This window comes from Sphingobacterium bovisgrunnientis (assembly GCF_009829085.1).
Classification (GTDB): domain Bacteria; phylum Bacteroidota; class Bacteroidia; order Sphingobacteriales; family Sphingobacteriaceae; genus Sphingobacterium; species Sphingobacterium bovisgrunnientis.
Genome location: NZ_WUQY01000014.1, coordinates 1 through 89704, shown reverse-complemented (window position 1 = coordinate 89704; position 89704 = coordinate 1). Strand labels below are relative to the sequence as shown.

66 protein-coding genes are annotated in these 89704 nt (G+C 35.9%); 39 read left to right on the top strand and 27 right to left on the bottom strand.

Features of this window, described 5'->3' with window-relative positions:
- Nucleotides 1–143: 143 nt before the first annotated feature.
- The 4 genes from GOQ16_RS08820 to guaB all read right to left on the bottom strand — a co-directional run bounded on the left by GOQ16_RS08820 (nucleotide 144) and on the right by guaB (nucleotide 5238).
- Nucleotides 144–698, bottom strand: coding sequence for a hypothetical protein (locus GOQ16_RS08820; RefSeq protein ID WP_160068945.1), 555 nt, complete (start codon nucleotides 696–698; stop codon nucleotides 144–146).
- A 70-nt stretch (nucleotides 699–768) separates the two neighbouring features.
- Nucleotides 769–3345, bottom strand: a complete 2577-nt coding sequence (locus GOQ16_RS08815; RefSeq protein WP_160068944.1) for a phosphoenolpyruvate carboxylase — start codon at nucleotides 3343–3345, stop codon at nucleotides 769–771.
- A 174-nt stretch (nucleotides 3346–3519) separates the two neighbouring features.
- Nucleotides 3520–3636 carry a 30S ribosomal protein THX gene (locus GOQ16_RS08810; RefSeq protein ID WP_149914419.1) on the bottom strand — a complete coding sequence of 39 codons (117 nt, stop codon included), beginning with the start codon at nucleotides 3634–3636 and terminating at the stop codon, nucleotides 3520–3522.
- A 126-nt stretch (nucleotides 3637–3762) separates the two neighbouring features.
- The gene (gene guaB, locus GOQ16_RS08805) at nucleotides 3763–5238 is read right to left on the bottom strand and encodes an IMP dehydrogenase (protein WP_160068943.1); all 1476 of its coding nucleotides are present in this window, start codon (nucleotides 5236–5238) and stop codon (nucleotides 3763–3765) included.
- A gap of 308 nt (nucleotides 5239–5546) precedes the next feature.
- On the opposite strand from guaB, the gene GOQ16_RS08800 reads away from it, so the two are divergent.
- The 5 genes from GOQ16_RS08800 to GOQ16_RS08780 all read left to right on the top strand — a co-directional run bounded on the left by GOQ16_RS08800 (nucleotide 5547) and on the right by GOQ16_RS08780 (nucleotide 11428).
- Complete coding sequence (locus GOQ16_RS08800; protein WP_160068942.1) at nucleotides 5547–6023, top strand: hypothetical protein; 477 nt, start codon at nucleotides 5547–5549, stop codon at nucleotides 6021–6023.
- 217 nt (nucleotides 6024–6240) lie between these two features.
- Nucleotides 6241–9228: a protein translocase subunit SecDF gene (secDF, locus tag GOQ16_RS08795; protein WP_160068941.1), complete on the top strand. Its 2988-nt coding sequence runs from the start codon at nucleotides 6241–6243 to the stop codon at nucleotides 9226–9228.
- Nucleotides 9229–9361: 133 nt separating this feature from the next.
- Complete coding sequence (locus GOQ16_RS08790; RefSeq protein WP_240140988.1) at nucleotides 9362–9994, top strand: peroxiredoxin family protein; 633 nt, start codon at nucleotides 9362–9364, stop codon at nucleotides 9992–9994.
- Nucleotides 9995–9998: 4 nt separating this feature from the next.
- On the top strand, nucleotides 9999–10997 hold the full coding sequence (gap, locus tag GOQ16_RS08785) for a type I glyceraldehyde-3-phosphate dehydrogenase (RefSeq protein ID WP_192922519.1): 999 nt from the start codon (nucleotides 9999–10001) through the stop codon (nucleotides 10995–10997).
- A gap of 44 nt (nucleotides 10998–11041) precedes the next feature.
- Nucleotides 11042–11428, top strand: a complete 387-nt coding sequence (locus tag GOQ16_RS08780) for a GNAT family N-acetyltransferase (protein WP_160068939.1) — start codon at nucleotides 11042–11044, stop codon at nucleotides 11426–11428.
- 382 nt (nucleotides 11429–11810) lie between these two features.
- Here the strand turns inward: GOQ16_RS08780 and GOQ16_RS08775 are convergent, their stop codons facing one another.
- The 4 genes from GOQ16_RS08775 to proS all read right to left on the bottom strand — a co-directional run bounded on the left by GOQ16_RS08775 (nucleotide 11811) and on the right by proS (nucleotide 15775).
- Nucleotides 11811–12593, bottom strand: coding sequence for a TIGR02757 family protein (locus GOQ16_RS08775; RefSeq protein WP_160068938.1), 783 nt, complete (start codon nucleotides 12591–12593; stop codon nucleotides 11811–11813).
- Between the two features lies 1 nt (nucleotide 12594).
- A complete protein-coding gene (locus GOQ16_RS08770) occupies nucleotides 12595–13422 on the bottom strand; it encodes a DUF3658 domain-containing protein (RefSeq protein ID WP_160068937.1) in 828 nt (275 codons plus the stop codon).
- Nucleotides 13423–13431: 9 nt separating this feature from the next.
- Nucleotides 13432–14205, bottom strand: a complete 774-nt coding sequence (locus tag GOQ16_RS08765; protein ID WP_160068936.1) for a Rossmann-fold NAD(P)-binding domain-containing protein — start codon at nucleotides 14203–14205, stop codon at nucleotides 13432–13434.
- A 97-nt stretch (nucleotides 14206–14302) separates the two neighbouring features.
- Entirely contained in the window at nucleotides 14303–15775 is a 1473-nt protein-coding gene (proS, locus tag GOQ16_RS08760) for a proline--tRNA ligase (RefSeq protein ID WP_160068935.1), read from the bottom strand.
- 170 nt (nucleotides 15776–15945) lie between these two features.
- Between proS and GOQ16_RS08755 the strand changes: the two genes are divergently transcribed.
- The 3 genes from GOQ16_RS08755 (at nucleotide 15946) to GOQ16_RS08745 (ending at nucleotide 19546) form a co-directional block, all read left to right on the top strand.
- On the top strand, nucleotides 15946–17217 hold the full coding sequence (locus GOQ16_RS08755; RefSeq protein ID WP_160068934.1) for a hypothetical protein: 1272 nt from the start codon (nucleotides 15946–15948) through the stop codon (nucleotides 17215–17217).
- A 67-nt stretch (nucleotides 17218–17284) separates the two neighbouring features.
- A complete protein-coding gene (locus tag GOQ16_RS08750; RefSeq protein WP_160068933.1) occupies nucleotides 17285–18844 on the top strand; it encodes a hypothetical protein in 1560 nt (519 codons plus the stop codon).
- Between the two features lie 105 nt (nucleotides 18845–18949).
- Nucleotides 18950–19546 carry a DUF4126 domain-containing protein gene (locus GOQ16_RS08745; protein ID WP_160068932.1) on the top strand — a complete coding sequence of 199 codons (597 nt, stop codon included), beginning with the start codon at nucleotides 18950–18952 and terminating at the stop codon, nucleotides 19544–19546.
- Here GOQ16_RS08745 and GOQ16_RS08740 read toward each other — a convergent pair whose 3' ends face one another.
- Complete coding sequence (locus GOQ16_RS08740; protein ID WP_160068931.1) at nucleotides 19547–21331, bottom strand: ABC transporter ATP-binding protein; 1785 nt, start codon at nucleotides 21329–21331, stop codon at nucleotides 19547–19549. It abuts the gene before it with no gap.
- A 45-nt stretch (nucleotides 21332–21376) separates the two neighbouring features.
- The gene (locus GOQ16_RS08735; protein ID WP_160068930.1) at nucleotides 21377–22138 is read right to left on the bottom strand and encodes a DeoR/GlpR family DNA-binding transcription regulator; all 762 of its coding nucleotides are present in this window, start codon (nucleotides 22136–22138) and stop codon (nucleotides 21377–21379) included.
- A 127-nt stretch (nucleotides 22139–22265) separates the two neighbouring features.
- On the opposite strand from GOQ16_RS08735, the gene GOQ16_RS08730 reads away from it, so the two are divergent.
- The 10 genes from GOQ16_RS08730 (at nucleotide 22266) to glpT (ending at nucleotide 38192) form a co-directional block, all read left to right on the top strand.
- Nucleotides 22266–23831, top strand: a complete 1566-nt coding sequence (locus GOQ16_RS08730) for a glycerol-3-phosphate dehydrogenase/oxidase (protein ID WP_160068929.1) — start codon at nucleotides 22266–22268, stop codon at nucleotides 23829–23831.
- 32 nt (nucleotides 23832–23863) lie between these two features.
- Nucleotides 23864–25366, top strand: coding sequence for a glycerol kinase GlpK (gene glpK, locus GOQ16_RS08725; protein WP_160068928.1), 1503 nt, complete (start codon nucleotides 23864–23866; stop codon nucleotides 25364–25366).
- Nucleotides 25367–25392: 26 nt separating this feature from the next.
- A complete protein-coding gene (locus tag GOQ16_RS08720; RefSeq protein WP_160068927.1) occupies nucleotides 25393–26118 on the top strand; it encodes an MIP/aquaporin family protein in 726 nt (241 codons plus the stop codon).
- Between the two features lie 123 nt (nucleotides 26119–26241).
- Nucleotides 26242–29484: a SusC/RagA family TonB-linked outer membrane protein gene (locus GOQ16_RS08715; protein WP_160068926.1), complete on the top strand. Its 3243-nt coding sequence runs from the start codon at nucleotides 26242–26244 to the stop codon at nucleotides 29482–29484.
- A gap of 10 nt (nucleotides 29485–29494) precedes the next feature.
- Entirely contained in the window at nucleotides 29495–30958 is a 1464-nt protein-coding gene (locus tag GOQ16_RS08710; RefSeq protein ID WP_160068925.1) for a SusD/RagB family nutrient-binding outer membrane lipoprotein, read from the top strand.
- Between the two features lie 11 nt (nucleotides 30959–30969).
- On the top strand, nucleotides 30970–32211 hold the full coding sequence (locus GOQ16_RS08705; protein ID WP_160068924.1) for a DUF5689 domain-containing protein: 1242 nt from the start codon (nucleotides 30970–30972) through the stop codon (nucleotides 32209–32211).
- An 18-nt stretch (nucleotides 32212–32229) separates the two neighbouring features.
- Nucleotides 32230–34191, top strand: coding sequence for a calcineurin-like phosphoesterase C-terminal domain-containing protein (locus GOQ16_RS08700; protein WP_160068923.1), 1962 nt, complete (start codon nucleotides 32230–32232; stop codon nucleotides 34189–34191).
- A gap of 59 nt (nucleotides 34192–34250) precedes the next feature.
- Nucleotides 34251–35795, top strand: coding sequence for a BACON domain-containing protein (locus GOQ16_RS08695; protein WP_160068922.1), 1545 nt, complete (start codon nucleotides 34251–34253; stop codon nucleotides 35793–35795).
- 148 nt (nucleotides 35796–35943) lie between these two features.
- A complete protein-coding gene (locus tag GOQ16_RS08690) occupies nucleotides 35944–36849 on the top strand; it encodes a glycerophosphodiester phosphodiesterase family protein (protein WP_240140987.1) in 906 nt (301 codons plus the stop codon).
- 2 nt (nucleotides 36850–36851) lie between these two features.
- Complete coding sequence (gene glpT, locus GOQ16_RS08685; RefSeq protein ID WP_160068921.1) at nucleotides 36852–38192, top strand: glycerol-3-phosphate transporter; 1341 nt, start codon at nucleotides 36852–36854, stop codon at nucleotides 38190–38192.
- Between the two features lie 231 nt (nucleotides 38193–38423).
- Here glpT and GOQ16_RS08680 read toward each other — a convergent pair whose 3' ends face one another.
- Nucleotides 38424–39242 (bottom strand): mechanosensitive ion channel family protein, encoded by an 819-nt coding sequence (locus GOQ16_RS08680; RefSeq protein WP_160068920.1) that lies wholly within the window; start codon nucleotides 39240–39242, stop codon nucleotides 38424–38426.
- 85 nt (nucleotides 39243–39327) lie between these two features.
- Here GOQ16_RS08680 and GOQ16_RS08675 point away from each other — a divergent pair, with 85 nt between their 5' ends.
- From GOQ16_RS08675 to asnA, 3 genes are all read left to right on the top strand, one after another.
- Nucleotides 39328–40488: a cysteine desulfurase family protein gene (locus GOQ16_RS08675; RefSeq protein WP_160068919.1), complete on the top strand. Its 1161-nt coding sequence runs from the start codon at nucleotides 39328–39330 to the stop codon at nucleotides 40486–40488.
- 84 nt (nucleotides 40489–40572) lie between these two features.
- Nucleotides 40573–40899 (top strand): HesB/IscA family protein, encoded by a 327-nt coding sequence (locus GOQ16_RS08670; protein WP_149914394.1) that lies wholly within the window; start codon nucleotides 40573–40575, stop codon nucleotides 40897–40899.
- 155 nt (nucleotides 40900–41054) lie between these two features.
- Entirely contained in the window at nucleotides 41055–42059 is a 1005-nt protein-coding gene (gene asnA / locus GOQ16_RS08665; protein WP_160068918.1) for an aspartate--ammonia ligase, read from the top strand.
- Nucleotides 42060–42088: 29 nt separating this feature from the next.
- Here the strand turns inward: asnA and GOQ16_RS08660 are convergent, their stop codons facing one another.
- The 4 genes from GOQ16_RS08660 to GOQ16_RS08645 all read right to left on the bottom strand — a co-directional run bounded on the left by GOQ16_RS08660 (nucleotide 42089) and on the right by GOQ16_RS08645 (nucleotide 50144).
- Nucleotides 42089–43597 (bottom strand): bifunctional GNAT family N-acetyltransferase/carbon-nitrogen hydrolase family protein, encoded by a 1509-nt coding sequence (locus tag GOQ16_RS08660; RefSeq protein WP_149914392.1) that lies wholly within the window; start codon nucleotides 43595–43597, stop codon nucleotides 42089–42091.
- A 122-nt stretch (nucleotides 43598–43719) separates the two neighbouring features.
- Nucleotides 43720–46200 (bottom strand): glutaminase family protein, encoded by a 2481-nt coding sequence (locus GOQ16_RS08655; protein WP_160068917.1) that lies wholly within the window; start codon nucleotides 46198–46200, stop codon nucleotides 43720–43722.
- 36 nt (nucleotides 46201–46236) lie between these two features.
- Nucleotides 46237–48069, bottom strand: coding sequence for a glycoside hydrolase family 2 protein (locus GOQ16_RS08650; protein WP_160068916.1), 1833 nt, complete (start codon nucleotides 48067–48069; stop codon nucleotides 46237–46239).
- Nucleotides 48070–48098: 29 nt separating this feature from the next.
- Entirely contained in the window at nucleotides 48099–50144 is a 2046-nt protein-coding gene (locus GOQ16_RS08645) for a beta-L-arabinofuranosidase domain-containing protein (RefSeq protein WP_160068915.1), read from the bottom strand.
- A gap of 227 nt (nucleotides 50145–50371) precedes the next feature.
- On the opposite strand from GOQ16_RS08645, the gene GOQ16_RS08640 reads away from it, so the two are divergent.
- Complete coding sequence (locus GOQ16_RS08640; protein WP_160068914.1) at nucleotides 50372–53512, top strand: ligand-binding sensor domain-containing protein; 3141 nt, start codon at nucleotides 50372–50374, stop codon at nucleotides 53510–53512.
- A gap of 3 nt (nucleotides 53513–53515) precedes the next feature.
- Nucleotides 53516–54301, top strand: coding sequence for a response regulator transcription factor (locus GOQ16_RS08635; protein ID WP_160068913.1), 786 nt, complete (start codon nucleotides 53516–53518; stop codon nucleotides 54299–54301).
- Between the two features lie 16 nt (nucleotides 54302–54317).
- Here the strand turns inward: GOQ16_RS08635 and GOQ16_RS08630 are convergent, their stop codons facing one another.
- Complete coding sequence (locus tag GOQ16_RS08630) at nucleotides 54318–55754, bottom strand: glycoside hydrolase family 76 protein (protein ID WP_204987456.1); 1437 nt, start codon at nucleotides 55752–55754, stop codon at nucleotides 54318–54320.
- Between the two features lie 374 nt (nucleotides 55755–56128).
- Between GOQ16_RS08630 and GOQ16_RS08625 the strand changes: the two genes are divergently transcribed.
- From GOQ16_RS08625 to GOQ16_RS08610, 4 genes are read left to right on the top strand one after another with little or no spacing between them, the layout of a single operon-like run.
- A complete protein-coding gene (locus GOQ16_RS08625) occupies nucleotides 56129–57574 on the top strand; it encodes an IPT/TIG domain-containing protein (RefSeq protein ID WP_192922518.1) in 1446 nt (481 codons plus the stop codon).
- 60 nt (nucleotides 57575–57634) lie between these two features.
- The gene (locus GOQ16_RS08620) at nucleotides 57635–60757 is read left to right on the top strand and encodes a SusC/RagA family TonB-linked outer membrane protein (protein WP_160068912.1); all 3123 of its coding nucleotides are present in this window, start codon (nucleotides 57635–57637) and stop codon (nucleotides 60755–60757) included.
- Nucleotides 60758–60768: 11 nt separating this feature from the next.
- Complete coding sequence (locus GOQ16_RS08615) at nucleotides 60769–62820, top strand: RagB/SusD family nutrient uptake outer membrane protein (RefSeq protein WP_160068911.1); 2052 nt, start codon at nucleotides 60769–60771, stop codon at nucleotides 62818–62820.
- An 11-nt stretch (nucleotides 62821–62831) separates the two neighbouring features.
- Nucleotides 62832–63815 (top strand): DUF4973 domain-containing protein, encoded by a 984-nt coding sequence (locus GOQ16_RS08610; RefSeq protein ID WP_160068910.1) that lies wholly within the window; start codon nucleotides 62832–62834, stop codon nucleotides 63813–63815.
- A gap of 70 nt (nucleotides 63816–63885) precedes the next feature.
- Here the strand turns inward: GOQ16_RS08610 and GOQ16_RS08605 are convergent, their stop codons facing one another.
- Nucleotides 63886–64227, bottom strand: a complete 342-nt coding sequence (locus GOQ16_RS08605; RefSeq protein WP_160068909.1) for a DUF3467 domain-containing protein — start codon at nucleotides 64225–64227, stop codon at nucleotides 63886–63888.
- A gap of 24 nt (nucleotides 64228–64251) precedes the next feature.
- Nucleotides 64252–65367, bottom strand: a complete 1116-nt coding sequence (locus GOQ16_RS08600) for a M42 family metallopeptidase (protein ID WP_160068908.1) — start codon at nucleotides 65365–65367, stop codon at nucleotides 64252–64254.
- A gap of 126 nt (nucleotides 65368–65493) precedes the next feature.
- On the opposite strand from GOQ16_RS08600, the gene lgt reads away from it, so the two are divergent.
- On the top strand, nucleotides 65494–66330 hold the full coding sequence (gene lgt / locus GOQ16_RS08595; protein WP_160068907.1) for a prolipoprotein diacylglyceryl transferase: 837 nt from the start codon (nucleotides 65494–65496) through the stop codon (nucleotides 66328–66330).
- Between the two features lie 48 nt (nucleotides 66331–66378).
- Complete coding sequence (locus tag GOQ16_RS08590; protein ID WP_160068906.1) at nucleotides 66379–67581, top strand: multidrug effflux MFS transporter; 1203 nt, start codon at nucleotides 66379–66381, stop codon at nucleotides 67579–67581.
- Nucleotides 67582–67590: 9 nt separating this feature from the next.
- Here the strand turns inward: GOQ16_RS08590 and aroQ are convergent, their stop codons facing one another.
- The gene (gene aroQ / locus GOQ16_RS08585; protein ID WP_160068905.1) at nucleotides 67591–68007 is read right to left on the bottom strand and encodes a type II 3-dehydroquinate dehydratase; all 417 of its coding nucleotides are present in this window, start codon (nucleotides 68005–68007) and stop codon (nucleotides 67591–67593) included.
- Between the two features lie 36 nt (nucleotides 68008–68043).
- Nucleotides 68044–69489 carry a gliding motility protein RemB gene (locus GOQ16_RS08580; RefSeq protein WP_240140986.1) on the bottom strand — a complete coding sequence of 482 codons (1446 nt, stop codon included), beginning with the start codon at nucleotides 69487–69489 and terminating at the stop codon, nucleotides 68044–68046.
- A gap of 582 nt (nucleotides 69490–70071) precedes the next feature.
- Between GOQ16_RS08580 and murI the strand changes: the two genes are divergently transcribed.
- Nucleotides 70072–70896, top strand: coding sequence for a glutamate racemase (murI, locus tag GOQ16_RS08575; protein WP_160068903.1), 825 nt, complete (start codon nucleotides 70072–70074; stop codon nucleotides 70894–70896).
- A gap of 27 nt (nucleotides 70897–70923) precedes the next feature.
- Here murI and GOQ16_RS08570 read toward each other — a convergent pair whose 3' ends face one another.
- A complete protein-coding gene (locus GOQ16_RS08570; protein WP_149914375.1) occupies nucleotides 70924–71340 on the bottom strand; it encodes a SufE family protein in 417 nt (138 codons plus the stop codon).
- 1 nt (nucleotide 71341) lies between these two features.
- Entirely contained in the window at nucleotides 71342–72565 is a 1224-nt protein-coding gene (locus GOQ16_RS08565; protein WP_160068902.1) for a SufS family cysteine desulfurase, read from the bottom strand.
- A 176-nt stretch (nucleotides 72566–72741) separates the two neighbouring features.
- Between GOQ16_RS08565 and GOQ16_RS08560 the strand changes: the two genes are divergently transcribed.
- From GOQ16_RS08560 to GOQ16_RS08540, 5 genes are all read left to right on the top strand, one after another.
- Nucleotides 72742–73734 carry an acyl-ACP desaturase gene (locus tag GOQ16_RS08560; RefSeq protein ID WP_160068901.1) on the top strand — a complete coding sequence of 331 codons (993 nt, stop codon included), beginning with the start codon at nucleotides 72742–72744 and terminating at the stop codon, nucleotides 73732–73734.
- Nucleotides 73735–74077: 343 nt separating this feature from the next.
- Nucleotides 74078–75388, top strand: a complete 1311-nt coding sequence (locus GOQ16_RS08555; RefSeq protein ID WP_149914373.1) for an NAD(P)/FAD-dependent oxidoreductase — start codon at nucleotides 74078–74080, stop codon at nucleotides 75386–75388.
- Between the two features lie 101 nt (nucleotides 75389–75489).
- The gene (locus GOQ16_RS08550) at nucleotides 75490–77151 is read left to right on the top strand and encodes a DNA polymerase/3'-5' exonuclease PolX (RefSeq protein ID WP_160068900.1); all 1662 of its coding nucleotides are present in this window, start codon (nucleotides 75490–75492) and stop codon (nucleotides 77149–77151) included.
- 9 nt (nucleotides 77152–77160) lie between these two features.
- Nucleotides 77161–78135, top strand: coding sequence for a 2-hydroxyacid dehydrogenase (locus GOQ16_RS08545; RefSeq protein ID WP_160068899.1), 975 nt, complete (start codon nucleotides 77161–77163; stop codon nucleotides 78133–78135).
- Nucleotides 78136–78153: 18 nt separating this feature from the next.
- A complete protein-coding gene (locus GOQ16_RS08540; RefSeq protein WP_160068898.1) occupies nucleotides 78154–78861 on the top strand; it encodes a 3-keto-disaccharide hydrolase in 708 nt (235 codons plus the stop codon).
- 46 nt (nucleotides 78862–78907) lie between these two features.
- Here GOQ16_RS08540 and GOQ16_RS08535 read toward each other — a convergent pair whose 3' ends face one another.
- Entirely contained in the window at nucleotides 78908–80377 is a 1470-nt protein-coding gene (locus GOQ16_RS08535) for a glycoside hydrolase family 130 protein (RefSeq protein ID WP_160068897.1), read from the bottom strand.
- A 183-nt stretch (nucleotides 80378–80560) separates the two neighbouring features.
- Between GOQ16_RS08535 and GOQ16_RS08530 the strand changes: the two genes are divergently transcribed.
- Nucleotides 80561–80881, top strand: coding sequence for a bleomycin resistance protein (locus GOQ16_RS08530; protein WP_240140985.1), 321 nt, complete (start codon nucleotides 80561–80563; stop codon nucleotides 80879–80881).
- 4 nt (nucleotides 80882–80885) lie between these two features.
- Here GOQ16_RS08530 and GOQ16_RS08525 read toward each other — a convergent pair whose 3' ends face one another.
- The 4 genes from GOQ16_RS08525 to GOQ16_RS08510 all read right to left on the bottom strand — a co-directional run bounded on the left by GOQ16_RS08525 (nucleotide 80886) and on the right by GOQ16_RS08510 (nucleotide 86432).
- The gene (locus GOQ16_RS08525; protein WP_160068895.1) at nucleotides 80886–83420 is read right to left on the bottom strand and encodes a TlpA family protein disulfide reductase; all 2535 of its coding nucleotides are present in this window, start codon (nucleotides 83418–83420) and stop codon (nucleotides 80886–80888) included.
- Between the two features lie 150 nt (nucleotides 83421–83570).
- A complete protein-coding gene (gene fabV / locus GOQ16_RS08520; RefSeq protein WP_160068894.1) occupies nucleotides 83571–84773 on the bottom strand; it encodes an enoyl-ACP reductase FabV in 1203 nt (400 codons plus the stop codon).
- A 213-nt stretch (nucleotides 84774–84986) separates the two neighbouring features.
- Nucleotides 84987–85457, bottom strand: coding sequence for a Dps family protein (locus tag GOQ16_RS08515; protein WP_160068893.1), 471 nt, complete (start codon nucleotides 85455–85457; stop codon nucleotides 84987–84989).
- A 12-nt stretch (nucleotides 85458–85469) separates the two neighbouring features.
- Entirely contained in the window at nucleotides 85470–86432 is a 963-nt protein-coding gene (locus GOQ16_RS08510; protein ID WP_160068892.1) for an aldo/keto reductase, read from the bottom strand.
- Nucleotides 86433–86509: 77 nt separating this feature from the next.
- Between GOQ16_RS08510 and GOQ16_RS08505 the strand changes: the two genes are divergently transcribed.
- The 3 genes from GOQ16_RS08505 to GOQ16_RS08495 are packed head-to-tail and all read left to right on the top strand — an operon-like array spanning nucleotide 86510 to nucleotide 89461.
- Entirely contained in the window at nucleotides 86510–88267 is a 1758-nt protein-coding gene (locus GOQ16_RS08505; protein WP_240140984.1) for an RluA family pseudouridine synthase, read from the top strand.
- Nucleotides 88268–88313: 46 nt separating this feature from the next.
- Nucleotides 88314–88886, top strand: coding sequence for a Crp/Fnr family transcriptional regulator (locus tag GOQ16_RS08500; RefSeq protein ID WP_160068891.1), 573 nt, complete (start codon nucleotides 88314–88316; stop codon nucleotides 88884–88886).
- 8 nt (nucleotides 88887–88894) lie between these two features.
- A complete protein-coding gene (locus GOQ16_RS08495) occupies nucleotides 88895–89461 on the top strand; it encodes a pentapeptide repeat-containing protein (protein WP_160068890.1) in 567 nt (188 codons plus the stop codon).
- The last annotated feature ends 243 nt before the right edge of the window (nucleotides 89462–89704 follow it).

Genomic DNA, 89704 nt, shown 5'->3' with positions numbered 1-89704 from the left:
TGGACACCCTTGCCTTCGGCTAACACTTCCAACTGTAATGGCGTGTTCGGGACTTGCACCCTAGAGTTATCGCCCATCCCGGGCGCACCAAAAAAAAGGCGTCAATTTTATTTGACGCCTTGTTGTTATATTTTTTTTAAAGCTTAGTGGTGACCATGAGCTTCTTCTTTACCACCGATTTGAGTATACACTTCTGTTACTGCCTCTAACTGTTCTTTAGCGAATGCTTGAGCATCGACATCTGTATTACGGGATAAGCGTTTTAACTTATCTTTGATTGTAGCCAATTCATGTTGCGCATGATGTACATAATCAAAATGATCATGTGCTGCTGTAGCTGTAGAATCCGTAGATGTAGAATCTGATGCGGCATGACCTTGTGGAATTCCTTTGATTGGGAAATCAACTTGCTTCGCAGTAGCTAAAGAATCCAAAGCAGGTAATAATTGCGTATAAAAAGCTTTCACTTTTGACGCAACTTCTACTGATTTAGCATCTCCTGACTTTTCAGCATATTCTGCATATTTAACGCCATCTAAAGCAGTCTCACCAATAATTTGAAAGTATGCAAATGCATCACCATCGACTATAGATGTATGTGTGTATTTTAACTGATTTTCTTTCGCAGTATTATGTACACATGAAGTCATCAATGAACCTGCACAAATAGCCGCAACTAATAAAGTATTAAATTTCATGTTTATTCAATTTATCGAACACAAAAGTATAAAATATATGACAAAGTTCTTAAAAGTTTCAGAATTAGTATTATGCTAAATTCCTCCCTGCATTCACCACACCATATATGGTACGACCAATTATCTTTCTATAAATTTCTTGTTGCTCCTCATTTAAATTATTTCCATCAATAGCTCGAATCGCATAATGTTGAATAATTAAAAGCGGCAACACAATCTTTTCTCGCTCCAAAATGGAAGCTCTTTCCACTGGATAATTTTGCATCAACATTTCTGAATTACTCAGTTTCAACAAATAAGCTTTTGTTTTTTTGTATTCCTCATGCAACATTGTCCAAAATTCACCAAACTCTTTGTCATCTTTCATGTATGCAGTAATGTGAAAATTAGATTTTGTCATCGACATCATACAGTTGTCAATTAACGTGTTGAAGAATCCAGATGTTTGGTATAAATTACGAACGTAAGACCACATATTATTTTCTTCAGCCCATTCCAATGCACTACCAACACCAAAGAAACCAGGAATATTTTGTTTTAGCTGACTCCAAGAAGTAACGAATGAAATTGCGCGCAAATCTTGTAATCTTAATTCTTTGTCCGAATTACGTTTCACCGGTCTACTGCTGATGTTGATAGAAGATAACGCTTTTAATGGACTTAATTTTTCCAAATATTTCAAAAACTGAGGATGATTGCGCAACGTCATAAATTTACGATGACTCTCTGCCGCCATATCATCAATCACACTTTTTTGTTTCTCCGTGAGCGTATCACTACTATTTTGTTTGATTTCAGAAATCAATCCTGCATGTAATAATTGCTCTATATTATATTGTGCTGTATCTAACGAACCATATTGACTACTAATCGTTTGTCCTTGAATAGTTAATTGAATGTGTTTGTTTTCAATTTCACCACCCATCGCAGCATAAAAACGTTGAGTTTTACCTCCACCACGTGCTGGAGGTCCACCACGACCATCGAAGAACACTAAATCAACATCATATTCACGTGCCAAAGCAGTCAATTCAATTTTAGCTTTGTAAATGGACCAGTTTGCCATCAAATAACCACCATCTTTGGTACTATCAGAGAAACCCAACATGATACTTTGTTTATTTCCTCGTTTTTTAAGATGTGTAGCGTACGCTTTATTTGTGTATAAAGCTTTCATCACACTACGCGCTCTTGACAAGTCATCTACTGTCTCGAATAAAGGAACGAAGTCGATTGTCAACGTATCTTTCTTCCATCCTTGCCACAAGAATAATTGCATCAAACCAAGAATATCAGATGCTTGTTGGCAGTTTGAAATAATAAAACGCTGTGCTGCACGTTCACTACCCGACGCTTGAATATATTTCAGCAAACGAATCACGCCTAATGTATCTTGAACTAATGGATCTGCTTCGCTCGAAAACTCAAGATCTTCTTCATTAAACTTGAAAGCTTTTTGTTTGTCTACCTCTGAGGCGTTTAAATCTTCTGATTTTAAACCTGTTTTAGCATCAAAATTCTCCACTAAGTAGCTTACTGTATTTCTCAAAATCGAACTATCCTGACGAATATCTAATGTGGTGAAAAAACAGCCAAATGTATTCACTTTGCGAATCAAATCCTCCACAAGTTCTACGAACAAACCATTGTGGTAATTATTCAAGACATCTTTGATATTATTTAGATTCTCTAATATTCTATTCGTTTCATCGACTGGATTTTCAACAGGATTAAAACTGTTATTGTACAATAATTCTTGCAAATTATCTAAATACTGCTCTACTCCTCGGAACGTAATTCTTCTTTTGACAACTCTAAAATCACGGTAATAGCATCTAAAAAGTATAGTACGCAACATAGTCGCTACTTTCCTGGTACTTTCTACCGTCACATTAGGGTTTCCATCTCTATCCCCACCTGGCCAAAAACCCAATTCTATTAATTGCTTCACTTCGTCAGAAGATAGCTCCAACTCATTATCAATCTTGGATTGAATACTCGAAGTAACTTTATAAAAAACATTTTCCAAATACCAAGCTAAACTTGCTGCCTCATCAACAGGAGTTGGTTTTTGCTTTTTGATAAATGGCGTTTTACCCAGTTGTTGCAATAGCAAATTGATATTTGGTATATCATTATTTTTAATTGCTTCAATCAAGTCATTGATTATACCTAACACTTCACCAGGATAAAATTGAGTTGGATGCGCAGTCAAAACCAAACGCACTGAAAAATCTTTCAATTTCTCTGCTATACGTTTCTTTAACTTTGGATCCATTTGCGCCAATTTGAAAAGCGAATCCAAACCAGCTGTTTCATCCGTTTTACCTAATGCCTGAAAAGAAGAATCTTCAATCGCATCAAATAATACAACTTGTCTTTCAATATATTGGACTATACGAAACAATAAATCAATACGATCATTTTCTTGCACGTACTGCTCATATTGACCAAAAAAACTATCAATAATATGTTCGGGTGCAAGATGTTGCTCAACACCTTTTTCACAGTGTGCCGCAAAAAATGGCAACAATGTACCTGTATGCTTTACTCTTTGAAATGGAAGTGTTAAAAATAAACTTTTAAATAGATCGAATCTCGTTAAAACCTCATTTTCAAATACGACTTGCTTTTGACTTAATTTCATTATGACTGTTTTAATATCTTGGTGTAGGTATAATTTATACTATTTAGCCCCAAATGTATATAAAATTTATATTTTTTAAAGCTAGTTTTTACGAAAATAAAATTAAAACATAAGTTTTAATGTAAAATTATAATAATCTAGAAATAAGAAAGCAACCTTTAAAAGATTGCTTTCTTATTCGGATTTCTTAGCGTCATCTTTATTTCGCGAACCCGTTTTACCCGGTCGCTTCTTTCCATAAGAACCCATTATAATTTTTCCACGCGTTGTCTTTTTATCTCCTTTTCCCATAATAAAATTGAATTAGTGATTATAAACTGATTACTTATTCAACTAATTTAAAAATATTCACCCACAAAACAAATAAAGCCTAGATAAATTCTAGGCTTTATAAAAATATTTGTAAATAAACTAATATTATCCTCTACTATTGTAGTTCGGCGCTTCTTTAGTTATTTGAATGTTGTGAGGATGAGATTCTCTCAAACCCGCACCTGTAATACGTACAAATTGTGCTTCTTTTAGCTTTTCGATGCTTGCGGCACCGCAGTAGCCCATCGACGCTCTCAAACCACCAATATATTGGTAAACTACCTCAGCTAAAGTTCCTTTATATGGCACACGTCCAACAATACCTTCTGGTACTAATTTCTTAATATCAGCCTCTACGTCTTGGAAATAACGATCCTTTGAACCTTTTTCCATCGCTTCTACGGACCCCATACCACGGTACGATTTGAATTTACGACCTTCTAATAAGATCGTTTCACCAGGAGCTTCTTCCACCCCAGCGAACAACGAACCAGCCATAATTGTATCTGCTCCTGCCGCAATCGCTTTTGCAATATCACCAGTTTGTTTGATACCACCATCAGCAATCAAAGGAACCCCTGTACCTTTTAAGGCTTTAGCAACCTCAAAGACCGCATATAATTGTGGAACACCTACACCAGCGATAATACGTGTAGTACAGATAGAACCAGGACCAATCCCTACTTTAACACCATCTGCCCCTGCATCAGCCAATGCCTTTGCTGCAGCTCCAGTAGCAATATTACCAACGATTACTTGCAAATTTGGAAATTTTGCTTTTACTTCTTTTAATTTATTAATGACCCCTAACGAATGTCCATGAGCCGTATCTATGGTAACCACATCAACGCCTGCTGCTACTAAAGCTGTCACACGATCGATAGTGTCCGCAGTCACGCCAACAGCTGCACCTACTAATAAACGACCATGCTCATCCTTAGCTGCATTCGGATAATGCTTGTATTTTTGAATATCCTTGAAAGTTATCAACCCCTTCAATACGTTATTCTCATCTACTACAGGTAATTTCTCAATTTTATGATTTTGCAAAATTTCTTCTGCTTTAACTAAATCTGTACCAATTGGAGCAACGACTAAATTATCTTTAGTCATCAATTCCTTGATCGCTCTTGACATATCTTTTTGGAAGCGCAAGTCACGATTGGTTACAATTCCAACCAAACGACCTTCAGCGTCAATTACTGGGATACCACCAATCTTATGCTCCTTCATGATACTAAAAGCATCACCAACGGTTGCGTTTTCCAATAATGTAACTGGATCTTGAATCATGCCGCTTTCTGAGCGCTTAACTTTACGTACTTCAGCCGCTTGTTGCTCAATAGTCATATTTTTGTGCAACATACCGATTCCGCCAGCTTGCGCAATCGCAATAGCCAAATCAGATTCAGTTACAGTATCCATTGCAGCAGAAACTAAAGGAATATTTAATTTGATTTTACGCGTAAGATAAGTACTAGTATCTACGTCTCTAGGTAATATTTCTGAATAAGCTGGTATTAATAATACATCGTCATAAGTAAGACCTTCAGCTACGAATTTTTGTGGATCTAATTGCATGGCAAATACCTTTCTTGGGTTTTCTATTTGCCGGACAAAGATACAAAATTATTTTATAATTGCTAATAAAATATATACCACGCATCCTTATTAACAAAAAAATAATATTCAAATGACATGCTTTTTTTCATTCTACTTCAAAAGATAATTTACTAGCTTAAAAACACTCAATTATAAAATATTCTTATCAAGCAAATAAGAATACATCGACTTAAGAATATTTGGCAACATATTTGCTTATTCTCAATAAAAATAACACGAACTCAGGATTAACCTTAGGTTCTTTCTAAAAACAAAAGTTATAGATTATGAAAAAACTATTTTTACCCCTAATCGCAATTGTTACATTAACTGTAGGAGTTAACGAAGCTAAAGCACAAACACCTTTCAAGTCAGCATTAGGTGTTGTATTTGATGGAAATGATGGCTCGAACGTTGGAGTTCAGTTTAAAACAGCTTTACAAGGTCCTCAAGCACTTCAATTACAAGCAGCATTTAATAATAGATGGGTTTCATTAGGTGCAGATTGGCAATACGAAAGACCTATTAATGGTGCTGAAGGTCTTCACTGGTATGCTGGTGTAGGAGCACAAGTTGGTTTTTGGTCAGGTGACGGTGATGGTCACACATTAATCGGTCTTCGTCCGCAAGTAGGTCTAGAATATAAAATCCCTACAATCCCGATCGCATTGCATTTAGATTATAAACCATATTTAGGTCTAAATCACGATACTGGATTCCATGGCGATGGATTTACATTTGGTGTTAAATATGTTTTGAGATAATAAAACATTTATTTAAAAGGGAATCTTTGGATTCCCTTTTATAATTTTTTTCTCTTTTTCTATTTTGATAACTATATAGCCCTTACATAGTTAATCTTATATTTCTATTATTCTCTTTCTCTATTTTTTTTATACCTTTGCGAATCTTGGTAAATATTTTTATCATTACATCGTAATAAAAACATAAACTATATCAAATTAATAGACGATTAAGAAAATGCAGAGCAAAGGGCTGATTAAATTTTTGGTAGCCGTACTGACAGTAGCCTGTCTTTATGCGCTATCATTTACATTTGTAACTAGGAAAGTAGAGCGTGATGCACAAGCATACGCTGGTGGAGATATCACCAAAGAAAAAGCGTATTTAGATTCTATCGCTGGCGAAGTAGTATATAATTTAGGCGTAGCTAAATTTACCTACAGAGAATGTAAAGCACAAGAGTTGCCACTAGGTCTAGACCTAAAGGGTGGTATGAACGTAACAATGGAAATTTCATTGGATGAGTTGATTCGTAACTTAGCGAATAACACCAAAGATGAAAAATTCAATACAGCGTTAAACACTGCAATTCAAAAGAGCAAATCATCAAACAAATCAGTTGTTGATTTATTTATCGATGAATATAAAGCAACAGGTGCTTCAGCATCATTAGCTTCATTTTTCGCAACTAAAGATAATTCAACATTTATCAACAACAGCAGCTCAGAAGCTGACGTCAAGAAATTCTTACAAGTTGAAGCTGATAACGCAATCCAAAACTCATTTAAAGTATTACGTACGCGTATTGATAAATTTGGTGTTGCATCTCCAAACATTCAAATTCAACAAGGTACTAACCGTATTTTAATTGAATTACCGGGGGTGAACGATGCGGATCGTGTTCGTAAATTATTACAAGGTTCTGCAAAATTAGAATTCTTCGAAACTTACAATAATGTAGAAGTTCACGGTGTATTGAATAGTATCAACACTACATTAGCGACTTCTTTAAAATCGACAGACAAGGAAGTAGCGAAAACAGATTCTACAGTAGCGGATACTACGAAAAAAGAAAATCTATTAGCTAACCTTGGAGGCAATAAATCTGCATCTTCTGATTCATCAGCAGCTCTTGCAAATTTAACAGCACAAAATCCACTATTCAGTGTATTATACCCTGCTGTATACCAAGGACCAACAGGACAACCAGAATTAATTCCTGGACCACTTGTAGGATCAGCAGCTTTAAAAGATACAGCTAAGGTTAATGCATATTTTGCAAGACCTGAGGTTAAATCTTTAATTCCTGCTAACCTTAAATTACTTTGGGCTGTAAAACCAGAATCTAATGCTGAATCTTTATCATTATATGCTATCAAAGTTGGCGCAGGTGAGACAGGTTCTGTATTAACAGGTGATGTGATTACTGACGCTAGAGATGAGTTTGATCCACAAACAAATTCTCCTGTAGTAAGTATGAAAATGAATTCATACGGTGCTAAAGAATGGCGTAGAGTAACCGCAAAAGCTGCACAAAAGAAAGAGGCTATTGCAATTGTACTTGATAATGTAGTATACTCAGCTCCTACTGTACAAACTGAAATCGCAGGCGGTAATTCTTCAATTTCTGGAAACTTCACTATTGAAGACACTAAAGATTTAGCAAACGTATTGAAATCTGGTCGTCTACCGACTACGGCGAAAATCGTGGAAGAAGCAATCGTAGGTCCTTCATTGGGTCAAGCAGCTATTGACGCAGGTCTTAACTCATCTCTTATTGCTGTAGTTGTTGTAATGTTATTTATGGTTGCTTATTACAACCGTGCGGGATGGGCTGCTAACATTGCCGTTATTTTCAACGTATTCTTCTTGATGGGTATTTTGGCTTCGCTGAATGCTGTATTGACTTTACCAGGTATTGCGGGTATCGTATTGACAATGGGTACTGCAGTAGATGCTAACGTACTTATATACGAGCGTATTCGTGAAGAAATCCGTAATGGAAAAAATATTAAGCAAGCTATAGAAGAAGGTTACAAGCACGCGATGTCTTCCATCTTAGACTCACAAATTACTACGTTTTTAGTTGGTGTTGTATTATTCTTCTTTGGATCTGGACCTATTTTAGGTTTTGCTACAACATTAATGGTTGGTATTATTACATCATTATTCACTTCAATCTTTATTTCTCGCTTGATTTTCGAATTCATGTTAAAAAGAGAAATGAAAGTAAGCGTTTCTTACCCTTGGTCAGCTAACACTTTACTTGGTGCTAATTATCAGTTTATTAAAAAACGTAAAGTTTATTACATCATATCTTTAGTAGCAGTAGCTATTTCATTGATATCTATATTCACAAAGGGATTCTCGTTAGGGGTAGATTTTCAAGGTGGACGTACATATACTGTTCGTTATGATCAAAATGTTAACTTAGAAGATGTTCGTAAGAACTTAGATGAGGTATTTCAATCTTCTACAGAGGTTAAAACTTTTGGTAGCTCGAATCAAGTCCGTGTAACGACTACTTACCATATCGAAGAGACTTCAGATGAAGCGGATGCAGAAGTATTAGCGAAACTAACCTCTGGATTATCTAAAGTATCTGGTAATAACTACGAAATCCTTTCTTCACAGAAAGTAGGTCCTTCGATTGCATCAGATATTACAGAAAGAGCAGGATGGTCAGCGGTTATTGCTATTTTAATTATCGCTGTATACATCTTAGTTCGTTTCCACAAATGGCAATATTCAGCAGGAGCTGCTATCGCGACAATACATGATGGTTTGATCTTGTTAGGATTGTTCTCTATTCTTGACGGTATCGTTCCATTCTCATTGGATATTGATCAACACTTTGTAGCGGCATTCCTTACGGTACTGGGTTATTCTGTGAATGATACAGTGGTTGTGTTTGACCGTATCCGTGAAGATATCAACAAATCAGCTGGATTACACAAAAGCTTTGGTGAAGTTATCAATAACGCGATTAACACTACTTTAAGCCGTACGATTATCACATCATTAACACTTATTTTCGTGTTAGTTGTATTATTTATTTTTGGTGGTGAAGTTATCCGAGGATTTGCATTTGCTATCTTAGTTGGTATCGTTGTAGGTACATACTCATCTATTATGTTGGCAGCGCCATCTGTATATGATTTAGGTAAAAACAACGCTAATATTGCTAAACCAAGAACAGCAGAAGCTAAAGTTGTAACTCCGTAATTAGGAGATTCTATAAACGAAAACGGGCTATCCAAAAGGTAGCCCGTTTTCGTTTATCACAAATTCATCATAAATAAACTGTAATCCATCAACACCATATATTTTTTATAGATTTGCGTAAATAACTATTTATATGAAAAAAATGATGCTTTCAACTCTACTACTAAGCACTGTACTTGGATTTTCGAGTTGTTCAAATTCTTCTAATTCGAATACTAATGCGACTGAAAACGTAGAAAATCATGATGGTCACGATCATGCAGGACACGATCACAGTGCGCACAACCATAGCCCTTCTCAATCAGAGCAAAAACAAAAAATTGAGGAACTATCTCAAAAATCCCCAGCTCAAATTCTACCTGAATTCAAATTCTATAAAGTAAAATCCGGTATTTCTTTTACAAATCAAGATATTCCAAAAGGAAAAAAAACGGCATTTATCTTATTTGATCCAAGCTGTGGACACTGTCAAATAGAAGCGGGTCAATTAGGCAAAAACTACGATAAACTTAAGAACATCAACATCTATTTCGTTTCCATGAACGATCCTGCTTTGATGGCTAACTTCCTAGATACTTTTGGTAAAGAATTAGTTGGTAAACCAAATGTGGAAGTATTATACGACAGAAATCAAGATTTCATCCAAAAAATACATGTTCCAAAGCAATTCCCTGCGAACTATGTCTATACAGCTGAAGGAAAGTTGCAATCGCATTGGGATGGCGAGAAAAAAATTGATTTTATTCTAACAGAATACACTAAATAAGTTGATGAGAATAGCAATAAATGGTTTTGGGCGAATTGGAAGGCATACGCTTCGCAATTTGCTCAAAAGAAATTTGCAAAATATTGATGTTGTTGCTATTAATGATTTAACAAGCACATCTACCCTAGCGCATTTATTTAAGTATGATTCCGTTCACGGACCGTACGAAGGTCAGGTCACATTTGATGAAAATCATCTTTATATCGATGCGCACAAAATTTTAGTTACCCAGGAAAAAAGTCCAATAGATTTACCTTGGCAAAAGCTTCAAGTAGATGTTGTGGTTGAATCTACGGGACATTTTACAACGAAAGAAAAAGCTTCTCAACATATTTCTGCTGGAGCGAAACAAGTTATAATTTCTGCACCCTCACCAGACAGAGAAATTCCAACAGTCGTACTTGGAATCAATGATTCAGACTTTGATTGGACAGCACCAATTTTTTCGAACGCATCTTGTACAACTAATAACGTTGCTCCTTTGGTCAAAATTTTGGATGAAAATTGGGGAATAAAAGACGGATATATCACGACAGTACACTCGATGACAGGTGATCAAAATTTGCATGATGCCCCCCATCGCGATTTACGTCGTGCACGCGCAGCATCATCATCGATTATTCCGACAAGCACGGGAGCTGCTAAAGCTATTACAAATGTATTTTCGCATTTGGAAGGAAAGTTGGGCGGTGCTGGCATTCGTGTACCGGTGTTGAATGGTTCATTGACCGATTTCACCTGTACATTGCGCGAGCAAACTACAGTAGAAGAAATTAATGCCAAATTCAAAGCTGCTGCAATGCACGAATTGAAACAGGTATTATACTACACAGAAGACCCAATAGTTTCAGTTGATATAATTAACAATCCGTATTCCTGTGTTTTTGATGCGCAATTGACGTCAATTGTAGGCGGGCTTGTAAAAGTCGTAGGTTGGTATGATAATGAATTTGGGTATTCGAATAGATTGGTGGACATATTACAAAAATTGAGTCAGCGATGATCCGTTTTATTACGACCGAAGATACTATTCCACTACGCTCATCCGTGCTTAGAAATGGACTGCCTATCAAAGAATCTTATTTTGATGGGGACAATGACCCTTCAACATTCCATTTAGGCTTCTTTACCGAAGAGAATCAGCTAGTCTGTATTTTGACGTGTAAAAAAGATAACCACGGTAAATTACCTAAGGACACATATCGTCTGAGAGGTATGGCTACACACCCTGATCATCGACGAAAAGGTTACGCAGCACAACTGTTGCATAAAGCCATCGCGCATATCAAAACCCAACTGCATGTTGATTATTTGTGGTTTAATGCCCGTGTCGATGCATTTCCTTTCTACGAAAGCCTTGGTTTTGAATTTATGTCTGAGGAATTTGATATACCCACAGCAGGACCGCATCGCGAAATGTTTAAACTGCTTTAATTTGAAGCTTGTATTTTCTTAATTGATTTTTGCAGAAAATATACAACAGTTAGAAATACGAAAATTGATAAAGCAAAAATATACAGTTTGTATTCTTGATAAAATTCAGGAAAATAGTGAATTAAGGATTTCCGAATAATAGATTCTGTGGATCGTGCAACAACGATAAACGTTATAAATAAAGGTATTTCATATTTTTTAGGAAAATAGCTAGACGTAATATTGAGCATACTCCATGTAAAATGAAAACATAACAAAATACCCCCTATTACTTGGAAGCAATGCATAATTGTGCTTTCGTGCATGCTAAACAGCAAATTATTCACAACAATTAGTAGAAGACTTAACACAAAATACAAAGGTGATTTCAGCATAATTTCAATTACATTTCTTTTTCAACACCTAACCCAAATAAAGCAAAATCGTATTTAACAGGATCGGATTTATCTAAAAGTAATAAATTCTCTGTTAATTCTAGTGCTGCTTTCCATTGCAGTTTTTCGGACAAAATTAAATGAAATTTACGTGCCACACGCTCCACATGTACATCACAAGGACAAACCAATTGTGATGGTGCAATTCTACTCCATATTCCGAAATCAACACCCTTATTATCTATGCGAACCATCCAGCGCAAAAACATATTTAATCGCTTACAAGTAGACTTTTGAGCAGGAGAACTCACATGTTTTTTTGTTCGTAAAGGAAAATCAGGTAAAGAAAAGAAATAGAGTTTGAATTCATTCAAGGATTTTTCTATCGAAATTTCAGTCGGTTTCACATTCTCCTGCCCTATTAAGAAAGCATCTTCCAAGGAATAAAAACGACTGTAGTGATAACGAAAGAATTCTACAAAATAAAGCAGATCCGTATCATTGAATGTACGATGTTTAAAGCCCAACAAAGATCTCAAATCTTCCTCCTTGTGATTCATAATAAAATCATATGGACTTCCGCCCATTCGCTCGATCAGCTCTTTACACTTATTAATAATGGTTTTTCGTTGTCCCCAAGCTAATATCGATGCGATAAAGCCCATAATCTCTATATCCTGCTTCTTACTAAATAGATGCGGAATACAAATCGGATCATTTGCTATAAAATTAGGTTGATTGTACTCAACAACCTTGTTATCTAAAAACTCTTTAAGATTAAAATCTGACATTTTATTTTGCTAAAGCCACTTCAAATATATGTCCATTTCGCTGACCATGATCTTGATTTCGCATTTGCAACAGACCTTCATAGCATAGTTGCTTCAATCGTTCTATTAAAAAATAATCTCCTATTCCATTTGAATTATATCCATTATACATATTACCAATGGTTAATCCAATTACTTTGAAGGAAAACTGAAAATCAGGAGTACAGTGTGCTATTAATATATCATCAAAATATGTGATATCTGATTCTTCTATCTGGTTTTGATTATTTAAAATTCTCAAATTGGAGTTGTTTCTTAAAAACTTCTCCCAACTTTTTTCAAAAAATAGCTTTTCATTATTAGTTATTAATCTAAAATATTGTTTTGCAAGCTGTATGTTCTCCGATGTACAGACATACAATGAAAACAATTTTGCATTATATCCATTATGGCTATTAAAAGGAATATTTTGCCAATCGACTGTGTAAATAGTAATACTTATATCCTTCAAAAAATTTAATATAGCTGCTTTCCATATGTATTCATTACCGTCATCACCTAACCAGATAAAGATAGAATCTCCTGAAGTTATCTCTCTTAATTTTACAGCGATATCTTTGCCATTTATTTCCCTGTGAAAATAAAAATCAGTTTCTTGAAAAAATTCTTCAAACCAATTAATACGTTCATTAATTCCTCTTAATGTCTTTAAATCATACAATGGACCTAATACTAATGTATCTAATAAAGTAATTAATTTAATATTCTCATTTGAAAAATCAATAACATCGCTAATCATTAAATTATTTGATGAATTTTCTCCACAAACGATATGATATTCTTTTGCCATATTATTAAGTTAAAAATTTAACGGTGATTGATGCTTAAAACTATATTTTAATTCCTTAATAATAAGACTACCATCAACTATTTTTTGAAAAGAATTTTCTGGTTCAAAAGCTGAAGGCAACTGAAATCCATATTTTTTAGCGGATGCTAAAATAACTTCTTTCTTTGTCGGATGTTCTGGAGCCACGAGGTTATAAATTGGATGATGCAAATCTGATTCAAATCCCTTTGTGATTAACGCCACTACATCATCAACATGAATAAAATTCGCGGGTTGATCGCCTGTCGCACAGTTACGGTTCGCAAAATACTTCGCAAAGATTCTATTTTTACCAAATAACCCACCTAGGCGATAAATATGTGAATTTGTCAACTCTACCTTTTGCTCTGCGACTAATAAGCGATCATTCAAATCTTCTTTACAATCTTCATTGAAAACCCCATCCCTATCAGGATAAATTCCTATTGAACTCAAATATATTTGCTTTCGAAATTTTAGGTTAGCGAGGTATTGTCGAACATGTTCAAAACGATAAGATATTTCTTCGACTGAATTCTTAGAACTAGCAGGAACACTGTCTAATATATAATCATAGGTAGTTGGGAATTCAGAAATAGAAACTTCATCATCAAAATTCACTACCGCAACATCTAAACCTAATGCAGTAAGATATTCTTTCTTTTCCGAAGATGTACAAGTAACATATACTTCCCAACCTTTTTCTGTATAATATTTCGCTACCTCTTCTCCTACCCAACCACAGCCCAAAATCAATATTCTCATCTAGCTAATTTAAACAAAAAGAGCAAAGAAATTAATCTTTGCTCTCTCGCCTAGTAAAATTTTGAATTTTTATATTCTAATTTTTACTTAATAAAAATTAATATGCTTTTGCAAATAACACTCTTCCTTTGGACGGTTTTCCAGTGAAAATACATACGCCATCTTCTTCTTGAAAATCCAATGGAATACAACGTGAAGTTGCTTTTGTTTCTTCTTTCACACGTTTCTCTGTTTCTGGCGTACCATCCCAGTGACAAGAAACGAAACCACCTTTATTTTCCAATACATCTTTAAACTCTTCGTAAGAATTTACTTCTGTAATATGTGAATCACGGAAATTCAATGCTTTTTGGAAAATATTCTCTTGGATTTCATCCAATAATGCTACGATATGGCTACCCAAGCCTTCTTGAGAAACAGTTTCTTTTGTTTGTGTATCACGACGTGCTAACTCCACCGTACCGTTTTGCATATCACGTGAACCAATTGCAACGCGCAAAGGCACACCTTTCAATTCCCACTCCGCAAATTTGAAGCCTGGACGCTGTGTATCACGATCGTCATATTTCACTGAGATATCTTGTCCTTTTAATTCTGCATTCAATTTATGTACGAAAGCATCGATATTCGCTTTTTCTTCTTCAGTTTTGAAAATTGGAACGATTACAACTTGTATCGGAGCTAATTTTGGAGGTAAAACTAAACCTTGATCGTCTGAGTGCGCCATAATCAATGCACCCATCAATCGTGTAGATACACCCCATGAAGTTGCCCATACGTACTCTTGCTTACCTTCTTTTGATGTAAATTTCACATCAAATGCTTTCGCGAAGTTTTGACCTAAGAAATGTGACGTACCAGTTTGCAATGCTTTACCATCCTGCATCAATGCCTCGATAGTATAAGTGTCAAGAGCACCCGCAAAGCGTTCTGATTCTGTTTTACGACCTCGAATAACTGGAACAGCTAATGTTTTCTCTGCAAACTCCGAATACACATCCAACATTTGTTGTGCTTCAGCGACTGCTTCTTCCGAAGTAGCATGCGCTGTATGTCCTTCTTGCCATAAAAATTCCGCCGTACGTAAAAATAAACGAGTACGCATTTCCCAACGCACCACATTCGCCCATTGGTTGACCAAAATAGGTAAATCTCTATATGATTCTATCCATCCTCTGTATGTATTCCAAATGATTGTCTCGGAAGTCGGGCGAACGATAAGTTCTTCTTCTAATTTTGCATCTTCGTCAACAATGATATTTCCATTACCATCATTTTTAAGGCGGTAGTGTGTTACCACTGCACATTCAGTGGCAAAACCTTCGACATGAGAAGCTTCTTTGGAGAAAAATGACTTGGGAATAAACAAAGGAAAATACGCATTACTATGTCCTGTTTCTTTGAAACGCTTATCCAAAATAGCTTGCATACGCTCCCAAATAGCATAACCATAAGGTTTGATCACCATACAACCTCTCACTGCAGAATACTCTGCCAAATCCGCCTTGATAACCAGATCATTATACCATTGTGAATAATCTTCACTACGACTTGTTATTCCTTTACTCATTTGCTTATACTATGACTTATATCAGAAAATATATGTTAAAAAAGTATATATTCTCGTGCTGTAAAAATTTATTTATATTTTTGATTAAGGGTATTAAACCTTTGCTAAAATTCGCGTCTAAGATAATAAAAAGACGTTGATTATCTACAACAACTAGCGAGAAAGATATTATGAAAACGAATAGATTAGTATTTGGTAGTTTGGCATTAACGATAGCTGTGGCTATTAGTTCTTGTTCGACAAGTAAGCAAATAGCTTACAAGGACGACATGTACAACAATCGCCAAGCGAATGTTGATCAGCCGTATCAAAGTCCGGATTATTATTATACGGACGAACAATATGCACAGCAAAATAACGATTATTATGCAGACGAATACTCTGATGAAGAATATTACGAGGATGATTATAGTGATTTAGAATATGCAAATCGTATTAATAGATTCTATTATTCATCTCCTGGATTTTCTTATTATGATCCTTTCTTTGATCCATGGTACGGGTATAATTTAGGTTATGGAGGCTTTGGATTAGGATGGTCTAATTGGGGTTGGGGTTCTCGCTGGTCAATGGGTTTTGGCTGGGGTCATCCGTATTCTCACTTTGGTTATAATTGGGGTTGGGGTAATCCATATTACTCATACGGCTACGGTTGGGGACATCCTTTTGGATATGGTTCGTATTGGGGGCATAACTCCTACTATAACGCATGGGGACACCCATACTACGGCTATGGTTATGGAGGAGGTATAGGTAATGGATACACTTCACGTTCTACATATGCATCTGTACGTTCTACTAATCGTGGACTATACGACTCTCGCTCGAGCAGCAGATCGACAGACCGCAGAACAAATAATTCCGTATCGCGAAGTGTAAGTAGAGATAATAGTGGTAGAATTGTTACAGGTTCCAGAGTTTCTTCAAGAAATAATGAGGGTACAACTCGTGGTACTTCTTCACGAAGCGTATCCGATAGAACTAATAATACAAATAATAGAGGTACTGTACAAAGAGGAACTTCATCACGTAGTGTATCTGATAGATCGACTAATGCTAACGAAAACAGAAGCATTATCAATCGTGGGACTAATACTACTGAAAGAGGTACATCTTCAAGATCACAAGGCAGAACAACTACTTCTCCAGAGAGATCTGTACGCCCTAGCACAACACAGCCTAGCACAAGATCAACAACAACTGACAGAAGCGTAAGACCTAGCTCTAGCTCTTCATCGAATGGTAGTAGCAGAGGATCATCATATACTCCTCCAAGCTCTTCTTCTAGTAGCAGCAGAAGCTCAACGTCATCTTCGTCTGTTGGCAGTTCTTCATCAAGAGGTTCTTCTTCATCGATGGGAAGTAGTTCAGGCTCATCATCAAGAAGCTCAGGTTCAAGCTCAAGCTCATCAGGCTCAAGTTCGCGTTCGTCAAGAAGATAATAGCTATTTAAACATATTTGCCAGTCTAAAAAGACTGGCATTTCTATAAAGTTATGACTATATATTTATGAATATTAAAAAGATTATACTTTCTGTTTTTGTTTCAAGTGCCTTTTGGGGATATGCACAAGCACAATCAGTAGACGATGTGGTAACATTTTCTAAAGATGACAATCCAGCCTCGGCGCGTATAAAGGGTATGGGGAATGTACAAACTTCTCTAGGTGGTGACGTTACAGCTATCAATGGAAACCCAGCAGGACTCGGCTTTTTTAGTCAATCAGATATATCTATTACGTTTGATTATTTGCAAAACTCGAACAAAACAAATTTCCTTGGCACGGATTCAAAAAGTAATAAAGGAAATTTCGGCGTGACACAAGCGGGTATTGTTTTTAATTTCCCCAATCGTAATCAAATTGCTGGTTATTCTGGCTGGCAGAATTTTAATATGGGGCTAAGCTATAATAAAAAGCAAAATTTTAATAATTCATTAGTTTATAGCGGTATAAATAATGAAACTTCTTACGTCAATAATTTAGCAGATTTGATGCATGATGATAATGGTTTCAGAGATGACTTTTATAGATCAAAATTGGTAGAAAATTTTGCATCGCCGTCAGGTCGATATTTTCCCTTAGCAGAAGAAGGTTATGACAAAGATCAATTAAATGATGTGTTGACAAAAGGTTCACATAGTAATTCTGCTATTGCTTTTGGAGGAAATTATAATAACAAATTTTATATAGGTGCTACTTTGGGTCTTTCGTTCTTTAAATATGAAAAAAGTAAAATTTTTGAAGAAAATGGACTAACAAAATTAGCCGTAGATGTAGCCAAAGATAACCCTAACTCCGATTTTGCAGACCCTACGCATCCAGACTATATTAAATTTGGGGATAAAAGTTACCAACTTTTAGATGATTACTCGCAAATCAATGAAGGATCAGGAGTAGATTTTAAATTGGGATTGATTTATAAACCAACTACAGATTGGAATATTGGTTTCACAATCACTACCCCAACTTGGCTGTCCATTTCGGAGACAACTAATGCTTTCACCGATGTTAACTTTTTCCCTGATTTGAATTCAAACGACTCATTTCACAAGTATGAATCAGATCTTTATTCTAGCGATCAAGACTATAACATTACTACGCCTTGGAAATTTGCTCTTGGTGCTACAAAGTTTTTCAGTAGAGGAATGATTAGTGCAGAGATGGAATATTTGACTTACAATACAGCGAGATATTCAAATCCTTCGAGATTTAATTCTTTTAATGGCATTAATAATGATATCAAAGATGTGTTAAAAGGAGCAGCAAATGTACGTATAGGTGGCGAATACCTAATTAATAATATTCTGAGTGGACGAGCAGGGTTCAATTACTTTGGCAATCCTTATAAATATGCTGAAGAGTCAAATGTGAGTGGAAGTATTGGTCTAGGTGTGAAATTAACCAGTAGCTTATACATGGATGTTGCGTTAGTACATCAAGTTAACACATACAGTGTTGCACCTTATGTATTAAGTGACTTTTGGTACGACAGAGGTAGTTACGAACCTATTGCTGATTTAAAACATCAACGCACAAATGCTGTTTTGACTTTAGGCGCTAAATTTTAGATAAATAATACATAAAAAATAATCAGTAAGAGTGAAGCTAAATGTCTTCACTCTTTTTTGTTTAATACAATTAGTAATCTTACATTTAGGTATAAATCTAAGACTATGGAAGAATTAGGTCCGTATATACTTAGCCTATTTATCGGTATAGGTTTAGCTGCGGCTACAGGCTTTCGCGTCTTCCTGCCGCTATTCTTCGTCAGTTTAGCTTCGTATTTCCAATGGATTCCGCTACAAGAAAATTGGAATTGGTTAGCATCGTTACCAGCATTGATTTTACTCGGTAGTGCAATGGTCTTCGAAGTATTAGCTTACTATATTCCTTTTATTGACAATTTATTAGATTCTATAGCGATACCACTCTCCGCTATCGCTGGCACGCTATTATTTTCATCCCAATTTACTGAATCCAACGACATACTAAAATGGGGGTTAGGGATAATAGCTGGAGGAGGTACAGCCGCCACCATTAGTTCCGCACTATCGGCATTAAGAGTGGCATCGACATCGACAACAGGTGGATTAGGCAATTCTGTAGTGTCCACTGTTGAAAATACAGGTGCAACAGTAATGAGTGTTTTAGCTATATTTCTACCCCTATTAGCACTACTATTCACCGTATTTTTATTGTATTACTTTATTCGATTTGGTAAACGAATGTGGAGTAAGATCTTCATAAAAGACTTGAAATCCGAATCCTAATTAATTATCCTGCATACTTTTGGTTATCTTATCAATATTCAAACTATTGGCCATAGCCGAAAATATGCGATGGTAAGTCCCTTTTTGATCATACAAATCTTCGTGTGTGCCATCTTCAACCACCCTACCCTTTTCCATGACAATAATGTGCGAAGCATCTATAATTTGAGATATAGAATGTGAAACTATAACCACAGTTCTACCGACTTTGATCGCATCCAAACTATTTTTTATTTGTTCGGTTGCGATTGCATCCAAATTCGCTGTTGGTTCGTCCAAAAATATTATTGGGGGATTTTTTAGAAACATTCGCGCTATTGCAATTCGCTGTTGCTGACCTCCAGACAATAAATGCGCTTCAGAATCATAGCCTTTTGGCAATTCTAAAATCTGCTCGTGTATATATGCTTTTTTCGCTGCTTCAACAACTTCTTCAAGTGACGCTGAAATCTTTCCATAACGGATATTATCTGCTATAGATCCTTTAAAAATATGATTCTTTTGTAAGACCAATCCAATATTGTCTCTCAAAAACTTCGTATCGTATTCTCTTAAATCTACTCCATCCAAGAAAATAGCACCAGAGGAAGGGTAATAAAATTTGTCCAACACATTTATAACTGTACTTTTTCCTGCACCGCTAAGACCTACCAAAGCAGTTATTTGATTTGGTTCTATACGCATCGACACATTATGTAATGCTGAAGTTCCATTTGGATAGTCAAAATTCACATTTCGCATTTCGATAGCTCCGACAATTTTTGTTGGACGATAGTTTCCTGATAATTCTTTTTGATCATCTGCTTTTAAAATATGAAAAAAGCTTTCGGAATAAATTAACGCATCATTTACCTCATCGTAGATACGATGCAATTGACGAATTGGCGCAGAAACATTATTAAACAACATAATATGAAACATAATAGCACCTAAAGTCATTTGCTCATTAAGAACAAAATATGCCGTAAGAATGATAACTAAAACAATACCTATCTGCTCAATAAAGCTTTTGAAACTGTCGAAAATATAACTTGTTTTACGCGTAGACATTTGATTTTCGGTCATGTCATACTGAATCTTTTGGTGACGCTCCGCCTCTTCACCTTCACGTACAAATGACTTAATAACCGTAATAGAATCGATAAGATTTATGATTTGATTGCTCTTATTTTCTCTGTAGAAACGCATATTTCTTCGAAATCCCGAAAGTTTTGAAGCTTGCAATTGTGAAATATAGAAATAAATAGGCACTGTAATCAACCCGATCAATCCTACGTAGAAGTTTGCAAGAAACATAAAAACCAATGCCACAACTGCCGTTGTAAATAACGGCAGAATATCTATAAAGAAATTCTGAACCAAACGTGTTAGAGAACTAATTCCAGCGTCAATCCGTGTTTGCAATTTTCCAGACTCATTATTTTCTGCTGTGTAAAATGCCATTCTATAGGTCAATATTTTTTCAACTATAGTTTGTGAAATATCACGCGCTATCATGATTTTCAATTTTTCGCCATAGAATTTTTGACCAAATTGCACCAATGAATAGATTATTTCCTTCCCTAGAAGAATGATCGAAATGATACCTATAATATGCATCCCCTCGCGCAATGGGGTTTGTGAAACGAGAAGATCACTGATTTTGTCTACAGTAAATTTTAATACAAAGGCATTGATCTGAGCAGCGAAAGAGCCGACCACTGTCAATCCTAAAGCTAGAAAAATAAGGTGTTTGTATGGTTTAACAAACGGAAGAATATTTCGGTATAATGCACTTATTGTCATACGATAAGTATAACAATAAGTTTTTGCATTTGTTTACCCTATATATTATTTAGCAACAATTGTTTGTATTCCCAGAGAGTCAAATAGTTCTTGAAAAGATGGCGGAATATCATTGCTAATTATCACATCGATATTAGAAAAATCGGCAATTTTACCAAAGCTTTTTCGGCTAAATTTGCTTGAATCAGCTAGCACAATTACTTGTTGCGCCACGGCTATCATTTTTTGATTCAATAAAGCTTCTTGCGCACTTGTCGTCGAAATCCCATATTCCAAGTCAATACCATCAACTCCCAAAAATAATTTGGAACAAAAAAACTGTTCCAGCGTATGCATCGCATATTGTCCAGTCACAGAGGAAGAGGTATGTCTGACCGTCCCTCCCAATTGGATAACCTCCACATTGGTATGTTTTATTAATTCGAAAGTAACGTTTAATGCAGATGTGACCACTGTTAAATGACCGTGTGGAACTATTTCTCGTGCAAAAAATTGCGTAGTCGTACCCGAGCCAATGATTATAGAATCATTGGGCGTAATGAAATTCGCAGCAGCTTTTGCAATACTACGTTTTTCATTTTCGTGAATTTTTTCTTTTTCAATGACAGACCTATCGGTCTGATAGGGGTTTTGTTTTGTTACGCCTCCGTGCGTACGATACACCAGACCTGAATCTTCCAAGAATTGCAAATCCTTTCGTATTGTTACGGATGACACACTTAAGGTTTCGCATAGTTCTACCACGGAAACGTGCCCCTTTTTATTTACTTCCTTGATAATGTGCTGATGACGTTCGACGTTGTTCATAATAATCTAAATTATCAATTAATTTTAAAACGAAAGCAAAAGAAAAAATATTTTTCCTTTTCTTTCGTTTATTTACGTTTTTTAGTAATTTTACGCGATAACCAAAACATTTTTATATCTATTCAAAATGAAATTCACCAGAAACGAAGCTATAAGAAGCATTGAGAGCACTCAAGAATGGGACATTACTATAATCGGTGGTGGTGCTACAGGCCTTGGTATAGCAGTCGATGCCGCATCCAGAGGTTATAAAACTTTACTTATTGAAAAGTACGATTTTGCAAAAGGTACTTCCAGCAAAAGCACAAAATTAGTACATGGCGGTGTTCGCTACTTAGCGAATGGCGACGTGAAGTTGGTTATGTCTGCACTAAAAGAGAGAGGATTAATTTTTAAAAATGCACCTCATGTTTCTTTTGTTCAAAGCTTCGTAATTCCTTCCTACAATTTCTTTGGCAAAATGAAGTTTTTGATAGGATTAAAATTATACGATTGGATGGCCGGAAAACTTCGTATTGGAAAATCCACATTATTGAGCAAGTCAGAGGTTATCGAAAAATTACCAAAAGTAAAACAGAAAAATCTTATCGGTGGTATTCAATATTATGATGGTCAATTTGATGATGCGCGCCTAGCGCTTAATCTTGGCCAAACTGCTCATGAAAATGGTGCAGTTGTATTAAATTATGCCGAAGCATCTGCTATTACCAAAGATGCTCAGGGAAAAGTGACAGGTATCGAATTTATTGAAAGAGAATCAAATAAAAAATACAGCATCAAATCCAAATCTGTAATCAATGCTACAGGTATTTTCGTTGATGACATTTTGAAGCTTGATGTTGCTACACACAAAAACTTAGTGAGACCGAGTCAAGGTGCGCATATCGTTATTGACAAAAAATTCTTAGGAAATGTCGATGCATTGATGATACCAGAAACAAGCGATGGTCGTGTATTATTCGGTGTGCCTTGGCACGGAAAAGTTCTTTTAGGAACGACAGACACACCATTAAATGAGCATCAGATCGAACCTCGTCCATTGGAAGAAGAAATTGAGTTTATATTAAATACCGCTAATGCCTATTTGGACAATGCGCCAACACGCAACGATGTCTTGAGTGTTTTCGCTGGCTTAAGACCATTGGCTGCACCTACAGATAAAGATAGCAACAGTACGAAAGAAATTTCACGTGATCATAAATTAATCAAAAGCACTTCAGGTCTTGTAACGATTACTGGCGGAAAATGGACTACATACCGTAAAATGGCTGAAGAAACTGTAGATATGGCTATCTCTGTGGGCGGTTTGCAACCAAAGGCATGTGCTACTACTACTCTACGGATTCACGGTTATTCAACAGAAAGACGCGATGGCCACTGGCAAGTTTATGGTTCTGATACAGATGAGATTCAAAAATTAGTAAAAACTGATTCCTCATTAGGAAATAAGCTTCATCCAAATTTTGATTTCATCGAAGCGGAAGTAGTCTGGGCTAGCAGAAATGAGATGATCTATAATATTGAAGATTTTTTAGCACGAAGAATACGTTTTCTTTTATTGGATGCAAAAGCATCATTACAAGCTGCTCCACGCGTAGCTGCATTGATGGCTGCTGAGCTGCATAAGGATGAAAATTGGATTAAGTCACAGCTAGAAATGTATAGTGCACTAGTGAAAAGCTATACACTATAAATAAAATTGTAACTCTATAAACTAAATTTGATATGAAAAAGGAATTTATTCTTTCCTTGGATCAGGGTACAACGAGCTCAAGAGCTATCTTATTCAACCACAATGGGGAGATTGTGGAAGTAGCACAAAAAGAGTTTAAACAAATTTATCCAAAATCGGGTTGGGTGGAGCATGATGCGCAAGAAATTTGGTCTACGCAGCTTGCTGTCATGACCGAAGTTATTGCCAAAGCGAATGTAAAGCTGGACTCTATAAAAGGTATTGGCATTACTAATCAGCGAGAAACAACGGTTGTCTGGCATCGCAAAACTGGAAAACCAATTTGTAATGCCATAGTATGGCAAGACAGACGCACAGCCGAATATTGTAAATCCATTGCTAAAAAAGGCTTGGACACAATAATTCAAGAAAAAACGGGCTTATTAATCGACTCTTACTTCTCAGCTTCCAAGATTAATTGGATACTTGAAAACGTAGATGGAGCTCGAACAATGGCTGAAAATGGCGATTTGGCATTTGGAACAATTGATACTTGGTTAGTTTATAATCTGACAAATGGTGAAAAACACGTCACGGATGTATCGAATGCATCACGCACTTTACTTCTAAATATAGATACATTACAATGGGATCAAGAGCTTTTGGACATATTTGAAATTCCAAAATCTATGTTGCCACAAGTCGCAAGTAGTTCTGAACTATACGGGCATACCTCTTTGGAAATTGGCAATGTGAATATTCCGATTGCAGGTATTGCTGGTGACCAACAAGCTGCTCTTTTTGGTCAATTGTGTACAGAAGAAGGCATGGTGAAAAACACGTACGGCACAGGTTGTTTCCTTCTAATGAATATTGGAAATAAACCAGTAATTTCAAAAAATAAACTGGTTACTACTGTGGGTTGGAAGATTGGGGACGATGTAAAATATGCCTTGGAAGGAAGTATTTTCATCGGAGGCGCAGTAGTACAATGGCTTCGTGATGAATTAGGTATTATCAAAAAATCATCCGACGTAGAAGCATTAGCAACAAGTGTTCCTGATACCAATGGTGTATATCTAGTTCCCGCATTTTCAGGCTTAGGGGCTCCTCATTGGAATGCTAATGCGCGTGGAACTATCGTAGGATTATCACGTGGTTCAAAAGATGCTCATATAGCTCGTGCCTCGCTAGAAAGTATAGCTTATCAAACTCATGATATCTTAAAAGCTATGGAAAATGATTCCCAAAACAAGATTCAAGAGCTTCGTGTAGACGGCGGTGCGACAAACAATAATTTTTTAATGCAATTTCAAGCAGATATTGTACAGACAAAAGTAATTCGTCCGGCAGTTACCGAAACAACAGCAATGGGCGCCGCATTTTTAGCTGGTTTAGCCGTAGGATTTTGGAAAGATTTAGATGAATTAAAGTCGCTGTGGAAAGAAGACAAAGTTTTTGAATACACAGAAAATTCAGCTAAAAATGAAACGTTACTGAAAGAATGGAAAAGAGCTACTGAAACAGCGAAATTCTGGGCAAATTATAACGATTAAGACCTTATTATTAAAACTCTAAAATTATGGAACCTATTTTAGCTGAATTCATTGGTACTGCAGTGATGATCCTCTTGGGGGGAGGAGTTGTGGCCAATGTCGTTTTAAATCAAACAAAAGGTAACAATTCGGGTTGGATTGTAATTACTACAGCCTGGGCAGTCGCTGTATTTGTTGGTGTGACTATCGCTGGACCTTATAGTGGTGCACACCTCAATTGTGCAGTTACCCTTTCTGTATTATTGATGGGCGAATTTAGTTTTGCTACGGCATTGAGTTATATGGCAGCACAACTGGCTGGAGCGATGTTGGGCGCTTTTGTTGTTTGGTCAGTGTATAAAGATCATTTTGATGTCACTGAAGATGCCGGCGCAAAACAAGCTGTTTTCTGCACAGCACCTGCGATCAAAAATCTTCCGAGAAATTTATTGAGTGAAATCGTAGGTTCTTTTGTACTTATTTTTACCATTCTACATTTTCAGGATGCTACACTAGATACCACTACTCCTATTGGTTTAGGATCAATTGGGGCACTTCCTGTTGCATTTTTAGTATGGGCAATTGGACTTTCGTTAGGCGGAACTACTGGCTATGCGATCAATCCTGCAAGAGATCTAGGTCCCCGTATTATTCATGCTCTTCTACCTATTAAGAATAAAGCAACTTTTAATTTAGAATATGCTTGGGTTCCAGTTCTAGGTCCATTCATCGGATCTGCTATAGCGTCAGTATTGTATATTTTAATTTATTAAAAATAAAAAGTGAAATAAAACCACAAAAACCTACTAAAAACATATGATTATTATGAGTTTAATATTGAGTTAACATTGACTTAATATTAGCTCTGCAATTTAGCAACGAAAAATCACACACCTATGTTAAATAAAATTAAATGGAGAAATGGGGACAAACCATTTCAGACCAAACTTATTTGGCTTGCACTTCTTTCTAGTCCATTTGTTGGAACCATTCATGCTTCAGCATTCAATGCAGAAAATGCCTTTATGGTACAACAAACCATTAAAGTGACAGGAAAGGTAATAGATGCAAATGACAATCAACCTTTATCCAATGTATCAATCCAAGTGAATGGCAAGGCAGCAACATCTACAAAAGTGGACGGTTCGTTTGCATTGGATATTCCAGCAGGTGCGGAAGTACGATTCCATTTAATTGGATATGAACCGTTTGTACAAAAGTATACACAAGCCAGCAGCACTGTTACGATAAGATTAAACGAATCTTCTCAAGATATTGATGAAGTCGTAGTAACTGCATTGGGGATTAAACGTGAGCAAAAAGCCTTAGGCTACGCCGTAAGTACCGTTTCAGGTGAACAACTTACAGATGCAATTTCAAACAATTGGTCGGATGCACTTGTAGGTAAAGTTGCAGGTTTAAATGTGACCAAATCAAACGGAGGTCCGCTTGGTTCAAATGAAATTGTTTTAAGAGGTGAAACATCATTTTCGGGTGACAATAGTGCATTAATCGTAATAGATGGTGTTGTGATGGAAGCCGGCAAAAGAATGACCACAACAGGCCAGTCTAATTATTTATCGGATGATTCTCCTGTAGATTTTGGTTCTTCCTTGTCGGATATTAATCCTGATGATATTGAGTCGATCACTGTCCTAAAAGGTCCAGCAGCATCAGCGTTATATGGTTACCGCGGTGCGAATGGTGCACTTATCATTACTACCAAACAAGGAAAAAAAGGTGGTGGCTTTGGTGTTTCAGTGAATTCAAACACTACATTTGGTACAATAAATAAATGGCCTGACTATCAATATGAGTATGGTCAAGGAGACATCGGTCAAGATTTGTATTACTCCTATGGCCAATCTGAAGATGGATCGTCAACCTTGAGTACATCATCTGCGTGGGGACCAAAATTTGATGGACAAATGTTCTATCAATACGACCCCGCGTATTACAGGGAAGTAGCTCCAAACCGTACCTTATGGAAAGCATACCCTAACAACAGAAAGGATTTCTTCACTACAGATTTAACGGCAACAAACAGTGTAAGTATTTCTGGTTCCACAGATAAAACTTCAGCGAGATTTGCTTATACAAACGTTTACAACTCGTGGATTATTCCTAATATGGGATACAATAGAAATTCTATCGCGGGTAATTTGACAAATCAATTAACGGAAAAATTATCTTTCTCGACGAAGATTAATTACAATCATCGTGGTTCAGATAACTTACCAAATTCTGGTTATAATAACCAAAGTTACATGTACTTTATCCGTGGAGTAGTCCCGAACTGGGACTCTAGGTGGTTTGAGGATAACTGGAGACCTAATGAATACGGTATCACACAAACAACGCCCTTCTCCAATCTATTGGATAACCCGAGAACCATGTCGTACGACATGATAAACTCACAAAATAAACATCAAGTGATAGGTAATCTTCAAGCAGATTACAAATTTACACCTGAACTAAGTATCATGTTGCGTGGAGGACTTGATTTTTCTTATGATCAACGTACCCAATCAAGACCATTCGACACTTACAAATACGCTTTTGGCTATTATCGTGAACAAGGAGTGTACAACCAAGAGGTAAACACAGATTTCCTTTTGACCTATAATAATCAGCGTCACGATGATTTCAAATTTGGTGGTAATTTGGGTGGAGCGATGTTGGTGAATGTGTACGATCGAGAAGATGGTTGGACGAGATTGTTAAGTGTACCCAATGAGTATAACTTTTCGAACTCAGCAACACTTGTCACTTATGATCCATACTTATCAAAATATGCTGTGAACAGTTTGTATGGTATGGCGAATGGTAGTTATAAAGATGTCTTATTTTTGGACGCTACATTACGTGTAGACTGGGCAAGTACGTTGGCTTCTCCTAAAAAAGGAAATGTAAAGCCTTTCTTCTACCCTTCTGTCAATGCCAGTTTGGTGTTATCCGATATCTTCGAATTGCCTGAAGAAATCAGCTTCTGGAAATTTAGAGCAAGTGCTGCAGGTGTAGGTGGTGGCGGTAAGCGTCCTTATTTGAACAGCTACACATACCCTCGTGCAACAAACTTCCCTGGCGGTGCATTCAATCCTACATCCATTCCTGATGAGAATTTGACTTTTGAAAATAAAATCTCTTATGAATTGGGGTCAGAATTCAGAATGTTTAGAAACCGAGCAAAAATAGATGTAACGGTATATAAAGGCTTTAACATCAATCAAATCATAGAAACACCTATTGATCCTTCATCAGGTTATAGAAACCAAATCATCAACGGTGGTAAAGTGAGCAATCAAGGTATTGAGATTGAATTGAACGGTGATATTATTAAGAAACCTGATGGCTTCAGTTGGTCAATGTTTGGTAACTATACTGCTTTCGACACTAAGATTGAAGAGCTTCCTGTGATGGATGAAGAAAAACCTTTGGTATTGTCTACAATTTATGGCAGTAGAGGAACAGTAGAAGCTAGACTTGGCGGTCGATTTGGTGATATGTATGGACTAGGATACAAACGCAATGAAGCTGGACAAATTATCTATAGTTCTGGACTTCCAGATTACACAGATGATGTCATATTTATTGGTAATCCAAATCCTCGTCAAAAGTTCGGTATAGGAACAAGTTTAGGTTACAAAAATTTACGATTCAATATCCTATTTGATGGTCAATTTGGTGGTGTAGGCTACTCTCTTACACACGCTGTATTAATGGAAGAAGGTAAATTGAAGAAAAGTATCCCCGGCAGATACAATGGAATTATCGGTAATGGTGTGGTAGATAATGGAAATGGTGTGTATACTCCAAACACGACTGTAGTGGCAGCTGGAGATTATTACCGCAGACATTTTAACAGAGATAATATCGAATCAAACACATTTTCTACGGATTTTGTAAAGTTAAGGGAAGCACGCTTGGATTATACATTACCAAAAGATATGCTAAGTAAATTAAAAGCCAACAAAGTAACAGTTGGTATTTACGGAAGAGATCTTTTAGTATTTAGTAATTGGCCAGCATTTGATCCAGAATTTGGCTCTCTAAATTCGAGCGGAGTGGAAAAAGGTGGAGAGATCGCCCAATTCCCATCAACACGTAATTTTGGTCTTAACTTATCACTTTCTTTCTAATAGTACTGTTATGAAATTTAAATTTAACTTAATTATAGCATTAGCAACTTTATGTGTAACCACATGGAGTTGTACTGGAGATTTTGTGGATATAAATACCAATCCTAACGAAAGTGCTAAAGTTTCTCCGCAAGCATTAATAGGCCCTACACTTTACAAGACTTTAGCTGCGAATCTTGATCGTAATATGCGCATCAATAATGAGCTTATGCAAGTGACGGTCACAACAAATAACAACTTAGAGTTTCACCGCTATGAGGTTCGTGCTACAGAGACCGAGCATATGTGGAGAAACTGGTATGTGGAATTGACAAACATACGTGATATATATACTAGCGCTGGCGTTGGACAACAGTCGGGTTACAAAGCATATCAAGGTGTATCCAGAATATTAGATGTATGGGTTAGTTCAATGCTTACAGATATGTACGGTGATGTTCCTTACTTCGAAAGTAATCTTGGATACAAAGAACTAAATAGAACACCTGTCTACGACAAACAAATCGATATTTATCGTGATCTATTTTTGAAATTAGAGCAAGCGAACCAATTGTTGAGTGAAGATGAATTACCAGAATCTCATCAAAATATGGATCCCCTATTTGCTGGTAATACAGCGAAATGGCGCAAATTCGGCAACTCATTATACTTGCGATTGTTACTTCGCGTATCACACAAACCTGAATTGAATGCTGTGCTTAAAATTAGAGAAATTGTAGAAACTAAATCTTCTCAATATCCAATTATGAGCAGCCATGATGATTCAGCTATTCTATATTTCACCACGCAAGAGCCTTATATAAATCCATATATGAATTCTCGCGAAATCGATTTTAATGGAAATAAAGGATATTCGCACTTCTTTATCGAGAATCTAATTGCGATGGCAGATCCACGTCTTAGTTTGTGGGCTACGCAACCTACATTGGGATCTTATTTGGGTATGCAATCAGGTTATCCTCGCGGACAAGTACCTGAGCGTCTGTCTACTTTTCATCCTTCATTGATGACGAGCTCTCGATTAGGAAACATCTTAAATTATGCTGAATTGCAATTTATTCTAGCAGAATGTGCGCTTAAAGGAATAACATACAGCGGCGATGCATGGCAACACTATCAAAATGGTGTAAACTCAGCAATGCAAATATGGGGTGTAGAACTTCCAGCAACTTATCTAAGCAATGAACGAGTTGGCTTTTTCCCAACAGATACAAATGAGAGCAAATTGAAGAAAATTCATTTGCAAAAGTACTATTCTTTATTTTTCACGGACTTCCAACAGTGGTATGAATACCGTAGAACAAGAGCTTTGGATCTAATCCAAGGTCCTGGCCTTGAAGGAAGAAAAATGCCAGTAAGAATGACTTATCCATTAATCACGCAGGCATTGAATAAAGATAATTACGATGAGGCTTCCGCTCGTATGGGAGGAAATACGCCTAATTCTTTAATGTGGTGGCAGCCTGCTAACTAATAATTGATACTATGAAAATGAGAGGAATAAAAACATTTATATATGCTGGTATTACATCTGTATTACTTTCCAGCTGTTTCAAAGAAGATGTAAATGAAGCTCTAGGCACTAATAATCCGGAGATTTCTATTTATGCATTGCGAAACATACACAAGCAAGAAGATGTGAAACTCGGAGAGAATGAACTTACCAAAGCAAATCATATTAAAGCTTTGGTGGTATCTAGCCATGAAGGAAACAACTTTCCTAAAAACTATATTGCTGTTCAAAATGAGTGGAGAGGTCAGTTGCGCGGTATTTTAGTTGAAATTGATGATCCACAACGTTATAGACTTGGGGACTCCGTAGATATTTGGGTAGATGAATTGACCTTAGGTCGCAGAGAAGGTATGTTGGCTTTACTGGGGGCAAATCACAACAATACCTACATTATAAACCGTAATAATACAGTGACAGCTAAAGCTGTTTCTATTGGTACACTGAATAATCAATTTGATAACTACGAGTCTACGTACGTTGAAATTACATCAGATCTTGAAGTTGAACCCAATCCTCGTGACAAGATTAGTGGTTCACGTCCATTGGCTGACGCTGATGGAAAGAAAGTATTCGTAACAGTAGGTAACGAAGCTACTTTTGCGAATGAACCTGTAGCGCCAAGTGCAACATTTAGAGGAATTGTTACCAAGCAAAATGAAAATATCGCTTTAAGATTACTTACCTATGCAGATATGGCTTATCCAAGTGGTAAAATCTATGCGGGATGGCCTGAGACTTTCGAAAATCCAGATGCACCTAAAGATGGTTATGCGAATAGAACGGTGGTTTTATCGACAGGACCTTGGTGGTTTCAACAAACATTATTAGGTATTACCCCAGGTAGAGATCGTATTGTTTCTGGTGTGAACGCTGTTCGTTTCCAACAAAATCATGCAACTTCCGATGCCCTATTGCAAATGGATTTCGATGTACCTGATGGAGCTTCCAAAGTTACTTTTTTCTATGGTTCATATTGGAATGATCCTACTAGCTGGTTTAAATTGGAGTACTCTACTGATAAAGGTACCACATGGCATCAAGTCAATGGAAACATCACAGATGCACATACAACAACGGTAAGTATGGACAGCAAGCAAGCGATATTCTTAATGAATATTCCTGGACCTGTACGTTTTAGACTCAACCGTCCTCAAGCAAATAATGTTGGAGGTAGATTAGGTGTAGACGATTTTGCTATTTTCAGAAGTTACTAAGGTATTTAAACGACTATCATGAAAAAACTAAATATATTTTTAATGCTAATTTTTATCTGCGCAACTATATTTTCGAGTTGCTCAGATAAAATAACAGAATTGACAGAGGAAAAGATTCAAACCTCTATAAAAGTAACGCACATCGACATTCCATATGTTTATAATGTGACGAAGGAATCGGATATTATCATCTCCGGAATAGGATTTCAAGAAGGCGATATTATCACATTCATTCCTCGTGGAGGCCAAGGTGGTGGATCTCTTGAGATGGTGACTAAAAACTTAGAAGAGGCTCAAATAGTATTAGCAAACTCCGAAAGTCTATTGGATGGTGAATATGAAATCAGAATTCAAAGAGGAAATTTAGATCAATTACTTGGCAGAACCTTCATTAATCATATCATTAATGATAATATTCCTGACCGCGAAGGAATGACAGTAAAAGGTACTGTACATGCAAATGGTCAAGGTGTAGCCAATGTTGTGGTATCTGATGGTATTGAGTTTGCAGTAACGGATCAAAACGGTATATATTACCTGCCATCTGCAAAAAAACACGGTTACGTTTTTATTTCTATTCCTTCGAATTACGAAGTAGCATCTATTAATACTGTTCCTCAGTTATTCAAACGTTTAGCTGGTGTAACTTCTTCAACAGAAATCAAAGATTTCGAATTGACTCCTGTAAATAATGAAAACCATGTAGTTGCATTTATGGCGGATTTACATCTTGCAAATAGAAACAACGATCTTGTGCAGTTTCAAGATGGTTTCATGGAAGATATCAAAGCGGTGTATGCACAATACAAAAGTCAAAACAAGCGTTTCTACGGAATCACATTAGGAGACCTTACTTGGGAATTGTATTGGTATTCAAACAATTTCAAGTTAGAACAATACATTGAACAAGTCAAAAGTCTGGAATTTCCAATCTTCAATGTAATAGGAAATCATGATTATGACCCTTATGTAAGTTCAAATGATTGGCTTGGTGCATTGCCATACAAAAGAACATTGGGCCCAACTTATTATTCAATGAATATTGGAAATGTTCACTACGTGATATTGGATAATATGGAATGGCTGAATGACGGTGGTAGCCTAGGAATTATTGGTGAAAGAAACTATAAAGATATTCTAGATCAAGAACAATTGAACTGGTTAATGAAAGATTTATCTTATGTTACAGATAAAAACACGCCAATTGTAATTGCAACTCACGTGCCTCTGTTTACTAATCCAGACCAGAACGGCAATTTTAATAATGCCATGGAAAACACGCCACAACTATTAGCAGCTGTTTCTGAATTTACTAATGTAAAGGTTCTATCGGGTCATACTCACGTAAATTACAGGAATTCGCCTGCGGGTTCGAACATTTCAGAACATACAATTGCGGCTGTTAGTGCAACTTGGTGGTGGACCGGAGCTACTAGTGCTAATAATCATATCTCTAAAGACGGAAGTCCGGGTGGTTATTCTATTTGGGAAATGAATGGAAGAAACCAAAAGTGGTACTACAAAAGTATTGGATATGACAAAGATTATCAATTCAGAACGTATGATCTAAACAATGTTCATATTACAGCTGCAAATTATACTCCAAACGCAAATGATGAGTTTAAAGCTAAAGTACCTGGGATTGTTGGGGAATACGGTACTGCCAATAAAAAAAATCAAGTGCTGATTAATGTATGGGGATACCAAAATAATTGGAAAGTTACCGTTAAAGAAAACGGCAATAATCTAGCTGTAAATAGAGTTCGTAAAAAAGATCCATTACACCTTATTTCGTACGACATGCAACGCATAAATGCTAATGCTGATCCAACTTTTGGTGCAAGTAATACAGCTCACCTATTCTTAGTTGAAGCAAGTAGTCCTACTTCAACACTAGAAGTTACAGTGGAAGATGAGTTTGGAACGAAATATACAGAAACAATGGTAAGACCTAAAGCTTTCAATTACGCAATGCGTTAAGCAGAAAGTGTAATTGTCAACTGAATTATATCAAACCTTGATTATTAAAATATAAAAGGATGAAAAAAGAAGGATTTAAAAGTTACGTTTTGCTATTAACTATATTCATCGGATTTTTCACTTCATGTGATAAAGAAGAAGTTATGGGTTTCTTTTTAGACAAAACAACTGATCAACTAGCTTTCCCTTGGGAAGGCGGAGAAAAAGGATTTGCATTTACGACGAATGGCGAATCGTGGACTTTAGATGCGCCAGATGACGAATGGATATCTTTTGACCTGAATTCTGGTACTGGTACCGGTAAAAGACAGCCAGTCTTAGTAACGGTAGCTCCAAATAAAGGTGAACAAAGAGAAGGAAAAATTCAATTAAAAGTTGGACAAGAAGTTACAGAAATCCTTGTTCAACAAGAGGACGGTAGATTGAATTTAGGTGAGGCTACGATCAATGCAGAATTATTTAACATCGGTGAAGACATTAAAGATGTATACATTTCTATTCCATATCAAAAAGGAATTGTAGATGATCAAATTCTCTTTACTGTTACTATGACAGGAGACGGTGCTCCTGGATTTAATCCTATTACCGATCATCCAATCGTATTGACCTCCACTTCTGGAGAAATACTTATTCCTCTAAGTGGAAAACCTACGGTAACAGGTAATGTTACTTTTACGGTAAGTACGTCAGATGTTAGTCGTGGACTTGAAATGCCTGCACCTATTACGAAAGAAGTATTCGATCCTAATAAACCACATCCAGACGCTTTACCATTTGTGATTTCTGGATTTATGGCTGACCCTAATGGTGCTGATGGAAATCAAGAATATGTTCAATTCTTAGCATTACGCGATATCACTTTTGATAATGGTGACAATGCTTACAGTTTAATTATATGTAATAATGCGGGTACAACGGGTGCACCTGGCGCAGGTCAATTAGACCGCAGACAAGACTTTCCTCCAAATGGATGGGTGTCGGGAACTTATACTATTAATAATGCGGCGGTTAATCGTACATATAAAATAAACATTACATCGGGAACTGTACAGAAAGGACAATACTTTTATGTCGGTGGAACAGGTGGTAGAATCAATGGTCCAAATTCTACAAGCATTCCTGAAGCAAACTGGGTAAAACAACATGATTATGTTAATAATCCAGGCGATGATGGTGTGGGTGCTATCAGTACTGGCTTATTCGCTAACTCAGGTGTTACTTCTGGGCTTGCAGTTTTCAAAGGAACAACTATAGACCATGAAACCGAGCCAATGGATGTCATTTTCATCGGTCCAGGCACTGGAGCATTATACGGACTTAGAAGCTATGCACCATTTACTGGCCAAGAAAGAGGTTATCGTGTTACCACTACAGATCATTATACGGTGGCTGGAACTAATACACGCTTCTATCGCCAAGGAACAAACACATGGTCAGTAGCTTATGCAGCTCAAAATCAATTCTATGAATTGCGTGGTGCTTATAATGTTACTTCGGCAACATGGACTACGCCACGCTCACACAATTTGATTACGTTAACAGACAACTCGACATTGAATCAAATTGAAACAGCAAATTCAACGAAAATGATTCCTGCTCCGTAGCTATCTATAGTAAACTATAAAGTAACATCAGTAAGAAATATGTAGAAACAATATGTCTTACTGATGTTACATTTTTAAAGAGAAATAGATTTTCGACGCTAAGTTTATTAATTATTTTTACGCCATTCTAATTTCTATAACTACCTGTATGAAGAAAAATATAATTTTATCCATTCTAATTTCGAGTGTAACACTATTATCTTGTAAGCAAATGTATTCTTCCAAAAATATAGAACCCTCCTTCCCTACTTTCGCCTACGAAGGGCACAGAGGTGCACGCGGATTATATCCTGAAAACTCTACAGGAGCAATGAAAATTGCTATTGATTTGCCAATAGTGACTACTTTAGAAATGGATTGTCATATCACGAAAGATAAAAAAGTTGTGGTTTATCATGATGATTTCTTAAATCCAAAATTCGTCACGTATGCCGATGGTAAAGAGCTGACTGGAAAAGATAATAAAGGACTGATTTACGATTATACCTACGACCAATTACAACAATTTGACATAGGTTTAAAAGGTAATGTAGATTTCCCACAACAGAAAAAAACAGCAACAAAAATTGACTTATTATCAGATTTAATCGATGAGTCTGAAAAATATGCTAACTCTAAAGGCAGAAAGATGTTTTATAACATCGAAACGAAGAGTAACGAAAAAAAAGATAATAAAGCTCACCCAGAGCCAAAAGAATTTTCGGACTTATTGGTAAAGATAGTTTTAGACAAAGGAATTGCGCCTCGCACAGTAATCCAATCTTTTGATAAGCGTACGATTCAATATATTAATAAGCAATACCCAACTATTCGTACGTCGTATTTGGTAGATGCAAAAAATACCAAAACGCCAGAAGAATTGGTTGAAGATTTGGGTTTTAAACCTTTTATCATCAGTCCTAATTATAAAATTGTGACTACAGATTTTGTGACTCAGGCACACCAGTTAGGAATCAAAATTATTCCTTGGACAGTGAATACAAAAGAAGAGATCGAAGCGCTAAAAGCTTTGAAAGTTGATGGAATTATTTCTGATTATCCTAATTTATTCTAGTTATGTTTAATATTTTCAAACCCGCTGCCCATAAAAACCCATTACCAGAAAGCCGCATCGATCCTGAATACAAAAAATTAAGAATTCAAGTTTTCACAGGTATATTCTTTGGATACGCAGCCTATTATTTTGTACGTAAGAACTTCTCCTTCGCGGTCAAAGATTTACAAGATGTGCTTGGGTATTCGAAGGCTGAATTAGGTATAGCGATGTCTGCTATTTCCATTGCATATGGACTAAGCAAGTTTTTGATGGGAAATGTTTCAGATAGATCTAATGCCCGTTACTTTTTAGCAGCAGGACTTATCCTATCCTCATTGACGATGATTTTTATGGGATTCTCTCCTGTGGCGACATCTTCTGTGGGAATTATGTTTGCCTTACTCTTTATCAATGGATGGGTACAAGGAATGGGCTGGCCAGCATGTGGACGCGTAGTGGTGCATTGGTTCTCTATAAAAGAAAGAGGTACCACAATGTCAATTTGGAATTTAGCACACAATGTTGGAGGATTTTTAGTTGGCCCCTTGACTATTTTAGGTGTCGAATTATTCCTAGATTGGGAAGCAAGATTATATTTCCCAGGTCTTGCAGCTCTTGCTGTTGCTTTACTGTCAATCTTATTGGTTAGAGATACACCGCAATCCTGTGGTCTTCCTCCTATCGAAGAATACAAGAATGACTACCCAAAAACTTACGAAGCAAGTCAAGAGAAAGAATTCACTGCCAAAGAAATCTTTTTCAAATATGTGTTCAACAATAAATTGTTGTGGTTTATTGCTATCGCTAATGCTTTTGTTTATTTGGTACGAAATGGTATTGTAAACTGGGCACCTACATTTTTACAAGAAGCGAAGAATTTTACAGCTTCTGAGGCGACTTGGTCAGCGTCTTTCTATGAATTAGCAGCTATTCCAGGTACGATTTTGTGTGGAGTAATGAGTGACAAACTGTTTGGTGGTCGTCGTGCTCCAGTGACTATCATTTATATGTTCTTTACATTTATCGCCGTATTGGTGTACTGGTTAGCGCCTGGCGACAGCCAATGGGTAGTTAATATTGCATTATGGGCAATTGGATTTTTAATCTATGGACCAGTAATGCTTATCGGAGTGCAAGCATTGGATTTAGTTCCTAAAAAAGCTGCGGGTACTGCTGCAGGATTAACTGGTTTATTTGGTTATTTTATCGGCGATTTATTAGCAAATGCTGCTCTAGGAGCTGTTGTTGATTTCGGTGGTTGGAACGGCGCTTTTGAACTTATTCTAGCGGCATGCGTGTTGGCTATTATATTTACAGCATTCACCTGGAAACAAGAAAAAACCTTCCTTAGCGGAAGATAATAATTGAATTAAACCTTAAACCAAAAAGTCTTGTGAACGATTCACAAGACTTTTTGTTATTTTAGTGTAGGCAATAATTTAAAAAAGGATGAAAAAACAGTTTTTTAAAATATTAAACAACATCAACAAGTCCATTCTGCCAAAGTACAGTAAACTTGATCCTTCCAAATTGACTAAATTCCAACAAGCAATTGTAGCCTATCGCTACTATGTGCTTACGAATTCGCTGGATTAGTTCTCGCTATTAATTATTTTCAAGCTATTTGTTGGAAATACCACATTCTCACCATCGAACACCTCCTGAAGTCTTTCTGCTAAATCAGTTTTTACAGCCCAAAAACTTCCTTTTGGTGTCCAAACACGTATCAACAATTCAATACCGCCATCTTTCAAATCACCAATTTGTACTACAGGAGCGGGATTATTTGCTATACGTTCATCGGATGAAATTACTTTCAAAATTGTCTCTCTTGCTATTTTGACATTCGCGTCGTACGATACCAAAAGTGTGAACGCAACTCTTCTATTTGTAATTTTAGTAAAATTCTTGATTACTGAATTCGCCAAAGTACCATTTGGACTGAATATACGTATACCATCATCATCAATTAATGTAGTATACAGAAGGTCAATTTTTTCTACTGTGCCACTCGAACCATTGGCACTATTAATAGCATCCCCCACTTCAAAAGGTCTGAACAAAAGGATTAGTACGCCTCCAGCAAAATTCGATAAACTGCCTTGTAAAGCCATACCTACTGCCAAACCAAAGGCCGATAATGCAGCAATGAAAGAAGTTGTTTGAATTCCTACTGTACTGGCAACGGTTAATATGAGTAAAGCATAAAGAACAAATTTTAATAAACTTGCGACAAATCCTCTTATTGAAATATCAATATTACGTTTTTCAAATCTGGAGTTGATTATGCGTAAAATTAACTTTATTGCATAGCGGCCAACGATTAAGATTAAAATAGCTGCTATTACATCTGGTACTTTTAATACCAAAACATCTATTAATTTTTCAATTCTTCCCTCAAAGTTTTCCATATAATATCAATTTTTATGTCACAATATCTACAAAATATCCAACTTTTCAAATGATATATCTTTAGTTTTTAGATAACTTTATCCTATGATTTATTTGGATAATAACGCTACCACAAGAATTGATGATGAAGTTCTTAATACGATGCTACCTTTTCTTAGAGAAGAATATGGAAATGCCTCTAGTCTTCAGCACAAAATGGGTAGAACTGCACATCAAGCCATTGAAAAATCACGACAAAGTATTGCAAAATCAATCGGTGCTAATCCAAAAGAAATTTACTTCACATCAGGGGCTACAGAAGCAATAAACACAGTACTACGAGGTATATTCACACGTTACCAGCGTATTGGAAAACACATAATTTCTGCCAAGACAGAACATAAAGCTGTGCTAACTACACTAGAAATATTAGAGAAGAACGGTGCTGAGATTACTTATTTGCCCGTAGATCATAACGGAAATATTAATTTAGATGATTTAGAAGAAGCAATCCGAACAGATACGATTTTAATATGTCTCATGCACGCTAATAATGAGACTGGAGTCGTACATCCAATTGAAGACATCGCTGAAATAGCAATTAAAAAAAATGTGTTGTTGTTTAGTGATACTACGCAGGCCATCGGAAAGATACATTCCAATTATGAAAAATCTGGTGTAGATATTTGCTGTTTTAGCGCGCATAAATTGCATGGACCAAAAGGAATAGGCGCACTTTATGTTCGTCGAAAATCTCGTCCAATACAAATCGAGCCACTTATCACAGGTGGTAAACAAGAAAATAGTTTTAGAGGTGGAACTTACAATACAGCAGCAATAGCTGGTATGGGAAAAGCTTTTGAAATCGCAAATCCTCAAGATTTAGCCACTCTTCGAGATTATTTCGAAGATAGAATATATAATGAAATCGAAGATATAACAATCCATGCACAGCAATCAACTCGTCTAAGTAATACCAGTAATATTGTTTTCAAACACGTGAAAAGTGCTGAACTAATGCCAAAATTAACCAATATAGCTGTGTCATCAGGTTCTGCCTGTGTCTCGGGGGATCGCGATCCGTCACATGTATTGACCGCTATGGGTATTTCAGAAGAAGACGCACTTTGTAGCATACGTTTTTCACTTTCAAAATATACAACAAAAGAGGATTTAGACAGCACAATAGTTGAATTAAAATACGCTGTAGCAAAGATTCGCAACGAATCTCCTATTTGGCAGCTGTATAAATCAAATTTGCTCTAATATTGTGACAAAATTCATACTTTTTGTAGTTGTGTGTTGCAATTTATTTACGAACTTTGTCCTAATCTTAAAAGATTAACAATTATGGTAACGGTTACAGAGAAAGCGAAAGAGCGAATTCAAAAAATAATGACAGACGAAAACTACGACGAAAACTATTTCGTACGTGTGGCTGTAGTTAGCGGTGGCTGTTCGGGTCTTTCTTACGATTTGAAGTTTGATAACGAGGAAAAAAAAGGCGACCAATTTTTTGAAGACAATGGTGTTAAAATCTGTTTAGATATCAAATCATACTTATATCTAGCAGGAACAGAATTAGACTATTCAGATGGTTTAGACGGAAAAGGATTTGAATTCCACAATCCCAATGCATCCAGAACTTGTGCATGTGGCGAAAGTTTCTCCGTTTAAGCAGTGATCTACTTGAAAATACAAAAGAGCTGCACATGCAGCTCTTTTCTTTTATAATATTATTAAAAAAAACTTTTATATGTTATTATTTTAATGAAAATGCGTACATTTCATTACATTTATCACAGAATAATAACCAGTTATATATACAATTAATGGGCAGAGAATTATTACAACGCGAACAAGCTATTACGTTTGTAAAGGATACCTTTTCAACATATCTAAAACAAGCATTAAACCTAACACCCATTTCTTCACCTTTGATCGTACTTGACGGTACTGGAATCAATGACGACTTAAACGGTATTGAAAGACCTGTTTCTTTTCCGATCAAATCTCTGAATGAGCAACGCGCCGTGGTGGTACATTCCTTAGCAAAATGGAAGCGTGTTCGTTTAAAAGAACTTGAGTTAGAAGCTGGCGAAGGTATTATTACGGATATGCGTGCTTTACGACCAGACGAAGATTATTCACCGATTCATTCTATTTATGTAGATCAATGGGATTGGGAAAAAGTTATCCTTCCTGAAAATAGAAATTTAGCCTTTCTAAAGCAGACCGTAAATGCGATTTATGATTCGATGGTTCAAACAGAAAAACAAGTCGAGGCAAAATACCCACATCTTAAAGCTATTCTTCCGCAAGAAATCACTTTTATTTCATCCGAAGAATTATTAAAAAAATACCCAGATTTTACGCCAAAAGAAAGAGAAAATGCAATCGCTAAAGAATGTGGTGCGGTATTCTTGTATGGAATTGGTGGTGTATTGTCAAATGGTTTCACACACGATGGCAGAGCGGCGGATTATGATGATTGGAGTACCGACAACGAAGATGGTTACCAAGGCTTGAATGGCGATATTTTGATTTGGAATCCAATATTAAATAGCGCTTTTGAATTGTCTTCTATGGGTATTCGTGTGAATAAAGATGCCTTACAAAGACAATTAGAAATAAGACATTGTACAGATAGAGCACAATTATCCTTTCACCAAATGTTGTTGAACAATGAACTAACAGAATCTATTGGTGGTGGAATTGGTCAATCTCGTGTATGTATGTTCATGCTTAAGTTATCCCACATTGGCGAAGTCCAAGTTAGTATTTGGGATGACCACAAAAAGCAAATTTTAGCAGAAGAAAATATTAATTTATTATAACAAGAAAGAGCTGGAAATCCAGCTCTTTCTTATTTCAATAAATTCACTTCATACAAATCTTTCCTTCTATCTTTCAAAATCTTCACGGTACCATATTCGTGCAGATCACGTAAAGCATATAAATCTACGTCAGCTATTAATACCATTTCGGTATTTGGCGTGGCTTCCGCTTTGATAGCATTATTAGGAAAAGCAAAATCCGAAGGTGTAAACACCGCAGATTGCGAATATTGAATATCCATATTATTTACCCGTGGCAAATTGCCCACCGAACCAGCAATAGCGACGTAACATTCATTCTCAATGGCTCGAGCTTGCGCACAATGACGTACCCGAATATATCCATTTTGTGTATCAGTCATGAATGGAACGAACAAAATCTGCATGCCTTGATCCGCTAATATTCGGCTCAATTCGGGGAATTCTACATCATAACAAATTAACATCCCAATCTTACCACAATCCGTATCAAAAACTTTGACCTCACTCCCTCCTACCATACCGTAATATTTGAATTCGTTAGGTGTGATGTGTACCTTCCGGTATTGATCTGTATGTCCATTGCGGTGACACAGATAACTTACATTATACAATTTGCCACGTTCGTACAATGGCATCGAACCTGCAATAATATTGACATTGTACGAAACCGCAAATTGTGTTAGCTTCTGCTTAATTTCCTTGGTGTGTTCTGCCAACTTTTCCATTGCCATCCGTTCTGGCATATCATTATAAGGACTCATCAACGGAGAATTAAAAAACTCCGGAAACATCACAAAATCAGCTCCATAATCTGAAACTGAATCCACAAAAAATTCTACCTGATCATAGAATTCTTGCAAATTTTTGAATGATCGCATTTGCCATTGCACTAATCCCAAACGGATGGTTTGTTTGGAAGCAGAATTGGAACGCGCATCAGGTTCATAATAAATATTATTCCATTCCAACAGCGTGGCAAATTCCATAGATTCTGCATCTTCTGGCAAGTAATTTTTAAGAATTTTCTTGACGTGGAAATCATTTGAAAGTTGAAAAGTCAAGGTGGGATCAAATATCTCTTTACGCTTTACCTTTTCAATATACACACGCGGACTCATGTCCTGCGCATAGTTATAATAATTCGGAATTCTTCCGCCAGCCACAATACTCTTAAGATTCATTTGTTCGCACAATTCCTTACGCGAATCGTACAAGCGTCGCCCAAGACGCAATGAACGGTATTCAGGATGTACGAAAACTTCTATACCATATAAGGTATCACCTTCATAATCGTGCTTCGAAAACTTTCCGTCATCGATGATTTCATAATAAGAATCGTATATGTTATTTTTTTTTGAATGAAGAATGATTGATAAAGCACATGCCACCACATGTCCATTTACTTCTACACACAATTGTCCTTCTGGAAATACATCAATCAGATCCACAATATTTTCACGTGTCCATATGTCTCCTTGGCCTTGATACGCCTCAGTCATAGATTTTTTCAAATCCGAATAATCTTTCTTCGAAAGCAACCTAACTTTAATATCCATAAAATTTCAGCTTTAAGTCTGCTATTTATATACAAATCTGATACCATAATAATCAGTACAGTCATCAAAAAAGCCCTATCAAACTTTTGATAAGGCTGTCTATTTTAATTGTTATTTTGTAATTATTTCAACTTATTGATTTTTTCTTCTAGCATTTTGATAAAGTATCCACCAACTACTGATCTAGCTTTGAATCCAGAGCGTGTGGGTTTGTCAGTATATACCCAATCTGACATAGGAACACGATCCGTGGTTTCATGCATAAATTTGTATACTGGAGAAATAAATTCTTGAAATGTTGCTTTGTCGTCAGCTAAAGTAGCAGACCACACTATCCAATCTGTCTTTGTATAGGTTCTTCTATTGTCGAGTGGCAAACCATATTGATTTTGTTTGGTCAAATAATAGTTTACTTCTGTTTTGAATATGGATTTGTCAAAAATATTCATGTCTAATAACTTATCCCATACCAAATTGTATTTTTGACTCCATGTACCTGATTTATCAAAAGTCAACTTGTAATGGTCGCCATCAGCAGCCATGTTTTTCCATTTGGAAGCCATGTCTCTTGCTATTCCAATATACTTTTTAGCAACATCAGCCTTTCCAAGCATTTCTGCCAAATAGCCGTATGACGCGATAGCTACAATTGCTTTAACAGATAAGTTCGCATTATGTGCAAAATGCCCAGCGAAGTCATCTGTACACAATTGATTGTCTGGATCTAATCCGTGCTCCACTAGATAATCCTTCCAAGTCGTGAGCACATCCCAATGCTTTGCTGCGTAATTAGCATTCTTCTCCATGCGAGCAATAGCATAGGTCAAAATCAACATATTTCCAGATTCTTCTACAGGCATATCGCCTCCATATGTTTGACCATTACCAATCGGATAGGTGCCTATATCGTGCGCGGCAAATGGCTTGGTCCAACGTTTACTTTCGCTGTAGTAAAAGATATGATTCAACAATCCTTTAGCTAATTCGGGATTATAATACAAATATAAAGGAGCTGAAGGATAAGTTACATCCACAGTTCCTATTGACCCGTTACTGTCATTTTCTTTCGAAAGCAATAACAAATCGCCATTAGGAGCTTGTACCAACTTGTGTGCTGCAATTGATTGACGATAAGCTAATGCAGACAAAGCAGCATATTCACTACCTCCAGTGCGTAATGCAGTATCCCACAATTCAGCATCAAACTTATCACAAGCTGATTTTAGTTTTGAAAACTGTTTGTCTGCTAATTCAAATTGTTTTTCTATAGTACTGTTTTCATTACGATTCCAGTATGGACGCAGGTTTTTACCAAAATATTGGATAGAATAAATATCATCATAACCTAGCATAATTTTATCTGCATACTTGTCTGACACCGAAAAGTTTTGGGTGAGTACTAGTTGGTTTCCATTTTGTGCAGATTGAATTGAAGTACCTTTCAGAAATTGTTCGCGCAGATTGGCTCCGTTTCCTATAGCGGATTTAGTCTTGTTAGCATCTGCTGCAATATAGAAATACCCCCAATCAATTCGGATATGATCTCCTTTTTTGCCTAATACGTCTTGGCTTTTGCTACCAGTTTTTACATACTGCAAATTGCCAGATTTGTATTGCGAGCTTAATGATTCTTGCAATGGCGAGTCAAGCGCCCAATTAGAAGATGCTTCAAAATATAATTGTACATCATGTTTTTTACCATCTCGCGACATAATTTCATAGCTGATATAGTTTACCGGTCTTGAAACCAGTTCTAAGTCCGTCAACAATAAAGGTGCAATGAAAGAGAGCTTCAAATCTATTGGACCACATTCAAACCGATAATGTGTTTGTGTAGCTTGTAAATCAACAGACTTTTGCCTCGCTGCATTTGTAAAAGAGATAGCATTTTTACGTTCTGTAAACATTCCGAAATCAAAATAACCATTAGCTACCCTATTGTAACAATATCCAGCAATTATATTCTTACCTTTTTTTAAAGTTTTAACGACTTCTTCAGACAACTTAACTCTACGATTTTTACCCGTTGCTTGTCCAGTATTGGCCACTTCAATCCCATTCACATACATGATGGCATCATCGTCATGCGTAAATTCGATAAAGACGGGCTTCCCATTCAAGTCTTCCTTCAAAATTACTTCACGTCGTACCCAAATCTTAGGCTCTTGCCAATCAGTTTTTGAATTAGGTTCAGTATCTAAAGTACCATATGGTGCAGCACCTAATTTCCAATTCGTGTCCGAAAAATTGATTTGTGTCCAATCTTTAGAAGGTTCTGTAAAGGTATATTTTGCAGACCATGATTCATGTTCAGCCATTTTTGCTATTGGCTCTAGTTCTATTTCTTCTTTTCCGAGAAAACGGTAAGCTACCCCATCCACTTTAATTACTCCTAAAAGTGGAAAAACTTTGTCCGTCCAATGGCGAACCGCATCATCATACAAATTATCAGTATATGACCAAGCACTTGTATTAGGATCTATTGTGATCAATGGAAATGCTGGTGCGCGCAAATCATTTTTAACCTGTGATTGTTGTGCTATCAGATTGGTAGCACAACAAATCAACAAGGCGAAAAAAGTAATTTTACTTTTTAATTTCATAGTGTGTGTAGATATTAAAACACTTTATTTATAGAATTAGTGTGAATACAATTTACGATGCACCTTATCTAATTCAGCTTCAGAAATCTTAATTACTTTACGATCATATGTCATCAATCCATTAGTTTCAACCTCTACATCCGTAGTTTGTGTGTATACAGCTGCCGACAACCCCATAGGAATAAGTTTATCTAATTTGTAGATCAGTTCTTGATATCTTTTAAGTAACTCCTCCTTACTTTTAAAGCTTTGATAACCCCAATTGTCTTTTTGCTGCCAAGTATGGCCATCAACGGGTAATCCCAATCCTCCAAATTCACCTAGAGCCAATATAAATTCTGAACCAAAAACTGCTGGGTCTGGACTCGCTGCGTCAGGATAGTTGTGTATATCCAAGATATGTCCAGTATACATGAAGTTACCTCCACTTGCACTATTTGTTAGTCTAGAATCATCAAAAGCCATTGTCCATTCGGTTATTTCTTTTGTTTTAAATTGCCCCCACGCTTCATTGAAAGGCACCCATACGACGATACTTGGATAATTGTGTAATGTTTCCATAATCGTTTTCCATTCTTTGCGGAAATACCCTTCCGACTCAGCTGAACGATTTTTGTCTCTTAGATCACCAGAAATTTTACCAGGTTGCATGTCCCAACTATTCCCACCTAAATCACCACTAGGCATATCTTGCCATACAAGCATTCCGATACTATCACAGTGGCGGTACCAACGTGCTGGCTCTACTTTAATATGTTTACGAATCATGTTAAAGCCCATTTCTTTTGTCTTAATTACATCAAATTTCAGCGCTTCATCTGATGGCGCTGTGTGTAATCCATCCGGCCACCAACCTTGATCCAATGGCCCATATTGAAACACGAACTTGTTATTCAACATCATACGTTGAATTCCATTTTTGTCTTTTTCCATTGAAATTTTGCGCATCGCAAAATAGCTCTTCGTTTTGTCTATTACTTTACCATTGCGAATCAATTGTATATCCAAGTCATACAATTTTGGATTAGAAGGAGACCAAGCTTCGAGGTTTGGAACATGAATATCCACCGTAGTATTTGCATCCAATACTTGTGCCTTGATTTGTTTTTTACCATCCAATACAGCAACCTTTATTTGATCACCTGCTTGACTACCCTCTACATTAGCTTCGAAAGTCAGTTTGCCTACATCAAATTGTGGTGTCTGTTTAGTATTAGCGATATATGTGCTAGGAACACTTTCTAACCAAACTGTCTGCCAAATACCTGTAACAGGTGTATACCAAATACCGTGTGGATTTTTTATTTGCTTTCCACGAGGCTGCGGCCCATCATCCGTTGGATCCCATACACGAATAACAACATCTTGCTTAGCGCCTTTTTTCACAAATTTGGTGATGTCCATAGAGAAGGAGTTAAATCCACCTTCGTGTCTTCCAACCAAACTATTATTGACATACACGTCACATTGCCAATCCACCGCACCAAAATGCAATAGAATATTATCCTTATTTACATTTTTATCAATTGAGATTGTTCTTTGATACCACAATGCTTTATCTTTACCTACCTCTTTTCCAACACCAGATAATGCGGATTCCACAGCAAATGGCACTAGAATATGACCTTCCCAAGTTTCAGGGAAATCTTTTCTATCTGCTGCTGTAATGGCATAATTCCACAAACCATTAAGATTTTGCCAATTATTTTCACGAACCAACATAGGACGTGGATATTCTGGGTGTGGCTGTTGTGCCGTAACTTTTTCTCCCCAAGGAGATAAAATTTTAGAACCAGCAGGTTTCCAATCTTGGGCAAAATTAAGCTGGCTAGCCAGCATGAGACATGCTATAAAAATCTTTCTTTTCATCAAATAAATATTATTAGGTTTATTATATTTTAATTTACTACAGGAAATGCGGAAATACGCAAACGTGCCGCCCCCATTGGTATAAGCTCAACAACTTGTTCCTTGGTATCTACAACAAGCGGACTTAAAGGAAGAACTCCAGTAAGCCCATGCCGATCAATCAACCATTCTTTTAGCTGTTTGGCTTTTATCGTAATAGATATAGGCACTGCATTCGCCTCGAATGGAAAAGAATCTTTCGGCCAGTCTTTCTTAATTACTTTTAAATTTTCTGGACGTTCTAATTCACTTTTTACGACACCATAATTCCAATCGCTACCAGGCACTATTTCATACGAAGGCCATTTTGAGGGATCAGCATCCTCTTGCCACTTTGAATCACCAATAGCTGAAGCCTTACTATCTTTCTCTACATATTCTTCCTTAATTTTTAAAGAATACGTGAGCGGTCCACGCATGATACTAACCGCATTTTTATTCTCTTCCCATACTTTCACGCGTACGGCCATCGGTAATATTAACTCAACTTTGTCTCCACTATTCCACTGACGATCTATCTTGAAATATTTAGCTCCACGTGCAACATTGTATTTTTTGCCATTCACTTTTACTTCCGCTTGATTAGCCCATTCAGGTATACGTAAGTAAAATGGAAATTTTATATTCTTATGTTTGGTATTAATTTCAAAAGCAATAGCTTCCTCAAAAGGGTAGTTGGAGGTTTGTTTAATGTTTACCTCGTCTTTGTTTCCGACTTTCACATCAGCGACTGAAGCTGAATACAATATCGCAGCTACACCATTGTCATTGGTAGCCATATACAAATGCTCTGCATAATAAGGCCAACCTTGGCTATGGTTATGCTGACAACACCGAGAACTGAATGGATTCATCATCAAGAATGGACCACTATTATCAATACCTGGCGCATGATTTTTGCTATCGCTAACAGTCATGTTAGGACTAGTAATATAACGCAAAGCTCTGAAATCAGCTGTTACAGCAGCAGGATATGTATTGAAAGCCACTTCTTCAGCATGATCAGCCCAAAAAGGATCGCCAGTGATACCTAATAAAATTTCATTTGAAGCCATCTGCTCCACCATTCCGCAGGTTTCTACGCCTTGTCGTGGATCGGTATATCCAGGGCGTGCGTTTTCATCAGCACCAAACATACCTCCCGGTACTTGACCGAATACCTCACGCACAAAATGAAAATTATCATATGTCGCTTTTAAATGCTTGATATCATGACTTTTCAGATAATATGTCGCTGGCTCTCTAAAACTCTGCGCCACATTCACATTATGCCAATTTGGTAAATCTCTATGCTTTGTCCAATCAGCCGTATTGCGGTGAATTTTATCAGCCAATTCCATCAGCCATTCATTACCTTCTGTACGATTATACAACCAAAAGATTGATAGTAAATTGTCACCTCCGCGCGGATGTTCCCAATAATCTTTTAGTAAAAAACTATCTGGAAGCTTGTGTTGCCATCTAAAATAATTGGTCATTAATGTCAATACTCTTTCGTCACCGCTGTGTTCGTAGTAAGATTGAAGACACCACAGCATAATCATATTTCCCCAAAGGTCAGGCTTATTATTTCTTAAAATCAATGGACCGAAGTATCCATCTGGTCGTTGACTTTGAATTGCTGCTTCCAACCAGATTTTAGACTCGTCAGTGATTTTTTGATCTTTTAATATATATCCCAAATGGGCATATCCCTTAAGCCAATAGGGCACCTCTTCCCATCCATGATCTCCAGTTCCATCTTTACTCAACCAAGCGTTATTCTTTTTGGATAACCAGGCACTTATTTCTCCCAAATTACCCGTCAAACCATCCTTTTGTAGTTCCAAATATCGTCCCAACCAACCTTCGGGACGTATGTTACCTACTGGAAGTTTGAGTAAAAAATTCTGTTTTAATGGCAATCTATTGTTTATATAATAAGCATTCTTGGAGCCTACAGGCAATTCTTTAACACTCGTAATCGTCTCTTGCTGTGCAGATACTTTGCTCAATCCAAAACCTAATATGAGTGCAAGAAATAAATGCTTTGTCATGGTGTAGATAGATTTTAACTTATTAATAATTGATTAACCCAAATATAGAACGCTTACTTTTAAACAAAACTTCAAATTATCTCAAAATCATATCTTTTTGTATCATTCCTTTGATTATCTGATGGTAAGATAGTGAAATATAAAATGTTTATCTATTTTTAGGGCAATAGGTTATATTTGAAAGTATAACATTCTATCAAATATAAACCAACAAGGCTCGTAAGTTCATGAATAAAATAAGTTCTTGGCTAATCCTTATGTTACTTTTCGTATTGCCCACGCAGCAATATGCGCAGCCTTATTATTTTAATCATTATCAAATAAACGATGGACTTTCTAACAATACTGTCATTTGCAGCATGCAAGATAGTTTTGGGTTTTTGTGGCTTGGAACTAAAGATGGATTGGATAGGTTTGATGGAAATAATTTCAAACATTTTGATATTCGAAATCACGTCCTCAATACTGTTGCAAATAATATCATATCACTAATAGAAGATAATGAAAAAAAAATATGGATAGGTACTGATCAGGGAATCTATATATATAATCCAATACAAGAAACATTCGCTCTTTTAAGTGAAGAGTTTGCCAATGCTGATGTACCCGTGATCAAAAAAGATTCAAAAAATAATATCTGGTTTATAGCTAACCAAAGTCTATATTTTTATAATTATTCAAAAAAAAATACGACAAAAATAAATGTAGATGAAAATAATATCTCCGCATTATTCTGTTCGAAGGAGGATAAATTATATTATGGCACATTCAATGGAAAAATCTGTCTAGTTGAAAAATTCCGTTCAACGATACTTATCGATTTAGAACAAAAACATGGGCCTAAAGATTGGTTTGCTATTCAAAAAATTATTAAAAATGAAAAGGGTAATTTAATATTTGGAACTTCGAAAGCTGGAGTTGGTTCCGTCGCAAAAGATAATACCGTCACTTGGTTATTAGGCATTAAACAGCTAAAACAATATCTGTATGTACGGGATATTCTTCAAATGAATGAGCAAGAATATTGGTTCGCGACTGAATCAGGTTTATTTATATACAATATAGAAACCAAGAAGTTCATCAATATCAAGAAAGCAGAAAATAATCCTTGGGGAATTTCGGATAATGCTATTTATAATATATTGAAGGATAAAGATGGAGGGATTTGGTTAGGCACCTATTTTGGGGGGATAAACTATTATCATAAGAATAATAATCTTATCGAAAAGTTTATGTCGAAAACTCAAGGCGGCAATTTATTAGGCACTGTCGTCCGTGGTATCAATAAAGATAAGAACGGAAATATTTGGTTAGGAACCGAGAATGGAGGTCTTAGTAAACTAAATCCAGTCACTGGTCATATCGAAAATTATAATATTGAAAATGTAGGTCTCTCCGACAACAATATCCACGGACTTCTTCCGTATGAAGACAATATACTCCTTGGAGCTTTTGTATATGGGATGGATATTTTTAATACCCAATCCAAAAAAGTTATCTATCACACAGAATACGACGCTAATTCAACTTCCTCGCTAAAAAGCAACTTTCTATACGACATCAAAAAAAGTAAATCTGGTGAAATTTTAATTGCTACTACACGAGGGCATTATACGTTTGATATTACAAACAAATCATTCAGTCCTATCACTAAGGTCCCCACAGAAATGTCCTACACTACCCTATTAGAAGATAGTAAAGGTTACATCTGGTTAGGCACTTGGAGAAACGGGTTGTACATGTATCATCCCCGCAGAAATATTATAAAGCATTTTGCCCACGAACCTAATAATCCGAATTCACTCCCGAATAACAAAGTAAACTCCATATTTGAAGATTCAAATGGAAAAATATGGATAGCAACAGAAGGCGGGTTGGGAAAAATTATTCCGAATAAAAACATTCAATTTGATTTTCAGAATCCTGATATTAAACTTCCTAGTAAGATTGTATTTGCTGTTTTACAAGATAAGAATAAAAATATTTGGATTACAACTTCTAAAGGTTTGATTCGATATAATCAAGTTACGAATAACACACGGTTATTCAACATAGAGTCTGGATTACCATCAATTCAATTCAATTACAATTCATCCTATGATGATGGAACAGGAAAGTTCTATTTTGGAACTATCAATGGAATGATTCGATTTGAACCCGAAAAGCTAAATCAGATAAAATACAATTCTAATACGCCTATTTATATCACCAGATTAACTGTTAATAATAAAGAAATAAATCAAAACGACGCAGATTCCGTTTTGAAAAAATCCATCTTATTTACAGATGAAATAATTCTCAAATACAATGAGTCCTCTTTCATTTTGGACTTCACAGCGCTACTATATGATTCCCCACATGCAATTAAATATAGCTATAAATTGGACGGTGTTAATAAAGACTGGGTAACAACTAATGGCACCACGAGCGCACATTTTACCAAACTCTTACCTGGTAATTATGATTTCATCGTCAAAGCAGAAGATCCAAATGGAATACCTTTCTCAAGTGAACGCAAACTAAGAATTAAAATCTTACCGCCAATATGGGCGAGTATCCCCGCATTTGTCTTATATTTCGTTATTATTATTTGCCTCATATTGTTCATAGCCTATCATTTCAATGAGCGCATAAAACAAAAGAATAAAGAACATCTATTGACCATACAAAATCTCCGCGAACAAGAACTTTATCAATCTAAAATAGATTTTTATACAGATGTGGTTCATGAGATTCGTACCCCATTGACTCTTATTAAAGCTCCTTTGGAAAAATTGATTGATAAAATTCCATCAAACCCAATTACAGATAAACTGCTAAAGAATATTCAAAACAATACTGAACGTCTTATTTCGTTGAGCAATCAACTTTTAGATTTCAGAAAAGTAGAAACTAAAGGATTCAAATTTCATTTTGAATTGAAGGACATCAGTGCATCTACACAGGAATTTGTAGATAATTACAAGGTGACTTTAGACTCACAACATAAGAAATTAAGTAGTCATATAGAGCCTAATATTACGTGTGATATTGATCTCGAAGCCTATGAGATTATATGCAACAACCTACTGAACAACGCATTAAAGTATTCTTACAAAACAATTAAAGTGAATTTACAAAGAGATTCTGTTAATAGTGCATTAATACTTTCTATTAAAAATGATGGGATTCTGATCAAGGAAGTAGATAGAGAATATATATTTGAACCTTTTAACCGACTGAAACACAGCAAGAGCATTCCAGGTAGCGGGCTTGGGCTATCATTGGCGCAATCGCTCGCCATCAAACTAAATGGCATCATCAGTTATACTATAGATAACGAAAATCTTAATACCTTTACTTTGCGACTACCTTTAAACCAAACTTAGTTTATGAATGCTAAAGCTAACCTATTACTCATTGACGATCATGCTGAATTGCTTGAATTCATAGCAGATGATTTGATGGAGGTCTACCATATCACCAAAGCCACTAATGGTTTGGAAGCGTATGCATTATTTGAGCAAGAAAATTTTGATCTCATTATTAGCGATATTATGATGCCTGACATGGATGGATTCGAGTTTTGCGCGAAGGTTAAAGGAAATATAAATTTAGCACACATTCCTATTATTCTTTTGACAGCTAAAAATACAATTGAATCCAAAATAAAAGGCCTTGAATATGGTGCCGATGCTTATGTTGAAAAACCATTTTCGTTAGCTTTTTTACGGGCACAAATAACAAGTTTGCTAAACAATAGAACACGAGTACGGGAATTCTTTTTTAAAAATCCAACCTCACAAATACAACAAATTGGGCAGAACCAAAGCGATAAGGAGTTTTTGATAAAAATAGAAGAAATAATTATTCAAAATATTGACAATCCACAGTTTAATGTAGATAAAATGGCAGACATCCTGTGTATGAGTAGACCAACACTGTATAGAAAAATAAATATGGTCTCAAGTCTATCGCCCAATGAACTGATTAATTTAACCAGGCTGCGTAGATCAGCTGAACTATTAGCTCAAGGAAAACTTAAAATATATGAGATTTCTAATCTCCTAGGCTATAGCTCTGCACAACATTTTTCACGAAATTTTCAAAAACAATTTGGGATAAGTCCAAGTGAATTTCAAAATAAACAAAATAACAAGGACATCCCAGAAATCTAGGATATCCCTATTGAATTTAATTTTTTAGCTGAATCATGTGATCAAATAATGCCCACTGTGTAGCAAATGAAAAAACAAACATTCCTTCAATATCATTTTTCGATTTGTCCTTGTTCCATCCACCTAATAAATCTGTTGGTAGCAATCCATTATAAAGGAATTTTGAATGTGCATATTCCAGATTATTTTTAAATGACTTAATATATTGATGTGCTGATTTATCAACGCGTGCGTAATCCATATAACCTCTTAAAAGAACTGTATTAAACCAATTACTAAAGCCATCATATGGAAATGTATAATAATTTTGTACTTGTTCATCTAGTTTAGCGAACGAAGTAAAACTAGCTAGAGCCAGTTTTTTTGCATCTTCTATATAATCTTTACGTTTGGTGACACGATATAAATCCGCTGCACCAGAGAGCATTGTACCCGCATTATAAGTATAGGATCTACCTATAGGTTTTAATAATTTAGTATGTGCTCTGTATTTTACACCATTTATTTCTTCATACACAATAGAACAATCTGGCGTACAATCTCCCATCATGTCGTCATATACTCCCCTTGTATTTAATAGATTACGTTTTTGCCAATCATAAACTTTCTTCGCAAAATCCAGATAATAATTCTCCTTGGCTACTAATTTTGACTTGCGCGTTTTTTGATCTTTTGTATCTATATAATTATGCGTGATTTTATCTTTTTTGCCTTTATAAATTTCATGAAGCCACACTAATGGACTCACCATAGGTCCATTGCTACACGCATGCTTTGTAACATATCCTGGTCCCCAAGGTATACCGCCATGTTCATTTCCATTTGCATCGAGTGTAGCATCCCATCCGTCTAATACATAGGCTGTCAAGTATTCAGCTTTCTCCAGGTATTTATCATTTTTTGTCAAATGATAAGAGTCTAATAACTCGCGAACTAACCACATCTGATCGTCATAGACATTATAAATTCCTGTTACTCTTGCCTCACCTTTTTTATTTACTCTATCGACAGCATATACACTCCATGTATTGGTTTGAGTGAATGATGTAAGTTCAAAAGTTCCTAAATAATAATCGGCATTGTCGTACAATTTTTCTAATAACTTTTCATACTTCTTTATAGCTTGGATATCCTGTTGTTTAACGTGCTTAAGCGATTTTAAAACTGTATTAACAGACTCTATAGCAGTAGTATACATCCAAACACTAGCCTTTTCATCAGTTCGATTCATTGTATATGGATTATAGAATCTATACATAGTAGAAGAATCTGGGGTAAAGTAATATTTCATCGCATTATCAATTAAATTCATGCTCCTTTGCACATCCTCTCTCGCTACTTTATGAATATTTCTCGAAATAGCAGATGCATTTACATGCATATATATTGTGTTACATACTATAACAACAAAAGAACACGCGTACGATAAATAACGGAATTGGAAAATTTTCATTCTTGTCTATAATTAGTTTTTTAATTTCAGAGGTCTTTACTTAAATAATAAGTGGCTATTATCCAAGCTTTTTGAAAGTTATAAATTAAAACCGCTATTGTAAAATATATGAGACAAATTGAATATTTAATGAGATAAATTGACATCCGATGGATTTTTTTATCAACTAACTTTGAGTAATCAATTATAAAATAAATCATTCGCAATATTTAGAAAATCGTTTTAGCAATATTCATCAATATTAAATAAAACTATAATAAGGTGAAATTAATGCTAGAAGCATATACATTATTTTGATCATATATGCATTAAATGTTGCTATAAGCAAAAGATAACATCTGCCTAAAATAATATTAACAGCCAACTAATCGCTTATGAGAAATAAACTTACATTAAGCTCAAACCTACGCCTACAGTATTTGTTATGGATGATTCCAACAATATTTTTAGGAATATGGTCGTGTAAATCGGATGAAAAAACAATAGATTCCACTTTGCCTTTTGATCCAAAACAACCCGTAGTTGTTTCGGATTTTCAACCTAAGACTGGAGGAGCTGGTCAACGTCTGGTTATTTATGGAAAAAACTTTGGGAATGACCCATCTATCATTTCTGTAATAATTGGCGGTCAATCTGCTATTGTTATCAGTGCTCAAGGAGAATCCATCTATTGTTTAGTGCCTACAAAAGCCTACGAAGGAGATATAGAAGTTCGTGTTGGTGAAGAACAATTGCCAATAATCGGAAAGGCAAATGAAAAGTTTCTTTATCAGCGAAAAATGATTGTGTCTACCGTTATAGGGTATAGAAATGAACGTGGAGACGAGCCGTGGAGGGATGGAAAATTCAAAGATCCAGACCAAAATAAAATGGCGAGTGGATTCTGGGAACCCTCACACATGAAATTTGATCCTAAAAATCCAAAACATTTGTATGTTACTTTTGATAATAATAATGGATTATACCTACTCAATTTTCAGGATAGCGTAGTTACTAAAATAAGGTCCAATTTCAACAGACCACGTAGTGTAGATTTCACGGCTGAAGGGGATCACATGATCATTTCAGAAGACCGAGGAGGAGAAAATGATGGGGCTACCACACTATTATCTCGTGCTAGAAATTTCTTGGATACTGAAATATTAACGCGTTATCGTCAATGCAACGGTGCTACTGTACACCCCATTAATGGAGAAATGTATTTTAACAGTTATGAAAAAGGTCAATTTTTCAGATTTGACATGAATAAATATTTTTCTCAAGGATTGGGACAAAAAGACTATGAAACATTATTTTTTGTGCATGATCCCCAGTGGGAATTTAAAACATTTATACATCCTACAGGTAACTATGCTTATATCGTTGTTATTAATCAACATTACATCCTACGTATAGATTACAATTGGGAAAAGAAACAATTTAATCAGCCTTATTTAGTCTGTGGACAATTAAGAGCTGCAGGCTATAATGACGGTATTGGTGCGACTGTAAGACTTAATGAACCATATCAAGGTGTTTTCGTTAAAAATGAAGACTACGCTGCAGCGGGCAAGCCGGATGAATACGATTTCTATTTTACAGATCAGATGAATCACGCTATTCGTAAGCTAACACCAGAAGGTATAGTGTCTACTTTTGCTGGACGAGGAAGTTCAAGCCTGAATGCTAACCCCTGGGGCTATGTCGATGGAGACTTGAGATTAGAGGCGCGTTTTGACAGACCTACCGGAATCGCATACAATGAAACTGAAAAAGCATTTTATATTGGTGATCGTGCGAACAGACGCTTCAGAAAGATTGCTTTGGAAGGTGATAATTAGTCTAACCAAATAGTATTGTAATAATCAACAAAATCACAACCTTAGTAATAGAATGGAATTATGAATAAATTCTTACTAACCTGTATTTTACTTCTTAGCGTCATCAATTTGTCGCTAGCGCAGGAAATAGTTGAAGTAACGGGTATTGTACTCGATGCACAGAAAAATCCATTACCCGGTATAAGTGTCCATGTATTAGACGCTCCTGGTCTTGGTACGATCACAGATAATAAAGGTGTCTATAAAATTAAAGCCGAACGTTATAAAAAATTAGTTTTTAGATCTGTAGGATTTCAGACTCAAGAAGTAGTTATCAAAGAAGATTTAACACTGAATATAACATTAGTAGAAAAAGAGTCCAGCGTATTAGAGGAAGTTGTAGTTACGGGTACAGGCAATCAAACGAAACTTACGCTCACCGGTGCGGTGACTACAGTGAACGTAGATGATTTAAAATCAAATCCTACATCCAGTCTTTCTAATGCTTTAGCAGGTAATGTCGCTGGTGTCATGGCTATGATGCAGTCTGGTCAACCGGGTAGAAATATTTCTGAATTCTGGATTCGTGGTATTTCTACGTTTGGAGGTGGTTCATCCGCATTAGTACTAGTAGACAATATCGAACGTAATATCAATGACATCAATATAGAAGATATTGAATCGTTCTCTGTTTTGAAAGATGCTGCTGTAACTGCTATATACGGTTCAAGAGGCGCAAATGGTGTTATCTTAATTACTACAAAGCGTGGGAAAGAAGGTAAAATAAACATCAATTTCAAAAACGAAACAATTTATAATACGAGGACAATTACCCCAGAATTTGAGGATGGGTTTACCTATGCTAACCTTTTGAATGAGGCAAGAATCACACGAAATTTCGAACCTGTCTATCAGCCAGAAGAATTAGAAATATTACGATTAGGTCTTGATCCTGACCTCTATCCCAATGTTGATTGGCAAGCTAAGCTTTTGAATGATGGTGCTATGACACACCGTGCAAATTTAAATATGAGTGGTGGTGGCTCAACAGCACGCTACTTTGTGTCAGGAAGCTACGTCGACGAGGGTGGTATGTATAAAATCGATGAAAGTTTGAAAAAAGATTACAATACCAATGCCAATTACAAACGATGGAACTACCGACTAAATACGGATATGAATGTCACGAGCTCGACAATTCTAAAAGTCGGAGTTGCAGGATCATTAGGCTTGCGCAATAGTCCTGGTATTGGTGACATTGATTTTTGGGGGTCGCTATTCGGATACTCTCCTATTAGTATGCCTATTACGTATTCCAATGGACGTATACCAGCAGTTGGTGAAGGTAATAGAACAAATCCATGGGTAATGGCTACACAAACGGGCTATAATGAAAACTGGACGAATAATATCCAGATTAATGTAACTGCTGAACAAAATTTAGATTTTATCACACAAGGACTACGCGGTCGTGGAATTTTTGGATACGATACACATAACAATAATAATATAAGAAGAATCAAATGGCCCGAGCAATGGCGTGCAGATAGAGCACGTAATGTCAACAATGGAGAAATCATTTATTATAAAGTATCTGATCCAAGGGAAATGACACAATTAGGCTCAGGATATGGCAATAGAAGAGAATTTTTAGACTTTATGTTTAACTATGATCGTGGTTTCGATGGACACAATATCGGTGCTGTTGCAAGATTTACACGCGATGCACTTGTAGAGACAGTAAATTATGAAAGTGTGTTAGAAAATGGGGTGGTCGTAAACAGGAATTATAGTAATGATATTAAGAATGGTTTAGCACGCAAAAATGAAGCGTTAGCTGGTCGAGTGACATACAATTATCGAAACCGCTATTTCACAGATTTCAATTTTGGATACACGGGTTCTGAAAACTTTGCTAGAGGCAATCAATATGGTTTCTTTCCTGCCGTTTCTTTTGCATGGAATATTTCGGAAGAAAAAATATTCAAAGAAAACACTGAATGGATGAATTTGCTTAAAGTAAGATTTTCATATGGTAGAACAGGAAATGACCAATTAATGAATAGAGAACGTTTTCCATATTTATACGATATCGGAGGAGCTGGAGGCTATCAATGGGCAGATTTTGGTTCAACCAGAAGTTTTGGAGGATTGCGGTATTCTCAAGTGGCTTCACCTTATGTATCATGGGAAGTCTCATTGAAGCAAAACCTTGGATTTGACATCAACTTATTTAACAATAAATTCGAAAGCTCCATAGAACTATTTGATGAAGAACGAACTGGCATTTATATGCCTAGAAACTTTCTTCCAGAGATTGTAGGATTAGAAAGTATACCTAGGGCAAACGTTGGAGCGGTGAGTTCAAAAGGATTTGAAGGAAGATTTAGTTATAAACAAAAAATAGGTGAAGTAAATGTTACCGCTAGAGGAAATATTACCTACAGCAAAAACAAAATATTAGAAAGAGACGAAGAGAACAATGTCTATCCCTACCAAAATTCAGAAGGTTTTCGCGTTGATCAAGCCAAAGGTTTAATTGCATTGGGATTATTTAAGGATTACGACGATATCAGAAATAGTCCTACCCAGACTTTTGGGGCATATCAACCTGGAGATATAAAATATAAAGATGTAAATGGAGATGGTATTATTGACAATGGTGATATCGTAGCAATTGGCGCAACCAGAAGACCAAATCTAATCTACGGATTAGGTTCTTCCTTCCAATGGAAAGGAATAGACATTAATATGCATATCCAAGGAGCTGGAAAATCTACGTTTTCTACGTATGGCAAAACAGTTTATGCATTTAGCGAAGGAGAATGGGGTCAAGTGATGAAAGGTGTCATGGGGGATAATCGTTGGATTTCGGCAGATATTTCTGGAGATCCATCCACAGAGGATCCTAATGCTTCCTACCCAAGATTGAGCTTTGGAGCATTCCCAAACAATTTTAGAGAATCTACATTTTGGTTACGAAATGGTCAATACTTGAGGCTTAAAAATATTGATATTGGCTTTTCTTTACCTCAGAGTGTTACAAATAGAATCAAGACCAATAATATTAGATTGTTCTTAGCTGGCCACAATTTGATGACTTGGTCTAATTTCAAACTTTGGGATCCAGAATTAGCGACGCCTCGAGGTGAGGATTATCCCCTACCTAAATCTGTGACTTTCGGTATTAATATTAATCTGTAAAAGTAAAAGCAATGCGAAAATATATATATTATTTGCCAATACTGGTCGTATTAGTCGGTATTAGTTCTTGTCGAAAAGGCTATTTAGAATCTGACGCTCTATTCAAAGATAGAATGACGATGGAAAAAGTCTTTGAAAGTAAAAATTATTCTGAAGAATGGCTAGCCCACATATTCGAAGAATTCAAAGGTATCAATGCAGATGTTGCAAGTAAAGGTTTGACGCCGCACAATTTTTCGGATGATATGTACTATGGTGATAGGGACAGAGATTATGATCCATCTAAAAATGAACTATCGTACAATATGTTCAAAATGGGACAATATTCAGAAAATGACAAGCAAGGAACTTGGACACAATCGTATCGCGGAATAAGAAATGCCACCACGTTTATTCATAATATTCATGTAAATAAAGAAATGTCTGCAGATGAAATCGAAGACTATCGGGGACAAGCGAGATTTGCGCGAGCATATTTATATTGGTTGCTGCTTCGCAAATATGGACCTATTCCTTTACTTCCGGATGATGGGCTAGATTATACAGACAGTTATGATGATTTAGCAACACCTAGAAGTACTTACGAAGAATGTGCGGAATACATCAGCACTGAAATGCTACAAGCAGCAAAAGAAATGGAAAAATTAGGTGTTGGACGAGGACAAGATGCTTCTGCACGTCCTACAGTTGGTGCGGCATTAGCAACACGTGCCAAAGCATTATTATATGCAGCAAGTCCGATGGCTAATGGTAATAACACTGCTTTTGCAGCAAAACTAATAGATCACACCGGAAAGAGATTATTGTCAGCTGATTATCAAGAAGCAAAGTGGGCTAAAGCTGCTGCGGCCGCGCGCGACGTAATGGAACTTGGTGTTTATAACTTGTATACTGTACCTGTGCAATTGACTGGCAATGATGCAACTATAGTTCCACCAAATGATGGCAATTTCGCAACTAAAAATTGGCCTTTGGGCTGGGCAAATATAGACCCTGCGAAATCCTATGCGCAGGTATTCGATGGTACACTCGTCGCATCTGGTAATCCCGAAATAATATTTACAAGAGGAAATAATCAAGGTTCTGAAGATATAAGAGCAATGGTAGCGCATTCCCTACCGAGGTCTGCTACCGGTTGGAATACGCATGGTCTTACGCAAAAATTAGTAGATGCCTATTCTATGAATGACGGTTCCGATATTCCTGGGAAGGATAAAGAAATCGGACGTGGTAATGGCTCTAACCGCTTAACAGGTTACGTCAGTGCGGATGATGTTTCAGCACGACGTTATCGTCCTTTACTCGCGGGAGTTTCCTTACAATATGCAAATAGAGAACCTCGATTCTATGCTTCGGTAGCATTTAATGGCAGTTTCTGGACGCTATTAAATGAGTCACAAGAGCGTAATCGCAACCAACAAGTGTTTTATTATCGTGAAGATAACAGAGGAAATGGATTCAACTCTTCAAACGCTTATTGGTTACGGACTGGTTTTGGGATTAAAAAATATGTGCATCACAGTGATACTTACGAGGGCGGAAACGCAGATCGCATAATTAATAAAACAGAACCAGCTATCCGTTATGCAGATATTCTATTGATGTATGCCGAAGCATTGAACGAATTAGACGGGTCGCATACAATTCCATCATGGAAAGGTACGACTTATTCCTTATCTCGGGATATCTCTGAAATGCAGAAAGGTATTCATCCAGTACGCATTCGGGCGGGAGTACCAGATTACGCGTCTGCAATTTATTCAAACAAAGATGAATTAAGAAAAAAATTGAAAAGAGAAAGATTTATTGAATTAGTAGCAGAAGGTCAACGTTATTATGATTTGCGTCGTTGGTTAGATGCAGCAGAAGAAGAATCATTACCAGTATATGGTTGCAATATATTGATGAATGCAGGAAATAGAGATTTATTTCATACGCCTGTAGCTACATGGGTCTTAAAAAATACTTTTGCGGATAAGATGTGGTTTTGGCCAATTAAGCATTCGGAGTTGAAGAGAAACAAAAAACTTACTCAAAATCCAGGCTGGACGTATAACGATTAGAAGTATATCTCATGAAAAAGAATTATATAAAATATTTAGTAATGGCATTATTGTTTGCTAATATTTCATGCAATGATGAATGGAAGGATGAACAATACGAAAATTTCATTTCATTCAAAGCACCTCTAAGCACGCAAAGTGGTGTGTCAGACATTTATGTGCGCTATCGTGATAACGAAAAAACAAGTTTTAAACTGCCCGTAATAGTAAGTGGATCTAACACAAACTCACAGAATATTTCTGTTAAAATTGATGTTGATCGTGATAGTTTGGACATTCTTAATTATGAGAGATTTCAGAATAGAACTGATTTCTACTACAGAATGTTGCCAAATGAATATTTCAGTTTCAATCAGACACTTGATATTAAATCAGGTGAAGATGTTGGGCTTTTAAATATTGATTTTACGTTGAAAAATATAAATTTAGTTGAAAAGTGGGTCCTACCACTCACTATTGTCGAAGGTTCTTCTTCGTATATCCCACATCCGCGCAAGCATTACAAAAAAGCATTGTTAAGGATAAATCCATTTAACAATTTCTCTGGTACATATGGAGGTACTGCATTGAGAACTTTTATGGATGGAGCGGAAAATGAAACTTCGATTGTGAAGAGTGAAATTAAGAGTTACGTTGTTGATGAAAATACAATTTTCTTTTATGCGGGAGCTATTGATGAAGAAAGACAAGACAGACAAAATTATAAAATATATGCACGCTTCAATGATAGTGGCGGTGTACAATTATATGCGGATAATCCACTGTTAAACTTTAGAGTTAATAAGGATTTGAGTTATACGGTTAGTCAAATGATTGAGCCAAACTATCCTTATTTATTAAGAAAAACTATTACAATTAATAATATTGATTACAATTTCACGGATTATACGATGATACCTAATATTAACATTCAATATGTTGTAAAAGGTACATTAAGTCTTCAACGTGTTTTGAATACACAGATTCCAGATGAGGATCAAGCCATCCAATGGTAAAGCTTTAATAGTTTAGTATGTTGATTTAATTATAAAGCCCTATCGGAATTTTTGATAGGGCTTAAATTTTTTATGCTTCGCCTTTAGGATGCAAATCCAATGGATAAGGAAAATCTTTAGACACGGGCTCTGCTTGTTGATTTTGAGCTGCAGCTTTCAACTGCGCTTCGAAACGCACCAAATTATCTTGCAAAGCACCTAACAAACGTGCAGCGTGTTCTGGTGTTAAGATAATTCTAGACTTCACTTTTGCCTTAGGAACACCTGGCATCACACGAATAAAATCTAATACAAATTCTGTATTAGAATGTGTAATAATCGCTAAGTTAGAATAAATTCCTTCAGCTGTTTCTTCTGATAATTCTATACTTAATTCGTTGTTTTCTGGATTGTTTTGATTTTTATCACTCATCTCTATTCTATTTTTAAATCTTATTTATTTCGTAAAACTTCTAAAATCTTGTCCATCTTCGATTGTCAACAATGTCTCGTAGATCAAACGAATCACATTATCTACATCTTCTTTATGCACCATTTCTACCGTGGTATGCATATAACGCAAAGGTAATGAAATCAATGCAGAAGGTACTCCCCCATTTGAATAAGCAAATGCATCAGTATCTGTCCCAGTAAATCTTGAGGAAGCTTGACGTTGGAATGGGATATCGTTCTTTTGTGCTACGTCTATCAATTGACGATTCAAGTTGATTTGTACAGCTGGTGCATAAGATACTACAGGACCTTTACCACAAGCTAAATCTCCTTGCGTAATCTTGTTGATCATCGGTGTTTGCGTATCGTGCGTTACATCCGTTACGATAGCTACATTAGGCTTTATCCAATCCGCAATCATTTCAGCACCTCGAAGCCCAATTTCTTCTTGTACAGAATTCACAATGTACAAGCCGAAAGGTAACTTCTGCTTATTCTCTTTTAATAAACGTGCGACCTCAGCAATCATAAATCCACCTGCGCGATTGTCCAAAGCACGACCTACATAATAACGATCATTCAAGATCATGAATTCGTCTTCATATGTGACTACAGAACCTACGTGAATTCCTAGAGCTTCTACCTCTTCTTTCGATGTACAACCACAGTCCAAAAAGATATTCTTTAGATTCGGTGATTCTTCTTTCTCACCTGAACGTGTATGTATTGCTGGCCATCCGAAAACAGCTTTTACCATACCATTTTCCGTATGGATATTTACACGCTTAGAAGGTGCGATTTGATGGTCAGAACCACCATTACGAATCACATAGATTAAACCATCTTTGGTAATGTAGTTTACAAACCACGAAATCTCATCGGCGTGCGCTTCGATTACGACTTTATATTTTGCTTTTGGATTGATTATCCCTACTGCAGTACCATAGTTATCAATATATGTTTCATCCACAAAAGGTTTCAAATAATCCAACCAAAGGCGTTGACCTTCCCATTCAAATCCCGTTGGCGAGGGATTGTTTATATATTTTTCAAAGAATTTTACCGACTCTTTGGTTACGACAGGTTGATGTTTTACTTCTTTACTACTCTTCTTTGCCATGTCTACTATTTGTTTTCGTACAAAATAAAAAATAATTATTCTATTCCAAAAAATAAACAGATTCTTATTTGACAATAACATTTAAATGATTTTTAGTTTTATATTTACAGCTTTAAACAATCATTTATGGATTTTATTTATAATGTTATTCACTGGTCTGGTGCTGAAAATATTTTCACTATTGGATCTTTTGGAATCCGTTATTATTCGATGTGCTGGTTGCTGGCATTTGTTGTTTCCTACATCTTGATGTTGCAAGTTTTTAAGAAAGAAGGCAAGACACAGGATGACTTAGATAAATTAACAATTTATATATTTTTGGGCACAATTTTAGGCGCTAGAATTGGTCATTGTCTATTCTATGAATTTGATTATTATAGCCAAAATCCTCTGGAAATACTTTTACCATTTAGTAAACGTTCAGGAAGCTGGGAGTTTACAGGATTTGCAGGATTAGCTTCGCACGGAGGAGCAATCGGTATTTTGACTGCACTATATTTATACGCTAAGAAAACGAAAACCAATTTTGTATGGATAGCCGACAGATTGGTATTGGTAGTCCCTATTGCGGGAGCTTTTATTCGTATCGGAAATTTCTTCAATTCAGAAATCATTGGTAAAGCAGCTGACGCAAGTCTTCCTTGGGCAGTTGTATTTACACAGATAGACACTGTACCACGTCACCCAGGTCAACTTTATGAAGCTGTAGGCTATATAATCTTATTTTTCATTCTTTGGGCGATATACAAGAAAAACCAGAACCCAAAGCAAGGATTGTTATTTGGCATATTCCTTGTATGTTTGTTTAGTATCCGATTCTTTGTTGAGTTTTTCAAAGAGAATCAAGAAGCATTCGAGGACAGTATGTTCATTAATATGGGGCAATTGCTGAGCATACCATTTATACTCGCTGGACTTTATTTAATATTTAGACCAGCCACCACTGTAAAAAGCAAGAAATAACACAGCATACGAAGCCTCTTAAATAAATAAGAGGCTTTTTAAATTTTTATGAAGACAAATAGAAAAATTATTCTGCTCATCCTTGGGCTATTATCTGCTATCGGCCCATTTTCCATTGATATGTATCTTCCGGCTTTTGACACGATCGCTGGAGATTTTAATACAAACATTGAGAAAGTTCAATTATCACTTACATCTTTCTTCATAGGTATCGCAATAGGTCAATTAATCTATGGTCCCTTGTTGGACAAATACGGGCGTAAGAAACCGCTAATGGTTGGATTAGGCATCTACGTTGTCACATCTATTCTCTGTGTGTTCACTCCAGATGTCGATAGCCTAATTTTATTACGTTTCGCGCAAGCATTAGGATCTTGTGCGGGTATGGTTGCTTCACGCGCTATGGTGCAAGATTATTACCAAGGAAAAGAAGCTGCGCGCGTATTCAGTCTGTTGATGTTGGTTATCGCAATTTCGCCAATTCTCGCGCCTTCTGCTGGTGCTTTTTTGTTGGACTACTTCGATTGGCATTATATATTTATCGCTTTGTTCGCCATTGGATTTGTGATATTAATATCAACCATATTCATGCTCCCAGAAAGTTATGCTGGAAATAAAAACTTTTCTTTAGCACCAAAAGCAATCGTTTCCCAATATTTTCAGGTATTTACGAATCAAACATTTATATTTTATTGTCTAATCGCTTCCACAGCCTCAGCTGGACTTTATGCGTATTTAGCAGGATCTTCCTACGTATTGCAAGACTTGTATGGTCTTAGCAAAAAGGAATATGGATTGGCTTTTGCCTTTGTGGCTTCAGCACTAATCATATCTACGCAGTTGAATCGAGTATTTTTGAAAAAATGGTCTATGCAGCAAATCTGTGTTGTGGCAAATATCGGGCAAGTTCTTGTTGGATTATTGATGCTGGTAAGTTTATGGAACAATATGATTACATTCCCTGTAATCTTAGGATTAACATTTGGATACTTAATGTTTCAAGGATTTATATTCCCCAATGCCTCTGCTATGGCGATGGCTCCTTTCAGAATAAGTGCAGGAAGTGCTTCCGCATTATTGGGATTTTTGCAAATGGGTTTGGGTGCGCTGAGTTCAGGGTTGGTAAGTATATTTCATAATAATACGCCACAACCGATGCTCCTAGCAATGTGCATATGTGCGGTATTATCTTTGGTACTTCATATTGTAAAAAGAAATTTAAAAGATAACAAAAAAGAGGCTTTATTATAAGCCTCTTTTTTATTTTAAACTTTCGATTCCTAATCGATAACTATCTAAGCCAAAGCCTAATATTACGCCTTTACAATTCTTCGAAAGATATGAATGATGTCGAAAGACTTCACGTTGATGAACGTTTGAAATATGTACTTCCACGACAGGCGTTTTAATCGCTGCAATAGCATCTCCAATCGCTACAGAAGTATGTGTATAAGCACCAGCATTCAATACTATGCCATCAAAGTCAAATCCCACTTCATGTAATTTATCGATAATAGTGCCTTCTGAATTACTTTGAAAATACGACAAATCTACATCAGCGAAGCGTTCTTTCAAAGACTTAAAATATTCTTCAAAGGACTGATCACCATAGATACTTTTTTCACGAACACCTAATAGATTTAAATTAGGACCATTTAATACCAATATTTTCTTCATATTATAGATTAATGATTAAATATAGATATTCAGTTTTTAAATATCACCATAAAAATTGCGGAAACTCGAACGTAGTCCAAAATTGATTATTCCAGATTTTTGAGTAGCATCGCCCTCAATCTTTCTATACCGCTGTGTATAGCCCAACTCTAATCGTAAATTATACTTTGGATTTAATACATAAGACGCTCTTAAATCAGCAAAGTACAAATTGTTCTTCACACCTTGTCCAATTGAGTTACCATACATATTAGGTATTGTTTTATAAGATTGGAAAATATCCCCCCCCATGTTTGTTTCAGCATCTGGATCTGTGCCAAAAGTACTAACAATACCTTTTCCAGAAAATTCAAAACGATTCCAAGAATAATGAGCTGTACCTACAAACTCTTTAAAATTTGCACCACGTGGATGTGCTAATGGTTCTCCATTATTACTGTAATTTGAAATCGATGCAAAATGTTGATATGTATATGGTCGAACTAAATTGTATTCTGTCAAGAAATGTAAGTTACGAACCCCAAACATATCAAATCCTCTTACGCCAAACTGTGCCCCCCATTTATTATGCGCATAGCCATTTCCTGCAAAAAACTCTTTTGCTGTAAATTCACCTAACAAAAATTGTCCATAAGCAGTTACGTTATTAAGCACCTTATACTTAGCATTTAAACCTAAAAACATTTTATCTGGAGATGTACGGTTATTATTTTCTACTGGTCTAAAAATCACCCCAGGATTTAAATAATTAAAATCAAATCCTCTATGCCCAGCTTGATTGCGATTTGACCAAACAACTGATTGAAAAAATCCAACCGACAATCTATTAGTTGCATTATAATCAATAAATTGAAATGCCCCATATTTAATACCATCTCCAAATCTTCCACCTGAATTTAAGGAATCGATTCGTGGATTCATAGGGTCATTCATATAAGCCCATATTGAAGTGTATTGCACATTACCTATATCACCTGTAAACTTTAAATGTGTGTAATTAGATGAAAAATCCGATAACAGTAATGATCGATAACCATCACCAATATGGTTTTTATCAAATGCAGCAGTTACTTGAAAATAAGGACTAAAGTCATACGTTAAACTAGCGGTAGCATACATCCAATCTTTTATTTTCTTATTCCTGTCTTTTGATGACGATTGCCCAGGTACTACACCTGTCTCTGCAATATACTCATCAAGATATTTTGCAAATACAGCCTGATTTTCAAAAATCGCAGTATGAAAAGTAAATTTATCTTTGATTGTTAATCCCGCCTGCAAACCTCTTGTGTTCATCCATGTGGTACGCTTTTCTGGATCTACTACTTCAGAACCAATTTGAAAATCTGGTAAGAAATCTAAATAAAATGTGTGATCCTCTTTTTCAACATCTACCAAATGTTCATTAAACAATTTACGCATAATCCAATTTGATGATAAAGTTTGATTCGCGTTTTCTAAAGAATCCTTTCTATTCAACATTTCGTTTTTAAACAAGAATGGTTTAGAAGCAGTATGATATCTAGAATTTGTATTATACAATATATTATTGTATTTTTGAGATTGATCAAACGAATAAGTTTGATCAACAACTTGAGCATTAGAAAACAGCGAGTTACAAATAAAAATTAAACCAAAAAAATATTTTAAAACGGTATAAAAAAAAGTAGACCTCATATCAAATATAAAAAAATACAATAAAATACAATAATTATAAATTGAATAATGTATTTTAAAAGAAATATTTATACTTGAAAGCTAAATTCATGCCAAATTTGCAATGTAAATTACAGATATTGATAAACAACATACACATGTTATTGTAAATCATTCATTTTAATAATAATAATTTTTATAATTTTCGTCTAAAACGATTAGTTAAATACTATTATTTATAAACTATTAAAATTATCTTAGATGCTGAGGAATTAACAATCACAGAATAATAAGGCATGCTAACTAGGTGTATATTTAATCGATTTGGCAAATATTTATCAAAATCACATAAAGAAAAACCATCTTTGTAAAAGATTTGAATGAATCTGATCCGTATAATCATTTTATATGCAAACACAAGGACCGATTGGCATTTTTGATTCTGGCTATGGCGGATTAACCGTTTTTAAAGAGATTCACAATAAATTACCACAATACGACTATATCTATCTTGGCGACAACGCACGCGTGCCTTATGGTACACGTTCGTTCGAAACGGTTTATGAATTTACCAAAGAATGTGTTTTCAAGCTTTTTGATTTAGGATGCAACCTTGTTATCCTTGCCTGTAATACTGCTTCTGCAAAAGCATTACGAAGTATACAACAAAATGATTTGCCGGAAGGCAAAAAAGTATTGGGTGTGATTCGTCCGACGACAGAATCCATACATGAATACACAAATACTAATACTATAGGTATTTTAGCCACGCAAGGTACTGTCTTATCTCAATCCTATTTAATAGAAATCGAAAAGCTTCATCCGGAAATTCAAGTTTATCAACATCCTTGCCCATTTTGGGTTCCCTTAGTAGAAAATAACGAAATTAATAGCGAAGGAGCACATTATTTCATCCAAAAGGATATAAATGAATTATTAAGTCAGTCATCAAATATTGACACAATAGTATTGGCTTGTACGCACTACCCTATTCTGTATCCAATCATTCGAAAATACACACCAGACCATATTCAAATATTGGCACAAGGTGAATTAGTGGCTGATAGTTTAGTTGATTATCTAAATCGACATCCTGAAGTAAAACAAAAATGCAGTGAAGGAGGGAATTTAGAATTTTACACAACAGATAATCCAAAAGATTTTTCAGATAAAGCATATATATTTTTCGGAAAAAACCTTGAAGCTAAACATATCAAAGTAGATAAAAAATAAAGCGATCCATTGGAATCGCTTTATTTTTTATCTGTTCTGCAAGGCTATTGCATACAATTTCATTTGCTTAACCATCGACAAAAGGCCGTTAGCACGTGTCGGTGATAGATGCTCTTTCAATCCTATTTGATCAATGAAGTACAGATCTGCATCCGCTATTTCCTTAGGTGTGTGACCTGATAGAACCTTTACCATTAGACTCACTAAACCTTTGGTAATAATAGCATCAGAATCCGCTTTAAAAATAACTTTACCATCAACCAATTCTGGATACAACCATACTTTGGATTGACAACCTTTGATTATGAATTGATCTGTTTTATATTGCTCGTCTATTAAATCCACTTCCTTACCCAACTGGATGATGTATTCGTATTTCTCCATCCAATCGCCATAGAAAGCAAAATCTTCGATTAATTCGTCTTGTATTTCGTTTATTGTCATTTTACAAAAGCATATTTAATGCGCGTGTCAAACCCGCGATAAAATTATCCACATCTTCTTTGGTATTGTACACCGCCAAACTTGCACGTACTGTACCTGGAATCTGAAATTGATCCATAACAGGCTGTGCACAATGATGTCCCGTACGCACAGCTATACCCAATTTATCCAAAATCACACCAATGTCGTATGGATGCACGCCATCCACCACAAAAGATAGCACTGATGATTTCTTCGCGGCTTCACCTATGATTCTTACACCTGAAATATCTTTGATTTTCGCAGTGGCGTAGGCCAACAAATCGTCTTCGTAAGCTTTGATATTGTCAATACCTAATTCATTGATGTAATCAATCGCGGCAGCTAAACAAATTCCAGCTTCGATATTAGGTGTACCTGCTTCAAATTTGAAAGGCAATTCGTTATAAGTCGTCTTCTCAAAAGTTACATCCTTAATCATATCGCCACCACCTTGATACGGAGGCATAGCATTCAACAAGTCCTTTTTACCATAAAGCACACCTACGCCTGTTGGCGCATACATTTTGTGTCCTGAAAAAGCCAAAAAGTCTACATCCAACTCTTGAACATCGATCGCGATATGCTGAATTGCTTGTGCTGCATCTACAAAAACAGGCACATTTTTAGCGTGCGCTAAATCTATGATTTCCTTGATAGGGTTGATCGTACCAAGAGAATTCGAGACATACGTAACAGAAACCAACTTTGTCTTGTCAGACAACAAATTTTTATAAGTTTCTATATCCAACTCACCCTTTTCATTCATCGGAATGACACGTAACACAGCACCTTTTTCTTCGCAGAGCATTTGCCAAGGTACTATATTTGAGTGATGTTCCATCGCGGAAATGATGATTTCGTCACCTTCATGAATGAAAGCTTTACCATAACAGGAAGCTACCAAATTGATACTATCGGTTGTTCCTTTTGTGATGATTATTTCAAAATCTTCTTTTGCATTGATAAACTCTTGCACCTTGCGACGCGTCACCTCAAACGCATCAGTAGAAATCTGACTCAAATAATGTACACCACGATGCACATTTGAATTCATATCCGAATAATAATTCGTGATAGCATCAATGACAACTTTTGGTTTTTGTGTGGTCGCACCGTTATCCAAGTAAACCAATGGTTTACCATTAACCTCTCTTTTCAGAAGAGGAAAATCAGCACGTATTTTTTGTATATCGAAATTTTCCAATTTATAATCCAAATTTTCGTTACAAAGGTAATACATATCAAAGCAAAACACGTGGTTTAAATGTATTCTTTTAGTAAAAGATGCGCATGAAATGATGTTAATGTGCAGCAATACGCCTGAATTTTTTATTAATTTCCAAACACTATTTTAATTTTATACCTACCTTTGTAGTAATTATGCAAGAACAACCATTAAATATTCCAGAGGGATCTAGGAAAGAAGTAATGACTTATCTCGAGCCATTCATGCTCAACGAAATGAGTGAATACTTAAAGCCTGTCGAAGAAATGTGGCAACCAGCTGATTTTCTTCCAGATTCATCTAGAAGTACTTTCTTCGAAGAAGTTCGAGATTTACAAGAAAGTGCAAAAGAGCTTCCCTATGATTTAGTCGCAGTTTTAATTGGTGACACGATTACAGAAGAAGCATTACCTACCTATGAGTCTTGGTTGACTATGGTAGAAGACGTTGATAAAAATGAACAAGGTGGATGGATGAAGTGGGTACGTGCATGGACTGCAGAAGAAAACAGACACGGAGATTTATTGAACAAATATCTTTATTTATCGGGTAGAATCAATATGCGTGAATTCGAAATGAGTACGCAACATTTGATCGCTGATGGTTTTGATATTGGCACGGGTGCAGATCCCTATCGTAATTTTATTTACACTTCTTTCCAAGAGATTGCTACAAACGTTTCGCATAGACGTGTTGCAGGTATTTCCAAAAAAAGTGGCGATAAATTATTAGCAAAAATGTGTGGTGTTATCGCTGCAGATGAGGCACGTCACGCCAAAGCATACATGTCATTTATCTCAAAAGCATTTGAAGTCGATCCTAGCGAAGTAATGTTGGCTTTTGAAGATATGATGCGCAAGAAAATTGTTATGCCAGCTCACTTTTTGAGACAATCTGGCGAAGCAAAAGGTGGTACTTTTGCCCATTTCTCAGATGCTGCGCAACGTTTGAATGTGTATACGGCTATAGATTATGTCGATATTTTGAAAGAATTAATCGCTGATTGGAAAATTGATCAAGTATCGGGACTTAATGAACAAGGCGAAAAGGCACGTGATTATCTCATGAAACTGCCAGATCGTTTGCTTCGTTTAGCTGACAGAATCAAAGTTCCTGAACTGGAATACAAATTCAAATGGATTTACTAAAATTGAATTTCTAAAGGATATTGAAACGCTCTAGCTATAGAGCGTTTTTTATTTTGTTACAACTTCCAAAGCACTTCAACACAAGCGTAAAAAATAAATAAATTACAACAAATATAGATTTCAACAGTTAAACTATTGAAGATTTACTGTGTCCTAATATAGAATGTGTATAAATTACACTAAGATAACATTGTATATACAACCAAAAATGGCTTTATAATACTATTTTAGTACATTTTACATAATTTACACCACAAACTATTAATAAAATAATATTGAAATATCTTATTTTTTTAGGATATTTGTATTTCAAATTTTACAGAAAAACAAACAAACTAGCGATATGTTATTAAATCGTTCTGAACGTTCTTTCCCGCGCATTATCATAATTGGTGGTGGATTTGGTGGTGTCGAAGTAGCAAGAAAATTAAAAGATAAAGAAGTAGAAGTTTTATTAATCGATCGTAACAACTTCCACACATTCCAACCTTTGATGTACCAAGTCGCAACAGGTACACTTGCAGCGGATTCCATCTCCTTTCCTATTCGCAAGATGTTTAAAAATCAAGAGAATTTTAAATTTCGCCTAGCGGATGTATTGCACATTGATAAAGACAAGAAGGAAGTTCATACCTCTGTAGGAACATATGATTACGACTATTTAGTAATCGCTTCAGGAGCAACAAGTAACTTTTTTGGAAATCAAGAAGTAGAGAAAAACTCACTTCCGATGAAAAGTATTCAAGAAGCTTTGAATATCAGAAGCTATGTGTTGCAAAACCTAGAAAAAGCAGTCTTGTTGAAAAACGCTTCAGATCGTGCTCCATATTTGAATTTTGTGATTGTAGGTGGTGGTCCAACAGGTGTTGAATTATCTGGTGCTATCGCTGAAATTCAACTTCACGTGTTGAAAAAAGATTATCCTGAATTATCAGTAAACGAAATGAAAGTTTACTTGGTTGAAGGTACAAGTAAAATATTAGGTGCCCTTTCGGAAAAATCATCTCGAGATTCTGAGAGATATTTAAAGGAATTGGGTGTGACTGTATTGACTGACACGCAAGTTACGGGTTACGATGGAGATACGATTACATTTAATAATGGACAAAGTATCACTACAAAAACCGTGATTTGGGGTGCTGGTGTGAAAGGTCAATTTCCAGGCGGTATTGATGCTTCGATCATCGAAAGAGGTAACCGCATCCGTACAAATGGTCAATGTCAGGTAGAAAACATGGATGGCGTGTATGCTATTGGTGACGTAGCGGCTATGATTACTGATGAAACGCCACGAGGGCTTCCTGGTGTAGCTCCAGCAGCGCAGCAACAAGGTACATATGTAGCCAAACATATCATCAACATTCTTTCGAATAAACCAAATACAGAAGATTTCAAATATTTTGACAAAGGTTCGATGGCGACTATTGGTCGTAACAGAGCTGTTGTTGATTTAGGAAAACTCCACATGAATGGCTTTATTGCTTGGATGACGTGGATGTTTGTACACTTAATGTCTATATTCGGCTTCCGAAATAAACTAGTTACATTTGTCAACTGGACAATTAAGTTTATGACTAAAAACTCTGGTGTACGTCTTATCGTAGATAAATACGAAAGACCTGCAGATAAAGAAAAAGCACAGATACAAGCGTAATTTTGATCCTATATTAAATCAAACAATAAGTACAAATGTCGGTAATGAAAATTGCCGACATTTTTTTATTTAGTACTTTTGATAATAAAACAATACTTACTATGGATAATAAAACGATCGCACGCGCATTCAAATTTTGTGGACAATTGATGGAACTTTATAACGAAAATCCATTTCGGACAAAAGCAATGGCTAGTGCTTCGTTCAAAATAGATAAACTCCCCTTCTCTGCGGCTACAGCTTCGCTTGAAGAACTGAGTACGCAACAAGGAATTGGGAAAAGCACAGCTGAAAAAATCAAGCAAGTCATTACTTCGGGATCTTTTCCAGAGTTAGATGAGCTCATTTCCAAAACGCCAGCAGGCATATTGGAAATGCTTAAAATTAAAGGTCTTGGTCCCAAGAAAATTCAAATTATTTGGAATGATTTAGAAATTGAATCTGTTGGTGAATTGTATTATGCGTGCAATGAAAATAGATTAATCGAAGCCAAAGGATTTGGGTTAAAAACACAAGAAGACATTAAAAAATCCATAGAATTTGCGATGGACAATCAAGGATGGTTCTTGTATGCTAAAATCTTACCTTTTGCAGAGAAAACTTTCGCTTCGCTAAAAGCAAATTTGTCAGGATTTGATTTGAGCTTTACAGGCGAGTTCCGCCGAAAATGTGAAGTTTTGCAACGTGTTGAATTAATCACAAATGCACCTTTGTCTACTCTTGAAAAAGCCATTATAGACTTAAAATTTGAATCACAGATTGAAATTAAAGACAATACCATTTCTTTTGTGGATGAAAATGCTTGCCCATTTTTAGTATTTTCCGCAGCTGATAACTTCGCGCAAGAATTACTTTTAACGACAGGCTCCCCTGAGCATATCTCACTTCTAAAAGAGATTGCTTCAGAAATACCAAATGGGGCTGATGAAAAATCTATTTATGAAAGCTTAGAATTGGCGTATATCGAACCTGAACTTCGTGAAGGATTAGATGAGGTATCGTTAGCAAAGTCGAATACCTTACCTCAACTTATTACTTTTGAAGATCTGAAAGGTACGTTGCATAATCACTCTACCTATTCCGATGGTGTACATACTTTAGCTGAGATGGCCCGCTATTGCAAAGAAGAGTTGGGCTTGGAATATTTGGGAATTTGTGATCACTCCAAAACAGCAGTGTATGCCAATGGTTTGCCGATAGAACGATTAGAACAGCAGTGGGCTGAAATAGATGCTTTGAATCAAAAAATGGCTCCATTCAAAATATTTAAAGGTATTGAGTCTGATATTCTTTCTGATGGATCTTTGGATTATTCAGACGATATTTTAGCAAAATTTGACTTTGTGGTTGCGTCTGTACATAGCAATTTAAAAATGGACGAAGCAAAAGCTACAGCACGTTTGCTAAAAGCTATTGAAAATCCCTATACGACTATTTTAGGACACCCAACCGGAAGATTATTGCTTTCGAGAGCTGGTTATCCATTGGATTTCAAAAAAATCATAGATGCTTGTGCAGCAAATAATGTCGTAATTGAGATTAATGCAAATCCTTTACGTTTGGATTTGGATTGGAGATGGCATCGTTACGCTTTAGAAAAAGGTGTATTATTATCAATTAATCCAGATGCGCACCGTACAGAAGGTCTTTTGGATATGCATTATGGTGTATTTGTAGGACGCAAAGGTGGACTATACGAAGATAAATGTTTGAATGCATTTTCGTTAGAGCAAATAACGGCATATTTCAATAGTAAAAAATAACATAAGATCATGAAAGTATATATATCACGTAATATTCCATCGGATGCGATTGAAGTTTTGAAAGAATATGGTCTTGAAGTTGCGATTAACTCAGAAAATAAAAAGCTTACGCAGCAAGAGCTAATTGATGCCTGCCAAAATGCTGATTTGCTCTTAAACGTTGGCCATGCGGACTTAGATAAATATTTTTTAGAATCGTGCAAACAATTAAGAGGAATTGCATTGGCAAGTGTAGGTTACGACCATGTGGATTTAGAAACGGCAACGGCATTAAGAATTCCGGTTTCCAATACCCCAGATGTGTTGAGTGGAGCAACTGCTGATGTTGCATTTTTATTGATGTTAGCCGTATCCAGAAAAGCATTTTATCGCGCGAATGAAGTGCGTGAAGGAAAATGGAAAGATTTTGAATTTATGCAAGATTTGGGAATCGAGCTAAATGGAAAAACATTAGGAATTTATGGTTTAGGACGAATTGGGTTAGAATTAGCTAAGAAAGCAAAAGCGGCCTACAATATGAATATTATTTATTACAACCGCAGCCGAAACTTAGACGCAGAACAAACTGTGGATGCCAAATATGTGAACTTTGATGATTTACTGACGCAGTCTGATGTGATTTCTGCGCATACCAATCTTTCTACGGAGACGCAATATCGCTTTAATAAAGATGCTTTTCAACGCATGAAAAAAACAGCAATCTTTATCAATACAGCGCGCGGAAAAGTACATCAAGAACAGGACTTATTACAAGCTTTACAACAAGGCGAAATTTGGGGTGCAGGACTAGATGTCACCGATCCCGAACCGATGTCCCCAAACAATCCGCTAATGCAATTGCCGAATGTCTGTGTCCTACCGCATATTGGCTCTGCAACAATAGAGACACGTACGCAAATGGCTATTATGGCCGCCAACAATCTTATCGCAGCTAAAAATGGAAATAAAATGATGCAAATTGTTAATAAAGAAGTATATTCATAAGACTCAATCTTAAACTTTATGAAATACATCACCAACCTGCTGCTCTTTTCAGCGATTTTTTACAGTTGCTCATCGCAGACGGAACCCAATACCCTTTCTGAAGAAGAACAAAAAGAAGGATGGAAACTTTTGTTTAATGGAAAAAATTTAGAAGGTTGGCATTTGTATAATAATCGTCTACCAACATCGCCTTGGGTTGTCGCAAATGGATACATCTATTGTGACCCTAATAGTGAAGCGGATAGAATTGATTTGGTTACGAATGAAGAATATGAAAACTACGAATTAAAGTTTGAATGGAAATTAGAAAAAGAAGGTAATAGTGGTGTATTTATTAACGTAAAAGAAGAAACATCAATTGCACAAACTTATTTCTCTGGACCAGAATATCAGCTTTTGGAAGATTCGCATATGGATTTTGACCTTCCATTTAAGAAGTCTGGCTGTTTATATAATTTTACGCCACAATTAAACTCCGCACGTACTAAAATCCAAGGAAATTGGAACGAGTCACGAATTACCCAAAAAGATGGCAAAATAGAATTTTACTTGAATGGACAACAAACAGCAAAAATGGATTTCAACACGCAAGAATGGAAAACATTAGTTTCAAAATCCAATTTTAAAGATTACCCGCATTTCGGAAAATACACAAAAGGGCATCTTGCACTTCAAGATTGGTCACGTGGTGTTTCTTTTCGAAGTATTAAGATTCGCGAATTATAAACATATAGCGGAGAATTATGCCTCCGCTATATGTTTTATCCAAATATTATGGATTTCGCAATAATTCCTCTAAAAGATCATCCAAATTAATTGTAGCATAGGTCGAAGAATGATCGGACATCGCATAAGGGATAATTAAATGTCCGTTATGTACTATTTGACCACATGAATAAACTACATTCGGCACATAGCCCTCTCTTTCCTCTTGATTCGGATACAATAATGGCTCATGTAACCTACCAATAATCTTCGTGGGATCTTCTAAATCCAACAAACTCACACCAATACTGTATTGTCTCATAGGACCTACACTATGTGTCAACACAAGCCAACCATATTTCGTTTCAATCGGTGAACCACAATTGCCTATCTGAATAAACTCCCAATGGTATTGCGGTTCCCGCAATAGAAAAACTTCATTGTGCCAGTTAATCATGTCTTCGGAAAAAGCAATGTAATTGTTCTCCCCATCTACACGGCATAGCATTGCATACTTCCCATTAATCTTCCTTGGGAAGACTGCGGCTCCCTTATTTGCGATTTTGCCATTAATGGGCTGCACTTTGAAGGTGATGAAATCTTTCGTCGATAACAATTTTGGCATAATACTCAATCCATCGTAAGCCGTATAAGTGGCAAAATAGGTAGAATTACCATTTTCGTGATCAAACTTCAAAAATCGCGCATCCTCTATCCCATTTTTCTCGGTATCTGAAATTGGAAAAATTACCCTTTCTGAAATGGATGTGTCCAAGGAATAAGTGATTTGATAATGAGATGAAGCCAACCAAAGAATGTGATTTAAGAATTGATTATAAATCGCATTATCACCATATTCTGCCATCAGTTCACGAATAAACCGTCTTAATTCTTCATAGACAAATTTTTCGGGGAACTTTTGAAGTACAATATTGTGAAATTCTTCATCTACAGCATCTATATTGGACAACTTTTCGAAAAAATCCTTTTTAAAATATTCGTGATTTTTGAATTGCTTTGGCTTCTCGAGTAAACGTCCAACCTCATCCAAATGAATATCTAAGTTTTCATCAATTATTCCTGAACGGAAAACCAACGAAGATACATGTCCTTCTCCTGTAGCTCTAAAACTTAGTATTATTCGCTTTTGACCAGCCTCCAATTGCGTTTGGTCAGGAGATTCAACGATAGAAGGATTGAAAAATGCAGCTGATTCTATGGAATATTCCATCGTAAAATATGCGCCGATAAGCAATTTTTGACGATGGCTATACGAATAATTTAGTATTTCATCCCCCAATGGCGATTCCATACAACGCTTAAAATTGCGTTCCCAAATATCAACAACGCTACGATGTCGACTCGAGAAATTTCGTAGAAGCTGATTTAATGCGATGTCAGTCTCTGATTTAGTCAGCGAAAGCACACGTTTTATTACCTTAACTTTACGTTCATCATTGATATTAAAATACCTTGCGAGTACACGACTAGAGTCTGGCCTAAAGTAAATATTCTTGCGTATTAATCTAATCCCCATAATTACTATTTTTCATTTTTTTATAACATTCAAAATGAGGTTTTGTTAGAAACAAAACTCAAATTCCATCAGAATTTTTATTTAAAAACTATAAGGTAGATTTTTATATATTTAAGTACTGAAGTGATTATAGTAACGTTTAAAAAAAATAGTATGTTGACTGCTATTAACCCAAAGTTACCCATGCGGAACAAAGAGGCTACAAAAGAATTCTATATTGTGAAATTAGGGTTTACGGAAATTGCTGATTATGGAGATTATATAATATTGAAGAAAGACAGTATAGAAATACATTTCTTTTTATTCAAAGATCTAGATCCATTGAACAATTATGGTCAAGTCTATATTCGTACTAACGAAATTCAAAAACTTTATCAAGCATTGTTAGGGCTTCAAATACCAATTCATCCCAATGGTCTTCTTGAAACAAAACCATGGGGACAAATTGAATTTTCATTGCTTGACCCGGTCTACAACTTACTCACTTTTGGGCAAGGATTATAAAGTCTTATTCTAACAATTTTTCTATTTCCTTTACTAAAGCGCCTAAATTACTAGGTCTCGGAGCTTGGTTATTTACCAAACTTCCTCCTTTGTCGAATAACATATAAGTTGGAAATCCATTAATCTCTAATCTTCTTTCAACCATAGCTTGTTGTTCCGATGGCAGATTATAATGTATAACATTTGCACCTTCAAGATTTTTGGCTTTAATAAAATTTTCCCATGCTGCTTTCGGTGTACTATTTGCCATATAGATAAATACGACATCCTTATCCGCCACAGCCATTTTCGCTGCTGGGGCATTTTCCATTTCTGCCACACAAGGACCACACCAAGTACCCCAGAAATCCATATACACCACTTTGCCTTTGTGGGGAGCCAAGATCTCTGCAATTATCTTGTCCGCATCTTTTGCTTCTTTCAGATGATCTGTGTTTTTGAGATTATCTGCATATTTAAGTTCACCAGAAGCTATTTTTTTCAATTTTTCGTTCTCTAGAACAATTTGTGATTTTAAAAATTGATTACTAATAGATTTGGTCAAGTCTTCCAAATTTTTATCTGATAATGGAATTGGTCTATTTTTGAATAAACTTAGTATATTCTCTGACAAAAACAGATTCTTAACAACTTCCGGCGCAATATTTTCATATGCTTCTATATGACGCACAACTTGAAATTCTTGTGAAATTGCATTGTCAATTAATTCACTAGATTCGGCAACCAAACTAGAATATCGCTTTACAATAGATGAGTCTTGCTTAGTAAAATTACTAAACTCAATGGAATCTTGATCAGATATCGTGTTTAAAATTTTTCTCAGATTGAGAGCTGCATATTTCTTCAATTCTGCATCAGCTTCTATATCGCCGTTATTGATTAATTTTACAACAATTTCATCATGATAAAGAACGTCATTACCCATATCCAAAAATCTGCTCTGATAATTCAAATAATCTCTTAAAAAAATCTGATTATCGCGTATAAGACTTATTGGCACAACATTGTGATCGAAGAAATTCTCTTTGATTATATTCATGTATTTTTCAGAAAACTTTTCTTTTGTCTGATAATTCAATTGAAACTTTTTCTGCATCAAGTCACTAGCTATAGTATAATCGGTTTCCTTATTGATAAAGTACTTCGTACGATTAGACAAATTGGCTTGATTCAAAAAATCTAGATTTATCTTTCTTAAACTATCCAATTGAGCTAATTTAAGATTTAAAAATAAAGTATCTTTTAAAGTCCGCTCATGATTTTTTCTAGCTTGCCAAGCTTCACTCGTCTTTGGATAAATATTATATCTAGATGTGTAATCCTCATATTTTACTAACTCATTATGAAAACGTGCATTCTTTCCTTGAAAAATAGTCTCACCTGTAGACAAATCTTTGTATAAAAAGTATTTTTCGCCAGGAGTTAAAACATCTGTAATATTTGACCTTCTCCAATCGATAAACACTTGTGAAGTATTATACAATGGAACCTTTACTGTAAAAAAGCCGTACTCATCTACATCGCCATAAAAATTTTCAGCCTCACCATTTAACCAATTATTCACGCCAACTGAAAATGGATCTGTTGAATTATTATTACGGATATATCCAGAAATGATAGCCGTATCTAATTTTGAAAACTTTGAGTCATAGAAAGAAGATGTATCTTTTCCTGAATAACTTGGCAGGAATTTGTCGACTTTAGTATAAGTTACTTTGTCGATTATAATTTTCTTATCTTCAACTTTTATATGTATTGGTTTATATTTCTTCTTATCAAAGAAAGTTACTTTAAAACCATCTACCCTTTTTTCAACAGTATTATAAAAAGCTGTTTGCCCTTCTATCAATGCAAATTCTTCAAAAAATCCGTATTTCCAATCATTAGACTTGGAGTCATAATAATTGCCGATGAAATCATATACTGCAGGAAATGGTCCTTCTTTTGAATAAAAATGGGGTTTCATATCGTACACCATTTTTAACGAATTCTTGTTTGGTGATAGGTATAATAATCGCTTAATACCATTGTGCTCCACCAATGCGCGGTATTCATTATTGAGTTTATATTTACCAAACCATCTTATATTCCATATATCACTTCCTATTTGCAAAGAGTTACTTTCAAAAACCAGTTTCTGTTTAAGATCTTTGCTGTTCAACCAATTGTTTTTTGTAAGGGATGATTCTTCAATCTTCATATAGTCTATATCTGGATTGCGATCAAACTGAGTACATAAAATGGTATCTTTACGTGTACTAATTTTCACGTTTCGTTGTGGACCAACATTTTCTAGAAACTCATAAACGATATTATTTGGAGCATCCAATACCAATAAAATCTTACCATCAATCTTTTCCACTGATTTTACTTTATAAATTTGATAGAAACTTTCAATATAATCTTCCCAAATTTCGAACCCATTCCAATCACCAGGTTTATCCACTTTGAATTGCCAGTATCCTTGTAAATCTTTTGGAATTTGCGCATTTATTTGATGACTTAAGAACACAAATACGAGTAACAGAAGTTTTCTCATAATATAAAATTGATTAGTATATTAAATATAGGAAAAAATTTCCCCGTAACACTAATCATACTAGGTATTTAACAGCATGTTAACATATTAAAACACAAAAGGTCAATAACAATATGTTACTGACCTTTTGCAAATAATTTATTATCGAAATTATCCTTCGATACTTGGTACGTTAACCACTTCTTTTGAATCTGCTTCGTAGTTTACTTCAGGGAAGTTGAAACCGAACAAGTGGAAAAACTCATCACGGTAACCTTTAATATCTGAAATTTCTTCCAGATTTTCGGTAGTCGTCTGCGCCCACAATTTAGCCACTTCTTCTTGTACGTCTTCGCGCATTTCCCAATCGTCCACACGGATACGACCTTTTTCATCTACAGCAACTTCGCCATCCGCAGTGTACAAACGCTCCGCAAACAAACGTTGCATTTGCTCGATTGTACCTTCGTGAATACCTTTTTCTTTCATCACTTTATACAACAATGAAATATACAATGGAACAACTGGAATAGCGGATGAAGATTGCGTAACCAATGCCTTGTTAACAGACACATAAGATACACCATTAAGATCAGCTAAAAGATCATTCAATGCAGGAACAGTACCTTCCAAATCATCTTTTGCACGACCAATCGTACCATTACGGTAGATTGGGTATGTCAATTCAGGGCCAATATACGAGTAAGCGACAGTTTTAACACCTTCAGCTAATACGCCAGCAGCTTTCAATTCTTCGATCCAGAATTTCCAATCTTCACCACCCATTACCGCTACTGTATTTGCGATATCTTCATCATTCTCAATTGGATTAATGGTTATATCAGATACAACACCCGAGTGGAAATCTACTGTTTTATCCGTAAATGGCACACCAATAGGCTTCAAAACTGAAGCATGAGCTACACCAGTTTTAGGATGCGTACGACGTGGAGATGCTAATGAATACACTACTAAATCCACCTGTCCTAAATCTTGTTTTATCAATTCGATAGTTTTCGCTTTCACATCGTCTGAGAATGCGTCACCATTGATACTTTTTGCATAAAGACCTGCAGCATGTGCTTCATTTTCGAAAGCAGCAGAATTGTACCATCCTGCAGTACCAGGTTTGCCTGGAGCAGCTGGTTTTTCGAAAAATACACCAATTGTCGCTGCATCAGATCCGAAAGCCGCTGAAATACGCGATGCCAAACCGAAGCCTGTAGAGGCGCCAATTACTAGCACTTTCTTAGGTCCATTAGCAATTTTTCCTTTTGATTTTACATACTCGATTTGGTTTTTGATATTTTGCGCCGTTCCTTCTGGATGTGACGTCAAACATATAAAACCTCTTACACGTGGTTGAATAATCATATTATATTGTTGTAAGGTTATTTACAAATTAATGAAGCTACAAATTAACGGAATTTTTGGGGGAAAATTGCTATTTAAATTAAACACCCAAAAGCAAAACCAGAATTTTAATTATAGGAATTCTATTACTGTTTATTAATGATGAAGCAAAAATCTCATAAAACCAAAACGAGCTAGAATGATTTTGTAGCTCGTTTTAATTGATTGTCTCTTCTATTGTAAATGCGCTCTTAGCATCCAAGCTGTTTTTTCATGCGCTTCCATAATGCCGACTAAGAAATCTTCCGTTCCAGCATCACCATGCTTTTCAACTGTTTCTATGTTTCCGCGAATAGAAATGATGACGCTTTCGAAATCATTCAATAATGCTTTAATATAGCTTTGACTATTATTTTTAGCTGGTTTTTCTTCCGAAAGTTGGGTTAACTCCAAAAACTCTTTTAAAGAACCTACTGCATAATGTCCGATGGCACGCACACGTTCTGCTATCTCATCGATAGTTTCAGCCAAAGCATCATAAATAGTTTCGAAAAACAAATGCTGCGCATGAAAATCTGGACCTACCACATTCCAATGTGCATTTCTAGCTTTTGTATATAACACGTTATGATCCGCTAACAATTTATTTAAAATCTCTGCAACAGCTGCAGTATCCTTCTCTTTTATTCCAATATTTGTTTTCATAATGTATATTTTTTAATATGTACTTGCTTCATTTAATTTTTGAATATCTTCATCAGCCAATTTTATATAGAGCGCATCAACAAAGGCATCTGTATGCTCAAACTTCGTCGCACTAGCAATTGGTGCTGTGATAGATGGTTGAGCCAATAACCAAGCCAAAGCAATAGCCGAAGGGGAAACATTATATTGTTCGGCAAGTTCCTGTTGTGCCGCAACAATTCTTCTTCCACGTTCATTCCAATATTTGTCTTGAATTCCCTTCCCGCGAACAGATTGGTTGAAGTCTTCTTTGGACTGATATTTCCCACTCAAAAATCCGCTCGCCAATGAATAATATGGAATAACAGCTATCTGTTTTTCCAATGCTAATTTCTGGTAAAGATTTTCAAACTTCGATCTATCAAATAAATTGTATTCAGGTTGCAAAGAAATGTAACTTGGCAAATTTTTGTACTTAGCGATATCCAAACTTTCGACAAATCTTTCTGGATTAATATTCGAAGCACCTATATAACGCACCTTGCCTTCCTTGATTAAATCCTCATATGCACGCAGAGTCTCTTCAATAGGCGTCACCTCGTCATCATAGTGCGTTTGGTATACATCGATATAGTCAGTTTGGAAACGACGAAGCGAATGTTCCACTTGCTCTTTGATATAAGCACCTTGCACGTTGAATTTTGATTCATAACCAAATCTTCCACCAACTTTTGTCATCAGAACGACTTTGTCACGACCTCCTTTTTTCGAGAGCCAATTTCCAATAATGGCTTCAGACTCCCCTCCCGTGTTACCTTTTACCCAATGGGAATAATTATTGGACGTATCAATCGCATTAAAACCATTGTCAATAAAATCATCCAGAATTTCAAAAGATTGTTGCTCATCTAATGTCCATCCAAATACATTTCCACCAAAAATTAAAGGGATTATTTGTAAGTCTGATTGTCCAAATTGTACTTTCTCAAATGCCATAAGTAGTTGCTTTAATAGCTCTAATTTAGCCATTATCATACCCAAAATGCAATACTTCAAGACATAAAATTGTCATAATGAAAAGCCCATTTTCAATAGTTCAGCAATGGATTTTTCTTAGTAATTTTGTGGTTCAACAAATGACAATAATGGCTTCGAGCACTTCATTTTTACATACATTCCGACGAGATATTACTTCCATTGCAAAACCCGAAAAATTCACATTCCCTTTTTGCTACGAACCGCATCCGCTTAGCGTCATTGCCGCTGAGGAAGTTCAGCAGTATTTAGAGACGCAGCAAGACTTTGACCACAATTTTGGATTGAATGATGGTCAAGAAGGGTTAGTAATTGGTAAAATGTTTGGCGTTTTGGTTGTGGAGGACAAAGAAGGAAAATTGAATTACCTCGCGGCTTGTTCCGGAAAACTTGCCGGCACAAATCAACACCGCTATTTTATTCCGCCGATTTTTGATATGCTCGATCCGGAAGGATTTTTCTTACTCGAAGAAGCAACTATCAATGCGTTAAATCGGGAAATTGAAAAATTGGAGAGAAATCCAAAGATTGCAGAATTGAAACGGCAAGCCGAACTTTGCAAAAAGCAAAATGAGCAAGATCTTGCGGAAGCACGCGCCTTACACAAAAGGAATAAAGCCGAACGTAAATCCATTCGTACTGCACAAAAAGAAGTGTTAGAGGCAGATGAATATCAAAAATTAGAGCAAGATTTAATCAAGCAAAGTTACCGTGACCAGCACGAATACGATGTATTGAAAATCACATGCAAAAATAGATTAGCTGCTATAGAAAATGAGCTAAATCTGTTAATTCAAGAGATAGAAGAAAAGAAAGAAAGTAGAAAATCTAAATCATCAAATCTGCAAAATAGATTGTTTGATCAATACCACTTCTTAAATGCTAAAGGTGAAACACGTGCGGTGTTAGATATTTTTGAAGAAGCTATAAAAATGTTGCCACCTGCCGGCGCAGGCGAATGTGCCGCGCCTAAATTATTGCAGTATGCTTATCTCCATAATCTAAAACCTATTTGTTTAGCAGAATTTTGGTGGGGCGCTCCTCCGGGTTCAGAGGTTCGTAAGCACAAATATTTCTACCCTTCTTGCCGCGGTAAATGTGAACCAATCTTGGGACATATGCTACAAGGATTGGACGTTGATCCGAATCCAATGTTAGAAAATCAAGCCTCTAATGTCGATATCGAAATTATTTACGAAGATGACGATATTATTGTGGTAAACAAGCCCGCAGAGTTTCTATCTGTTCCAGGAATAAATGTCCAAGATAGTGTACAAACACGTATTCTGACAAGAAATCCAGAAATAACAGGTCCCGTCATCATCCACAGATTGGATATGTCGACTTCGGGAATTTTGGTTATTGCAAAAAATAAGGAAGCACATCAATTCATACAAGATCAGTTTATACAGCATACCATTCAAAAGCGTTATACGGCTTTATTAGATGGTATTATTACACAAGAAGAAGGACTAATTGATTTGCCTTTGCGTGTTGATTTGGAAGACAGGCCGCGGCAAGTTGTTTGCTACGAGTACGGAAAACCTGCCCAAACAAAATTCAACGTCGTAGCAATTGAAAATGGTAAAACACGAATTCACTATTTTCCACTTACCGGAAGAACACATCAATTGCGAGTGCACTCCGCGCACAGTAAAGGATTGAATACGCCGATTGTAGGTGATGATTTGTATGGAAAAAGAGCCGATAGATTACATCTTCACGCAGGGTACATTCAATTTGTACATCCTACGACAAAGCAAATAATTGAATTTGAAGTAGCAGACCCGTTTTAATTTATAGGATTTTTCCTAAATTGTAAAGGAATTATTTTAAACTAAAATGGAAATCCTCAAACAAGTCTACCAACATCCGCTATTTGTAGCATCAGATTTTGAGTTAATTGCACAAGCACATCAAAAAATCACAGCCCATAAGGGAGAATTGTTACTCTCAAAAGGAAAAATCCAAGATGAATATTATATCATTGAGTCGGGATTAGTTCGTGCTTATTTGTACGATTATGAAGGCAATGAAATCACAACAGACTTTAAAGGAAATAATGAAGTTGTAATTGATGTAGCATCAATTTTCCCAAGAGTGCCCTCCCAAGAATACATTCAATGTTTGACGGATTGCAGTTTATACAAGATTAGTTATGACGATTTTCAAGAATTGTTTCACAAAATACCCGCTATGCGCGAATGGGGGCGCGCTTGGATGTCTTATGAATTATATTTGAGCAAAAAACGAGCAATAGAAATTATCACCGAGCCTGCTTCCAAACGGTATTTGCAATTGATTCAAGAGAAACCACAGATCATCAAACAAGCACCATTAAAACATATTGCAACTTATCTAGGGATTACAGACACTTCATTGAGCCGTATTCGCAAAGAAGTGGCTTATTTATAAATTTTTGAATGAACTTAATAGAAGATAAAACCTTTCAGAAAATAGACTTTCAAAAAGAAAGCATTGAAATTGCAGAATATGAATATTGCCGATTTGAACACTGCAATTTTGAAGCTACAGTATTAAACGGAATAAAATTCATTGACTGCACTTTTGAGAATTGTAACTTAAGTTTAGCTAAAATTGAAAACACAATGTTTCAAGATTGCAAGTTTACGCACTGCAAAATATTGGGTTTACAATTTCATACAGCAAATCTTTTCAATATTGGTTTTTCATTTGAAGAAAGTATACTCGACCATTGTTCTTTTGCAGGATTGAAAATTAATAAAACAAAATTCAAATCTTGTCGAATGCAGGAAGTAGATTTTGAAAGTACGCTATTAAAAGAAGCAATTTTTGACAATTGCGATTTGCAGCGTGCAACTTTCTATCAAAGTAATTTGGAGAAAGCTGATTTTTCAACGGCATATAATTTCCAACTTGATACCGAAGCAAATCGTGTCGCTGGCGCAAAATTTTCCATACAAAGTCTTCCTAATCTGTTGACAAAATATAAATTACGTATCACTTGATGAAGCTTCTAATATTTTTACCGATTTTCTGTTTTATGCTTACAAATTGCCATACACCTACATCCAATTCTCAGGAAGAAGACCGCATCCAAACTGCTCTAAACCAAAAAGGTAAACTTGTGCAAGAAAATCTTAAAACTCACCAGTTGGATAGTACAGATTTAAATAACCCGTTGTGCATTATGATTTAGGGATAAAAAAGGAGAAATAAGTTGCTCATTGCGCTGATAATCAGTAAATTGT

Bases quoted from the DNA above. Each gene is read 5' to 3' on its own strand.
- GOQ16_RS08670 (WP_149914394.1), top strand. From the start codon at position 40,573: ATGGTAACGGTTACAGAGAAAGCGAAAGAGCGAATTCAAAAAATAATG.
- GOQ16_RS08560 (WP_160068901.1), top strand. From the start codon at position 72,742: ATGCAAGAACAACCATTAAATATTCCAGAGGGATCTAGGAAAGAAGTA.
- GOQ16_RS08755 (WP_160068934.1), top strand. From the start codon at position 15,946: ATGAAAACGAATAGATTAGTATTTGGTAGTTTGGCATTAACGATAGCT.
- GOQ16_RS08800 (WP_160068942.1), top strand. From the start codon at position 5,547: ATGAAAAAACTATTTTTACCCCTAATCGCAATTGTTACATTAACTGTA.
- GOQ16_RS08535 (WP_160068897.1), bottom strand. From the start codon at position 80,377: ATGGGGATTAGATTAATACGCAAGAATATTTACTTTAGGCCAGACTCT.
- GOQ16_RS08740 (WP_160068931.1), bottom strand. From the start codon at position 21,331: ATGACAATAAGTGCATTATACCGAAATATTCTTCCGTTTGTTAAACCA.
- GOQ16_RS08645 (WP_160068915.1), bottom strand. From the start codon at position 50,144: ATGACAAAGCATTTATTTCTTGCACTCATATTAGGTTTTGGATTGAGC.
- asnA (WP_160068918.1), top strand. From the start codon at position 41,055: ATGGGCAGAGAATTATTACAACGCGAACAAGCTATTACGTTTGTAAAG.
- GOQ16_RS08710 (WP_160068925.1), top strand. From the start codon at position 29,495: ATGAAATTTAAATTTAACTTAATTATAGCATTAGCAACTTTATGTGTA.
- GOQ16_RS08630 (WP_204987456.1), bottom strand. From the start codon at position 55,754: ATGAAAATTTTCCAATTCCGTTATTTATCGTACGCGTGTTCTTTTGTT.
- GOQ16_RS08655 (WP_160068917.1), bottom strand. From the start codon at position 46,200: ATGAAATTAAAAAGTAAAATTACTTTTTTCGCCTTGTTGATTTGTTGT.
- GOQ16_RS08590 (WP_160068906.1), top strand. From the start codon at position 66,379: ATGAAGACAAATAGAAAAATTATTCTGCTCATCCTTGGGCTATTATCT.
- GOQ16_RS08615 (WP_160068911.1), top strand. From the start codon at position 60,769: ATGCGAAAATATATATATTATTTGCCAATACTGGTCGTATTAGTCGGT.
- proS (WP_160068935.1), bottom strand. From the start codon at position 15,775: ATGAGTAAAGGAATAACAAGTCGTAGTGAAGATTATTCACAATGGTAT.
- secDF (WP_160068941.1), top strand. From the start codon at position 6,241: ATGCAGAGCAAAGGGCTGATTAAATTTTTGGTAGCCGTACTGACAGTA.
- GOQ16_RS08510 (WP_160068892.1), bottom strand. From the start codon at position 86,432: ATGGCATTTGAGAAAGTACAATTTGGACAATCAGACTTACAAATAATC.
- GOQ16_RS08770 (WP_160068937.1), bottom strand. From the start codon at position 13,422: ATGGCAAAAGAATATCATATCGTTTGTGGAGAAAATTCATCAAATAAT.
- glpK (WP_160068928.1), top strand. From the start codon at position 23,864: ATGAAAAAGGAATTTATTCTTTCCTTGGATCAGGGTACAACGAGCTCA.
- GOQ16_RS08660 (WP_149914392.1), bottom strand. From the start codon at position 43,597: ATGGATATTAAAGTTAGGTTGCTTTCGAAGAAAGATTATTCGGATTTG.
- GOQ16_RS08650 (WP_160068916.1), bottom strand. From the start codon at position 48,069: ATGAAAAGAAAGATTTTTATAGCATGTCTCATGCTGGCTAGCCAGCTT.
- GOQ16_RS08500 (WP_160068891.1), top strand. From the start codon at position 88,314: ATGGAAATCCTCAAACAAGTCTACCAACATCCGCTATTTGTAGCATCA.
- gap (WP_192922519.1), top strand. From the start codon at position 9,999: ATGAGAATAGCAATAAATGGTTTTGGGCGAATTGGAAGGCATACGCTT.
- GOQ16_RS08495 (WP_160068890.1), top strand. From the start codon at position 88,895: ATGAACTTAATAGAAGATAAAACCTTTCAGAAAATAGACTTTCAAAAA.
- GOQ16_RS08745 (WP_160068932.1), top strand. From the start codon at position 18,950: ATGGAAGAATTAGGTCCGTATATACTTAGCCTATTTATCGGTATAGGT.
- GOQ16_RS08550 (WP_160068900.1), top strand. From the start codon at position 75,490: ATGGATAATAAAACGATCGCACGCGCATTCAAATTTTGTGGACAATTG.
- murI (WP_160068903.1), top strand. From the start codon at position 70,072: ATGCAAACACAAGGACCGATTGGCATTTTTGATTCTGGCTATGGCGGA.
- GOQ16_RS08610 (WP_160068910.1), top strand. From the start codon at position 62,832: ATGAAAAAGAATTATATAAAATATTTAGTAATGGCATTATTGTTTGCT.
- GOQ16_RS08815 (WP_160068944.1), bottom strand. From the start codon at position 3,345: ATGAAATTAAGTCAAAAGCAAGTCGTATTTGAAAATGAGGTTTTAACG.
- GOQ16_RS08790 (WP_240140988.1), top strand. From the start codon at position 9,362: ATGAAAAAAATGATGCTTTCAACTCTACTACTAAGCACTGTACTTGGA.
- GOQ16_RS08750 (WP_160068933.1), top strand. From the start codon at position 17,285: ATGAATATTAAAAAGATTATACTTTCTGTTTTTGTTTCAAGTGCCTTT.
- GOQ16_RS08735 (WP_160068930.1), bottom strand. From the start codon at position 22,138: ATGAACAACGTCGAACGTCATCAGCACATTATCAAGGAAGTAAATAAA.
- GOQ16_RS08515 (WP_160068893.1), bottom strand. From the start codon at position 85,457: ATGAAAACAAATATTGGAATAAAAGAGAAGGATACTGCAGCTGTTGCA.
- GOQ16_RS08545 (WP_160068899.1), top strand. From the start codon at position 77,161: ATGAAAGTATATATATCACGTAATATTCCATCGGATGCGATTGAAGTT.
- GOQ16_RS08675 (WP_160068919.1), top strand. From the start codon at position 39,328: ATGATTTATTTGGATAATAACGCTACCACAAGAATTGATGATGAAGTT.
- GOQ16_RS08690 (WP_240140987.1), top strand. From the start codon at position 35,944: ATGAAGAAAAATATAATTTTATCCATTCTAATTTCGAGTGTAACACTA.
- GOQ16_RS08765 (WP_160068936.1), bottom strand. From the start codon at position 14,205: ATGAGAATATTGATTTTGGGCTGTGGTTGGGTAGGAGAAGAGGTAGCG.
- GOQ16_RS08680 (WP_160068920.1), bottom strand. From the start codon at position 39,242: ATGGAAAACTTTGAGGGAAGAATTGAAAAATTAATAGATGTTTTGGTA.
- GOQ16_RS08625 (WP_192922518.1), top strand. From the start codon at position 56,129: ATGAGAAATAAACTTACATTAAGCTCAAACCTACGCCTACAGTATTTG.
- GOQ16_RS08700 (WP_160068923.1), top strand. From the start codon at position 32,230: ATGAAAAAACTAAATATATTTTTAATGCTAATTTTTATCTGCGCAACT.
- GOQ16_RS08620 (WP_160068912.1), top strand. From the start codon at position 57,635: ATGAATAAATTCTTACTAACCTGTATTTTACTTCTTAGCGTCATCAAT.
- guaB (WP_160068943.1), bottom strand. From the start codon at position 5,238: ATGCAATTAGATCCACAAAAATTCGTAGCTGAAGGTCTTACTTATGAC.
- GOQ16_RS08705 (WP_160068924.1), top strand. From the start codon at position 30,970: ATGAAAATGAGAGGAATAAAAACATTTATATATGCTGGTATTACATCT.
- glpT (WP_160068921.1), top strand. From the start codon at position 36,852: ATGTTTAATATTTTCAAACCCGCTGCCCATAAAAACCCATTACCAGAA.
- GOQ16_RS08730 (WP_160068929.1), top strand. From the start codon at position 22,266: ATGAAATTCACCAGAAACGAAGCTATAAGAAGCATTGAGAGCACTCAA.
- GOQ16_RS08580 (WP_240140986.1), bottom strand. From the start codon at position 69,489: ATGTTGAATAGAAAGGATTCTTTAGAAAACGCGAATCAAACTTTATCA.
- GOQ16_RS08810 (WP_149914419.1), bottom strand. From the start codon at position 3,636: ATGGGAAAAGGAGATAAAAAGACAACGCGTGGAAAAATTATAATGGGT.
- GOQ16_RS08530 (WP_240140985.1), top strand. From the start codon at position 80,561: ATGCGGAACAAAGAGGCTACAAAAGAATTCTATATTGTGAAATTAGGG.
- GOQ16_RS08505 (WP_240140984.1), top strand. From the start codon at position 86,510: ATGAAAAGCCCATTTTCAATAGTTCAGCAATGGATTTTTCTTAGTAAT.
- GOQ16_RS08540 (WP_160068898.1), top strand. From the start codon at position 78,154: ATGAAATACATCACCAACCTGCTGCTCTTTTCAGCGATTTTTTACAGT.
- lgt (WP_160068907.1), top strand. From the start codon at position 65,494: ATGGATTTTATTTATAATGTTATTCACTGGTCTGGTGCTGAAAATATT.
- GOQ16_RS08600 (WP_160068908.1), bottom strand. From the start codon at position 65,367: ATGGCAAAGAAGAGTAGTAAAGAAGTAAAACATCAACCTGTCGTAACC.
- GOQ16_RS08570 (WP_149914375.1), bottom strand. From the start codon at position 71,340: ATGACAATAAACGAAATACAAGACGAATTAATCGAAGATTTTGCTTTC.
- GOQ16_RS08605 (WP_160068909.1), bottom strand. From the start codon at position 64,227: ATGAGTGATAAAAATCAAAACAATCCAGAAAACAACGAATTAAGTATA.
- GOQ16_RS08640 (WP_160068914.1), top strand. From the start codon at position 50,372: ATGAATAAAATAAGTTCTTGGCTAATCCTTATGTTACTTTTCGTATTG.
- GOQ16_RS08695 (WP_160068922.1), top strand. From the start codon at position 34,251: ATGAAAAAAGAAGGATTTAAAAGTTACGTTTTGCTATTAACTATATTC.
- GOQ16_RS08525 (WP_160068895.1), bottom strand. From the start codon at position 83,420: ATGAGAAAACTTCTGTTACTCGTATTTGTGTTCTTAAGTCATCAAATA.
- GOQ16_RS08720 (WP_160068927.1), top strand. From the start codon at position 25,393: ATGGAACCTATTTTAGCTGAATTCATTGGTACTGCAGTGATGATCCTC.
- fabV (WP_160068894.1), bottom strand. From the start codon at position 84,773: ATGATTATTCAACCACGTGTAAGAGGTTTTATATGTTTGACGTCACAT.
- GOQ16_RS08715 (WP_160068926.1), top strand. From the start codon at position 26,242: ATGTTAAATAAAATTAAATGGAGAAATGGGGACAAACCATTTCAGACC.
- aroQ (WP_160068905.1), bottom strand. From the start codon at position 68,007: ATGAAGAAAATATTGGTATTAAATGGTCCTAATTTAAATCTATTAGGT.
- GOQ16_RS08820 (WP_160068945.1), bottom strand. From the start codon at position 698: ATGAAATTTAATACTTTATTAGTTGCGGCTATTTGTGCAGGTTCATTG.
- GOQ16_RS08555 (WP_149914373.1), top strand. From the start codon at position 74,078: ATGTTATTAAATCGTTCTGAACGTTCTTTCCCGCGCATTATCATAATT.
- GOQ16_RS08635 (WP_160068913.1), top strand. From the start codon at position 53,516: ATGAATGCTAAAGCTAACCTATTACTCATTGACGATCATGCTGAATTG.
- GOQ16_RS08775 (WP_160068938.1), bottom strand. From the start codon at position 12,593: ATGTCAGATTTTAATCTTAAAGAGTTTTTAGATAACAAGGTTGTTGAG.